Source organism: Streptomyces sp. NPDC056527 (assembly GCF_042794475.1).
In the GTDB taxonomy this organism is placed as follows: domain Bacteria; phylum Actinomycetota; class Actinomycetes; order Streptomycetales; family Streptomycetaceae; genus Streptomyces.
This window is the reverse complement of record NZ_JBHTTQ010000021.1, coordinates 1-86526: the sequence shown is the minus strand read 5'-3', so window position 1 is coordinate 86526 and position 86526 is coordinate 1. Positions and strand designations below refer to the sequence as shown.

Genomic DNA, 86526 nt, shown 5'->3' with positions numbered 1-86526 from the left:
GGGGCGACGGCTCGTACGGTCGGTAGGTCGACCCGGTCAGGCGGAGAGGCCCAACTCCCTTGCGATCAGCATCCGCTGGACCTCGCTGGTGCCCTCGCCGATCTCCAGGATCTTGGAGTCGCGCCACATCCGCGCCACCGGGTACTCGTTCATGAAGCCGTAGCCTCCGTGGATCTGCGTCGCCTCGCGGGCGTTGTCCACGGCCACCGTGGAGGAGTACAGCTTCGCCAGCGCCGCCTCCTTCTTGAAGGACTCGCCGAGCACCAGCCGCGACGCCGCGTCCCGCCATCCGATCCGGGCCATGTGCGCCCGCATCTCCATGTCCGCGATCTTGAACTGGATGGCCTGGTTGTCGCCGATCGGGCGGCCGAAGGCGTGCCGCTCCTTGGCGTACTTCACCGACTCGTCGACACAGCCCTGCGCGAGTCCGGTCGCCAGCGCCGAGATCGCGATCCGGCCCTCGTCCAGGATCCGCAGGAACTGCGCATAGCCTCGGCCCTCTTCGCCGAGCAGGTTCTCGGCGGGCACACGGACGTCGTCGAAGGACAGCTCGCGGGTGTCCGAGGCGTTCCAGCCGACCTTGGAGTACGGGGCGGCGACGGTGAAACCGGGGGTGCCGGACGGGACGATGATCGAGGAGATCAGCGGCCGGCCGTCGGGCTTGCGGCCGGTGACGGCGGTGACCGTGACCAGACCGGTGATGTCCGTACCGGAGTTGGTGATGAAGCACTTCGAGCCGTTGATGACCCAGTCGTCACCGTCGCGGACGGCGGTGGTGCGGGTGCCGCCGGCGTCGCTGCCCGCGCCCGGCTCGGTCAGACCGAAGGCGCCCAGGATCTCGCCGCTGCACATCCGGGGCAGCCACTCCTGCTTCTGCTCCTCGGTGCCGAAGCGGTAGACGGGCATCGCGCCGAGCGAGACACCCGCCTCCAGGGTGATGGCGACGGAGGAGTCGACGCGGGCGAGCTCCTCCAGCGCGATGCCGAGGGCGAGGTAGTCGCCGCCCATCCCGCCGTACTCCTCCGGGAAGGGAAGACCGAACAGGCCCATGCGGCCCATCTCGCGGACGATCTCGTAAGGGAACTCATGGCGCTCGTAGTAGTCGCCGATCTTCGGGGCGACGACGTCGTGGGCGAACTCCTCCACGGTGCGGCGGAGTTCCTCGTGCTCTTCGGAGAGCCGGTGGTCGAGGGACATGGCTAGGACTCCTTGTGGGAGAGCGCGCGAACGGTACGGGAAGGGCTCGGTCGGCCCAGTTGGTCGGCCATCCACAAGCTGGTGGCGGTGAGGGCGGCCAGGTCGACCCCGGTCTCGATGCCGAGGCCGTCGAGCATCCACACGAGGTCCTCGGTGGCGAGGTTGCCCGTGGCGCTCTTCGCGTACGGGCAGCCACCGAGGCCGCCGGCGGAGGCGTCGACGGTCGTCACACCGTGCCGGAGCGCGGCGAGGGTGTTGGAGAGCGCCTGCCCGTAGGTGTCGTGGAAGTGCACGGCGATACGGGAGGTGGGCACGCCGGCCTCGTTGAGTCCCTGGAGCAGGGCCTCCACATGGCCGGGGGTGGCGACGCCGATGGTGTCGCCGAGGCTCAGCTCGTCGCACCCCATCTCGGCGAGGGCCTTGGTGACGCGGACGACCTGTTCGACGGGGACGGCACCCTCCCAGGGGTCGCCGAAGCACATCGAGAGATAGCCGCGGATACGGAGTCCCTGCTCTATGGCGCGGGTGACGACGGGCTCGAACATGGCGAGGGCCTCGTCGACCGTGCGGTTGAGGTTGGCCTTCGCGAAGGACTCCGTGGCGGAGGCGAAGACGGCGATCTCGCGGGCGCCGAGTGCCATGGCGCGGTCGAGCCCGCGCTCGTTGGGAACGAGGACCGGGAGCCGGGCCGGAACGCCCTTGAGGAGCGGGAACAACTCCTCGGCGTCCGCCAGCTGGGGCACCCACTTGGGGTGGACGAAGCTGGTCGCCTCGACGGTGGAGAGCCCGGCGGCGGCGAGGCGCCGGACGAACTCGGCCTTCGTTCCCGTCGGGACGACGGTCTTCTCGTTCTGGAGCCCGTCGCGCGGACCGACCTCGTGGATCCGCACCCGGGCGGGGAGCCCGTGGGTGGGCACGGTCATGGGCAGGCCCGTGGTCATGATTCCTCCCTGGGGGTCACCACGGCGAGGATCTGGTCCATGGCGACGGTGGAGCCGGGGGTGACGTCCAGCTCGGTGACGGTGCCGGCGTGCGGGGCGGAGATGACGTGCTCCATCTTCATCGCCTCGACGACGAGCAGACTCTGGCCGGCCTCGACCTCGTCCCCGACCCCGACCTTCACGACGGTGACGGTCCCGGGCATGGGCGCGGCGAGCGTGTCGGCGCCGCCGTGGCGGGCGCCGGTGAGCGCGGCGGCGACGGGGTCGTGATCCAGGACGTGCCAGGAATCCCCGTCACGGCCGAGCCAGACGCCCTCGGGGGAGCGGGCGACGCGGAAGCGGTGGGTGACCCCGTCGAGAGACAGGGTGAGCTCCCGATCCCCGGTGGCCGGCGGACCGCCGACGATCGCGGCGGTGACCGCGCCGGCCGCCTCCGGGTCGCCGAGCAGCAGTTCGGCGCCGGACGCCGCGCCGCGCACCCGGACGGTCACCGGGTCGTGGCCCGGGACGCGGAACTGCGGCACGGTCCACGCGGGCGTGCCGCCGAGGCGCCAGCCGCTGCGGACGTCGAAGGGGTCGACCCAGCCGGCGCCCGCCGGGGCGGCCGAGGCCTCGCCCGGGGAACCGGCGGGGCGGGCGCCCCACGCGGTCAGCAGGGCCGCCGCCGCGTACACCTCGTCCGGGACACCCGTCGGGACCAGGCTGTCCGCGTCGCGTTCCACCAGGCCCGTGTCGAGGTCGCCGCTCACCACCGACTCGTGGGCCAGCAGGCGGCGGAGGAAGCCCGCGTTCGTCGGGACGCCCAGGGTCGTCGTGGCCGCCAGCGCCGCCCGGAGGCGACGGAGCGCGGTGGGGCGGTCCGGCGCGTGGACGATGACCTTAGACAGCATCGGGTCGTACAGGCTGCCGACCTCGGTGCCCTCGCTCAGGCCCGAGTCCGTGCGGACACTGTCGCCCTGCGGCTCGTGGAGCGCGAGGACCGTGCCGCCCGAGGGGAGGAAGCCGCGCGCGGGGTCCTCCGCGCAGACGCGGGCCTCGATCGCCCAGCCGTCCAGGCGGATGTCGGACTGCGAGAAGCCCAGCTTCTCGCCCGCCGCCACCCGCAGCTGCCACTCCACCAGGTCGATCCCGGTGATCAGCTCCGTCACCGGGTGCTCCACCTGGAGCCGGGTGTTCATCTCCATGAAGTAGTACGAGGACGGGTCCACGCCCGGCACGATGAACTCGACCGTGCCCGCGCCGACATACCCGCAGGACCGCGCCGCCTCCACCGCCGCCGCGCCCATCTGCTCGCGGATCTCCGGCGTCAGCAGGACGCTCGGCGCCTCCTCGATGATCTTCTGGTGGCGCCGCTGCAGCGAGCACTCGCGCTCACCGAGGTGCACGACGTTGCCGTGCCCGTCCGCGAGGACCTGGATCTCGATGTGCCGCGGCCGGTCGATCCACCGCTCCACGAGCAGCGTGTCGTCGCCGAACGACGACCGCGCCTCGCGCCGCGCCGCCGCGATCTCGTCGGTCAGCGTCGACAGGTCGCGTACGAGCCGCATTCCCTTGCCGCCGCCGCCCGCCGAGGGCTTCAGCAGGACGGGGGCGCCCAACTCGCGGGCCGCCGCCTCCAGTTCCGGATCGGCCGCGCCGGGGACGACCGGCACGCCCGCCGTCTTCACCGTCTCCTTCGCCCGGATCTTGTCGCCCATCAGGGAGATCGCGGAGGCCGGCGGGCCGATGAAGACCAGGCCCGCCTCCGCGCACGCCTGCGCGAACCCGGCGTTCTCCGCCAGGAAGCCGTAGCCGGGGTGGACCGCCTGCGCGCCCGTCCGCCGGGCGGCGTCGAGGAGCGCCTCGACCGAGAGGTACGACTCGGAGGCAGGCGGCGGACCGATCCGAACCGCCGTGTCCGCCTCCCGTACATGACGGGCCTCGGCGTCCGCGTCGCTGTACACCGCCACCGAGCGGACGCCGAGCGTCCGCAGGGTGCGGATGACCCGGACCGCGATCTCGCCCCGGTTGGCCACAAGGACTGTGTCGAACATCTTCTGAGGTCCCCTCACATCCGGAAGACGCCGAACTGGGGGTCACCCAGGGGCGCGTTGGCGCAGGCCGTGAGGGCGAGGCCCACCACCTGTCGGGTCTCCATCGGGTCGATGACCCCGTCGTCCCAGAGCCGTGCCGTCGCGTAGTAGGCGCTGCCCTGGGTCTCGTACTGCTCGCGGATCGGGGCCTTGAAGGCGTCCTCCTCCTCCGCGCTCCACTCGTCGCCGAGCTGGTCCCGCTTGACCGTCGCGAGGACGGACGCGGCCTGCTCGCCGCCCATGACCGAGATCTTGGCGTTGGGCCACATCCACAGGAAGCGCGGCGAGTACGCCCGGCCGCACATCGAGTAGTTGCCCGCGCCGTACGAGCCGCCGACGACCACGGTCAGCTTCGGGACCCGGGTGGTGGCCACGGCCGTCACCATCTTGGCGCCGTGCTTGGCGATGCCGCCGTGCTCGTACGCCTTGCCGACCATGAAGCCGGTGATGTTCTGCAGGAAGAGCAGCGGGATGCCGCGCTGGTCGCACAGCTCGATGAAGTGCGCGCCCTTCTGGGCCGACTCGGCGAACAGGATGCCGTTGTTGGCGACGATGCCGACCGGGTGCCCGTGGATCCGGGCGAAGCCGGTGACCAGCGTCTGCCCGTACTCGGACTTGAACTCCTGGAAACGGGAGGCGTCCACGATCCGCGCGATGACCTCGCGGACGTCGTACGGGGTACGGGAGTCCACCGGCACCGCGCCGTACAGCCCGGCCGGGTCCACCTTCGGTTCCTCGACCGGCTCGACCGACCAGGGCAGCGGGCCCCGCTCGGGGAGCGTAGCGACGATGTTCCGCACGATCCGCAGCGCGTGGGCGTCGTCCTCGGCGAGGTGGTCGGTGACGCCGGAGATCCGCGAGTGGACCTCGCCGCCGCCCAGCTCCTCCGCCGTGACGACCTCGCCGGTCGCGGCCTTCACCAGCGGCGGACCGCCGAGGAAGATCGTGCCCTGGTTCCGTACGATCACGGCCTCGTCGCTCATCGCCGGGACGTACGCGCCACCGGCCGTGCAGGAGCCGAGGACCGCCGCGATCTGCGGGATGCCGGCGCCGGACATCCGGGCCTGGTTGTAGAAGATCCGGCCGAAGTGCTCGCGGTCCGGGAAGACCTCGTCCTGCATCGGCAGGAACGCGCCGCCGGAGTCCACGAGGTAGAGGCAGGGGAGACGATTCTCCAGCGCCACCTCCTGGGCGCGCAGGTGCTTCTTCACCGTCATCGGGTAGTACGTGCCGCCCTTGACGGTCGCGTCGTTGGCGACGATCACGCACTCGCGGCCCGAGACCCGGCCGATGCCGGCGATGACTCCGGCGGCCGGTGCCTGGTCGCCGTACATGCCGTTCGCGGCGAGCGGAGCCAGCTCCAGGAAGGGCGACCCCGGGTCCAGGACGGTGTCCACGCGGTCCCGCGGCAGCAGTTTGCCGCGCGCGGTGTGCCGGGCGCGGGCCTTCTCGCCGCCGCCGAGCGCGGCCGCGGCGAGTTTGGCGCGCAGCGCGGCGGCCAGCTCGTGGTGGGCCGCCTCGTTGGCCTGCCAGGCCGGCGACGCGGGGTCCGCCGCGCTCGTCAGCACAGGTGCCTGCTGCATCGACTGAGCTCCCTTGCTCGGTTAATGAGCGTTAACGTATGGCTTTCAGGTTAACGACCGCTAACCCCATTGTCTAGAATCGATTCCATGACCACCACCGCCAGGACCGACGCCCCCACGCGCCGCGAGCAGATCCTCAAGGAGGCCGCTCGCCTCTTCGCCGAGCGTGGGTTCCACGGCGTCGGCGTCGACGAGATAGGAGCCGCCGTCGGCATCAGCGGCCCCGGGCTCTACCGGCACTTCGCGGGCAAGGACGCGATGCTGGCCGAGCTGCTCGTCGGGATCAGCGAGCGGCTCCTGGACGGCGGGCGGCTGCGCGTGGGCGAGGGGGAGAGCGACCCGCGGGCGCTGCTCGGCTCGCTCATCGACAGCCACATCGACTTCGCGCTCGACGACCGGCCGCTGATCACCCTCCACGACCGGGAGCTGGACCGGCTGAAGGACGAGGACCGCAAGCGGGTGCGACAGCTCCAGCGGCAGTACGTGGAACTGTGGGTGGCGGTCGTACGGGAGCTGTACCCGACGTCTTCCGAGAGCGAGGCGCGGGCGGCGGTGCACGCGGTGTTCGGGCTGCTGAACTCCACTCCGCACCTCGCGGCGCTCGGGCGTTCGGCCATGGAGGAGCTGCTGCGGCGCCTCGCCCATGGGGCGTTCGGGGCCCTGGGGACTTCGTAGGCGCCCGCCCCGGCGTCGTGTCCACCCTCCCCCCGGCGGCTTCGCCCGGGGGCACCGGCATTCCGCTCCGGCTCGCCCTTCGGAACGATTGCCCACAATCGGTGAGGGTCCTTCAGAATGAGCACCATGCCGATACTCAGTCGCCCCGCCCTCGTCGAGCACCTTGTACGGACCCGGATCGCAGGTGATGTCGCCACCCCGCGCGACAACAACCTCTCCCACTACCGCAAGCTCGCCAACGGCGACCGGCACTACTGGCTCGGCCTCGAGCTCGGCGACCGGTGGACCGACGAGCAGGACGTGCTCGCCGTCATGGCCGAGCGCTGCGGGGTCAACGACGACCCCGCCCACCGCACCGGGCAGGACACCATCGACCCCGAGCTGACCGTCGACGCCCTCGACCGGGCGGCCGCCCGTCTGCGCAAGGCCGCGGCGGGCAAGGAGCGGGTGCTGTTCGCGACCGGTCACCCCGGCGCGCTGATCGACGCCCACAGTCGGGTCGCCGCCGCCCTGCGGGCCAAGGGCTGCGACATCGTGCGGATCCCGGGCGGGCTCATCGCGGACGAGGGGTACGTCGTGCAGTTCGCCGACGTCGCGGTCTTCGAGCGCGGCGCCACCCTCTGGCACACCCATTCGCCGGAACCCATGAACGCGATCCTGGACGCCCTCGGCGAGGACGGCCGGCCGGACCTCGTCGTCGCCGACCACGGCTGGGCCGGGCGCGCGGGCCAGTGGGGCGTCGACTCCGTCGGCTACGCCGACTGCAACGACCCCGCCCTCTTCATCGGCGAGGCCGAGGGCACCATGCAGGTCACGATCCCCCTGGACGACCACGTCCTGGACCCCCGCTACTACGAGCCGCTCACCGACTACCTGCTCGACGCGTCCGGCCTGCTCTGACCCGGGGACACCCCCGGTGTCGGGTCCAGATAGACCCGGCGGACGGCGGGGAAGCGCTCCCGCAGCTGCTCCTCCGCCTCCTCGCAGGCCCACTCGACCTGCTCGGCCGAGGACACGTCACGGAAGTCGACCTTCGCGGCGATCATGACCTCGTCCGGGCCCTGGATCAGCGTCGTCAGCTCCAGCACGTCGATGATGTGCGGCACCGACAGCAGCTCCTCGCGGACCTCCTCCCGCATCGGCCGCGGCAGCGGGCGGCCGATCAGCAGCTCCGCGTTGGAGCGGCCCAGCACCCAGGCCACGTACACCAGCAGTGCGCCGATGAGGATCGAGGCGACGCCGTCCCACACGGCCGAGCCGCTGATCTCGGCGCCGAGCAGGCCGCCCGCCGCGAGGAGCAGTCCTGCCAAGGCGGCCGAGTCCTCCATCACCACGGCCTTGACGGTGGTGTCGGGGGTGAACCGCAGATAGCGGCCGAAGGGCGCCTTCATCCGTTCCGCCTCGCCCCTGACCTGGCGGACGGCGGTCCGCAGGGAGAAGCCCTCCAGCACGAAGGCGACGCCGAGCACGATGTACGAGACCAGCGGGTCGCCCAGCTCCTCGCCGTGGACGAGCGTGTGGATGCCGTCGTAGACCGAGAAGACCGCGCCGCCGACGAAGGTGGCGACGGCGGCGAGCAGCGCCCAGACGTAGCGCTCGCCGGCGTACCCGAGCGGATGGTCCTCGTCCGCCGGCTTCTCGCTCCGCTTGAGCGCGGTGAGCAGCATGACCTCGGTGACCGTGTCGGCGACCGAATGGGCCGCCTCGGAGAGCATCGCGCTCGACCCGCTGATCAGACCCGCCACCGCCTTGGCGGCGGCGATCCCGAGGTTCGCCACCGCCGCCACGATCACCGTGAACACGCTCTCGCCCTGTTCCGCCATGGATCGGACGGTATGTCCGGCCAGGGGTGCGGAAGGCGAACGACACCACCCCTCCCGAACGACGGTGCTAGAAATGAGTCATGGCTGGTTTCATCAGCCACATGCGCTCGATGCTGAGCGCACGCACCGTCGCCCGTCAGGTCTTCTTCCTCCAGGTGGCGATCGTGGTGCTCCTGGTCGTCGCGGCCATGGTGGCGCTCGTCCTGCAGTCCCGTACCGACAGCGAGCGGGAGGCCCGCACCCGGTCCCTCGCGGTGGCGAAGACCTTCGCCAGTGCGCCCGGCCTCGAAGAGGCACTCGCCGGCCCCGACCCCTCGGCGGTCCTGCAGCCCAGGGCCGAGCTGGCACGAGTCGGGTCCGACGTGGCGTTCATCGTGGTGATGACACCCGAAGGAGTGCGCTACACCCACCCCGACCCCGCCCAGATCGGCCGGAAGTACATCGGCACGATCGCCCCCGCCGCGGCGGGCGGAATCGTCAGGGAGACCGTCACCGGAACCCTCGGCCCCTCCATCCGCGCCGTCGTGCCCGTCGTCGGACAGAACGGCGAGGTGATCGCCCTGGTGGCCGCCGGAGTCACCAGCGACCAGGTGAGCGGGATCGTCGAGGCGCAGCTGCCGCTGCTCTTCGGCACCGCGGCGGCCGCCCTCGCCCTCACCACCGGCGGAACAGCGCTGGTCAGCAGGCGGCTGATGCGCCAGACCCACGGTCTGGGGCCCGCCGAGATGACGCGGATGTACGACCATCACGACGCGGTGCTGCACTCCGTACGCGAGGGCGTGCTCATCCTCGACGGCGACCGCCGACTGGTCCTGGCCAACGACGAGGCGCGCCGGCTCCTCGATCTCGCCCCCGATGCCCCCGGGAGCCCGGCGCTGGACCTCGGGATCGACCCGGACATGGCCCGGCTGCTGGACTCGGGCCGTCCGGCCGCCGACGAGGTGCATGTGGCCGGGGACCGCCTGCTGGCGGTCAACCAGCGGCCCACCGACCGTGACGGCGGTCCGCCCGGCGCCGTCGTCACCCTGCGGGACACCACCGAACTGCGGGCGCTCACCGGAAGGGCCGACATCGCGCGGGAGCGGCTGCGGCTGCTGTACGACGCCGGGATATGCATCGGGACCACGCTCGACGTCGTGCGGACCGCTCAGGAACTGGCGGACTTCGCCGTCCCCCGGTTCGCCGACTTCGTCACCGTCGACCTCGCCGACCCGGTCGTCCTGGGCGAGAAGCCGGCGGGGCGGGGCGCGGACGTGCGCCGCGTGGCGTTCCGGGGCATCCGGGACGACAGTCCGCTCTACCCGACCGGCAGCCTGATCAGCTTCGTGCCGTCCACTCCCCAGGCGGCCGGCTTCGGGACGGGGAAGGTGGTCATGGAGGCGGACATGGCCGCGCTCTCCGGATGGCAGGAGCAGGATCCGGCGAACGCCCGCAGGCTTCTCGCGTACGGGATCCACTCGATGATCGCGGCCCCGCTGCGGGCCAGGGGCGTCGTCCTGGGCGTGGCCACGTTCTGGCGCGCCGAGAAGCCCGAGCCCTTCGAGGAGGACGACCAGTCGCTCGCCGAGGAACTTGTCGCCCGCGCCGCGGTGAGCGTGGACAACGCCCGCCGCTACACGCGCGAGCACACCATGGCGGTGACCCTGCAGCGCAGCCTGCTGCCCCGGGCCCTTCCCCAGCAGACCGCCGTGGACGTCGCCCACCGCTATCTGCCGGCGCAGGCCGGGGCCGGCGGGGTGGGCGGTGTCGGCGGGGACTGGTTCGACGTCATCCCCCTCCCGGGCGCCCGGATCGCGCTCGTCGTGGGCGATGTCGTCGGGCACGGCCTGCACGCCGCCGCCACCATGGGACGGCTGCGCACCGCCGTCCACAACTTCGCGAACCTGGATCTGCCCCCGGACGAGCTGTTGTGGCACTTGGACGAGCTGGTCGCCCGGATCGACGAGGACGAGGGTGAGCACGGGAACGAGGACGTGGACGAGGACGAGAACGGCTACGGCGGCGATGGCGGTGCGGTCGCGCAGGTCACCGGCGCCACCTGTCTCTACGCGATCTACGACCCGGGCTCACGGCTCTGCACCCTCGCCCGCGCCGGGCATCTCGGCCCCGTCCTCGTGCGGCCCGACGGAAGCTCCGAGTTCGTCCAGATCCCCGGTGGTCCGCCACTGGGTCTCGGCGGTCTCCCCTTCGAGACGGTCGAGCTGGAACTCCCCGAGGGCAGCACCCTCGTGCTCTACACCGACGGTCTCGTCGAGGACCGCGGCCGCGACATCGACGAGGGGCTCGAGCTGCTGCGCCGCGCGGTCGCCCACCCCGGCCGCTCCCCGGAGGAGACCTGCCGCGCCGCCCTGGAGTGCCTGCTGCCCGGTCGCCCGCGCGACGACGTCGCCGTGCTCGTCGCCAGGACCCGCGTCCTGGACGCCGACCGCACCGCCGCATGGGAGGTGCGCTCCGACCCCTCCGCCGTGGCCCCCGTGCGCGCCGAGGCCACCCGGACGCTGGAGAGCTGGGGTCTGCACGAGGAGGCGTTCGTCACCGAGCTGATCCTCAGCGAGCTGGTCACCAACGCCATCCGCTACGGCACCGGCCCCATCCGGGTACGGCTGATCCGCGACCGGGTCCTGATCTGCGAGGTCTCCGACGGCAGCAGCACCGCCCCGCACCTGCGCCGGGCGGCGGAGTCGGACGAGGGAGGCCGCGGTCTGTTCCTGGTGGCCCAGTTCGCGGAGCGCTGGGGAACCCGGTACACCGCCGAGGGCAAGGTCATCTGGACGGAACAGATCATCCCCGGCCGGATGCCCGGCCGGGGATGATTCCGCGATGTCGAACGCCTCAGCGCGGGACGCGGACGACGCCCTCCTGGATGACGGAGATCGCCAGCTTGCCGTCCTGTGTGTAGATCCGCGCCTGGCCGAGCCCCCGCCCGCCCGAGGCGGACGGCGACTCCTGGTCGTACAGCAGCCACTCGTCGGCCCGGAACGGCCGGTGGAACCACATGGCGTGGTCCAGCGACGCCCCGACGACGTCGCCGACCGCCCAGCCGCCGCGCCCGTGGGCGAGGAGGATCGAGTCGAGCAGCGTCATGTCGGAGACGTAGGTGGCCAGTACGACGTGCAGGAGCGGGTCGTCGGCCAGCTTGCCGTTGGTGCGGAACCAGACCTGGGAGCGCGGCTCGCGGGGCTGTCCGACGGATCCCCACGGCGGCACCTCGGCGTAGCGCAGGTCCACCGCGGCCCGGGCCTCGATCAGCCGGTCCGCGACCTCGCGGGGGAGGTGGCGGGGCAGCATCTCGGCCGGGGTCGGCAGCGACTCCGGGTCCGGTGCGGCCGGCATGTCGTACTGGTGGTCCAGGCCCTCCTCGTACGTCTGGAAGGACGCCGAGAGGTGGAAGATCGGCTGGCCGTGCTGGACCGCCACCACACGACGGGTGGTGAAGGAACGGCCGTCGCGGATGCGGTCGACGTTGTAGACGATCGGCGCGCCCGGGTCGCCGGCGCGCAGGAAGTACGCGTGCAGCGAGTGGGCGAGACGGTCCTGGGGGACGGTCCGGCCTGCCGCCACCAGCGCCTGGGCGGCCACCTGGCCGCCGAAGACGCGGGGGACGATCGACGGGCGGGACTGTCCCCGGAAGATGTCCTGCTCGATCCGCTCCAGATCGAGCAGATCGAGCAGGTCATCCAGTGCAGCGTGGTGCGCTTCGGGCACTTACAGACCCATCGACTTGGCGATGATCGACTTCATGATCTCGCTGGTGCCGCCGTAGATGCGGTTGACGCGGTTGTCGGCGTACAGGCGCGCGATCGGGTACTCGTTCATGTAGCCGTAGCCGCCGTGCAGCTGGAGGCAGCGGTCGATCACGCGGTGCGCGACCTCGGTGCAGAAGAGCTTCGCGCTCGCGGCCTCGGCCGGGGTCAGCTCGCCCGCGTCCAGGGCCTCCAGGGCGCGGTCGGCGACGGCCTCGGCGGCGTCCACCTCGGCCTGGCAGGCGGCCAGCTCGAACTTGGTGTTCTGGAAGTGCGCGACCGGCTTGCCGAAGACGGTGCGCTCCTGCACGTACTGCTGGGCGAACCGGACGGCGGCCTTGGCCTGCGCGTAGGCGCCGAAGGCGATGCCCCAGCGCTCGGAGGCCAGGTTGTGGCCGAGGTAGTAGAAGCCCTTGTTCTCCTCGCCGAGCAGGTCCTCGACCGGCACCTTCACGTCGACGAACGCCAGCTCGGCGGTGTCGGAGGTGCGCAGGCCGAGCTTGTCCAGCTTGCGGCCGATGGAGTAACCCTCGGACTTGGTGTCCACGGCGAAGAGGGAGATGCCGTGGCGGCGGTCCTCGGCCGTCGGGGCGGACGTACGGGCACAGACGATCACGCGGTCGGCGTGGACGCCACCGGTGATGAAGGTCTTGGCGCCGTTGAGGACGTAGTGCGTGCCGTCCTCGGAGAGCTTGGCGGTGGTCTTCATGCCCGCGACGTCGGAGCCGGTGCCCGGCTCGGTCATCGCCAGCGCCCACATCTCGTCGCCCGAGACGAAGTTCGGGAGGTAACGCTTCTTCTGCTCGTCGGTGGCGAGCATCTTGATGTACGGGAGGGCGAGCAGCACGTGCACGCCGGAGCCGCCGAACTGGACGCCCGCGCGCGAGGTCTCCTCGTAGAGGACGGCCTCGAACTTGTGGGTGTCCAGGCCCGCGCCGCCGAACTCCTCGGGGACGTTGATGCCGAAGATGCCCAGCTCACCGAGCTTGCCGTAGAACTCGCGCGGCGCCTGGCCCGCGGCGAACCACTCGTCGTAGACGGGGACGACCTCGGCCTCGATGAAGGCCCGGATGGTCTCCCGGAACGCCTCGTGGTCCTCGTTGAATACCGTACGGCGCACGAGCCGCCTCCTTCGGAGTCCTGGGTACCTGACGCACTATGCCTAAGCGCTTGCTCAGTCAAGTTACCCATCGGTTCGCGCCGCTGTCCAGATCTCCGCGCCCAAGGTTGTCCATGTCACGTCTGGTCAGGAGCCGGAGGCCTCTTCGCGGATCCAGCGACGGTTCACGTCGTCGTACGCGAACGAAGGCATGTCGGCGACGGGGGCGGTGCGGAACGGCTGCCCGTCGTCGGTGATCCGGACCGTCCCCGAACGGCCCTCGCTGCTCCACACCAGCTCCAGGTACCAGCGGCAGTCGCAGCCCGCCGTCCGGGCGGTGACGAGCAGCTCCTCCGGGTCCGACGAGGTCACCGCGTACGGGAAGGAGATCGCCGGGAGCGTCCGGCCCTCCTCCCCGGAGGCGTCGTACCCGTCGAGTGCCCGAGCCACCGGCCGCGGCCGGTCCAGATCCACCTCGAAACGGCGCGGCGTCACCGCCCCGCCGCACCCGTCGCCCATCCGGTACGCCGCCCACGGCAGCGGCGCGCCCCGCTCCACCACCCGCACGTGCAGCGCCTGGAGCACCACCGCCGCCGCGCCCTTCCCCTGCACCGACACCCGCACCAGCGTCTCCCCGCCGTCCACGGCCTCCTGCGCCGCCGCCCAGCCCCGCGCGTCGGCCGCCTCCGGCGGGGGAGGGGGCGTCCGCTCCATGAGGTAGGTGTACGCGCACCCGTCCTTCCAGATGTCCGAGGCGACCGTCCACGTCAGCGGCGCCGGTGGTTCGGCGGCCCGCTCCCGGGTCTTCCCGGGCAGGAGTACGGCTCCGAGCGTCACCGTCCCCACGACCGCCAGCGCCCCGCAGACCACGCCCACCCATCCCCACCGGCGCCTCCGCCGCTCGGACGGGAGGCCCGGCACGCGCGCGTGCACGGGTTCCGGCTCGGGCGCGGGTCCCGCCTCCGGGGCCGGCGCGGGCTCCGGAGTCGGCTTCGGCTCCGGAGCGGGCTCAGGTGTCGCCTCCGGGCCGGGTTCGGGCGCCGGCTCCGCGCCGGGTTCCGGTGCCGGAGGGCGGCGGGCGCCGTCCGCGCGGGTCCAGGCCACCTCCAGGGCGCGCCGTTCCTCCTCGTCCGCCCCGCACAGCAGGGCGAGACGGTCGACCACGGCGAACTCCTCCGGGACGGTCGCGCCGGAGCAGTAGCGGTGGAGGGTGGACGCGCTGACGCTCAGGCGCCGGCCCAGCGCCTCGTAACTTCTCCCGTCCCGCGCCTTCAGCGCGCGCACGAGCCGCGCGAACTCCTCGACGGCGGCGTCCTTCGGCATTCCATCCCCCTCGACCCTGCGTCCCACCCTTCACGTCCTTGCACGTCAGCAGGGGTGGAATGGTTCCGGGACGGAGGGTGGGCGCGTCACCGTTGCAGGCGGCGGGCGCCGGCCCGACGCTGGTGGAGCACTGACCGAACGACCCGACGGGGGATCCACCAGCATGAACAAGCTCCGTACCGCACTCGCCACCGCCGCCGCTGCCGCCCTGGGCCTCGCGGCCCTCGCCACGGCCCCGGCGCAGGCCGCCGCCCAGCCCGCCTTCCTCGCCGCCTCCCAGATGCCGCCGTCGTCGACGCCGTGGACCGCCACCCAGGTCTTCGCCGGCATCCCGGAGAACGGCGGCGCCCTCTGCGCCCCGTACAAGATCCCGGCGCAGAACACCCGTTACCGCGAGTTCAGCACCGAGCTCGACACCAACGGTGTCCAGATCACCACCGTCGCCCGCACCGAGGCCGACGCCGTGAAGCTGGTCGACACCCTCCGCAAGGCGCTCGCCGGCTGCGGCCCCCTGCTGGAGCGGCAGAACCCGGGCCTGCACGCCGTCAGCGCCTCCCACGGCAAGCTCGCCGTCGAGGAGGGCGCCTGGGTCTACAGCCTGGACACCGCCGACCCGCAGATCGGCAGCACCGACATCCACCTCTTCTCCGTCGGCCGCGACGGCCGCACCGTCACCCTCGTCCGCTGGGGCCAGATGGGCGATCTGAAGGACGCCCCGCTGACCGCCTTCCGCACCACGACGAAGACCGCCGTCAACAAGCTCTGGCCCTGATCCGAGCCCGGAGCGCCTGATCCGAGCCCGGGGCGCCTGATCCGGATCCGGAGCGCCGCGGTCACCCGGGGGGAGTGGCCGCGGCGCCGGGGGGCCGCGACACCCGGCCGAGGGCGAACCACAGCTCCATCCGTACGTCCGCGTCGTCCAGGTCCATGCCCAGGAGCGTGGAGCAGCGCGCGATGCGCTGGCGGACGGTGTTGCGGTGGATGTCCAGGGCGACGGCCGTGCGGTCCCAACTGCCGTGGAGCGAGAGCCAGGCGCGCAGCGTCTCGGTGAGCGGCTCGCCGATCGGCGCGAGCACGCTCCGGGCGTACGCGGCCGCCTCCTCCGGATCCATCAGCCCGCCGAACCCGGCGGGCCGATGGCATGCGAGCGCCGCGCGGGTCGCCTCCGCCCGCCGCAGCGCCCGCGCGGCCTGCGCGTCGCCGACGGCGAGATCGCGTGCCTCGACGGGGGAGCTGACCCCGAGGGTCCACCCGGGCTGCGCGGTCGCGGGGGACGAGGCGGGCAGCAGGAGCCGGACGGTGCTGTCGTCCGGGGCGCCCGTGTCCAGCAGCGAGGTGCCCAGGGCGGACGCCAGGTTCGACGCGGCGAACGGCGTGCCGTCGCCGCCGTGGGCGTGGACCACCGTCCAGGGCCCGGGGCCCAGGGTGGCCGCCGCCTCGGCCGGGGGTGTGCCGAGCAGCAGGCGGACCAGGGCCGCGTCCCGGGCCGAGACGTCCGCGCCGCGGTGCGGGGCGGTCAGCAGGGAGAGCAGGACGACCGCGACCCCGGCGATCGTGTGGTCCGCGGCCTCCCGCCGCTCGGCCGCCACACCCAGCGCCAGCCCGTCGCCGCCGCCCAGCGCGTAGGCCGCGAGCACCATCCCGCCGCCGTCCCCGCTCGCCGATGCCGGTCCGCCGGGGCGCGGGCCCACCACCTGCGCCAGATGCCGCAGCGCTTCCTCCGCCTCCGTCCCGATCGCCCGCCCCGCCGTCGCGTACGCCGTGCCGCCCGCCGCGTACAGCACCGCACGCCCGCCGAGCCGGGACGCCAGGGCGCCGAGGACCGCCGGGACCGGCGCCGGCCGGGCGGCCGCCGTGGCCAGCGACTGCTGCGCCTCGGTCACCCGGCGCAGCTCGCGGAGGCGGGCCTCCGCCATCAGCCGCCAGACCGCCCGGGCCACTGCCGTGAACGGCGTCTGCGGGGGTACTTCGAGCAGCGGCAGCCCATGCTGCTCGCAGGCCGCGACGAGCTCCGCAGGAACGGTGTCGTGCACCGGCGCGACCCCGAAGCCGAGCGCCGCGGCCCCCGCCTCCACCACCCGCTCGACGTACTGCGCCGGGTCGGTGAGCTGGACGCCCGCAGTCATCAGCAGCTCGCCGCCGAGCAGATACGGATACGGGTCGGCCATCTCGGAGGTGTGCACCCAGTGGACGGACGCGTCCTCGGGCCCGGCCAGCAGCCGCAAGCCGAGGTCCTGCCGGCCGAGCAGCGCGGCCAGCGAGACCGGCGGGGCGGGCGGGGCCGGGGGCGTGGGCTCCTGTGCGGACATGGGTGTGGACCCTTCGTACATCCCCTTTGCGAACAGTGGATGAAACGTACACTTCATCGTCGCTTTCCGGCCACCTACTGTCGTCCCATCCAGCGGCCGCGGGTACGGGCGGATGTCCCCGCGATCGGTCACTGGAGTCACTCCACCCGCACGACACGCCACCGAAGTGAACGAGGGAGGGCCCCATGGCCGTCGACTACACAGTGATCGTCCTGTACTTGGCCGGGATGCTCGCGATGGGCTGGTGGGGTATGCGCCGCGCCAAGTCCAAGAGCGAGTTCCTGGTCGCGGGCCGTCGCCTCGGGCCCTGGATGTACTCCGGGACCATGGCCGCCATCGTCCTCGGCGGCGCCTCCACCATCGGCGGCGTGGGGCTCGGCTACAAGTACGGCCTCTCCGGCGCCTGGATGGTCTTCACCATCGGCCTCGGTCTGCTGGCCCTCTCGGTCTTCTTCTCCGCGCGCATCGCCCGGCTGAAGGTCTACACGGTCTCCGACATGCTCGACCTGCGCTACGGCGGCAAGGCCGGCGTCATCTCGGGCGTGGTCATGTGGGCGTACACGCTGATGCTCGCGGTCACCTCGACCATCGCGTACGCCACCATCTTCGACGTCCTCTTCGACCTGCCCCGCACGGTCGCGATCGTCCTCGGCGGCGCCATCGTCGTGGCCTACTCGACGCTCGGCGGCATGTGGTCCATCACCCTCACCGACATGGTGCAGTTCGTGGTGAAGACCATCGGCGTGCTGATCCTGCTTCTGCCCATCGCCGTGATCAAGGCCGGCGGTTTCGCCGAGATGAAGGCCCAGCTGCCCACCGAGTACTTCGCGCCGCTCGGCATCGGCGGCGAGACGATCTTCACGTACGTGCTGATCTACACCTTCGGCATGCTCATCGGCCAGGACATCTGGCAGCGGGTCTTCACCGCCCGGACCGACAAGGTCGCCAAGTGGGGCGGCACCGTCGCCGGTACGTACTGCCTCGTCTACGCCCTCGCCGGCGCCGTCATCGGCACCGCGGCCAAGGTGCTCTACCCGAACCTGCCCAGCGCCGACGACGCCTTCGCGACCATCGTCAAGGACGAGCTGCCCATGGGTGTCCGGGGCCTGGTCCTCGCCGCCGCGCTCGCCGCCGTCATGTCGACCTCCTCCGGCGCGCTGATCGCCTGCGCCACCGTCGCCAACAACGACATCTGGTCCAAGTTGCGCGGGCTGACCACCGGAGGCGGCGGCGAGGACCACGACGAGGTGAAGGGCAACCGCCTCTTCATCCTCCTCATGGGCATCGCCACCATCTGCATCGCCATCGCCCTGAACGACGTCGTGCAGGCCCTGACGGTCGCCTACAACCTGCTGTCGGCGGGCTGCTCGTGCCGATCCTCGGCGGCCTGCTGTGGCGCCGCGGCACCGTGCAGGGAGCCCTGGCCGCGGTCACCGTCGGCGGCCTGTCCGTGATTGGCCTGATGTGGGCTTACGGAATCTTGGCTAATGAGCCTGTTTACTATGGTTTGTTGGCCTCGCTCGCCGCATATGTGATCGTTTCCCTGGCCACCCGCCCGACGGACGCCGCCGTGCTCGCGAACTGGCGAGCCCGGCTGGCGGGCCAGGACGCGGCCGACGCCGACGCGACGCCGGAGACCGTGCCGGCCGCGACCGGCTGACCGCACCGCAGACACCCGGTCGGGGGCCCCGAGACCCGAGGCCCCCGACCGGACCCCCACCGATACACCCCAGGAGGACCCGACCATGAGCAGCGACCAGAACGCCTTCCGCGGCCCGACCGACTCGTCCCGCATCCCGCGGTACGCCGGTCCCGCGACGTTCGCCCGGCTGCCGCGACTCGACGAGGTCGGCACCACCGACATCGCCGTGGTCGGCGTCCCCTTCGACAGCGGCGTCTCCTACCGCCCCGGCGCCCGCTTCGGCGGCAACGCGATCCGCGAGGCCTCCCGCCTCCTGCGTCCGTACAACCCGGCGCAGGACGCCTCGCCCTTCGCGCTGGCCCAGGTCGCCGACGCCGGTGACATCGCCGCCAACCCCTTCAACATCAACGAGGCCGTCGAGACGATCGAGGCCGCGGCCGACGATCTGCTCGGCACCGGCGCCCGGATGATGACCCTCGGCGGCGACCACACCATCGCCCTGCCGCTGCTGCGCTCCGTCGCCAAGAAGCACGGCCCGGTCGCCCTGCTCCACTTCGACGCGCACCTCGACACCTGGGACACCTACTTCGGCGCCGAGTACACCCACGGCACCCCGTTCCGCCGTGCCGTCGAGGAAGGCATCCTCGACACCGAGGCGCTCTCCCACGTCGGCACGCGCGGCCCGCTGTACGGCAAGCAGGACCTCACCGACGACGAGAAGATGGGCTTCGGCATCGTCACCTCGGCGGACATCTACCGCCGCGGCGCCGACGAGGTCGCCGACCAGCTGCGCCAGCGCATCGGCAACCGCCCGCTGTACATCTCCATCGACATCGACTGCCTCGACCCGGCCCACGCGCCCGGCACCGGCACCCCGGAGGCGGGCGGCATGACCTCCCGCGAGCTCCTGGAGATCCTGCGCGGCCTGTCCTCCTGCAACCTGGTCTCCGCCGACGTCGTCGAGGTCGCCCCGGCCTACGACCACGCCGAGATCACCGCGGTCGCCGCCTCGCACACGGCGTACGAACTGACGACGATCATGTCCCGCCAGATCGCGGAGAGCCGCGCGGCGAAGTAATGGGGACCCAGTCGGGTTGTGGGCAGTCGTTCCGCAGGGCGGAACGGGTGGGCACAACCCGACCACCGGGCCGCACACGACCAACCACGCACTCTGGGGACCGTCCATGACCCACGACCACGACCTCGTCCTGCGGCCCACCGCCGCGCAGACCGAGGCCGCGCTCGCCCCGCCCGCCGGGCGGAACGGCGGAGACCTCGTCGTCGAGACCCTCAGCGGTCTCGGCGCCACCACCGTCTTCGGCCTGCCCGGCCAGCACGCCCTCGGCATGTTCGACGCGCTGCGCCGCTCCTCCCTCACGTACGTCGGACTTCGCGTCGAGAACAACGCGGGCTTCGCCGCCGACGCGTACGGCCGGATGACCGGCGAGGCGGCCCCGCTGCTGCTCTCCACCGGCCCCGGCGCGCTGATGTCGCTCGCCGCGCTCCAGGAGGCGGCGGCCGCCTCCGCGCCCGTCCTCGCGATCGGCAGCCAGATCCCGGTGGCCGGACTCGGTGGCGGCCGGCACGGATACCTCCACGAGCTGCGTGACCAGCAGGCGTCCTTCCGGGACATCGTGAAGTCGGTGCACACCGTCCGTACGCAGTCCCAGATCCCGTCCGCGATCGCGGCGGCCTGGGAGTCGGCGCTGACCGCGCCGCACGGGCCGGTCTGGGTCGAGATCCCGCAGGACGTCCTCCTCGCGGAGACCACCCTGCCGGTCGTGACGGCGATGGACGCGACGCCCGAGGAGGTCGTCCCGCGCCCCGAGCTGACGGCGGTGGCGGCCCATCTGCTCGCGAACGCCGAGCGGCCCGCGATCATCGCCGGCGGCGGAGTCGTCCGCTCCGACGCGTCCGGCAAGCTGCGCGCGCTCGCCGAGCGGATCGACGCGCCCGTGGTCACCACCTTCGGCGGCAAGGGCGCCTTCCCCTGGGAGCACCCGCTCTCGCTGCAGTCCTGGCTGGAGGACCGGCACACCACCGACTTCCTGGAGGACGCGGACGTCCTGCTGGTCGTCGGATCCGGCCTCGGCGAGCTGTCCTCGAACTACCACACCTTCGCCCCGCGCGGCCGGGTGATCCAGATCGAGGCGGACGCGGGCAAGCTGGAGTCGAACCACCCGGCGCTCGGCATCCACGCGGACGCCCGCCTGGCGCTCTCCGCGCTCCTGGAGACGGTGGAGGTACGTCAGGACGCCGGCGCGCCGGAGCGCGTCAAGGCGGTCCTCACCAAGGTCCGGGACCGGATCGCGGCCCAGGACCTCGGCCTGGAGCAGCGGATCGTGGCCTCGGTCCGCGAAGCGCTGCCGGACGACGCGCCGAGCTTCTGGGACATGACGATCCTCGCCTACTGGGCCTGGTCGGCCTTCGACGCCCGCCACCCCAACACGATGCACTCCGCCCAGGGCGCCGGCGGCCTCGGCTACGGCTTCCCCGCCGCCCTCGGCGCCGCGGCGGCCGACCCGACCAGGCCCGTCCTCGCGGTCTCGGGCGACGGCGGAGCGATGTACTCGATCGCGGAGCTGGCGACGGCGAAGCAGTACGGCTTCGACGTCACCTGGCTGATCGTCGACGACGGCGGTTACGGGATCCTGCGCGAGTACATGACGGACGCCTTCGGCGAGGCCACGGGCACGGAGCTGGCCCGTCCGGACTTCGTCGCCCTCGCGGAATCCTTCGGCGTCCCGGCGGCCCGCACGACCCCCGAAACCCTGACGGCCGACCTCGCGAAGGCCCTGGCCACCCCTGGTCCGTCGGTTGTGGTCCTCCCGGCACTACTGCGGATGTTCGAGCCTACACACCTGTGAGTGAACGGCGTTTGTCGCGTCGATCAGCCGAGGCATATCCTCCTTGTGTCGTCAGCATAGGGAGGATTTGTCATGTCGAACCTGTACGTGGAAGTCGACGATCTGGCTCTTGCCGAGGCGGCGGAGATACTGGGCACGAAGACGAAGAAGGACACGGTCAACGCCGCCCTCCTGGAAGTCGCCCGGCGACACAAGCGTCTGCAGGCCCTGGACGCGCTGGTGGCCATGGGCGAACGCGGTGACTTCGAGATCCTCCGAGACAAGAGGAATTACCGTCGATGAGCCCGCTGACCTATCTCATCGACACCTCCGCCGTCTTCCGGATCATCGAGCACAAGACTGTGCGCGAGAAATGGGTGAAGCACATGGCTGAGGGGGTCATCGGCCTGTGTGACGTCAGTGAGCTGGAGATCCTCTACTCCGCCCAGTCCGCGAACGACCGCCTGGCCAAGGAAGACAGCCTCGCCCAACTCTTCAACTGGGTCGCCGTTCCTGAAGGGGTCTACCAGCGAGCCCGCCGTGTCCAGCAGATGCTCACCAACCGCGGCGAGCACCGCAGCGCAGGTCCCGTGGACCTGCTCGTCGCGGCCACCGCCGAGCTCTCCGGTCTCACCCTCATCCATTACGACAAGGACTTCGAGACCGTCGCCCGTGTGACAGGCCAGCCCACCCAGTGGATCGCCCCGCCCGGGACAGCCGACTGACCCGGTCCTAGGACCACGGACCGGTCTTTCCCCGCACATTGTTGCGGCGGGATGAAATCCCACCCCACCCGTGTTGGTGCCTTCCGGTAGAGCAGGACGAAAGGGAGGCGACCACGTGGCCGCGGCGGGGCAGGAACAGGCGGATCGGCAGGCGCCGAAGGCGCAGGGCTGGGCGCGCAGGCTGGCCGGGTACGCGTGGCGGTACAAGGCCAACGTGGTGCTCGCGCTCGGGTCCTCCCTGGCCGGCATGGCCGTCCTCGCCCTCGTACCGCTCATCACCAAGGTCATCATCGACGACGTCATCGGGGCGAAGACGAAGTCCCTCGCCGTCTGGACCGGTCTCCTCCTCGCCTCCGCCGTCGTCGTCTACGTCCTCACGTACGTCCGCCGCTTCTACGGCGGCCGACTCGCCCTCGACGTCCAGCACGACCTCCGTACCGAGATGTACGGCACCATCACCCGGCTCGACGGCCGACGGCAGGACGAGCTGTCCACCGGGCAGGTCGTCGGACGGGCCACGAGCGACCTCCAGCTCATCCAGGGCCTGCTCTTCATGCTCCCGATGACGATCGGGAACATCCTGCTCTTCGGGATCTCCCTCGGAGTGATGGCCGCCCTCTCCCTCCCGCTCACCCTCGTCGCCCTCGCCGTGGCCCCCGCGCTCTGGTTCATCGCCAAACGCAGCCGCACCCGTCTCCACCCCGCCACCTGGTACGCCCAGGCGCAGGCCGCCGCCGTCGCCGGGGTCGTCGACGGGTCCGTGACCGGGGTCCGGGTCGTCAAGGGCTTCGGTCAGGAGGACCAGGAGACCGGCAAGATCCGCGACGCCAGCCGCAAGCTCTTCGCGGGGCGGCTGCGCACGATCCGGCTCAACTCGAGGTACACCCCCGCCCTCCAGGCCGTCCCCGCCCTCGGTCAGGTCGCCGTCCTCGCGCTCGGCGGCTGGCTCGCCACCCGCGGCCAGATCACGCTCGGCACCTTCGTCGCGTTCTCCGCCTACCTCGCCTCGCTCGTCGGCCCGGTCCGGATGCTCGCCATGGTCCTCACCGTCGGCCAGCAGGCCCGCGCGGGCGTCGACCGGGTCCTGGAGCTCATCGACACCGAGCCGGTCATCGAGGACGGCACGAAGGAGCTGCCGGCGGACGCCGAGGCCACGGTCGAGTTCGACGACGTGGGCTTCGCCTACGAGGACGGCCGCCCCGTCCTGGACGGCTTCTCCCTGGAGATCCGCGCGGGCGAGACCGTCGCCGTCGTCGGCGCCTCCGGCTCCGGCAAGTCCACCGTCTCGCTCCTGCTGCCCCGCTTCTACGACGTCACCCACGGCGCCGTCCTCGTCGGCGGCAACGACGTCCGCGAGCTCACGCTCGACTCGCTGCGCGCCGCCATCGGACTCGTCCCCGAGGACAGCTTCCTGTTCTCCGACACCGTCCGCGCCAACATCGCGTACGGGCACCCGGACGCCACCCAGGAGCAGATCGAGACCGCCGCCCGCGCCGCGCAGGCGGACCGGTTCATCGCCGAGCTGCCCGCCGGCTACGACACCAAGGTCGGCGAGCACGGCCTCACCCTCTCCGGCGGCCAGCGCCAGCGCATCGCGCTCGCCCGCGCCATCCTCACCGACCCCCGGCTCCTCCTCCTCGACGACGCCACCTCCGCCGTCGACGCGCGCGTGGAGCACGAGATCCACGAGGCCCTCGCCTCCGTGATGGCCGGCCGCACCACGCTCCTCATCGCCCACCGCCGCTCCACCCTCGGCCTCGCCGACCGGATCGCCGTCCTCGACGACGGCCGGCTCTCCGACATCGGCACCCACGAGGAGCTGGAGGAGCGCTCCGCGCTCTACCGGCGGCTCCTCACCGACCCCGACGAGCTCGGCGGCGTCTCGCCCGGCCACACCGTGCCGGTCGAGGTGCCCGAGGACCGGAGCCTGCGCGCCGAACTGGACGCCGAGTTCGACGCCGAACGCGGCATCACCCCCACCCTCTGGGTACGGGAGGAGACCGCCGCCGAGGAGTCGGCGGCCCCCGGAGCCACCCCCGAACTGCTCGCGGCCGTCGAGGCGCTGCCGCCCGCCACCGACACCCCCGACGTCGACGAGGCGCGGGCCGTCACCGCCGAGGACTCCTACGGACTGCGCCGCCTGCTGCGCGGCTTCGGCATCCCGCTCCTCATCAGCCTCGGCCTCGTCGCCGTCGACGCCGGCATGGGCCTGCTGCTGCCCGTACTGATCCGGCACGGCATCGACGAGGGCGTCAACCAGCTCGCCGTCGGCGCCGTCTGGGCCGCCTCCGCGCTCGCCCTCGGCACCGTCCTCGTGCAGTGGGTCGCCCAGACCGCCGAGACCCGGATGACCGGCCGCACCGGCGAGCGGGTGCTCTACGCCCTCCGGCTGAAGATCTTCGCCCAGCTCCAGCGGCTCGGCCTCGACTACTACGAGCGCGAGCTCACCGGCCGGATCATGACCCGGATGACGACGGACGTGGACGCGCTGTCCACGTTCCTCCAGACGGGGCTCGTCACCGCGTTCGTCTCCGTCACGACCTTCTTCGGGATCATGGGCGCGCTGCTCGTGCTCGACCTCCAGCTCGCCCTGGTCGTCTTCGCGACGCTCCCGGTCCTCGCCGTCGCCACGTACTTCTTCCGCCGCTCCAGCGTGAAGGCGTACGAGCTGGCGAGGGAGCGCATCAGCGTCGTCAACGCCGACCTCCAGGAGTCGGTCTCCGGCCTCCGGATCGTGCAGGCCTTCCGCCGCGAGCAGTCCGGAGCCGCCCGGTTCGCCGCCCGCAGCGACGAGTACCGCGAGGCCCGCGTCCGCGGACAGTGGCTCATCTCGATCTACTTCCCCTTCGTCACGCTGCTGTCGTCCGTGGCCGCCGCGGCCGTGATGATCGTCGGCGCGAACCGCATCGAGGCGGGGTCGCTGACCACCGGCGCGCTCGTCGCCTACCTCCTCTACATCGACCTCTTCTTCGCGCCCGTGCAGCAGCTCTCCCAGGTCTTCGACGGCTACCAGCAGGCCGCCGTCTCCCTGAAGCGGATGCAGGAGCTGCTCCAGGAGCCGACGTCGACGGCCGCGGCCGACGAGCCCCTGGACGTGCTGTCGCTGCGCGGCGAGATCGCCTTCGAGGACGTGTCGTTCGCGTACGGCGAGGAGGAGGAAGCGCTCACCGGCATCGACCTGCGGATCCCCGCCGGGCAGACCGTGGCCTTCGTCGGCGAGACCGGCGCCGGGAAGTCCACGCTGGTCAAGCTGGTCGCGCGGTTCTACGACCCGACCGCGGGCCGGGTCACCGCCGACGGCGCCGACCTCAGGGACCTGGACCTCACCGCGTACCGTCACCGGCTCGGCGTCGTCCCGCAGGAGGCGTACCTCTTCGCCGGGACGATCCGCGACGCGATCGCGTACGGCCGCCCCGACGCGACCGACGCCGAGGTCGAGGCGGCGGCCCGCGCGGTCGGCGCCCACGACATGATCGCGACCCTGGACGGCGGCTACCTCCACGAGGTCGCCGAGCGCGGCCGCAACCTCTCCGCCGGCCAGCGCCAGCTGATCGCCCTGGCCCGCGCCGAGCTCGTCGACCCGGACGTCCTGCTCCTCGACGAGGCCACGGCCGCCCTCGACCTGGCCACCGAGGCCCAGGTCAACCAGGCCACCGACCGCCTGGCCGGCCGCCGTACGACGCTGGTCGTCGCCCACCGCCTCACCACCGCGGCCCGCGCGGACCGCGTGATCCTCATGGCCCACGGCCGCGTCGCGGAGGACGGCACCCACGACGAGCTGCTCGCACGGGACGGCAGCTACGCGGAGCTGTGGCGCACATTCATCGGCGAGGCGGAACCTGCCGAGGCGAAGGCCGTCTGAGTACGAGCGCGGATTCCGCCGCCCGCCCGGGCCGGGATTGAATCGGGGCCATGAGCAACGAGCACCCCGTCCGCGCCCGGGCCGAGTCAGGCCCCGGCGGCTCCGACCGCCCGGACCCGGCGGCCTACCGGCTGCGCACCCGCGCCCTGTGGTGCGGACTGGCCCTGGCGCCCGCGACCGTCCTGGTCGTGTTCCTGGCCCTGACCACGCCCGAGGGCTCCGGCTGCGTCATGAAGGGTGACTGCGGCACCACCCCCGGCTGGTTGTACCTCGCCACCCTCGCCGTCGCGGCCGGGTCCTGGATCCACGCGCTCTGCACCCCGGACGGCCCCGCCCCCGCGTCCTCCCGCAAGGCCGCGTTCTGGACGATGATCGGCGCCGAGTGCGTGTTCCTGCTGCTCGTCCTCACCTACTTCGTGTAGAGGCAACCGCTCAGGGCTCCCGTGCGTCGTACGCATGTACGGCAGAGAGCGGGGAGGGGATCCAGTGTTCGGTGAGACCAGCGGGACGGCGCGCGGCACACGACTGCTCGGACATCTGTTGGCGGTGCTCCTCGCCGTCGGCGCCCTCACCCTCGCCGGGCCGGGTACCGCCTCCGCCAGCGCGGGATCGCTGTGCAGCGGCCGGCCCACCAAGACCGTCGGCTTCGCCACCGGGGAGCTGCGGCTCTACCGCAGCCGGCAGTACGTCTGCGCCCTCGCCGTCGCCAAGGCCCCCGGTCCGCGACGCGCGATGTCCGTCTCCCTCCAGCCCCGCGGCGGGCGGCCCGCCGTCGACAGCGGGCAGTTCACCCGGCAGGCCGGTCCCGTCACCGTGCACGCCCTCAACCGCTGCGTCCGGGCCACCGGCACCATCGCCGGCCGGAGCGGTTCGACCGGATGGGTCCTCTGCTGAAACCCCATCCGTCACACAGGTAAGGGCCAACCAGGTCTGGCGGCACCCACGTTGACCCCGCTAGGTTCGCGACACCGTTGTGAATCAAGGGGAGGGTGAATGCGCAAGTCGCTGATCTGGCTGACATCGCTCACGGTGCTCATAGGCACCGTCGGGGCGAGTGGTGCGGCTACCGCCGCCGAGTCGGCCACCGGCAACCCGACCGTCGCCGAGAGCGCCGTCGGCACGGACATCAAGGACCGCATCCTGGCGATCCCCGGGATGAGCCTCATCGAGGAGAAGCCGTACGCCGGCTACCGCTACTTCGTCCTGGAGTACACCCAGCCGATCGACCACCACCGGCCGTGGAAGGGCACGTTCAAGCAGCGGCTGTCCCTCCTCCACAAGGACACCGACCGCCCGACCGTCTTCCACACCAGCGGCTACGGGCTGAGCACCACCCCCAGCCGCCGCGAGCCCACCCGGATCATCGACGGCAACCAGGTCTCCATGGAGTACCGGTTCTTCACTCCGTCCCGGCCGCAGCCCGCCGACTGGTCCAAGCTGGACATCTGGCAGGCCGCGAGCGACCAGCACCGCATCTTCACCGCCCTGAAGAAGATCTACGGGCAGAAGTGGCTCTCCACCGGCGCGTCCAAGGGCGGAATGACGGCCACGTACTACGAGCGCTTCTACCCGCGTGACATGGACGGCGTCGTCGCCTACGTGGCGCCGAACGACGTCAACAACAAGGAGGACTCGGCCTACGACCGGTTCTTCGAGACCGTCGGGACCAAGGAGTGCCGCGACCGTCTCAACGCGCTGCAGCGCGAGGCGCTGATCCGCCGCGAGCCGCTCCAGAAGAAGTACAAGGAGTGGGCCGCGACCGAAGGCGCCACCTTCAACACCGTCGGCTCCCTCGACAAGGCGTACGAGGCCGTCGTCCTCGACTTCGTCTGGGGCTTCTGGCAGTACTACGGCGAGGACGTCTGCGGTTCGATCCCGGACGCCAAGGCCGCGAGCGACGACGAGGTCTACGAGACCATCGACGCCTACTCCGGCTGGTCCTTCTACACCGACCAGGGCCTCGACCCGTACACGCCGTACTACTACCAGGCCGCGACCGAGCTCGGCTCGCCCGGCATCAAGCTGCCGCACCTGACAGGCCTGACCCGCTACGGCTACCAGCCGGCGCGGAACTTCGTGCCGCGCGAGATCCCGACGAAGTTCAAGCCGTCGGCCATGCGCGACGTGGACGACTGGGTCCGCAAGAACGCGAACCAGATGCTGTTCGTCTACGGCGGCAACGACCCGTGGGGAGCCGAGCCGTTCCGCCTCGGCAAGGGCGCGCGCGACAGCTACGTCTACACCGCCCCCGGCGCCAACCACGGTGCCCAGGTCGCGGGGCTCGTCGAGGCCGAGCGCACCAAGGCCACGGCCCGCATCCTCGCCTGGGCCGGTGTCGACGCCCCGGCGGCCGCCGCCGCGCAGCCGCTGGCGCGCTTCGACGCCCGCCTGGACAAGCCGGCGGAGGAAGAGCTGAGCCGGGAGCACGGCGTACGTCCGTGAGCCGTGCGGAGGGCCGTGAGCCGACGGCTCGCGTCGCTCCGCACGAGCCTCCGGCTCTCCGTCGCGAGCCCCGCGCTCGCGGTGTGAGCCTCACCTGAGTGTGGGCTGCGCCCGGTGGTGTCACAGCCGCCGGGCGCAGCCCACCGGTCTCTCCCCGCCCAGCGACACGAACAGCGCCGTCGACGACGGGCAGCGGTCGCGGCTCGTGACCGCCGAGGCGACCCGGTAGACCGGCGGCCGTTCGCCGGAGCCGTCGCAGGCCGTCTCCTTCACCTGGCCCTCGCGGGAGGCGGAGAGACAGTCCCCGACGATCGTGCGCGGACCGCCGCCCCGGCCCGGGTCGCCCGGATGCGGTGGCTCCAGATTGCGCATGCAGGCGTACCCCTGCGGCACCGCGCCGTCGCCGTCCTCGTCCGCCGCCGATCGGTTCTCCGAGACGTGCAGGACGAAGTCCGTGGTGGCCGGGCACATCGCGCCTGCGGACGTCCCCGGAGCCTGACCCTCGTACCGGGTCGTCACCCGCGCCGCCGCCTTCTCGCTCGTGCACGGCACCTCGCGGTAGACCGAGCCACGGGTGGAACAGTCCCCGGGCCCCAGGAACACCGCCCCGTGGTCGGCGGGAGAGGTCGTGTACGTGACGGGGCCCGGCAGCCCGGAGTCCGGCGTCCGCTGACAGCCGGCCACCGCGAACAGCAGCACCCCGAGCGACACCCCTACCAGCACCCCGAGCGACAGCCCCCCGAACAGCCCCCACCCGCTCCTGAGAGCGCGCATGAAAAGACCCCCCGATCTCCGCGTCCAGCGTGGCGCGCCGGAGCGGGCGCACGCCAGGAAGAACGGGGGGTCTGCGTCCTCAGTTACGTTTCGCGTAGGACAGGCCGTGGCCGACCGGGTACAGCACCTTCGACGGATCGTCCGCCCGCTGGACGGGAACGGGCAGACGCCCCTTCGGCCGGGCGTGGCCCGCGATCACCCGGACCGCGGCCCGCAGTTCGACATCCGTCCAGGAGTACGCGGCGACGGTCGCCCGCTGCCCGGTGAGCCCGGCGATGTCGTACGGGTTGCGGATCGCGACCGTCACGACCGGTACACCGGTGGCGACGAGCCGGGAGACCAGGGTGCGCTGCGGACTGGTCGCCGAGACGTTGTACGTCCCCACGACCACGACGTCCTTGCCGGCCGCCGCGGCCACCGCCTCGTCGATCTTCGCCGCCGTCGGGGTGATCCCGGTCGACAACGCCGTGGCGGAGAAGCCGAGTTCGATGAAGGCGGTGGCGAGGGTCGTGGTCGGCGGGCCCGTGCTGCCGGACGGCGAGGCCGGATCGGCGCCGACGACCAGCACGTTGCCGTGGCTGCGCCGGCTGATCGGCAGGAAGCCGCCCTCGTTGAGGAGCAGGGTCGTGGTCTCCTCCGCGATCCGGTCGGCCTGGGCCAGGTGGGCGGGGGTGCCGACCGTACGGTCCACTCCGGCGGCGGTGACGAACGGCTTGCGGAACAGCCCCAGTTTCGCCTTGAGGCGCAGAATCCGCAGGATCGATTCGTCGAGCCGGGCCTCGGTCAGCTCGCCGTTCTTGACGGCCTGGAGGACCGCGTTCCAGGCGATGTCCAGCTTCGGCGGGTTCAGGAGCTGGTCGACACCGGCCTTGAGGGCGAGCACCGGCACGCGATCGTCGCCGTACTTCGTCCGCACGCCCTCCATGCCGAGGGAGTCCGTCACCACCACGCCGTCGTAACCGAGCTGCTCGCGCAGGATGCCGGTCAGGATCGGGCGGGAGAGGGTCGCCGGGTCCTCGTTCGGGTCGAGCGCGGGCACGACGATGTGCGCCGTCATGATCGAGTCGATCCCGGCGGAGATCGCGGACCGGAACGGCGGGGCGTCGAGCTCGGTCCACTGCTCCCGGGTGTGCGTGATGGTCGGCAGCCCGTAGTGGCTGTCGGTGGCCGTGTCGCCGTGGCCGGGGAAGTGCTTGGAGGTCGCCGCGATCCCGGCCCGCTGGTAGCCCTTCACCTGGGCGGCGACGAGATCGGCGACGGCCTGCGGGTCGGAGCCGAAGGAGCGGACTCCGATGACGGGGTTGGCGGGGTTGACGTTGACGTCCGCGACCGGCGCGTAGTTCTGCCGGATGCCGACGGCGGCCAGCTCGGCGCCCGCGATCTGCGCGGCCTTGCGGGCGTCGGAGTGCGAGCCCCCGGCACCGAGCGCCATGGCGCCGGGCATCAGGGTGGCCGGCTTCCCGACCCGGCAGACGATGCCGTGCTCCTGGTCGGTGGAGATCAGCAGGGGGAGGGGCGTGGGCTGGGCGAGGCCCGCGCGCTGGATGCCGTTGGAGAGCTCGGCGATCTGGTGCGGGTCGCGGGTGTTGTGCGCCCAGGCGAAGTAGATGACGCCGCCGACGTGGTACTTCTCGACGAGCTCGGCGGCGGTGCGGACGCCGATCTCGGTCAGGTTGGCGTCGATGTCGGCCTGGTCGGGGGCGGTGGCGGAGTGGCCGTACACCCGCATGACGAAGACCTGGCCGACCTTCTCTTCCAGCGACATACGGGAGATGAGCCGCCTCAGGTTCCGGTCGTCGGACGCGAGGTCGGCCGAGCCGGCATGTGCGGAGTCGGCTGAGTCGGCGAGGGCGGTCGGGGTGGTCACGCCGGTGACGGCGGCGGCCGCCGCGGCGGCGGTGACGGTGAGGAGGGTGCGTCTGGAGGTGGCGCGGTGGTGCACTGATGCTCCTTCCGGCCGTGCAAGGTTGAAGGAAACTTCCAGGAGTCACGGATAGCCCGAAAGTAACTGCCAGGTCAAGGACCTGAGCAGGAATCAGTGGCGCGGGTCGGTGAGCGGACCGATGGGATCGGTGGGGCGGGCGGGACTCCCGTGCCGGTCGGTCACGCCGTCGACGACGCGACTCGGGGCCACGGCTCCTGGAGCGTGTGGACCGTCTCCCTGATCGCGGGACGGCGAGCGGCGCCCGTGCGCCACGGGGCGTGCGGTCGGTGCCTCGGTATCGGGTCCAGCCGGACCGGGGTCACCCTGCAGGGTGGATCGGTGAAGCGTTGCTTCATCCAACCATGAAGGAGAATTCGCTGGTGCTACACGTTCGGCGGAGGCGATGCTCGACGACATGCGTCCCGCCCACATCGCCCTGGCCGCGCTCGTCGCCGCTGTCTGGGGAGTCAACTTCGTCGTCATCGAGATCGGTCTCGACCACTTCCCACCGCTGCTCTTCTCCGCCCTGCGCTTCCTCGCCGCCGCCCTGCCGGCCGTCTTCCTCGTCGGCCGCCCCAAGGTCGCCTGGAAGTGGATCGTGGGTGTCGGACTCGTCCTGGGCGTGGTCAAGTTCGGCCTGCTCTTCACCGGGATGGACCTGGGCGCCCCGGCCGGACTCGCCTCCCTGATCCTCCAGGTCCAGGCCGTCTTCACGGCCCTGTTCGCCTTCGTCGCGCTCGGCGAACGGCCCGGGACGCTGAAGATCGCGGGCATGGCGGTCGCGCTCGCCGGCATCGGCGTCGCCGCCGTCGACGAGGGTGCCTCCGGCCCGCTCGTCGGCTTCGCGCTCTGCATCGCGGCGGCGGCCTGCTGGGGCGTCTCCAACGTCCTGACCCGCAAGGCATCCCCGCCCGACGCCCTCAACTTCATGGTCTGGGTCAGCACCGTCCCCATCCTGCCGCTGCTCGCCCTCTCCCTCGTCCTGGAGGGACCGGAGCGCGACCTCGAAGCGCTGCGCGGACTCGACTGGACCGGCGTCGGCGCCATCGTCTACGTCGCCTGGGTCACCACCGTCTTCGGCTTCGGCGCCTGGGGCTGGCTCCTGCGCCGCTACCCGGCCTCGTCGGTGGCCCCGTTCTCCCTCCTGGTCCCGGTCTTCGGGATGTCCTCGGCCGCCCTCTTCCTCGGCGAGGGGATCAGCGGCCTGCGCTGGTGCGCGGCGGCCCTGCTGGTCGGGGGCGTCGCGCTGACGTCCTTCGCGCCGGGGCGGGCGGTGCCGTCGGCGCCGTCGCCGGAGACGGGTCCGGAGCCCGTCGAAGCGAGCGGACGTACCGTGTCGTCGCCGTGAGCCTGCTCGTGGGGCCGCTCGTGAGGCCGCTCGTGGGGGGCGCGAAGGGGCGGGGTTCCGGGCGGGCTAGGGTCCGATGCCATGGACCTGGTACCCATCGACCGTGAACCCGCCCCTGGAACGCTGCTGTTGAGCGGCATCCCGGGCAGTGGCAAGTCCACCGTGGCGGCCGCCCTCGCCGCCCGGTTCGCGCGGGCCGCGCACATCGAGGTCGACGAGCTCCAGGAGCTCATCGTCAGCGGGGGGCAGTGGCCGACGATGGACCACGACCCGGAGGCCGACCGTCAGATCTTCCTGCGCGCCCGCAACGCCTGCCTGCTGGCGGACAGCTTCACGGCGGCCGGCTTCCTGCCGGTCGTCGACGACGTGGTCGTCCGCCGCAGCCACCTCGACTTCTACCGCGCCTCGGTGCGGACGGGTCCGCTCCACGTCGTGTTCCTCGCCCCGGGCCCGGAGACCGCCTGGGAGCGCAACAACGCCCGCGACAAGCGCCTCACGACGAACTGGGCCCCACTGGACGCGGCGATGCGCGAGGAACTGCCGGACGCCGGCATCTGGCTCGACAACGCGTCCTTGACGGTCCGGGAGACGGTGGACGCGATCCTGAAGGCGACGGGGCTGGACGCGCACGCGAGCGCGGCGTAGGGCCCTGGACGCGGTGGGCCGCTGAGCCCGGGCGGAGCTTTGGGCGAGGCCCACCCGAGCGGGGAGGGCGCCGGCCAGAGGCCCGGCCCCGTCACCCCCGAGGAGGTGGCGTCGGCCCGAGGCCTCGCGCCCGTCACCCCCGAGGTGGCGTCGTCGAGTCGCGTACCAGGAGCTCCGCGGGGATCGTCGCCAGGCCGCCCGGTGGGGCCTCCTCCGTGCCCATCGCGAGTCGGCCCGCCCGCGCGCCCGCCTCCTGGAGGGGCAGCCGTACGGTCGTCAGCGCGGGGGCCGCGTCGGCCGAGAACGGGAGGTCGTCGAAGCCCGCCACCGAGACGTCCTCGGGGATGCGCAGCCCCCGGTCCCGCAGCGCCGCGCACGCGCCCAGCGCGACCGTGTCGTTCGCGGCCACGACCGCCGTCAACGACGGCTCCCGGCGCAGGAGTTCGAGCGTCGCGTCATAGCCGGAGCCCCGGTCGTACGACCCGTGGACGACGGGCCCTTCCGGCAGCCCCGCCCCGGCCAGCGCCTCGCGGTGTCCCTCCAGCCGGTGCCGCGTCGTCGTCCGGTCCGCCGGCCCCGCCACGTAACCGATCCGCCGGTGCCCGAGCGTCAGCAGATGCTCGGTGAGCCGCCGGGCGCCCGCCCGGTTGTCGAAGGCCAGCGCCGCCACGCTCGTGTCGCCCGCCACCGGCGGCCGTCCGCACAGCACGATCCGCGTCCCCGCGTCCGTCAGCCGCGACAGCTTCGCCGCCACCGCCGCCATGTGCTCCGGGTCCTCCAGGGACCCGCCGGTGAGGATCACGGCAGCCGCGCGCTGGCGCTGGAGCAGGGTGAGGTAGGTGAGCTCGCGCTCGGGCGAGCCGCCCGTGTTGCAGACGACGGCCAGCTTCTCGCCGCCCGCCCGCCCCGACGCGCCTTCCCCGATGGCGCTCTGCGCCGCGCCGGCCATGATCCCGAAGAAGGGGTCGGCGATGTCGTTGACGAGGATGCCGACCAGGTCGGACGTGGCGGCGGCGAGCGAGCTCGCGGGCCCGTTCAGCACGTAGTCCAGCTCGTCCACGGCCCGCAGCACCCGCTCCCTGGTCGAGGCGGCGACGGGGTAGTTGCCGTTCAGGACGCGGGAGACGGTGGCGGGGGAGACCCGGGCACGCGCGGCCACATCCGCCAGCGTGACGGTCATCGCGTACCTCCGAGGAGAGTCGGGAGAGTCGTCCGGACCCCTTGTCCGGCGTGTTGTCGGCAGGCTAGCGTCTCCCGTCGTAGAAAGCGCTTTCTTCCTTGAGTGTGGAGGGACCTTCGTGACACGCAGGACAGTTCGTATCGCCATGAACGGCGTCACCGGACGCATGGGCCACCGCCAGCACCTCGTCCGCTCGATCCTCGCCCTGCGCGAGCAGGGCGGCCTCGACCTGGGCAACGGCGAGACCCTCTGGCCCGAGCCCGTCCTCGTCGGCCGCCGCGAGCACGCCCTGCGCGCGCTCGCCGAGCAGCACGGCCTCACCGAGTGGTCCACCGACCTCGACGCCGTACTCGCCGACGAGTCGGTGGAGATCTACTTCGACGCCCAGGTCACGTCCGCCCGCGTCGAGGCCATCCGCAAGGCCGTCGCCGCCGGCAAGCACATCTACACCGAGAAGCCGACGGCGGGAGACCTGGCCGGCGCCCTGGAGCTCGCCAGGCTCGCCTCCGAGAAGGGCGTCAAGCACGGCGTCGTCCAGGACAAGATCTTCCTGCCGGGCCTGCTCAAGCTGAAGCGCCTCATCGACGGCGGCTTCTTCGGCGAGATCCTGTCCGTACGAGGAGAGTTCGGCTACTGGGTCTTCGAGGGCGACTGGCAGGACGCCCAGCGCCCCAGCTGGAACTACCGCGCCGAGGACGGCGGCGGCATCGTCGTCGACATGTTCCCGCACTGGGAGTACGTGCTCCACGAGCTCTTCGGCCGGGTCACCAGCGTCTCCGCGCACGTCGCCACGCACATCCCGCAGCGCTGGGACGAGCAGGGCAAGCCGTACGCCGCCACCGCCGACGACGCCGCCTACGGCATATTCCAGCTGGAGGGCGGGACGATCGCCCAGATCAACTCCTCCTGGGCGGTCCGGGTCAACCGCGACGAACTCGTCGAGTTCCAGGTCGACGGCACCCACGGCTCCGCCGTCGCGGGGCTGCGGAACTGCCGCGTCCAGCACCGCTCGGCCACCCCCAAGCCGGTCTGGAACCCGGACATCCCGGCGACCGAGGCCTTCCGCGACCAGTGGCAGGAGGTCCCGGACAACGCCGGCTTCGACAACGGCTTCAAGGCCCAGTGGGAGCTCTTCCTGAAGCACGTGGTCCTCGACGAGCCCTACCAGTGGGACCTGCTGGCGGGCGCGCGCGGCGTACAGCTCGCCGAGCTGGGCCTGAGGTCGGCGGCCGAGGGCCGTCGCCTGGAGGTCCCGGAGGTCTCGCTGTGATCCGCCTTCCCCACGGCGCGGGCGGGGTGCGGGAGTACAGCCCTCGCCCGGCACGGCCCACGGCCCCCGTGGGCCGTGCCCTGACCTCCCGTACCGTCTTCTCCGCCGCCCATGTCGTCGCCGACCCGTACGCCGACACCACCCCCGACTCGCCGGCCGCCGTCGACTGGGACGCCACCCTCGCCTTCCGCCGCCACCTGTGGGCACAGGGACTCGGCGTCGCGGAGGCGATGGACACCGCGCAGCGGGGAATGGGCCTGGACTGGGCCGGCGCGGCGGAGCTGATCCGCCGCTCGGCGGCCGAGGCGAAGGCGGTGGGCGGCCGCATCGCCTGCGGAGTCGGAACGGACCAACTGGCCGGACCCGCCGACCTCATGACGGTACGCAAGGCGTACGAGGAGCAGCTGGCGCTCGTGGAGGAGACCGGCTCCCAGGCCATCCTCATGGCTTCGCGCGCCCTCGCCGGGGCCGCCGGGGGCGCGGACGACTACCTCGACATGTACGGCCACCTCCTCAGGCAGGCGAGCGAGCCGGTGGTCCTGCACTGGCTGGGGCCGATGTTCGACCCGGCGCTCGACGGCTACTGGGGCTCCGCCGACCTCGACACCGCGACCGACACCTTCCTGGAGGTCATCGCGGCGCACCCCGACAAGGTCGACGGCATCAAGGTCTCCCTCCTCGACGCGCAGCGCGAGATCGACCTGCGCCGCCGCCTGCCGGAGGGGGTGCGCTGCTACACGGGCGACGACTTCCACTACCCCGAGCTGATCGCCGGCGACGAGCACGGCTTCAGTCACGCCCTGCTCGGCATCTTCGATCCGCTGGGCCCGCTGGCGGCGGAGGCGGTACGGATCCTGGACACCGGCGACGTCGCGGGGTTCCGCGCCGTGCTGGACCCGACCGTGGAGCTGTCGCGCCACCTCTTCCAGGCTCCGACGCGGTTCTACAAGACGGGCGTCGTGTTCCTGGCCTGGCTGGCCGGCCACCAGGACCACTTCGCCATGGTCGGCGGTCTGCAGTCCGCACGCTCGCTGCCGCACCTGGCGCGGGCGTACGAACTGGCGGACGGGCTCGGCCTGTTCCCCGATCCGGAGCTGGCGGAGTCCCGGATGAAGTCCCTGCTGACGGTGTACGGAGTGAGCCAGTGACCGCATCGGGCCCCGAATCGCTCGCGCGCTTCAGCATCAACCAGATGACGGTGAAGCAGCTGTCGCTGCCGGAGCTGGTGGAGCAGTGTCTACGGCTCTCCGTCCCGGGGGTGGGCCTCTGGCGGGAGCCCGTCACGGAGTACGGGCTCGAAGCGACGGCCAAGCTGGTACGCGACGCCGGCCTGACGGTCACGTCGCTGTGCCGGGGCGGCTTCTTCACGACGGCGGAGTCCCTGGACGACAACCGCGCGGCGATCGACGAGGCGGCGGCACTCGGCACCGACACCCTGGTCCTCGTCTCCGGCGGCCTCGCCCCGGGCAGCCGCGACCTGACGGCGGCCCGCGCCCGGATCACGGACGCGATCGCCGAACTCGCCCCGTACGCGGGGGAGCGGGGCGTACGCCTGGCGATCGAACCCCTCCACCCGATGTACGCGTCGGACCGCTGTGCGGTCTCGACCCTGGACCAGGCCCTGGAGATCGCGGAGCGCTTCCCGTCCTCGCAGGTGGGCGTGGTCGTGGACACGTACCACATCTGGTGGGACGACCGGGCGCCGGCGGCGGTGGCGAGGGCGGGCGCCTCGGACCGCATCCACGCCTTCCAACTGGCCGACTGGACGACCCCCCTCCCGGCGGGAGTCCTCAACGGCCGGGGTCAACTGGGCGACGGCGCGATCGACCTGCGGGCGTGGTGCGACCTCGTGGAGGAGACGGGATACGACGGCCCGATCGAGGTCGAGCTCTTCAACGACGAGCTGTGGACACGGGACGGGGTGGAGGTCCTGGAGGAGACGGTGGGAAGGTTCGTGGGGGTGGTGGGGTAGGGGGCGGTGGACCCGCTCCGGCGCGACCCCGGTGCGAACCCTCGGCCGACACGACCCGCCCGAACACTGAGCCCACCCGTCCCGCCCAGCGGGACGACTGCCCACACGGGGGTGTCCCCACCCCCCACCCAACTGTCCGACCCCTTCGCTACCTTCGGGGCATGTCCAACCAGGGTCAGGGCCAGGGGCACGGTCCCGCGCAGCCTCAGGCGCCGCGCCAGGCTGTCGTCGAAGGGGTGCTCGAGCGGATCACGTATGCGAATGAGGAGAGTGGCTACACCGTCGCCCGCGTCGACACCGGGCGCGGCGGTGGCGATCTCCTCACCGTCGTCGGGGCGTTGCTCGGGGCGCAGCCGGGGGAGTCGCTGCGGATGGAGGGGCGTTGGGGGTCCCATCCGCAGTACGGCAAGCAGTTCACGGTCGAGAACTACACGACCGTGCTGCCCGCCACCATCCAGGGCATACGCCGCTACCTCGGCTCCGGGCTCGTCAAGGGCATCGGCCCCGTCTTCGCCGACCGCATCACCCAGCACTTCGGCGTGGACACCCTCGACATCCTGGAGGCGACCCCGGCGCGCCTGATCGAGGTGCCGGGCCTGGGACCCAAGCGCACGAAGAACATCACCGCCGCGTGGGAGGAGCAGAAGGCGATCAAGGAGGTGATGGTCTTCCTCCAGGGCGTCGGTGTCTCCACCTCCATCGCCGTGCGGATCTACAAGAAGTACGGGGACGCCTCCATCTCCGTCGTCCGGAACCAGCCCTACCGGCTGGCCGCCGACGTCTGGGGCATCGGCTTCCTCACCGCCGACAAGATCGCCCAGTCCGTCGGCATTCCGCACGACAGTCCCGACCGGGTCAAGGCGGGGCTGCAGTACGCCCTGTCGCAGTCCACCGACCAGGGGCACTGCTTCCTGCCGGAGGAGCAGCTGATCCGCGAGGCCGTGAAGCTCCTCCAGGTCGACACCGGGCTCGTCATCGAGTGCCTCGCCGAGCTGGCGGAGGATCCGGAAGGGGTCGTACGGGAGACCGTTCCGGGGCCCGAGGGGCTGCCCGTCACGGCCGTGTACCTCATTCCGTTCCACCGCGCCGAGCTGTCCCTCGCCGGCCAGACGAAGCGGCTGCTGCACGCCGCCGAGGACCGGCTGCCGGGCTTCCAGGACGTCGCCTGGGACAAGGCCCTGGCCTGGCTCGCCGACCGGACCGGGGCCTCCCTCGCACCCGAGCAGGAGGAGGCCGTGCGGCTCGCTCTGACCCGTAAGGTCGCCGTGCTCACCGGCGGCCCGGGGTGCGGGAAGTCGTTCACGGTCCGCTCCATCGTGGAGCTGGCCCGGGCCAAGCGCGCCAAGGTCGTCCTGGCGGCCCCGACCGGCCGCGCGGCCAAGCGGCTCGCCGAGCTGACCGGCGCCGAGGCGTCGACGGTGCACCGGCTCCTGGAGCTCAAGCCGGGCGGCGACGCGGCCTACGACCGGGACCGCCCGCTCGACGCCGATCTGGTCGTCGTGGACGAGGCGTCCATGCTCGATCTGCTGCTCGCCAACAAGCTCGTGAAGGCGGTGGCACCCGGTGCCCACCTCCTTCTCGTCGGGGACGTGGACCAGCTGCCCTCCGTCGGCGCGGGCGAGGTGCTCGGCGACCTGCTGGCCCCCGGCAGCCCGGTTCCGGCCGTCCGGTTGACGCGCATCTTCCGGCAGGCGCAGCAGTCGGGGGTGGTCACCAACGCCCACCGCATCAACCAGGGGATCCCGCCCGTCACCACTGGTCTGCCGGACTTCTTCCTGTTCGCGGAGGAGGAGACGGAGGACGCCGCCCGGGTCGCGGTCGAGGTCGCGGCACGGCGGATTCCCGCCAAGTTCGGGCTCGATCCCCGTCGGGACATCCAGGTCCTCGCCCCCATGCACCGCGGGCCGGCCGGGGCCGGCGTGCTCAACGGGCTGCTCCAGCAGGCCGTCACACCGGCCCGCCCCGACCTTCCCGAGAAGCGGTTCGGAGGCCGGGTCTTCCGGGTCGGCGACAAGGTCACCCAGATCCGCAACAACTACGAGAAGGGCGCCAACGGCGTCTTCAACGGCACGGTCGGCGTCGTGACCCAGCTCGACACCGTCGAACAGCGGCTGACCGTACGGACCGACGAGGACGAGGAGGTGCCGTACGACTTCGACGAACTGGACGAACTGGCCCATGCGTACGCCGTCACCATCCACCGCTCGCAGGGCAGCGAGTATCCGGCGGTCGTGATCCCGGTCACCACCAGCGCCTGGATGATGCTCCAGCGGAACCTGCTCTACACGGCGGTCACCCGGGCGAAGAAGCTCGTCGTCCTGGTGGGTTCGCGCAAGGCGATCGGGCAGGCCGTCCGCACGGTTTCCGCAGGCAGACGCTTCACCGCACTGGCCCACCGGCTCTCGGCAGTCGTGTGAAACAGGACCCCGGACTTCCGGAAGCGGGGCGAAGGGGGCAAGATGAGCAGGTTGGCGGCACTGAGTGCCGCCAAATGGCCCAATGGTCGACCCCGAGTGCACTCTCCTGAGCCAAATGGGGGATGGTAGAGACAGTCAGGGCACCTCGAAGAAGAGGCACTACGTCGGTGAGGGATGACGTGAGCGACAACTCTGTAGTACTGCGGTACGCGGACGGTGAATACACCTACCCGGTGGTCGACAGCACCGTCGGTGACAAGGGCTTCGACATCGGGAAGCTCCGAGCCCAGACCGGTCTGGTCACCCTGGACAGCGGATACGGCAACACAGCCGCCTATAAATCCGCCATCACCTACCTCGACGGCGAGCAGGGCATTCTGCGGTACCGCGGCTACCCCATCGAGCAGCTGGCGGAGCGATCCACCTTCCTCGAGGTTGCGTACCTGCTGATCAACGGTGAGCTCCCCAAGGTCGACGAGCTGGCGACCTTCAAGAACGAGATCACCCAGCACACGCTGCTGCACGAGGACGTCAAGCGCTTCTTCGACGGCTTCCCGCGGGACGCCCACCCGATGGCGATGCTCTCCTCGGTGGTCTCCGCGCTGTCCACCTTCTACCAGGACAGCCACAACCCGTTCGACGAGAAGCAGCGTCACCTTTCGACGATCCGGCTGCTCGCCAAGCTGCCGACGATCGCGGCGTACGCGTACAAGAAGTCGATCGGTCACCCCTTCGTCTACCCGCGCAACGACCTCGGGTACGTCGAGAACTTCCTGCGCATGACCTTCTCGGTCCCGGCCCAGGAGTACGAGCTCGACCCGGTCGTGGTCTCGGCGCTCGACAAGCTGCTGATCCTGCACGCGGACCACGAGCAGAACTGTTCGACGTCGACCGTGCGTCTGGTCGGTTCGAGCCAGGCGAACATGTTCGCGTCGATCTCCGCCGGCATCTCGGCCCTGTGGGGTCCGCTGCACGGTGGCGCCAACCAGTCCGTCCTGGAGATGCTCGAAGGCATCCAGGCCAACGGTGGCGATGTCGACTCCTTCATCAACAAGGTGAAGAACAAGGAGGACGGCGTCCGCCTGATGGGCTTCGGCCACCGGGTGTACAAGTCCTTCGACCCGCGCGCCAAGATCATCAAGGCCGCGGCGCACGATGTGCTCTCCGCCCTCGGCAAGTCCGACGAGCTGCTGGACATCGCGCTGAAGCTGGAGGAGCACGCGCTCTCCGACGACTACTTCGTCTCGCGCAACCTCTACCCGAACGTGGACTTCTACACGGGCCTCATCTACCGCGCGATGGGCTTCCCGACCGAGATGTTCACCGTGCTCTTCGCGCTCGGCCGGCTGCCCGGCTGGATCGCCCAGTGGCACGAGATGATCAAGGAGCCGGGTTCCCGCATCGGTCGCCCGCGCCAGATCTACACCGGTGAGGTCCTGCGCGACTTCGTCCCGGTCGAGGGCCGCTGACACACTTCCTCGTCGCGAGGCGCCCGACGGGGCGCCGCGCGAGGCGCTGAACGAAAAGCGCCCCGCTGCCGATCCCCCCACGGGTCGGCGAGCGGGGCGCTTTCCATATCCCCGGTGCGGATTCCCCCCACGGGATCCGGGCCGGGCGTCTGCCGGGTTCAGCAGAAGCTAGGCGGGTCTACGCGGTCTGCCGGGGTACGTACGGGAGGGCCGCTCAAAGCTCCCCGGTGCACGTGCCCCGGCCAACGCTTGCCTGAGACGTCCCCCAAGACATCCCATGAACGTCCCCCAAGACGTTCTTGGCATCGCCCACTTAGACTCGCGAACGGCCCGAATGGTTACCCCTAAATATCTGTGATCTAGGTCTCTTTGTGAAGGTCCTGTGCGTCACGTGTAGGTGAATTCACGTGAACCTCCGAAGTCGCAGGCTGTTTGTCACGACAAATACGGACGAAAAGGCCATGGCCAAACCGGCGATCATGGGGTTGAGGAGTCCGAGCGCCGCGAGCGGCAGAGCGGCGCAGTTGTAACCGAAGGCCCAACCCAGGTTCCCCTTGATCGTCGCCAGGGTCCGGCGGGACAGCCGGATGGCGTCCGCCGCCACGCGCAGGTCGCCGCGGACCAGCGTCAGGTCGCTCGCCTCGATGGCCGCGTCCGTGCCGGTGCCCATCGCCAGGCCCAGATCGGCGGTGGCGAGCGCGGCGGCGTCGTTCACGCCGTCGCCGACCATCGCGACCGTCCGGCCCTCGGCCTGGAGGCGCCGGATCGCGTCGACCTTCTCCTGGGGCAGGACCTCGGCGAAGACCTGGTCCGCGTCGATGCCCACCTCGGCCGCGACCGTCTCCGCGACGCCCCGCCCGTCGCCGGTCAGCAGGACCGGTGTCAGGCCGAGGGCGCGCAGCCGGGCCACGGCCTCCGCGCTGGTCTCCTTGACCGCGTCGGCGACCGTGACGGCCCCACGGGCCCGGCCGTCCCAGGCGACCTGGACGGCGCCGGGCTCCGGAACGCCGGGGACGTCGATGCCCTCGGCCTCGAGGAGGGCCGCGCGGCCGACCAGGACCCGGTGGCCGTCGACCGTGCCGCGCACGCCGAGGCCGGGCTCGTTCTCGAAGGCCGTCGGTACGGGGAGTGCGGCCACGGGGCGCCCGAGCCTCTCCGCGGCGCCGGCAGCGATCGCCTGGGCGACCGGGTGCTCGGAGGCGTGCTCCAGGGCGCCCGCGAGGCGCAGCAGCTCGGCCTCGTCCTCTCCCTCGTACGCATGCACCTTCTGGAGCCGCATCCGGCCGGTGGTGACGGTGCCGGTCTTGTCCAGGACGACGGTGTCGACGCGACGGGTGGACTCCAGGACCTCGGGGCCCTTGATGAGGATGCCGAGCTGGGCGCCGCGGCCGGTGCCGACCATGAGCGCGGTCGGGGTGGCGAGGCCCAGGGCGCAGGGGCAGGCGATGATCAGTACGGCGACGGCGGCGGTGAAGGCCGCCGTGGTGTCCTGGAGCACGAACAGCCAGGTCAGCAGGGTACCGAGGGCGATGAAGAGGACGATCGGCACGAAGACCGCGGAGACCTTGTCGGCGAGGCGCTGGACCTCCGCCTTGCCGTTCTGCGCGTCCTCGACCAGCTTCGCCATGCGGGCGAGCTGGGTGTCCGCGCCGACCCGGGTCGCCTCGACGACGAGCCGGCCGGAGGTGTTCACGAACCCACCGCTCACCGGGTCGCCGGCTTCGACGTCGACCGGGACGGACTCGCCGGTGAGCATGGAGGCGTCGACGGCGGAGGCGCCCTCGGTCACGGTGCCGTCGGTGGCGATCTTCTCCCCGGGTCGTACGACGAACAGCTCCCCGACCCTGAGGGCGGCCACCGGAATCCGTACCTCCATGCCTCCCCGCAGCACCGCCACGTCCTTGGCGCCCAGCTCCATCAGGGCGTGGAGAGCGGCGCCGGCCTTCCGCTTGGCCCGGGCCTCCAGATAGCGGCCGAGCAGGATGAAGGTGATGACGCCGGCCGCGACCTCCAGATAGATGCTGGAGGCGGCGTCGGCGCGGTCGACGGTCAGGTCGAAGCCGTGGCGCATCCCGGTCATGCCGGCGTCGCCGAGGAACAGGGCCCACAGCGACCAGCCGAAGGCGGCCAGGGTGCCGACCGAGACGAGCGTGTCCATGGTCGCGGCGCCGTGGCGAAGGTTCGTCCAGGCGGCGCGGTGGAAGGGCAGCCCGCCCCAGACGACGACCGGCGCGGCGAGGGTCAGGGACAGCCACTGCCAGTTGTCGAACTGGAGGGACGGGACCATGGCGAGCAGGACGACGGGCGCGGAGAGGAGGGCGGAGACGGTCAGCCGCCGGCGGAGCGAGGCGAGCTCCGGGTCCTCGTCCCGCACGCTCTCCGGCTTCGTGTCCGTGTCCGTTCCCGGCGTCGGCTCGGGCGCCGGTGGCGGCGGTTCCTCGGCGGTGTACCCCGTCTTGACGACCGTGGCGATCAGGTCGGCGACCTCGACCTCCGGCGGGTGCTCGATCCGCGCCTTCTCCGTCGCGTAGTTGACGGTCGCGGTGACGCCGTCCATGCGGTTGAGCTTCTTCTCGACACGAGCCGCGCAGGAGGCGCAGGTCATCCCGCCGATGGTCAGCTCGGTGGTGAAGGGGGAGGCGGGACTGGAGGTCATGTGCCGTTCCAAAGGGGAGCAGGGCCGTACCGTCGTAACGGTACGGCCCTGCCGGGTTATGCCGTGGGGTGGTGCGGATGCCGAGGTCTGCGCCCCGGCCTTCGGGCCTCAGGCCTGGTCGACGAGCTCGTAGCCGGCCTCGTCGACGGCGGCGCGTACGGCGGCCTCGTCGAGCGGGGCCTCGGAGACCACGGTGACCTGGCCGGTCGAGGCCACGGCCTTGACGGAGGAGACGCCGGCGATCTCGGAGATCTCACTGGAGACCGCGCCCTCACAGTGCCCGCAGGTCATTCCCTTGACCTGGTAGACGGTGGTGAGTTCGGTCTTCGTCTCGGCGGTCATGACGGTCTCCTCTTCGAGGGCGGTACTGGTTCAGGCTGGTACTGAAGCACAGGTTATACCCCTAGGGGGTATGAAATCCACTCCCGCCCCGCCCGAGCCGCCCGAGCGATCACGGCCGGGCGGGCCCGGCATGGTAGATACCCGACATGTCGCAATCCGGGACCACGCTGATCCTGATCATGGCGATCGCCGTTCTGGCGCCGCTGCTGGCCTACGGAGTGGGGCGCCGCCTGCCCGTGCCGCTCGTCATCTTCGAGATCGTGCTCGGCATCCTCATCGGTCCCGACGTGCTCGGCTGGGCCCACACGGACGCCCTGATCGACGGCCTCTCGGAGCTCGGCCTCGCGATGCTGATCTTCCTCGCGGGGTACGAGATCGAGTTCGGCAAGGTCCGTGGCGACACCCTCAAGCGCTCGGTGTGGGCCTGGGTGATCGCTCTGGCGCTCGGGCTCGGTGCCGGGGTGCTGCTGGCCGACGGATTCCACGAGGGCGTCTTCATCGGCGTCGCGCTGACCAGCACCGCGCTCGGCACGGTCCTGCCGGTGCTGCGGGACGCGGGCGAACTGCACGGCCGGTTCGGCTCGGTGGTGATGGCCTTCGGCGCGGTGGGGGAGTTCGGGCCGATCATCGCGATGGCGCTGCTCCTGAGCGGCCGCAGCCCGGGACAGTCGACGGCGCTGCTCGCGGTCTTCGCGGCGCTCACGGCGGCGGCGGTGTTCTGGGCGCTGCGGCCCAGGCCGCCGTGGTTCTCCCGGGTCATCGCCAAGACGCTGCACACCAGTGGCCAGTTCGCGGTGCGCTTCGTCTTCCTGCTGCTCGCCCTGATGCTGGGGGCCTCGCAGGCCCTCGGTCTCGACGTGCTCCTCGGCGCCTTCGCCGCCGGTCTGATCACCCGGCTCGTCCTGACCGGCGCCGCCCCGGAGTCGGGACCGGCCGTCCTGGAGAAGGTCGAGGCCGTCGGCTTCGGCTTCCTGGTGCCGGTCTTCTTCGTCGTCACCGGTATCGAGTTCGACCTGGACTCGCTGCTCGACGGCGGGCGGACGCTGGTGCTCCTGCCGGTCTTCCTGCTGCTCTTCCTGGTGGTGCGCGGCGGGCCGGTCCTGCTCCTCGCGCCGCGTGACCTCGGCCGCACCGACCGAGGCGCGCTGGTGCTCTACAGCTCGACGGCCCTGCCGCTCGTCGTCGCGATCACGACCATCGGCGTCGACGACAAGGCGATGACGGCCGGCGAGGCGGCGGCGCTCGTGGGCGCCGGGATGGTGTCCGTCCTCGCCTTCCCCCTCCTTGCGCTGAGGCTCAGGGCGGGCGCGGGGCGGAAGGTGCCGCCGAGGGAGTCGATCACGGAGTCGGAGTCGTGGTGACCGGGCTCGGGCCGGTGAGGTTCGCGTCTCCGATGACCGGGTCGAGGTAGCGGTAGAGGGCCGTCTTCAGCTCGGCGATCGTGGCGTTCCGTTCCGGGCCCTCGGGGGCGGCGAGGACCAGGGCGAGGCCGCCCTTGAAGACCGCGAAGGTCATGTCGGAGATCCGCGCGCGATCGGCGGCCGGCAGGTCGGGGAGGTAGTGGCCGAGCAGGTCGCCGACGCGGGCGAGCAGCGAGGCATGCAGTTCGTCGTGCTCCTCCGCGATCCTGCCGGGAACCTCGGAGCCGTGCATCAGGGCGAGGAAGACCGGGTTCTGGCAGTTGAACTCGATCATCGGGTCGAGGACCGCGTCGAGCAGTTCGGGCAGCGGCAGTTCGAAGTTCTCCGGGGTGAAGGCCTGGCCGTGGGCCTCGCGCATCTGGTGCAGCAGGCGGTCGCCGAGCTCGACGGCGATCGCCTCCTTGTTGGGGAAGTACTGGTAGAGCGTGCCGGGGGAGACGCTGGCCTCCCGGGCGATCGCATTGGTGCTGGTCGCCGTGTACCCGTTCGCGCAGAAGACGTTCGCGGCGGCCTGGAGCAGCTGCGCGATGCGGCGCTCGCCGCGGGCCTGGCGGCGGCGCGGCTTCGGTTCTTCGGACATGGCTGTCCCCAGCTTCCTCAACACGTTTGACAAACGCGAGTGGTCGCTCGCATTCTTGGGAAACGCGAGTGATCGCTCGTGTTTGCCAGTCTATGGCAATGGTCGACCCATGCGGCCTACCGGGAAGTGAGCGCTGGGTCACGGTGAAGGGGACACCGCGTCATGGCCGAAGTCAAGAATTCAGGGCCCGCCCGGGGCGGGGGGTGGACCCGGTTCGTGACGGCCAGGCCACGCCTGTCGCTGCTGGTCGCGCTCGTGATCACCGCACTCGCCGTCCTCGCCGGTGGCGGGGTCGCGGACCGGATGGGCAGCGGCGGCTGGGAAGACCCCGACGCCGAATCCACCTATGCGACACAGGTCCTGGAGCGGGAGTTCCCCGCCTCCCAGCCGAATCTGCTCCTCCTGCTCGACGCCGGCACGGCCGGGGTCGACGACGCCGCAGTCGCCGCCGAAGCCCGGAGGCTGGCGGAGCGGCTCGACGCCGAGCCGGGGGTGAGCGGCGTCGGTTCGTACTGGGGGACCAAGTCCCCCGCCCTGCGCTCCGAGGACGGCCGACAGGCCGTGATAGCCGCCCGCATCGAGGGCGAGGAGAAGGCGGCGGGCGAGATCCTCCGGCAGATCGCCCCCGAGTACCGGGGCACGCACGGGCCGGTCGAGGTGTCCGTCGGCGGACCGCTGGCCGTGCGGCACGAGATGCAGACGGTCATCCAGGAGGACCTGCTGCGCGCCGAGCTGATCGCCCTGCCCGTGACGCTCGTCCTGCTCGTCATGGTCTTCGGCAGCGCGGTCGCCGCGCTCCTGCCGCTGGGGATCGGCATCGTGGCCATCCTCGGGACGAACGCGGTGCTGCGCGGCATCACGGAGTTCACCGACGTCTCGGTCTTCGCCCAGAACCTCACCACCGCACTCGGGCTCGGACTCGCCATCGACTACGCCCTGTTCGTGGTCCGCAGATTCCGCGAGGAGCTGGCCGCCGGCGCCGATCCGCAGACCGCCATCGGCACCACTCTGCGCACGGCCGGGCGGACCGTGCTCTTCTCCGCCCTGACCGTGGCCGTCTCACTGGCCGCGATGCTCGTCTTCCCGCAGTACTTCCTGCGCTCCTTCGCCTACGCGGGCATCGCGGTGGTGCTGCTCGCCGCGGCGGCCGCCCTGATCCTGCTGCCCGCCGCGCTCCTGCTGCTCGGCGAGCGGGTCAACGCGCTCGACCTGCGGCGGCTGTTCCGGCGGGGGCGGAAGCCCGCGACCGAAGGGGCCGGTGCCGAGGGGGCCGGGGCCGGCTGGGCGCGGACGGCCGCGCTGGTGATGCGCCGTGCCCCGGTCTTCGTCGTGGCCACCACGGCGGGGCTGGTCCTCCTCGGACTGCCCTTCCTGGACGTGAAGTTCGGCACCGCCGACGACCGGCAGCTGCCGGCCACGGCCGAGTCCCGAGTGGTCCAGGACGAGCTGCGGGAAGGCTTCCCCGGCAGCCCGGGCAGCGGACTCACCGTGCTCGCCGAAGGCCGGGCCACGCCCGAGCAGTACGCCGAGTACCGCGAGCGGATCGAGGTCCTCGACGGTATCGACCGGGTCGACGGGCCGGTCACCTCCGGCGCCGGGGCGCAGACCCACGCGTACTTCACGGTCGTGCCCGAGGGCGAAGCCGTAGGGTCCACCGCCCAGAGCGTCGTCGGCGAACTGCGCGCGCAGGAAGCGCCGTTCGACACCTCGGTGACCGGAGCGGCCGCCGTTCTCGTCGACTCCAAGGACGCCATAGCCGACCGGCTGCCCTGGGCGGCGGCGATCATCGTCGTCGTCACCCTGCTCCTTGTCTTCCTGCTCACCGGCAGTGTGCTGATCCCCCTCCAGGCAGTCGTCCTCAACGCACTCAGCCTCACCGCGATGTTCGGCGCGGTCGTCTGGGTCTTCCAGGACGGCCATCTGTCCGGGCTGCTCGGCTTCACGCCGACCGGTGACATCGAGACGACCCTTCCGGTGCTGATGTTCTGCGTCGCCTTCGGACTCTCCATGGACTACGGCGTGTTCCTGCTCTCCCGGATCAAGGAGGAGTACGACGCCACCGGCGACCACGAGCATGCCGTGCGGTTCGGACTGCGCCGCACCGGCGGGCTGATCACCGCCGCCGCCGTGATCCTCGCCGTCGTGATGGTGGCCATCGGCACCTCCCGGGTCACCAACACCAAGATGCTGGGTCTGGGCGTCGCGCTCGCCGTGCTGATGGACGCGATGGTGGTGCGCAGCCTGCTCGTCCCCTCCGTGATGAAGCTGACCGGGCGGTTGACCTGGTGGGCCCCAGGCCCGCTGCGCCGCTTCCACGACAGGTTCGGCATCAGCGAGGGCGGCGCGGAGCCGGCACCGGTCGAGGCGCCGGGGCAGGCGCGGCTGCCGGATGGGGCGGCGGCGGAGAGCGCGGAGGCGTCGGAAGGCGTCGCCGAGGACGCCAGGGACAAGGAGTCGGTCGGCGGCTAGGTTGGAAGGCCGGATTCCGGTGCGGCGGCGAAGGGCGGGCCCATGAAGGCAGTGGTGTTCGAGCGGTACGGGCAGGAGGCGGAGGTCCGGGACGTGCCGGACCCCACCCCCGCCGCCCACGGTGTGGTCGTCCGGGTCGAGGCGACCGGGCTGTGCCGCAGCGACTGGCACGGCTGGATGGGTCACGACTCCGACATCGTCCTGCCGCACGTGCCGGGGCACGAACTCGCCGGTGTGGTGGAGGCGGTGGGGGCGGACGTCGCCGGCTGGAAGCCCGGCGACCGGGTCACCGTGCCCTTCGTCTGTGCCTGTGGGAGCTGCCCGTCCTGCGCGGCAGGGGACCAGCAGGTCTGCGAGCGCCAGACCCAGCCCGGCTTCACCCACTGGGGCTCCTTCGCCGAGTACGTCGCGCTCGACCACGCGGACGTGAACCTGGTGACCGTGCCCGAGGAGCTGTCGTTCGAGACGGCGGCCGGGCTCGGGTGCCGGTTCGCGACCGCGTTCCGGGCGGTGGTCGCCCAGGGGCGGGTCGCGGCGGGCGAGTTCGTGGCCGTGCACGGGTGCGGTGGCGTCGGGCTCTCGGCCGTGATGATCGCGGCGGCCTCCGGGGCCCGGGTGGTCGCCGTCGACGTGTCGCCGAAGGCCCTTGAGCTGGCGCGGGCGTTCGGGGCGGCGGAGTGCGTCGACGCCTCGGCCCTCGCGTCGACGCCCGGTGGGACGGCCGCGGCGGTGCGGGCGCTGACCGGCGGGGGCACCCATCTCTCGCTCGACGCGCTCGGCTCCCCGGTCACCTGCGCCGCCTCTGTGGAGAGCCTGCGCCGCAGGGGCCGGCACGTCCAGGTCGGACTGCTTCCCCCGGCGGCCGGGGATCCGGTCGTCCCCATGGCCCGGGTGATCGGTCTCGAGCTGGAGATCCTGGGCAGTCACGGCATGGCCGCCCATGCCTACGGCCCGATGATGGAGATGGTCCGCACGGGCGGCCTGCGCCCCGACCGGCTCGTCACCTCCACCGTGCCGCTGGCGGCCGCCCCGGCCGCGCTGGCGGCGATGGGGTCGGCGCCGGGGTCTGGGGTGACGGTCATCCGGCCCTGGCTCTGAGCGCCCGACCGCGTCCGTGCCCGGACGGGTCCCCGACCGCATCCGGGACGCGCCGCCGGGGCTTGGCCCTCCCGGCCGTCCCCTGAACCGCGACCGTCCCCCCGACGGGCGGCAGTCTCCACGAACCCCGGCCGTCCCCCGACGGGCGGCAGTCCCCCCGGACCCCGGCCGTCCCCCGAACTCCGACCGTCCCCCGGACCGCGTCCGTGCCCCCGACCGCGTCCGTGCCCGGACGGGGCGAGGGCCCCGCACCGGTGTCGGGTGCGGGGCCCTCTGCGGCCCTCGGGGCCGGGGCCCTCGAGCTGCGGCTCCGGGGCCGGAAGCTCGTGTCACGAGATGTGTAACGAGCTCGTACCGTCCGCGAGCTCAGTCGCGGCGGCTCCGGTTGCCCGGGCGGTTGGCGACCCAGGCGCGGATCGTGTCCGCGTACCAGTACGGCTTCCCCGACTCGACGTGATCCGGCGGCGGCAGGAGGCCGTGCTTCCGGTAGGAGCGCACGGTGTCCGGCTGCACCTTGATGTGCGCGGCAATGTCCTTGTATGACCAGAGCCGTCGTTCCGTCATGCGGGCACCTCCCTGCGCGCCTCGCAGCGGCGGCGGGGGTGCCGTTCGGGGGAGCTGCCGAGGCAAGCGCTGGCGATCACTGAGCCTGTGCCCGTTGAACGACACCAGGTGACGGGAGGAGAGCGGCTGTCGTACGGCTGTGACGGAAAGCCCGCGTAATGGAGATATGTGTGACGACAGCGGGACGGATGTGACGTAAGTGACGCACAATCAAATGTCCGCGGATCGGCGCGCCTTGCCGTCCGCGGGGCGCTCCACCGCCTAGGCCCCGCAGGAGCGCAGAAAGCGGCGGGTGCGGACCGCGATCGGATAGGGCTTGTCGGGGTCGCACGGATACATGTCCTGCTCGACGATGGCGAACAGCTCCACGTCCAGGGCCTGGGCCGCGGCCAGGACCGGCTCCAGGGCGGGTACACCGGAGGGCGGCTCGCACATCACTCCCCGGGCCACGGCCGGACCGAAGGGCACCTCGTCCGCGACGACACCGGCCAGGATCTCCGGATCGACCTGCTTGAGATGGAGATAGCCGATCCGCTCTCCGTAGGTCTCGATCAGCTTGACGCTGTCGCCGCCGCAGTACGCGTAGTGCCCGGTGTCCAGGCAGAGCGCGACCAGGCCGGGATCGGTGGCGTCCAGGAAGCGGGCCACGTTCTCCTCGCTGTCGACATGGGTGTCCGCATGCGGATGGACGACGACGCGCAGTCCGTAGCGCTCACGGACCTCGTGGCCCAGGCGCTCGGTCAGACCGGTCAGATTCCGCCACTGTTCGGCGGTGAGTCTGCGGTCCTCGAGTACCTCGCCCGTCTTGTCGTCGCGCCAGAAGGAGGGGATGACGACGAGGTGCTCCGCTCCCATCGCCTGGGCCAGGGCCGCGTTCTCGGCGACATGGGCCCAGGTCCTGTCCCAGACGGCGGGGCCGTGGTGCAGCCCGGTGAAGACCGTCCCGGCCGAGACGCGCAGGCCCCGGCGGCCGGTCTCCTCGGCCAGGACCGCGGGGTCGGTGGGCAGGTAGCCGTACGGGCCGAGTTCGATCCACTCGTAACCGGCGCCGGCGACCTCGTCGAGGAAGCGCTGCCAGGGGACCTGCCGGGGATCATCGGCGAACCACACGCCCCAGGAGTCGGGGGCGGAGCCGATACGGATACGGGACAGAGGCGACGGCTTCGTCATGAGAGCCACCTTGGCCGCGCCCGGAACGACGCGTCAAGACGGTCGTCCGAATGTAAGGACATAGCGTTGACAGGGTTCGGGGCGGACGGCTAGACCTGGGTGCGGGGCCGAGGCGAGAGGTGGCGCGCGTGGATGCGGAGCCGTACGAGCTGATCACGATGGGGCGACTCGGCGTGGACCTCTACCCGCTCCGGATCGGGGTTCCGCTCGCCCGGGTGGAGACCTTCGGGAGGTTCCTGGGCGGCTCCCCCGCGAACGTGGCGGTGGCGGCGGCCCGGCTCGGCCGGCGGACGGCGCTCGTGAGCCGGACCGGGGCGGACCCCTTCGGCGCCTATCTGCACGAGGAGCTCCGCGGGTTCGGTGTCGACGACCGGTGGGTGACGGCCGTCGAGGAGTACCCGACGCCGGTCACCTTCTGCGAGATCTTTCCCCCCGACGACTTCCCGATCCACTTCTACCGCCGGCCCCGGGCGCCCGATCTGGAGATCCATCCGCATGAGCTGGACCTCGCGGCGATCCGTTCGGCGCGGGCGTTCTGGGTGACGGGGACCGGGCTGAGCGTCGAGCCCAGCCGGGCGGCGACGCTGGGGGCGCTGCGGGAGCGGGGAGGTACGGATCCGACCGTTCTCGACCTGGACTGGCGTCCGGCGCTCTGGCCGGATCCGGCCGAGGCGGGACCGCTCTACCGGGAGGCCCTGAGCGCGGCCACGGTCGCCGTCGGCAACCTCGACGAGTGCGAGGTCGCGACCGGGGAGCGCGAGCCCTACGCCGCCGCCCGCGCGCTGCTCGCCGCCGGGGTGCGGCTCGCGGTCGTCAAGCAGGGGCCCAAGGGCGTGCTCGCGATGACCGCCGACGGCGAGAGCGCGGAGGCGCCGCCGCTGCCGGTCGAGGTGGTCAACGGGCTCGGTGCGGGCGACGCGTTCGGCGGGGCGCTGTGCCACGGGCTGCTCGCCGGCTGGGACCTCGACCGTACGATCCGCTGGGCCAACGCGGCGGGTGCCATCGTCGCCGGCCGTCTCGCCTGCTCGCCCGCGATGCCGTACACGGACGAGATCGAGCAGGCCCTCGCGACCGGCACGGGCTCGATCCCGGAGCGCACCCCATGACCGGCCGCCCCGGCGACACCTGGCGCACCCGCGCGGCCCACCGCCGAGCGGGCGGCCCAAGACCGGACACCACACCCCGCCCCACAGACCCGACAACGGAGCCCGACGCTTCCGGGGCTCCCGCCGACCGGTGGCCCGGCACCGCGGCAGGGCGGTCGCCGGGGCGCGCCGTGCCGCCCACGTCGCCGGACGCGGAGCCCGACGCTTCCGGGGCTCCCGCCGACCGGTGGCCAGGCGTCGCGGCAGGGCGGTCGCCGGGGCGCGCCGCGCCGTCCCCGTCGACGGGCGCGGAGCCCGGTGCCTCCTCCGCCTCCGCCGAGCGAGAGCCCCGTGTCTCGGCCCCGGCCCCGGCGCAAGCGCAGGCCCCCGCCCCGCCGCCCCCTGCGCCAGCCCCGGCCCCAGCCCCTGCGCCCGGGGGTGCCGTTCCGTATCGGGCGCCGCGGGCCGACGACGCGGACGCCTCCGCCCCGACCGAGGCCCTTCGTCGTGCCGCGCACCCCGCGCCGCCTCGGCGGCTCGCGCGGAGTGGGGCCGGTGTTCCCGGCGTGGGGCTGGAGGCCGTCGACGTCGAGCGGATCGTCGCCTTGCGGGCGCACCATCCCGAGGCCGTTGCCGAGGCGGCCGCGAAGCGGCGGACGCGGGGGTTGTTCCAGGGGAGCGATCGGCTGCTGATCGTCGCCGCCGACCATCCCGCCCGCGGGGCGCTGGCCGTCGGGGGCCGGCCGTACGCCATGGCCGACCGGGCCGATCTGCTCGCCCGGCTCCGCCTCGCGCTCTCCCGCCCCGGGGTCGACGGTGTCCTCGCCTCCGCCGACATCCTCGACGACCTGCTCCTCCTCGGCGCCCTGGACGGCCGCCTCGCCGTCGGCTCCATGAACAGGGGCGGTCTCGCCGGGGCCGCGTTCGAGCTCGACGACCGCTTCACCGGTCACCGCCCCCAGGACCTCGCCCGGCTCGGCTTCGACGCCGGAAAGCTCCTCCTGCGGATCGACCCCGAGGACCCCGGCTCGCTCTCCACCCTCCACTCCGCCGCCCGCGCCGTCGACGAGATGGCCGGCCTGCGGCTGCCCGTCTTCGTCGAACCCTTCCTCTGCCGCCGCGACCGCGAAGGCCACCTCCACACCGACCTCTCCGCCGAGGCCGTCATCACCTCCCTCGCCATCGCCTCCGGCCTCGGCGGCACCTCCGCCTACACCTGGCTCAAGGTCCCGGTCACCGAGCACCCCGACGACATGGCCCGCGTCATGGAGACCACCACCCTGCCCGCCGTCCTCCTCGGCGGAGACCCCGGGCCCGGCCCGGACGCGCAGGAACTCGCTTACGAGAAATGGCGCGGCGCGCTCCGCCTGCCCACCGTCCGGGGGCTCGTCGTCGGTCGTTCGCTGCTCTATCCCCCGGACGGAGATGTGGCCGGAGCCGTCGATACCGCTGCGAGCCTGCTGCACGACGCGGTAGGAAGGGGTACGCACCACCCATGACCTCTCTCCATCTGCCCGCCGGGACCGCCTCCCACGGGCCGTACGCCCTCCATATCGACCCCGACCGGGCCGGGTGGGGATACTCCGCACTGCGCGTCCTCGAACTGGGCCCGGGAGACACCCACCTCCTGGACACCGGGGACAGCGAGTGGATCGTGCTTCCGCTGACCGGCGGCTGTACGGTGCACGTCGACGGCCGGGAGCTTCAACTCCTGGGCCGCGAGAGCGTGTTCGGCGGAGTGTCCGACTTCGCGTACGTGCCCCGCGACGCCCGGGTCCAGATCGCCTCCGGCGCAGGAGGCCGCTTCGCTTTGGCAGGAGCGAAGTGCGAGCGACGACTCCCCGCTCGCTACGGCCCCGCGCCGGAGGTACCCGTCGAGGCACGCGGCAGCGGCAACCAGGCCCGCGAGGTACGGAACTTCGCCGCGGCGGACGTCTTCGACGCCGACCGGCTCATCGCCGTCGAGGTGATCACCCCCGGCGGTAACTGGTCCTCCTACCCGCCCCACAAGCACGACCGCCACCGCCCCGGCTCCGAGTCCGAGCTGGAGGAGATCTACTACTACGAGATCGCCGGCGGCGGCCTCGGCTATCAGCGGATCTCCCCCTCCCGGCCCGGTGGCGCCGACCTCCTCGCCGAGGTCCGCAGTGGTGACGCCGTCCTCGTGCCCGACGGCTGGCACGGCCCGTCGATCGCCCAGCCGTCCCACGCCATGTACTACCTGAACGTGATGGCGGGACCAGGACCGGAGAGGGAGTGGAAGATCCGCTTCCACCCCGACCACTCGGAGGGGTACAAGTGAGCACGCTGACCGTCGCGCAGGCCCTGGTGCGGTTCCTCGCCGCGCAGTACACCGAACGCGACGGCGAACGGCATCGGTTGATCGCCGCGACCTGGGGTATCTTCGGCCACGGGAACGTCGCCGGGATCGGCCAGGCTCTCGTCGAGTACAGCGAGGAGATGCCGTACCACCAGGGGCGCAGCGAACAGGCCATGGTGCACGCGGCCGTCGGATACGCGCGCCAGTCGAACCGGCTCTCCACGCACGCCGTGACCACCTCGATCGGTCCCGGTGCCACCAACCTCGTCACCGGCGCCGCGCTCGCCACGATCAACCGGCTGCCCGTCCTGCTCCTGCCCGGCGACGGTTTCGCCACCCGCCCCGCCGACCCCGTCCTCCAGCAGCTCGAAGTCCCGTACGCGGGCGAGGTGTCGGTCAACGACTGCCTGCGGCCGGTGTCGAAGTACTTCGACCGGATCACCCGCCCCGAGGCGCTGATCCCGGCCGCGCTCGCCGCCGTTCGGGTCCTCACCGACCCCGTCGAGACCGGCGCGGTCACGCTCGCGCTGCCGCAGGACGTCCAGGCGGAGGCGTACGACTGGCCCGAGGGCTTCTTCGCCGAGCGGGTCTGGCGCGTGCGCCGGCCGGTGCCGGACGACGCCGAGCTGGAGGCGGCGGTCGCGGCGATCGGCCGGGCGGCCCGTCCGCTGATCGTCGTGGGCGGTGGGGTCAAGTACAGCGGCGCCGAGGAGGCGCTCGGCACCTTCGCCTCCCTGACCGGCATCCCGGTCGCCTCCACCCAGGCCGGCAAGGGCGCTCTGCGCCACGACCACCCGCAGGACGTCGGCGCCGTCGGCCACACCGGAACCGCCGTCGCCGACCACCTGGCACGCACGGCCGACGTGGTGATCGGGGTCGGCACCCGCTGGACCGACTTCACCACCGCCTCCGGCACCTTGTTCAGCCACCCGGACGTGCGCTTCGTCAACCTCAACATCGCGGCCTTCGACTCGCACAAGATGGCCGCGCTGCCGCTGGTCGCGGACGCCCGCGAGGGACTGGAGGGCCTCCACGCCCTGCTCGATCCGCACCATGTCACCCAGCACTACGTGCACGAGTACGCGGAGGAGAAGCTCCGCTGGGAGGCCCGCGTCACCGGCGCCTACGCCGTTCCGGACGAGGATGCCCGGCCGACCCAGCCGCAGGTCCTCGGCGTCCTCGACACTCTGGTCACCGAGGACGACATCCTGATCAACGCGGCCGGCTCGCTCCCCGGCGATCTCCACAAGCTCTGGCGGGCCCGGTCGACCGACCAGTACCACGTCGAGTACGGGTACTCGTGCATGGGCTACGAGATCCCGGCGGCGATCGGGGTCACGCTCGCCGCGCCCGGGCGGCCGGTCTGGGCGCTCGTCGGAGACGGTACGTATCTGATGAATCCAACCGAAATCGTCACCGCCGTGCAGCAGGGACTCCCCATCAAGGTGGTCATCCTGCAGAACCACGGGTACGCCTCCATCGGCGGGCTCTCCGAGTCCGTCGGCGGCGAGCGGTACGGCACCGCGTACCGCTTCCGGGACCAGGACGGGCGGTTCACCGGCGCGCCGCTCCCCGTCGACCTGGCCGCCAACGCGGCCTCCCTCGGGATGCGGGTGCTGACCGCCCGCACCGTACGTGACCTGCGGGAAGCCCTCGCCGACGCGCGGACGTCGACCGTTCCCACATGTGTCTATGTGGAGACCGAAACGGCAGACACAGTGTCGGGCGCGCCCCCCGCCCAGGCATGGTGGGATGTGCCCGTGGCCGAGACCTCGACCCGCCCGTCGGCGGTCAAGGCCCGGGAGGAGTACGACCGGCACGTCACCGCCCGACGCCGCCATCTCTGAAGGAGTAGTTCGTCATGACGAAGACCGTCAACCACTGGATCGGTGGCAAGACCGTCGAGGGCACGTCGGGCAACTGGGGCCCGGTCACCGACCCGGCCACCGGTGCCGTGACCACGAAGGTGGCCCTGGCCTCGGTCGACGAGGTCGACGCGGCCGTCGCCGCCGCGAAGGCCGCGTTCGAGACCTGGGGCACGGCGTCGCTGGCGCAGCGCACCACGATCCTGTTCAAGTTCCGCGCGCTGCTCGACGCCAACCGGGACGCGATCGCCGAGCTGATCACCGCCGAGCACGGCAAGGTCCACTCGGACGCGCTGGGCGAGGTCGCCCGCGGTCTGGAGATCGTCGACCTGGCCTGCGGCATCACGACCCAGCTCAAGGGCGAGCTGTCCACCCAGGTGTCGAACCGGGTGGACGTGGCCTCGATCCGCCAGCCGGTCGGAGTGGTGGCCGGCATCACGCCGTTCAACTTCCCGGCCATGGTGCCGATGTGGATGTTCCCGATCGCCATCGCGTGCGGCAACACCTTCATCCTCAAGCCGAGCGAGAAGGACCCGTCGCCCTCGCTGAAGATCGCGGAGCTGCTCGCCGAGGCGGGCCTGCCGGACGGTGTCTTCAACGTCGTGCACGGTGACAAGGTGGCCGTGGACCGGCTCCTGGAGCACCCGGACGTCACGGCGGTCTCCTTCGTCGGCTCCACGCCCATCGCCCGCTACATCCACACCACCGCCTCCGCCAAGGGCAAGCGCGTCCAGGCGCTCGGCGGCGCGAAGAACCACATGCTGGTGCTGCCGGACGCCGACCTGGACGCGGCCGCGGATGCGGCGGTCTCGGCGGCGTACGGCTCGGCCGGCGAGCGCTGCATGGCGATCTCGGCGGTCGTCGCGGTCGGCGCCATCGGCGACGAGCTGGTGCAGAAGATCCGTGAGCGCGCCGAGAAGATCAAGATCGGCCCCGGCAACGACCCGACCTCCGAGATGGGCCCGCTCATCACGGCCGTCCACCGCGACAAGGTCGCCTCGTACGTGAAGGGCGCCGCCGACGAGGGCTGCGAGGTCGTGCTCGACGGCACCGGCTACACGGTGGACGGGTTCGAGGACGGCCACTGGATCGGGCTGTCGCTCCTGGACCACGTGCCGACGACCGCGAAGGCGTACCAGGACGAGATCTTCGGCCCGGTGCTGTGCGTGCTGCGCACCGAGACGTACGAGGAGGGCGTCGCCCTCATCAACGCCTCGCCGTTCGGCAACGGCACCGCGATCTTCACCCGGGACGGCGGCGCCGCCCGCCGCTTCCAGCTGGAGATCCAGGCGGGCATGGTCGGCGTGAACGTGCCGATCCCGGTGCCGGTGGGCTACCACTCCTTCGGTGGCTGGAAGGACTCGCTCTTCGGCGACCACCACATCTACGGCAACGACGGCGTCCACTTCTACACCCGCGGCAAGGTCGTCACCACCCGCTGGCCGGACCCCTCCGAGGCCCCCGTCGGCGTGGACCTGGGCTTCCCGCGCAACCACTGACCGACCCGTAAAACGACTGGCCCCCGGGGCGTGCGACGACGCACCCTGGGGGCCATGTCCGTTGATCCACCGAAGTACCAGATCCGCGCCCTGCACACCGAGTCGACCGTGACGGTCTACCAGGCGTACGACCCGGCCATCGGCCTCCCGACGGCCCGCGAGGGCCGGTTCCCACCCGCCTGGAAGCGGGACCGGATGACGTGGATCAAGCCCTCGTTCCTGTGGATGATGTACCGCTGCGGCTGGGGCCTGAAGGAGGGCCAGCAGACGGTCCTCGCGGTCGAGATCACCCGCGAGGGCTTCGAGTGGGCGCTGCGCAACGCATGCCTGTCGCACTACGACCGCGACGTCCACCCCGACCCGGCCGCATGGAAACGCGAACTGCGCCGTTCCCCGGCCCGCGTGCAGTGGGACCCCGAGCGGGACCCGCACCTCGCCGCCCTTCCGTACCGCTCCCTTCAGCTCGGGCTGGCGGGCGAGGCGTCCCGCCGCTACGCGGACGAATGGACCGTCTCCGTACGGGACGTCACACCGCTGGCGCACGAGATCCACGCGCTGGTGCGGGAGGGGTGGCTGGAGGAGGCGCGCACGCGGATGCCCGAGGAGCGGCCGTACCCGGTGGGTGACGGGCTCCTCGGGCATCTGGTGGGATAGCGCCGCGCCTAGAAGATCGAGTGCAGCAGCTTGTTCGGGGAGCCCGACAGGGGGTTCTGGACCTTGCCGTCGGTCGCGTTGTTCACCAGCGCGGTGCTCACCTGGGCCGGGGTGGCCGTCGGGTGGGTCGCGAGGTAGAGGGCGGCCACGCCCGCGGTGTGCGGGGTCGCCATCGACGTGCCCGAGATGGTGTTCGTCGCCGTGTCGTTGTCCTTCCACGCCGACGTGATGGACACGCCCGGGGCGAACAGGTCCACGCACGTGCCGTAGTTGGAGAAGGACGCCCGCTTGTCGGCGGAGTCCGTCGCGCCGACCGTGATCGCCTCGGGGACGCGAGCCGGGGAGTAGTTGCAGGCCCGGGCCGGCAGGCCGAGGATGTTGCCGTTGCCCGCGGCGACCGCGTACGTGACGCCCGAGGCGATCGAGCGCTTCACCGCGTCGTCCAGCGAGGCGTTCACCCCGCCGCCCAGGCTCATGTTGGCGACGGCCGGCTTGACCGCGTTGGCGGTGACCCAGTCGACGCCGGCGATCACCCCGGCCGTGGAGCCGGAGCCGTTGCAGTCCAGGACGCGTACCGCCACCAGCTTCGCGCCCTTGGCGACGCCGTACTTCGCGCCGCCGACCGTACCGGCGACGTGCGTGCCGTGGCCCTGGCAGTCCTGGCCGTTCTGACCGCCGCCGACGGTGTCCGTGCCCACCCTCGCCCGGCCGCCGAACTCGCTGTGCGAGGTGCGGATTCCGGTGTCGATGATGTACGCGGTGACGTTCGACGCCGTCGTGTTGTACGTGTACGTCGACGACAGCGGCAGGTTCCGCTGGTCGATCCGGTCCAGACCCCAGGTCGCGCCGGTCTGTGTCTCGGCGACCCGTACGGTCGCGTTCTGCTCGACGTACGCCACCCGGGGGTCGGCGGCCAGGGCCTTGGCCCTGGACTGGGACATCGAGGTCGAGAAGCCCTTGAGGACGGTGGTGTACTCGTGCTTCGGCTTCACGCCCAGATCTGCGGCGCGCGTCGAGCCGTCCTTGAGGACGACGATCCAGCTGTTCTCGATCGCGAGGGAGGCCGGGGCGAGGCGGAGGTCCCCGACGGGGGCGCCCTGTGCGGTGGGGGAGACGGCCAACTGCAGGCCGGCGGCGAGCGCGAGGACGGGGACGATCGCCATGGCGCGGCGAGGTATTCGGGTCATGTGGTGGGGCACCTGAACCTTTCGTGGGCCGGGTTACCGGCAGGTACGGGCGGTTGGTGCGCCACAGAGTCTCGTGTCGGCATGTGCCGTACAAGGGGTCGTCCGGTCCCCTCACCGGTCCTTCACGCCGAAACCCCACGTCAGCATCGTGAACTCACCGTCGTCCCCCGCCCCCGTCGACCGATATGTCGCGAGCGCCGGCTCGTTGTCCGTGTCCACGCCGACCCACGCGTCGTAGCAGCCGCGCTCCCGCGCCTCGGTCAACAGCGCCCGTGTCAGCGCCCGACCGATGCCCCGGCGCCGGTACGTCTCGTCCACCGACAGCTCGTACAGACACATCTCCACCCCCTTGTCCGGGTGGAGCATCTCGATCCCGGAGACCAGACCGGCCGGGAACCCGTCCTCCGCGTACGCGATCAGCATCAGATGCCCGGGCGCGGCCAGGAACCGCTCCGCCCACGCCTCGCGCGGCGGATCGTCGTAGAGGTGCGTCGCGGCCATCAGCTCGGCCACCGTCGTCGCCCGTCGGATCTCCATCCCCAGCCCCTCTCTTCGACCGCACGGCTCGCCTCCGGCCGCCGTCGGCGCCCCTCGGACCACTCGCCTCGGTCGCGCCGCGCATACCGCGCCTGGTGTACGCGACCGTAGTCCGGTACGACTCCAGGAGGCCCGCGATTTCCGCCCCGGGGCAGCCGTGTCCCACAGGCTGTCCGCCTACGCTCGGGGACATGCAGCTCCGACTTCCCCGGTGGGCCGCGGTCACCGCCGCCCTCGCCGTGCTCACGGGCGCCGGCACCTGGACCGCCGTCGCCACGGACGAACCGCCACCCGTGGACCGCGCGGACCAGGTGCTCGACATGCCCGGGGCGCGGATCGACACCTCCTACTACACCGCCGGCGGTGCCGAGAAGCGGCCCGCCGTCCTCCTCGGGCACGGCTTCGGCGGCTCCAAGGACGACGTCCGCGCGCAGGCCGAGAAGCTCGCCCGCGACGGATACGCCGTCCTGACCTGGTCGGCGCGCGGATTCGGCGCCTCCACCGGGCAGATCGGACTCAACGACCCCGACCACGAGGTCAAGGACGTCCAGCGCCTCGTCGACTGGCTCGCCCGGCGGCCCGAGGTCCTGCTCGACAAGGACGGCGACCCGCGCGTAGGAGTCACCGGCGCCTCCTACGGCGGCGCGGCCTCGCTGCTCGCCGCCGGGTACGACACCCGCGTCGACGCGATCGCGCCCCAGATCACGTACTGGAACCTCGCCGACGCCCTCTTCCCGAACGGCGTCTTCAAGAAGCTCTGGGCGGGCATCTTCTTCTCCGCCGGCAACCAGCCGGGCGGCGGAGGCCGACAGCCCGCAGGCGACCAGCCCGGCGCGAGCGGTCCCTGTGGACGCTTCACGCCCGAACTCTGCTCCCTCTACCAGCGCGTCGCCGTCTCCGGACGGCCCGACGCCGCCGCCCGCACGCTCCTGGAGGCCCGCAGCCCCTCGGCCGTCGGCGGCAGGATCAAGGTCCCCGCCCTGATCGTCCAGGGCCAGACCGACTCCCTCTTCCCACTCGGCCACGCCGACGCCATGGCGAAGGCGATCAGCGCCAACGGCGCGCCCGTGGCCGTCGACTGGATCGCGGGCGGCCACGACGGCGGCAACCGCGAGACCGAACGCGTCGAGGCCCGGATCAGCGGCTGGTTCGACCGCCACCTCAAGCAGGACAAGGGCGCCGACACCGGCCCCGCGTTCCGCGTCAGCCGCGCCGGGGGAGTCGACTCCACCGACGGGCAGGCGCAGCTGCGCGGCGCGAGCTCCGACCGCTACTCCGGGCTCTCCGGTGACGCGGGCGACGCGCTGTCCCTGCCGCTGGAGGGCGGCCGTCCGCAGTCCTTCGCCAACCCGGCCGGCGCGGGCCCGCCCGCCATCTCCGCGGTCCCCGGCGTCGGTGGCGGGCTCTCCCAGCTCTCCTCCCTCGGCCTCGGACTCTCCCTGGACTTCCCCGGCCAGCACGCCCGGTTCGAGGCGGAGCCGCTGGCCGAGCCGGTACGGATCACGGGCTCTCCGACCGTCCGCGTCAAGGTCACCTCGGACAGCGCGGACGGTTCCGCCGTACTGTTCGCCAAGGTCTACGACGTCGGCCCGGACGGACGACAGCAGGTGCTGCCCGCCCAACTGGTCACTCCCGTCCGCGTCGAGGACGCCGGGAAGGGCCGGAGCGTCGAGCTGACGCTGCCCGCGATCGACCACGAGGTCGAGGCCGGCCACCGGCTGGCGCTGGTGCTCTCCGCCACCGACCTCGGCTACGCCTCCCCGGCCGCGCCGGCCGGCTACACCGTCGCCGCGGAGAGCCCGCTGACGGTCCCCACCGCGCCGGCCGTGGACACCCAGGCGGCCGCGATGCCCTGGTGGGTGTGGGGCCTGCCGCTCGCCGGGGCGCTGATCGCCGGCGCACTGCTCCTCACCGCGCGGCGCCGGACCGCGGCCCCCGTCCCGGACCCCGCGCTCGCCGCCGTACCGCTGCAGATCACCGGGCTGACGAAGAAGTACGCCAAGTCCTCCGACCGGTACGCGGTACGGGATCTGTCCTTCCGGGTCGAACAGGGACAGGTCCTCGGTCTGCTCGGGCCCAACGGCGCGGGCAAGACCACCACCCTGCGGATGCTCATGGGTCTGATCGGCCCCGACGACGGGGAGATCCGGGTCTTCGGCCAGGCCATCCGTCCCGGCGCCCCGGTGCTCTCCCGGGTCGGCGCCTTCGTCGAGGGTGCGGGCTTCCTGCCGCATCTGTCCGGGCGGGACAACCTGGAGCTGTACTGGAAGGCCACCGGCCGCCCCGCAGAGGACGCGCACATCGAGGAGGCCCTGGAGATCGCCGGCCTCGGCGACGCGCTCGCCCGCGCCGTACGGACGTACTCGCAGGGCATGAGGCAGCGGCTCGCCATCGCGCAGGCCATGCTCGGCCTGCCGGATCTGCTGATCCTCGACGAACCGACCAACGGACTCGACCCGCCACAGATCCGCGAGATGCGGGACGTGATGATCCGGTACGCCGCCGAGGGCCGGACCGTCATCGTCTCCAGCCACCTCCTCTCGGAGGTCGAGCAGTCCTGCACCCATCTCGTGGTGATGGACCGCGGCCGGCTCGTGCAGGCCGGCCCCGTCGGCGAGATCACCGGCGCGGGGGACACCCTGCTCGTGACGCTCGGGGACACCGTCCCGGACCCGCTCGTGGAGAAGATCGACGCGCTGCCCGGGATCGGCTCGGCCGCACGGACAGAAGGCGGGCTGCTCGTCCGTCTCGACGGGGCCGACGCGACCGCGCTGATCGGCGAACTCGTCCGCCTGGACGTGCCGGTGACCGGTGTGGGTCCGCACCGGCGCCTCGAGGACGCGTTCCTGACCCTGATCGGAGGAGGATCCGCATGAGCACGACCGCGGAACTGGTGGAGACCGCACCCGGCTACCGGGCGCGGCACACCCTGCCACTGCGCGTCGAGGCCGTACGGCAGCTCAAGCGGCGCCGCACCCTGGTCATGGGAGCGGTGCTCGCCGCCCTGCCGTTCGTCCTGATCATCGCCTTCGCGATCGGTGGGGGCCCGGACGGCAACGGGAACGGCCGGATCACGCTGATGGACACGGCGACGGCGTCGGCGGCGAACTTCGCCGCGACCTGTCTCTTCGTCTCCGCCGGCTTCCTGCTCGTGGTCCCGGTCGCCCTGTTCTGCGGGGACACCGTGGCCTCGGAGGCGAGCTGGTCGTCGCTGCGCTACCTGCTGGCCGCGCCCGTCCCCCGGGCCCGGCTGCTCTGGTCCAAGCTGGCCGTGGCGCTCGGCTTCAGCGCGGCCGCGATGGTGCTGCTGCCACTGGTCGCGCTCGCCGCGGGCACGGTCGCCTACGGTTGGGGGCCCCTGCGGCTTCCCACCGGCGGCGCCCTTCCGGCGGCCGAGACCCTGCCCCGGCTGGCTCTGGCCGTCGCGTTCATCTTCGTCTCCCAACTGGTCACGGCCGGGCTCGCGTTCTGGCTCTCCACCCGGACCGACGCCCCCCTGGGCGCCGTCGGTGGAGCGGTCGGACTGACGATCATCGGCAACGTCCTGGACGCCGTCACGGCGCTCGGCTCCTGGCGCGACTTCCTGCCCGCGCACTGGCAGTTCGCCTGGGCGGACGCGCTCCAACCGCAGTTGGAGTGGGGCGGGATGGCCAAGGGCGCGGCGATCTCGGTGACGTACGCGCTGATCCTCTTCGCGCTGGCCTTCCGGGGCTTCGCGCGCAAGGACATCGTGTCCTGACCGCCGGCAGGGCCACCCCCGGCGCCACCATTCCCGTCACAACCACCCCCTTCGAGCCGCTTCCGCACCCGCGCGGAAGCGGCTCGTCGTGCCGAGGGCATGCAGCAGCTCGCCGACCCGGCGGCTGTAGGTCCGGCCGGACATGCCGAGGCGGGCGGCGGCCGTCTCGTCCGTGAGGCCGGCGAGGAGCGCTTCGAGGACCGGGCGGAGCTGGGGAGGGAGCTCGCGCGGCGGGGCGGTGGCGCCGGCCAGGTCCTCGCCGGCGTCCCAACTGAGGTGATGGGCGCGGACCAGGGCCTGGACGACGACCGGGTCGCGGATCAGCAGCAGCCCGTTGTACAGCAGCTCCAGATCGAGCGGGACCGCCGCCACCGTGCGGTCGACGACGATCATCTTGAACGGGATCGAGTCCGTGAGGCGCGCCCGCCCCGGACCCCCGACCGCGCCCGCCACATGGGGCAGGGCGTGCCGCGGCACGATCCGTCTGACCTCCGGCGCCCGCTCCGCCGCGGCCCGCATGCACGCTCCTGCCAGCTCCAGGAACGGCTCGGGGATCGCACGGCCCGCGGAGGCGGCCGGGTCGTCGAAGGTCAGCAGCTCGTGCCGCGTCGAGGCGGCGAGCCCGGCCAGCGCGGCGCTGATCCGCCGCATGCCGCGGACGGGGCGCCCCGGAGGCCGCTGCGCCTCGGGCACGGCCCTGTTCATCGCCGATCGCGCGAGCATCACGGAGCCCGCAGTCTCTGCCACCGCTGACCACCCCCGCCCGATCGGTGTGCCACTCCATGTACGCATGTGACTGCACACGGTGACAACCCCTGTTGAGAAGGATGGCGAGTCCATGCCACGGGAGGCCGCCCCGGCCGCCGTTGCCGCATTGAGATCCATCCGCAACTCCTTCGTCTGCTCCTTTCGGCCTCCTCGGACGTCACATTCACAAGTGCTCCAACTTGAGGGGGAGATGACGTGAAGCGACGCCACACGGCGCGGCTGGCCGCCGGAATCCTGGCCGCCGGGCTGATCCTGACCGGGTGCGCGGCCGGTGAGAACGGCACGCGCAGCTCGGACCGGAGCGAGGGAGGCTACCGCGCCCCGGACGCCCGACAGGACGCCGGCCCCGACGCACGCAAGGACGACGCCCCCGAGGGCGAGCAGCGCACCCGGCCGCCCGCCGACTGGCTCTCCACCTTCGCCCTGGACGTGGACACCGCGTCGTACGGCTACGCCCGCCGCACCCTCTCCGAGGGCCGGCTGCCCGACCCGACGTCCGTACGGCCCGAGGAGTTCGTCAACAGCTTCCGGCCGGACTACCCACGCCCCGAGCGCGACGGCTTCAGCGTGACGATCGACGGGGCGAGGACCGGGGACGAGGGCTGGTCGCTCGTCCGGGTCGGGCTCGCCACCGCCGCCGCGGACCGCAAGGGCGAACGCCCGCCCGCCGCCCTGACCTTCGTCGTCGACATCTCCGGCTCGATGGCCGAGACCGGCCGGCTCGACCTGGTCAAGAAGTCGCTCGGCATCCTCACCGACGAGCTCCGCGACGACGACTCGGTCGCGCTCGTCACCTTCAGCGACGAGGCCGAGACCCGGCTCCCCATGACGAAGGTCAAGGGGCAGCGGGAGCGGATCCACGGCATCGTCGACGAGTTGCGCACCACCTCGTCGACCAACGTGGAGGCGGGGGTGCGCACCGGCTACGACGTCGCCGTCGAGGGGCATCGCGAGGGCGCCACCAACCGGGTCGTGCTGCTCTCCGACGCGCTCGCCAACACCGGCGACACCGACGCGCGGTCGATCCTCGACCGGATCGACAAGGAGCGCAGGGAGTACGGGATCACCCTCTTCGGCGTCGGCGTCGGAAGCGACTACGGCGACGCGTTCATGGAGCAGCTGGCCGACAAGGGCGACGGGCACACCACGTACGTCTCCACCGTCGAGCAGGCACGCAAGGTCTTCGTGGACCAGCTGCCCACGAACATCGAACTGCGCGCCCGCGACGCCAAGGCGCAGGTCGCCTTCGACCCGAAGACCGTCGAGCGGTTCCGGCTGATCGGCTACGAGAACCGGGAGGTCGCCGACGAGGACTTCCGCAACGACAAGGTCGACGGCGGCGAGGTGGGGGCGGGGCACACCGTCACGGCGCTGTACGCGGTGAAGACCCGGCCCGGCCGCAGCGGTCCGCTGGCCACGGCGACGGTCCGCTGGCTCGACCCGAAGAACCGTGCCGCGCACGAGAACACCGGGAGCGTCGGGACGAGCGCGCTCACCTCCTCGCTCTGGGCCGCCGGTCACGACAGCCTCCAGCTGACCGCCGTCAGCGCCTACTTCGCCGACCGGCTTCGGGGCGGCGATCTGCCGGGAGCACCGAGGCTCGCCGAGCTGGCGGAGCGCTCGGGGGCGATCGCGGACCGGTCCGGTTCGAAGGTGGTACGGGAGCTGACCGAGGCGATCCGGCAGGCGGACAGGCTGCTGGCGCGGCGCGGCGAAACGGAATCGGGTGATCCGTACATGGGCTGATCCACAACTGCTGCGCGGTGCCCGTGGATCCCGTCATGATGGGGCCATGGCCACCCTGCTGCTCGCCCTCGCCGTCGGTTCCACCGGCCTCTACGCCGGGTTCATGCTGATCTTCATGACCGGGATCATGCCCGCCCTCGCCCGGCTCGGGGACGCGGAGTTCGTCGACGCGATGCGACGGATCAACGAGTACGTTCCCAAGCCGGTGTTCCTGATCGTGTTCCTGGGAGTCGTGGCCTTCCCGGTCGCCGCGTTCTTCGTGCCGGTCGACGGGCGCTCCGACACCCAGAAGTGGCTGGTCCTGGCCGGTCTCGTGTGCGCCGTGGTCAACCATCTGATCACGATGGGCGGCAACGTTCCGCTGAACAACGCGCTGGCCGTCTCGGAGCGGACGGGGGTGGATCCGTCCGCGGTCCGGGCGGCCTTCGAGAAGCGCTGGAACGCGTTCCACGCGGTCCGTACGGTGCTGATCACCGCCGCGTTCGGGCTGCTGATCGCCGCGTCCTTCAACTGAGCCGGTCAGGAGGGCAGTTCGGCGACCGTGGTGATGGCGGTGAAGAGGATCTCGTCGTCCTGTCGGCCGGTCACCCGGATTAGTCGTTCCGGGCTGCCGGGGTAGTCCACGGCCGGCTCGGTCTCTATCCAGCAGGGGCTGCCGAACTCGGCGTACCGGTGGAAGGTGGAGTCCATCGCCACCGGCAGCACCGGTCGGCCGACGGGCGTCAGCGACTGCACGGCCTGGCGGGCCGCCTCCAGCAGGACCATGCCCGGGATGTGGTCGCCGGGGTGGTCGAAGAGGACGGGGTGGCGGGTGTCGACCCGCAGCTGCCAGCGGTCGGGGCGTTCGGTCGGGGTGAGCACGACGTCGAACTCGTCGAGCCGGCCGACGGACCGCGGTTCCACGGGCGCGGTGGGCGGCTCCTGGGCGGTCGCGGGCTCGGTGAGGCGGTCGGCGCGCAGCCGGCGGTAGACCTCGGGGCTGGTGCAGGTGTATCGGGCGTTGCCGGTGGCGAGCGTCCGGCCCTGCTCGCCGATCACGACCTCGTAGCTCAGCCCGGCCAGCCGGCCGGCGCGGCGGCGGATGTCGGTGCAGGTGACGTCGAGGCGCAGATCGGCGGGGGCCCCGCCGACGGGCAGTAGCGCGGGCATCACGCGGTAGTTGAGCTCCCACATCAGGAACTGGTGGCCCAGCGGCACGTCGAAGCCGGCGTGGGCGAGCAGCGCACCCACCTGACGGATCGTTTCGGCGGCCAACATCGGGTCGTAGTGCGTGCCACCGACCGGACCGAAGAAGGAGTGCCCGCGCGGCCACTGGGCGCCGAGGGCGAAGTGCGCCTCGTCCGTACGGGACCAGTCGGCGGTGAGGAAGACCTCGGCGAGCGCGGCCCGGTGAACGTACTCACGGGGAGCCGTCGTGGTGAGCCCCCGGAAGGCTTCCGTGTCCACGATGTCGGTCGGGGCGGGCGTCTGCAGCATGAGATCCCTCTACTAGGGGCCTACTAAGGAGATTCGGGCAACCAGCACCGGGGAAGTTACGAACTCTCCGGTACGTTTCGCAAGGGTGAGGGTACGGTTCTGTCAGGTCGATGCGGGGAAAGGGGGAAGGGCCTTCGAGCCTGCTCGCATTCAACGACGCCTGTCAGAACGGCAGATGTCCGACTCATGAGACCCGAGGGTTCACGAGTGAGGTGGCTTCGGGTATCTTCCAGCTGCCGGAAATCTGTACCACCAGGTTTGTTTCTCGGACATCCGAGACGCCGGTTCGGGTGATCGCGTCACGATTCGCGCGATTCGTTCCGATGTGCCCGGCCCGCCGATCGGCTGTCCCTTGGAGACTCCGTGGAACACCTGCGCCAGATAACCGTCGCCGCCGTCAACATCGACGGTGTCCTGCTGAACGACACCTTCAGCCCGGTCATCCACCGGTTCGTCACCAGTCGCGGCGGCCACTACGACGCCGAGGTGGAGCGGGAGATCTTCTCCCAGACGCAGCTCACCGCAGCCAAGGCCCTCGGGGCCGCGGCCGGAGTCTCCTGGAGCCCCGAGGACGTGCTCGCGGCCTACTTCGAGGAGCGCGCCTCCTATCTGGCCGAGCATCCGCTGCGCCTGCTCGACGGCGCCACCGAGCTGCTGGTGCGGCTGCGGGCGCTGGGGCTGCGGACGGTCTGCTACGGCGGGCTCGACGCGTCCCACTTCGACCTGCACCTGCGGGAGCAGGCGCATCTCTTCGACGCCCCCGGCTATGTGTGCACCAACGACTTCCGGCCCGGGGTCCGCGAGTTGACGCGTGACGTCGGAGTCCGCTTCGACCAGATCCTCTTCATCGACGACGTCGCCCGCGTCGCGGAGGCCGCCAAGGAGCTCGGCGTGCCCTTCGTCGGCCACCCGAGCGACTTCGCGCACGGGTTCCAGGGCGAGCTGATGCGCCGGGCGGGCGTCCGGCACGTGGTGCGCGCGCTCGACGAGATCGACGAGTCCCTGCTGCGGACCCTCGACGCCGAGGCCGCCGCCGGTACGGTCTGGAACCGCTGAGATCCACGTGGCGTATCCACCCGAAGCCGCCGCCCGCGCGGCCGGACCTGTGATTCCGTCGAGCCCGTCGACGACGACGCGCCCGGCTCCGCACAGCCAGGTGTCACACATCCAACTGCCGAGGGAGACGAACGTCCCATGACTGCCGACCACCGCCTGCTGCCCGAGAAGGTCGCCCTGATCACCGGAGCGAGCAGCGGAATCGGAGCGGCCGCCGCCCGGGTCTTCGCCCGTGAGGGCGCCCGTGTGGTCCTCGCCGCCCGCCGCGAGGACAGACTCAAGGCTCTGGTCACCGAGTTGCGCGAGCAGGGTGCGCAGGCCGAGTACGTGGTGGCGGACATGACCCGCCGCGAGGACACCCGAGCCGCCGTGGCCTGCGCGGTGGACACGTACGGAAGGCTCGACGTGGCGTTCAACAACGCCGGGTGGGGCGCCGGCCGCGAGCCGCTGCACGAGATGGACGACGAGCTCTACGACCGGATCCTGGACGTCAACCTGCGCGGGGTCTGGAACTGCCTGCGGGACGAGATCGCGGCCATGCTGACCACCGGCGGCGGCGCGATCGTGAACACCAGCAGTGTCGGCGGACTGCTCGCGACCCCGGTCGCCGCGCCCTATGTGGCCGCCAAGCATGCCGTGGTCGGACTGACCAAGGCCGCGGCCGCCGAGTACGCGGCCCAGGGGATCCGGATCAACTCCGTGGCGCCCGGTACGACCCGTACCGAAGTGGTCACCGAGTGGTTCGCCGCGGTGCCCGGGATCGAGGAGGCGCTGCACGCCGCCACCCCGCAGCCGCGGACCGCCGAGCCGGCGGAGATCGCCGAGGCGGCGGCCTGGCTCTGCAGCGACCGATCGTCGTTCGTCACCGGTGCGATCATGCCGGTGGACGGCGGCTTCACGATGGTGTGAGCCGGATGCCGCCCGGCCGAACGGCCTGCGTGCGATGCCTTGTGTCCTCTGCACGTATCCGTCCATACTTGCTGTTTTCGACCGTGAAGTGCGAGCAGGCACGGAGCGAGCGCGAGTGTCCTGTGGGGCATCGGGCTATGAGAGGGACGTGACCCCCAATGGCGAAGCAGGATCGCGCGATTCGGACGCGCCAGGCGATCTTGGAAGCGGCCGCCACCGTCTTCGACGAGCGTGGTTACGAGGCCGCGAAACTCACCGACATCCTCCAGCTCGCCCAGGTCACCAAGGGTGCGCTCTACTTCCACTTCGACTCCAAGGAAGACCTCGCGCACGCGGTGATCGACGCCCAGGTCTCGACCGCGCCCACGCCGATGCCGCAGGTCTCCAAGATGCAGGAGTTCGTCGACATCGGCATGGTGTTCGCGCACCGGCTGACCCATGACGGGCTGCTGCGGGGCAGTGTCCGGCTCACTCTCGACCAGGGCGGTCACGAGCTCAACCGCAGCGGCCCCTACCGGGAGTGGACGGACCTCAATCTGCGGGTGCTCGAAGAGGCCAAGGCGCGCGGTGAACTGCTGCCGCACGCCGACCCGGAGGAGGTGGCGCCGCTCGTGGTGGGCGCCTATGCCGGCCTGAACCTGATGACCCAGGCGCTGGGCAGCAACCGGGCGGACATGGACCGCTGGGCCTCGGCGCTCTACCGCCATGTGCTGCCCAGCATCGCCGTGCCCGCCGTGCTCGCGATGCTCGACATGGAGCCCGGCCGGGGCGCGCGCGCCCTGAGCGCGGCGGAGGCGGCGGCGGGCTAGTCCGGCTGCCCGTCGCCCGAGCGGGACATTGTGGTGGGTAAAACCATACCCGTCTGCCGGTTTTTTGAGGAAGACACGAAGCTGACATCTTCCCGTCGTCTGAAATAGGCGTCGGAAAGCGTACCCGTGAGTCCAGATCTTGGACCCGCGGGTACGCTTCGTTGCGCCCTTTACGGATTCCTGATGTCGACAAACCAGAGTGAACCCGGACATTCGTCCGCGTTTTCAGGTCCCGAGATTCCATACCCGGCGGTTTCTTATTGACATGCCTCCGGGTCTCTTTTCTAATCGTCCAGGGCCAAGCCGTTCACCGACACTGAGGGGGCAAAGTGGACGTCCGGATCCTGGGGGGACTGTCGCTACGCGAGAACGGGGTGTCGATCACTCCGACCGCCGCCGCGCCGCGGCAGTTGCTGGCGCTGCTCGCGGCCAACGCGGACCAGGTCGTGCCCGTGACCGTACTCATGGAGGAGCTGTGGCCGTCCGGGCCGCCGCGTGGCGCCCGCGTCGAACTGCAGTCCCACATCGTCGATCTGCGGGCGCTGATCACCACGGCCCTGCGCGGGGCCGGGGCACCGGCGGAGGGATCCGACTGGCTGGAGCGCCACACCGCCGAGGCCGTGCTCGTCTCGCTGCCCGGCGGCTACCGGCTCGACACCGGCGGCGGCTCCAACGACGCCTGGCAGTTCGAGCGGGCCGCGGGCGCCGGCTACCGGGCCATGGAGGCGGGCGACCTCCAGCGCGCGGTGCGCCGCCTCTCCGACGCCCTGGCCCTGTGGCGCGGTGAACCGTACGCCGGCGTCGCCGCCGGTCCCCATCTGCGCACGGAGATCGAGCGCCTGGAGACCTCCCGGCTGAGCGTCCTCGACCAGTGGGTCGAGGCCCAACTGCGGCTCGGCCGACACTTCGAGATGATCTCCGACCTCTCCGAACTCGTCGCCCGGTACCGCACCAACGAGCCGCTGCACGGCCAGTTCATGGTCGCCCTGCTGCGCTGCGGACGGCAGGACGAGGCCCTGGAGGTCTACCAGCGGCTGCGCAACGGCCTGAAGAAGGAGACGGGCATGGAGCCCTCCGCGCGGCTGCGCCGGCTCCAGCGATCGATCCTGACCGTACGGGACGTGGCCCGGCCGGCGTTCGGCCGTCAGACGTCCACGCTGCCCCGCCTCGTGCCCGCCGGATCGCTCGGTTGAGGGGCCGCACCGGGGTGCGTGCCGGAACACGACGAGAGGAGGGGCGGGACGCCTGAAGCGTCCCGCCCCTCCTCTCGTGTGTCCCCCCGGACAGCCCGACCCGGCCCGGTCCCCGGGCCGGCCGTCAGACGGCGGCGAAGCCCTTCTTCAGCGCCGTGGCGATCTCGACGGCGCGGCGGGTCTGGAACTCGACGGCGGCGAGGTTCTCGCCGGCCACGTTGCTCGCCTCGTTCGCCGAGACGCTGCTGGCGCCGTACGGGTTGCCGTTGGCCGGGGCGAACTGGACCGGGTCCGCGTAGCCGGGCGCCACGATGATGGCACCCCAGTGGTAGAAGGTGTTGTTCAGGGCGAGCAGCGTCGACTCCTGGCCACCGTGCGAGGTCGAGGTCGACGTGAACGACGCGGCGACCTTGTTGACCAGCTTGCCCTGCGCCCACAGGCCACCGGTCGTGTCGATGAACTGCTTGATCTGCGCGGCCGGCAGACCGAAGCGGGTCGGCGTGCCGATCAGCACGACGTCGGCCCACTCCAGGTCGTCGAGCGAGGCGACCTCCACGTCACGGGTGGCCTGGACGTGCTCGGCCCACTCCGCCTTCGTGTCGATCACCGACTGCGGGGCCAGCTCCGCCACCTTCCGCAGCCGCACCTCCGCACCGGCCTTCTCCGCGGCCTGCGCGGCGGCGTTCGCCAGCGTGTGCACATTGCCGGTCGACGAGTAGTAGATGACTGCGACGTTGGTCATGTCGGACCTGCTCCTTGGTGTGGACTGGGGGGCCTGCTACGGAACGGAAGGGCCCTTTCGCGACCTTCTCCGAACGGGACGGCGGCCTTCCACGCAGACGGTGAAAGTCCGTCAAGTTCCGCACCCGGATGTCACTTCGCGGCGAAGAACCGCAGCAGAGCCCGCTCGTCGTCGTCGTTCAGCTCGATCGAGAACAGCTCTCCGAGCGCGCACACCGTATCGGCGGCGCTCAGCTCGCGCCGCTCGACGCGCCCGTCCGCGTACCGGATCTCCAACGACTTGTCCCGCAGCAGCCGGCGCTCCTTCTCCGTCTCCTTCTGGGCGACCAGCTGTCCGACGAACGGGGAGCCGGGCCGGGTCGAGGAGAGATAGTGCGCCGCCTCGAAGTCGATCCGGAACTGCGGCTCCTGACGGAAGGAGTACATGTCGAACCAGCCGTCGTGTGCCCCCTCCTCGGGGATCCGCACCACCCAGTCGGGCCCGTCGGCCGCCAGCCGCCAGGTCCAGTCCGCGACCGAGGAGACCGCCCCGTCCCGCAGCGGCAGCGCCTCCATCAGGCCGCTGTAGCCGTAGCCGGCGTCCGCCAGCCAGTCCTGGTCGTCCGCACGGACCAGGAGGACCGTGTGCGTACGGAAGCGACGCCTGGTCTCTCCCTGCCGGATGCGGGCGAGGAGACGGGTCACGGGGAAGCCGAGCCGGTCCAGGGCGGCGGCGAGCAGCAGGTTGTTCTCGTAGCAGTAGCCGCCGCGCCCCGCCCGTACGAGCTTGTCCTGGATCCGGTCCAGGTCGAGCGAGACCGGGCGGCCCAGCGCGATGTCGATGTTCTCGAACGCGATCGCGTCCATGTGGCCGCGCAGGACCCCGTGCAGGGTGTCCGCGGTGGGGGTGCGGGGCCCGGTGAAGCCGATCCGGGCGAGATACGCGTCGAGGTCGAGGAGCTCGCTCTGCCACTCCGGATCGGTCTCGACGGCGACGGGCAGTCCGTAGGTTCCCAACATGGCTGTCTCCTGGATCAGGTGTTCAGATGCTCAGATGCGGTACGGGTCGTCGTGCGCGGGGCGCTCCCGAAAGAGCTCGGGCGGGATGGTGTCGGGGCATACGGCCGCCTCGACGACCGGGTGGACCATGTCCTCGACGGGGCCGAGGGTGTGCTCGCCGCGGCCGCCCGCCGCGGGCGGTTCCACCGGCGGCCTGAGCGCCGCGGCGAGGCCGGCCGCCAGCGCCGCGCCCAGGACGGGGCCGATGAGATACGCGGTGAGGAAGCCGAAGTTCCCGGCCCAGAGCGCGGGTCCGAACTGACGCGCCGGATTGACCGAGCCGCCCGAGAGCGGCCCCAGGATCATGATGAAGCCGGTGATGCAGAGCCCGACGACCCCGGGTATCAGCCACTCCCAGCGCGGCCGGATCAGCAGCGCCGCCACCAGCGTCATGCAGATCAGCTGACCGACCGTCTCCGCCGTCAGCACCCCCCAGAAGCCCCAGCCGGGCTGCGGCGCCACCGCCGCCCAGCCGACCTGGGGCAGCCCCACGTGCCCGCCCCACACCAGCCGTGCCAGCCCCACGCCGGCCACGGCCCCGGTCATCTGGGCCACGCAGAACGGCAGGACGTCCCGGCCGGGGAAGACCCGCAGCAGCCACAGCCCGATGCTCACCGAGGGGTTCATGTGCCCGGCGGTCTTCCGGGACATCGAGTAATGGATGATCGCCGTGTTGACGACGCCGAAGAAGATCCCCAGCGCGACGAACGCCGCCCGCCCCTTCAGCACGGAGCCGAGGGGCGCGTCCGGAGCGAAGATCCAGCGTGACGTGGTCACGATGAGGAAGAGGATCCCCGCCGTGATCAGGAACTCCAGGACGACGGTGCGGGCGCGCGGGGAGAGCAGCTCCCTGCGGGGAGCCCGGTGACGACTGCTGTGGGTCATGGTGACCAACTCCCAGCTGTGATGCGGTCGGTACAGGCGGCGCGGGTGGGGCGTGGCGTACACATGCGTCCGCGGCGCCGCGCACGGCCCGAAGGCCGCGCACGACGCCGCAGTGGGGCGAACGTGCAGGTCAGAGCTCGATACGGACCTTGTAGTCGAGCGCCCAGGCGTTGAACTCGACCAGCCGCTCCATCACCGCCCGGGTGCCCCAGAGCCCGCCGAGCGCCGAGTACTCCGCCAGCGGCCTGTCGAGCAGCCGCCGGATGCCCTCGCGCGACACGAGCCGCAGCACCGGGGAGTCGTCGGCGAGCAGCGCCTCGACCTTGGCGCGCAGCGCGGTGACGTACTCGATGTCCTGGGTGGAGGGGTACGGGCTCTTCTTCCGCTCCAGGACCGACTGGGGCAGCACGTGCGCGGACGCCGCGCGCAGCAGGCTCTTCTCCCGGCCGTCGAAGTTCTTCATCTCCCAGGGCACGTTGTAGACGTACTCGACGAGCCGGTGGTCGGTGAACGGGACCCGGACCTCAAGGCTGGTGGACATCGAGATCCGGTCCTTGCGGTCGAGCAGGAACTTCTCCCAGTGCTGGATGTTGAGCCAGGTCAGCTCCTTCATCCGCTCCTCGTGCCGGGAGTCGCCGGCGAGCCGCGGGACCGACTCCAGGGACTCGGCGTACCGGCGCTTGACGTACTCCTCCATGCCGAGCCGTTCCCAGAGCCCGATGTCCTTGATCGTGTCCAGGCCGCCGAGGCGACGCCAGGCGTCGTACCAGGGGAAGGTGTCCCCGTTGACGGCCTCCTCGTCGAAGAACCAGTTGTAGCCGCCGAAGATCTCGTCGGCCGCCTCGCCCGACAGCGCCACCGTGACGCGCTCCTTGAGCGCCTTGCACAGGTGGTACAGGGAGTGCTCCATGTCGCCGGTCGAGACCGGCAGGTCCTGGGCGCGGAGCACCGCCGCGCGGACGTCCTCGTCGAGGATGTCGTGGTTCTCCAGCTCCACGACGACGTGCTCGGCGCCGGAGTGCGCGGCGACGTCGACGGCGTACGGGGTGTCCGGGTCCATCCAGATGCCGTTGTCGCGGAAGGTCTCGCCGTGGTCCTTGAAGTCGACCGAGAAGGCGGTGATCCGCTCGTCCGAGCCCTGGTCGCGCAGCACCTTCGCGGCGAGCGCGGTCACGGCGCTGGAGTCCAGACCGCCGGAGAGCAGGGTGCCGACCTTCACATCGGCGATCAGCTGCCGCTCGATGATGTCCTCGAGCAGCCCGCGGACCGTGGCGATGGTGGTGTCGAGGTCGTCCGTGTGCGGGCGCGCCCGGAGCGTCCAGTACGTACGGGTGGTGGAGCCCGCCCTGGTGAAGCGGACGGACGTGCCGGGGACGACCTCGCGCATCCCCTTGAAGACCGCGTGGCCGGGGGTGTTGATGATGGCGAAGATCTCGGCGAGGCCCTCGGCGTCGACCACGGCCTCGACCTCGGGGTGGGCGAGGATCGACTTGGGCTCGGAGCCGAAGAGGACGCCGTCGGCGGTGGGGTAGTAGTAGAGCGGCTTGACGCCCATCCGGTCGCGGACCAGGAGGAGTTCCTCGCTGCGCGGGTCCCAGATCGCCAGCGCGTACATGCCGTTGAGGCGCTCGGCGAACTCCTCGCCCCACTCCAGGTAGGCGTGCAGCACGACCTCGGTGTCGGAGGCGGTGCGGAACTCGTGCCCGAGGACGACGAGTTCCTCCTTCAGCTCACGGAAGTTGTAGACCTCGCCGGTGTAGACGAGGACGGGCTGCCCGTCGTCGCCGGGGACGGCGTGCATGGGCTGACGGCCGTTCTCCAGGTCGATGATGGAGAGACGGCGGTGGCCGAGGGCGGCGTGCCGGGTGAGCCAGATGCCGCCGTCGTCCGGGCCCCGGCACTCCAGGGTCCGGGTCATGGCCTCGGCGGTGTCGCCGCCGAGCGTCAGGTCGTGGTCGTAGGCGACCCAGCCGGTGAGTCCGCACATGGCGCCTCAGGTCCTTTCTCGAATGATCAGCGGGGTGTACGGAGTCAGGAGCGGGGGGCGGTCGTCGAGGCGGGCCTCGGGACCGGGACCCAGCCGGCGGTGTCCCAGTGGGCGAGTTGGCGCAGCGCGGAGCGCTCGCCGATCTCGGCGACCCGCTCGCCGCCGAGGATCAGCGTGGACGGCCGCTCCGGCGAGAACACCGGTACCGCAGGCGCGTTAGGGCTGCTCGGGGTCCGGCCGTGGGCGAAGGAGGACACCAGGTCGATGAAGGTGTCCGAGACGAGGCGCTCCAGCGGGCCGTCGCCGTAGTGCGGGGCGTTGACCTCGGAGCCGTAGGTGCCGAAGAGGAACTTGGACGTGGCCTCGTGCGGGGTGCCGGTCAGCGGCGGGGCGACCGGGTGCGCGAACTCCACCAGATAGCTGGGCACGTCGGGCCGCTCCGTGGCCTGCCGTTCGGCGAGCCGGGTGATCTGGTAGCGGAAGAGGCTGTCGCCCCAGATCGCGCCCCAGACGGACACCGGGCCCTGTGGGAGCCCGTCGATCGCCGCGGCCCTGCGGTACGCGGAGATCGTGGCGTCCACCTCGGTGTCGGCCACATGGGCCGCCCCCTTGTGCAGCACGGCGCGGATCGCGGTGCGCAGACTCTCGTCGTCGGTGGGGTGGGGGCCGGGGAAGGGGTAGCCGGGCCCGGTGGTGAAGAAGGTGCCCTCGGTCCGGCCGTAGATCGACAGGGTGGGCAGCTCGGGGGTGGGCAGCTCGAAGTCGTGGCCGAGCATCCAGCGGCCGTCGACGACCGGCCCCTGGTACTCGCGCCAGGTGGATATCTCGCGGTCGACGGGGCTGCCGGAGAAGATCTTCTCCCAGGTGTCCTTGAGCCGGGCGGCCGGCACGGAGCGCAGGCCCCGCACGGTGGTGCCGAGCTTGCGTGCGACCAGCTCGAAGACCCGGTGGGAGTCTTCCCGGCTCATCGAACTCGCGGGTTCCCAGACGTGCTTGACGCTGATCGGGACGATCCGGCGCACCGTGCCGCGCAGTTCGGGGAGGAGCCCGAGCTGCCACGTCGAGGAGCCGCCGGCGGAGGTGCCGGCCAGGGTGATGTTGTCGGGGTCGCCGCCGAAGGCGGCCGCGTTGCGGCGCACCCAGTGCAGCAGCGCCACCTGGTCCTGCAGGCCCCAGTTGGAGCAGCCGCCGGTGCGGTCGTCGAGCAGGTCCTCGTGAAGTCCCCAACCGAGGGCGCCCAGGCGGTAGTTGAAGGTGACCACGACCATGTCGCCGTGGGCGGCGGGCCGGGCGCCGTCGAAGTCCGGCTCGCTGCCGGCGCCGAGGAACCAGCCCCCGCCGTGGATGTAGACCACGACGGGCCGGGCGCCGCCGGTGTCCGGGGTCCAGACGTTCGCGTAGAGGCTGTCCTCGCTGGAGCCCGGCAGGTACGACTGGTACGAGACGGGCGCGAACGTGGTCGCGTCCCGGACCCCGCGCCAGGGGGCGACCGGGCGCGGCGAGCGGTAGCGCAGCTCACCGACCGGGGGAGCGGCGTACGGCACCCCCCGGAAGACGGACAGGCCGCCGGACCGTTCGCCCCTGATCAGACCGCCGCCGACACGGGTGACGACACTCGTGGTCTCCGCGGCGCCACCGGTCCGCACGCCGCCGTCCCTCTCCGCGGCCGAGGCCACGCCGCCCGGTACGGTCACCGCCGTCGCCACCGCTGCGGCGGCCGCGACGACCGTACGTCTCCGTGGCATGGGTGGCGGCTCATGTCCAACTCCCGACCGGTCCATAAACAAAACTCCCCGGGTATGCGAATGCCAAAAGACTTGGCGCGTCGAAGAGTGACGACGATGCGAGGGTGCCGTACGTCCTGGCCTCGGCCAATGCGGTTCGGCGTACTCAGTCAGGTCAGTCGGAGCGGCATCCGAAGTGGTGTCACGGTGACCTGACGGATTCACGCCCGAACCTTTGAGCACATCCGTGGGGATCGGCAGGATCCAGGCATGACAACGTCGATTCTGGACTCCCGCCCCCTTTTCGAGCTGGGTGCCGAGATTCATATCGCGGCCTCCGCGGACAAGATCTACTCGATCGTCAGCGACATGCAGCGGCATTCCGAGTGGAGCTCGGAACTCCAGGGCGGCCGGTGGCTGTCCGGAGAGCCCGGGAAGGTCGGTTCGATCTTCGAGGGAGAGAACTTCCGCAGCGACGACATCGTGTCCTGGGCGCCGCTCATCCGCGGAATCTGGCACACGAAGTCGGAGGTCGCGGAGACCACCCCCGGCCGTGTGTTCCGCTGGAAGATCCACTCCAAGACCGGTGAGCCGCAGGAGCTCACCTGGTCCTTCCTCATCGAGCCCACGGAGAACGGCGCCACGCTGTCCCAGACGTTCCGCATGGGATACGCGTCGCCCGGAATCCACGAGATCACCAAGGACATGAACGAGGCCGACAAGCAGAAGTTCATCTCCGACTGGATGGCCAAGATGACCCGGGACGTCACCGAGACCCTGGGCAGGATCAAGGTCGTCGTCGAGAAGGACTGACGCCCACCGCCACCAGGAACGACGTATCGACGGGCCGGCCCCTCAAGGGCCGGCCCGACGCACGCCCGGCCGGCCCGGGCCCCATCCCGTACCGGGAAACCGCCCCCGCGCGTCCGCCCCGCCCCGGGCCGTGAGCCCGCACCGGGAACCCGCCCGCGCCCCGCGACGCGCCACGTCCGTACCGGGATCCCGCCCCGGGCCGTGAGCCCACACCGGGAACCCGCCCCGGCCCGCAGCGCGCGGGCCCCAAGCCCGCACCGGGAACCGCCCGCCCCGCGACGCGCCGGCAGCCTCAAGCCCATACCGGGAACCGCCCCGCCACGCCGCGCGCGGGCCTCAAGCCCCCGCGCGACCCCCGCCCGCGGGCCTCACGTCCGCACCGGAACACACACCGCCCGCGCCCGTCGCGCGCCGGAGTGTGTTCCGTACCGGGAACCGCCCCGCGTACAGGTCCGCGCCCCCGCCCGCGACCGCGCCGGGCCCCCACGAGCCGCCCCCGCGCCCGTCGCGCGCCGGGGCCGTCAGACCCCCACACCCCCACAGCCCCCCACGTCCCCCCACAGAGCACGGAGATACGGGTGCGCACAGGGCGCGCCCATGACGAGGGGAATCCCCATGCTTTCCAGACGACGGTTCATCGGTGCCGCCCTGGCGACAGGCGGCACGATGGCCACCGGCGCAGCCCTGACCCCGCTGCTCGGCGCGGCATCGGCCACCGCGGCCGACGCGACCGCCGTCGCGTTCTTCACCCGGCCGATGCCTCTGCCGCAGGTCATCGCGCCCAGCTCGACCCCCAACGGCGTCGACACCTACAACATCTCGATCAAGCGGACCACCAAGGAGATCCTGCCCGGACAACTCACCGAGGTCTTCACCTTCAACGGCGGCTTCCCCGGGCTCATCCGGGCCACCTCCGGCCGTCCGGTCGTCATCAACCAGTACAACAAGCTGGACATGCCGGCCTCGATCCATCTGCACGGCGGGCACGTCGCCCCCGAGCACGACGGGGACCCGATGGCCACCATCGCCCCCGGCGGCGTGCGCACGTACCACTACCCGAACCAGCAGGGCCACGCCCCGCTGTGGCTCCACGACCACGCCCACCACATGGAATCCGAGCACGTCTACCGCGGCCTCTCCGCGTTCTACCTGCTCACCGACGCCGAGGAGAAGGCGCTCCCGCTGCCCTCCGGCGTGTACGACGTGCCGATCATGCTGCGCGAGGGGCACTTCGACACCGCCGGGCAACTCGTCTACACCATGGACGACTTCCGCAGCCGGTCGACCATCATGGCCAACGGCAGGGCCTGGCCGTACTTCCAGGTCGCGGCCCGCAAGTACCGTTTCCGGCTGCTCAACTCCACCAATCTGAGGTTCTTCACCCTGCGGCTCGCGGACGGCTCGCCGTTCATCCAGATCGGCTCCGACGGCGGCCTTCTGGAGCGCCCCTTCTCCACCGACACCGTCGCGCTGTCGCCGGGCGAACGCGCGGAGGTCGTCATCGACTTCTCCCGCTATCCCGTCGGCACCCAGCTCGTCCTGGAGAACACCGAGGGCCCGGGGCCGGCCGAACTGACCGGCAAGGTGCTGCGCTTCGACGTGGTGAAGACCGCGTCCGACCCCAGCGCCGTACCCGCCACGCTGCGCACCCTGCCCCCGCTGCCGGCCGTCACCGGCAGGCGGACCGTCGTCATGAGCATGGACGAGGACGGCCGTCCCGCCCCGCAGGGCTACATGGACGGAAAGGTCTACGACCACCACCGAATCGACAACACCGTCCCCTGGGGCGGCTCGGAAATCTGGACGGTGACCAACAGCAATCAAGCCATCCCGCACAATTTCCATATTCACCTGGTGCAGTTCCGTGTACTGGAACGCAACGGAAATCCGCCCGGTCCTGCCGAGGCGGGACTCAAGGACACGATCCGCGTCATGCCCGGCGAGACGGTGAAGTTCCAGGCAACATTCGACAGCCATCGCGGAAAGTACCTGTACCACTGCCACATGCTCGACCATGCGGCCATGGGAATGATGGCCCAGATGGAAGTCGTGTGAACAGCGGACCAACCGACCTGATGGATTCTCCGGCCACTTGACGGAGTGCGGCCGACACCATTGGCCGCGAGCCAGTCAACGACGGATGATTCGAGGGAATTACGGGCCGGCCGGCCCAGTCGCGGCACACCCATTTGCAGGACACCGGTTCGTCGGACCGGTTCGGTGACCGCCCGGCCGGCCCTTTTCGGATCTCCGCCTCGATGAATCCCACCCGCACCCGTCGTCCTGTCGTCTTAGGAGAGACTCCCTGTGGACAACACTCTGCTCGACATCCGGCGAAGGCCGGCTCTGCAACAGCCCGTGTGGGACGACGCCTCGCAGGTGGAGCGCGTACGGGAGGAGTTGAGCGTCCGCCCCGCCCTGGTCAGCCCCCAGGACGTGCACACCCTGCGCACCCTGCTCGCCAGGGTCGCCGCGGGCGAGGCCGTGATCGTCCAGTCCGGCGACTGCTCCGAGGACCCCGACGAGTCCACCGCCCAGCACGTCGCCCGCAAGGCCGCCGTCCTCGACCTGCTCGCCGGCGCCATGAAGATGATCACGCACAAGCCGGTGATCCGCGTGGGCCGTATGGCCGGCCAGTTCGCCAAGCCGCGCTCCAACGACACCGAGAAGGTCGGCGAGCTCGAACTCCCCGTCTACCGCGGCCACATGGTCAACGGACCCGAACCCGACGCGGAGTCCCGCCGCCCCGACCCGCTGCGCCTGCTCACCGGCTACATGGCCGCCAACGACATCATGGGCCACCTCGGCTGGCGCAAGCCCGTCGGCCGCCCGGTCATCGACCCACCGGTCTGGACGAGCCACGAGGCCCTGCTCCTCGACTACGAGGTGCCGATGCTCCGCCGTGACGACGAGGGCCGGCTGCTGCTCGCCTCCACCCACTTCCCGTGGATCGGCGAACGCACCCGCCAGACCGACGGCGCCCATGTCGCCCTGCTCGCCGAGGTCGTCAACCCGGTCGCCTGCAAGGTCGGACCCGGCATGACCCCCGACGAACTGCTCACCCTCTGCGAGATCCTCGACCCGGCCCGCGAGCCCGGCCGGCTCACCCTCATCGCCCGCATGGGCGCCGAGAAGGTCGCCCAGAAGCTGCCGCCGCTCGTCGAGGCGGTCCGCGCCGCCGGCCACCCGGTGATCTGGCTGACCGACCCCATGCACGGCAACACCGTCACCGCCCCCGGCGGACTCAAGACCCGCTACACCACCACCGTCGAGCGGGAGATCTCCGAGTTCCAGCTCGCGGTGCGCTCCTCCGGCGGCATCGCCGGCGGCGTGCACCTGGAGACCACCCCCGACGACGTCACCGAGTGCGTCCTCGGCGAGCAGTGGGTCGGCCGCTGCGGCGAGTACTACACCAGCTTCTGCGACCCGCGGCTCAACCCCGGACAGGCCGTCACCGCCATCTCGGCCTGGCGCGCCTGAATCCCGGCCGCCCCTTATCCCGTACCGGAACCACGGAGGTAGTGAGATGCAGGACAAGATCGCCCTCGTCACCGGCGCCGCGGGCGGCATCGGCGCCGCGGTGGTCCGCGCGCTCGCCGAGCGCGGTGTGACCGTCGCCGCCGTCGACCGGGACGAGTCCACGCTCAAGCAGCGCGTCGCGGCCTTCGTCGTGGAGGGTCTGCCCGTCGAGGCGTTCCCCGCCGACGTCACCGACAGCGCCCAGGTCACCGCCCTGGTCGACGAGGCCGAGCGGCGCCTCGGCCCGCTCGACTACCTCGTCAACGCGGCCGGCGTCCTGCGCCTCGGCCCCGTCCGCACCTTCTCCGACGAGGACTGGGCGGCCACCTTCGCCGTCAACGCCACCGGCGTCTTCCAGGTCTCCCGCGCCGTCGTCGACCGGATGATCCCGCGCGGCTCCGGCGCCCTCGTCACCGTCGCCTCCAACGCGGCCAACACCCCGCGCACCGAGATGGCCGCGTACGCCGCCTCCAAGGCCGCCGCCTCCCTCTTCACCAAGTCACTGGGCCTGGAGGTCGCGCCCTACGGCATCCGCTGCAACCTGGTCGCGCCCGGCTCCACGGACACCCCGATGCTCTCCTCGATGTGGCACGACGAGACCGGGCCCCAGGGCACGATCGAGGGCCGCCCCGAGGCGTTCCGCGTCGGGATCCCGCTGAAGAAGCTGGCGCTGCCGACCGACATCGCCGAGGCCGTCGTCTTCCTCCTGTCGGACCAGGCGTCCCACATCACGCTGCACGACCTCACCGTCGACGGCGGCGCGTCCCTCGGCGTCTGAGCAGCTCCTCACCCGCGTACACCGCACACACGTCACGAGAGGACGGTCATGGCCGGGATACCCCCCATCGAGGCCTATCCGTTGCCGACGGCCGGCGCCCTGCCGCCGGTCACCCCGCACTGGACCGTGGACCCGGCCCGCGCCGTGCTGCTCGTCCACGACATGCAGCGCTACTTCCTGGCGCCGTTCCCCTCGCCGCTGCGCGAGGAGATCATCGCCAACGCGGCCCTGCTCCGCGACCGCTGCGCGGCCCACGGCATCCCCGTCGCGTACACCGCGCAGCCCGGCGGCATGACCCCCGAACAGCGGGGTCTGCTCGCCGACTTCTGGGGCCCCGGGATGCGCCTCGACCCCGCCGACCGCGAGATCGTCGAGCCGCTCGCGCCCGCCTCGGGCGACTGGCTGCTCACCAAGTGGCGCTACAGCGCCTTCTTCAGGACGGACCTCCTGGAGCGGATGCGGTTCCACGGCCGCGACCAGCTGATCATCTGCGGGGTCTACGCCCACATCGGCGTGCTCGCCAGCGCCGTCGAGTCGTTCACCCACGACATCGAGACCTTCCTGGTCGCCGACGCCGTGGGCGACTTCACCGAGGCCGAGCACCAGTCGGCCGTCGCGTACGCGGCCAAACGCTGCGCCGTCGTCACCACCGCCAAGGAGGTGCTGGGGTGAACACACCGGCCCCCGCCGACCTGCTGAGCCGGATCCTCGGCCCGAACCCGCCCGCCTTCGCCGTGCTGCACCGGCCCGAGACCACCGGACCCGGCGCACTCGACCTGCTCACCGGCGAGATCTCGCTGCCCGAGACCCTCGCCGACCTCCCGCTGCGCGAGGACGGCCCCGGCACCGCGCGCCACGAGGTCCTCGCCGTCGTCCCGTACCGCCAGATCGGCGAACGCGGCTACGACCGGACCGACGACGGCGCCCCGCTCATCGCGATGAGCGTCACCGAGCAGACCACCGTCCCGCTGGACACCGTCCTCGCCGCGATCCCCGACGTCCCGATCACCCTCGCCGACGGCGGCTTCGACGTCGACGACGACGCGTACGCCGAGATCGTGCGCCGGGTGATCGCCGACGAGATCGGCACCGGCGAAGGCGCCAACTTCGTCATCCGCCGCTCCTTCACCGTCGAGATCACCGACTACGGCCCCGGCAGCGCGCTGACCTTCTTCCGCCGGCTCCTGGAACGCGAGTCGGGCGCCTACTGGACCTTCCTCATCCACACCGGCGAGCGCACCTTCGTCGGAGCCTCCCCCGAGCGGCACGTCAGCCTCGCCGACGGCACCGCCGTCATGAACCCCATCAGCGGCACGTACCGCTACCCGGCCTCCGGCCCCACGCTCCCCGGCGTCCTCGACTTCCTCGCCGACCGCAAGGAGGCCGACGAGCTGTACATGGTCGTCGACGAGGAACTGAAGATGATGGCCCGGATCTGCGAGGGCGGCGGCCGGGTCGTCGGCCCGTACCTCAAGGAGATGGCCCGCCTCGCGCACACCGAGTACTTCATCGAGGGCCAGACCGACCGCGACCCGCGTGAGATCCTGCGCGAGACGCTGTTCGCCCCGACGGTGACGGGCTCACCGCTGGAGAGCGCCTGCAAGGTGATCTCCAAGTACGAGCCCCGGGGCCGGGGCTACTACAGCGGGATCGCCGCCCTCATCGGCCGCGACGCGCTCGGCGGCCGGGCCATGGACTCCGCCATCCTCATCCGTACCGCCGACATCGACGCGGGCGGCCGGCTCTCCATCGGCGTCGGCGCGACCCTGGTGCGCCACTCCGACCCGGTGTCGGAGGTCGCCGAGACCCGTGCCAAGGCCGCCGGGCTGCTCTCCGCGCTCCAGGACGACGGCGGCTCCCGCTTCCGCGCCCACCCGCGCGTACGGGAGGCGCTGGAGCGGCGCAACGCCACCATCGCCGGCTTCTGGCTGGCGGAGGAGTCGGGCCGCGGCCGGCCCGATCCCGCCCTCGCCGGACAGCGCGTCCTGATCGTCGACGCCGAGGACACGTTCACCTCCATGATCGGACAGCAGGTCCGAGCACTGGGCCCGGAGGTGACGGTCCGACGCTTCGACGAGGAGTACGGGTTCGACGGCTACGACCTCGTCATCATGGGCCCCGGCCCCGGCGATCCGCGAGAGGCCGGACACCCCAAGATCACGCATCTGCGGTCGGCCGTCGCCGGCCTGCTGAGCGAGCGCCGGCCGTTCCTCGCGGTCTGCCTCAGCCACCAGGTCCTCAGCCTGCGCCTCGGTCTCGACCTCGCCCGCCGGGACGTGCCCAACCAGGGCGTCCAGAAGGAGATCGACCTCTTCGGCGCGCGCGAACGGGTCGGCTTCTACAACACCTTCGCCGCGCGCTGCGCCGAGGACTCCTTCCTGCACCCGGAGTTCGGCCCGGTCGAGGTCAGCCGGGACCCGGAGACCGGCGAGGTGCACGCGCTGCGCGGCGCGGGTTTCGCGTCGATGCAGTTCCACGCCGAGTCCGTGCTCACCCAGAGCGGTCCGCGGATCGTCGCGTCGATGCTGGGCGGGCTCGTGAAGAGCGGCGCGGTGCCGGCGGCGCGGTAGCGGAGCGACAGGGGCACACACGACGCGGCGCCGCCGGAGATCCCGGC

The 86526-nt window shown here is 71.7% G+C and carries 68 protein-coding genes and 1 pseudogene; 43 read left to right on the top strand and 26 right to left on the bottom strand.

Annotation, left to right across the window (positions count from 1 at the left end; translation table 11 throughout):
- Positions 1-36 precede the first annotated feature (36 nt).
- The 4 genes from ACFQ7Q_RS14100 to ACFQ7Q_RS14085 are packed head-to-tail and all read right to left on the bottom strand — an operon-like array spanning position 37 to position 5793.
- Positions 37-1197 carry an acyl-CoA dehydrogenase family protein gene (locus ACFQ7Q_RS14100; protein WP_362357566.1) on the bottom strand — a complete coding sequence of 387 codons (1161 nt, stop codon included), beginning with the start codon at positions 1195-1197 and terminating at the stop codon, positions 37-39.
- Between the two features lie 2 nt (positions 1198-1199).
- Entirely contained in the window at positions 1200-2138 is a 939-nt protein-coding gene (locus ACFQ7Q_RS14095) for a hydroxymethylglutaryl-CoA lyase (protein ID WP_383553934.1), read from the bottom strand.
- Positions 2135-4171, bottom strand: coding sequence for a biotin carboxylase N-terminal domain-containing protein (locus ACFQ7Q_RS14090; RefSeq protein WP_383553931.1), 2037 nt, complete (start codon positions 4169-4171; stop codon positions 2135-2137). The genes ACFQ7Q_RS14095 and ACFQ7Q_RS14090 overlap by 4 nt, the downstream gene beginning before the upstream one ends.
- Before the next feature lie 14 nt (positions 4172-4185).
- Positions 4186-5793 carry a carboxyl transferase domain-containing protein gene (locus tag ACFQ7Q_RS14085; protein ID WP_383553928.1) on the bottom strand — a complete coding sequence of 536 codons (1608 nt, stop codon included), beginning with the start codon at positions 5791-5793 and terminating at the stop codon, positions 4186-4188.
- 87 nt (positions 5794-5880) lie between these two features.
- Between ACFQ7Q_RS14085 and ACFQ7Q_RS14080 the strand changes: the two genes are divergently transcribed.
- Both ACFQ7Q_RS14080 and ACFQ7Q_RS14075 read left to right on the top strand, forming a co-directional pair.
- Positions 5881-6468 carry a TetR/AcrR family transcriptional regulator gene (locus ACFQ7Q_RS14080; RefSeq protein WP_383553925.1) on the top strand — a complete coding sequence of 196 codons (588 nt, stop codon included), beginning with the start codon at positions 5881-5883 and terminating at the stop codon, positions 6466-6468.
- A 126-nt stretch (positions 6469-6594) separates the two neighbouring features.
- Positions 6595-7368 (top strand): phosphatase, encoded by a 774-nt coding sequence (locus ACFQ7Q_RS14075; protein ID WP_383553922.1) that lies wholly within the window; start codon positions 6595-6597, stop codon positions 7366-7368.
- On the opposite strand, the gene ACFQ7Q_RS14070 is transcribed toward ACFQ7Q_RS14075, so the two are convergent.
- On the bottom strand, positions 7338-8291 hold the full coding sequence (locus ACFQ7Q_RS14070) for a cation diffusion facilitator family transporter (protein WP_383553918.1): 954 nt from the start codon (positions 8289-8291) through the stop codon (positions 7338-7340). The genes ACFQ7Q_RS14075 and ACFQ7Q_RS14070 overlap by 31 nt on opposite strands.
- Positions 8292-8371: 80 nt before the next feature.
- Here ACFQ7Q_RS14070 and ACFQ7Q_RS14065 point away from each other — a divergent pair, with 80 nt between their 5' ends.
- Positions 8372-11104 carry a SpoIIE family protein phosphatase gene (locus tag ACFQ7Q_RS14065; protein ID WP_383553916.1) on the top strand — a complete coding sequence of 911 codons (2733 nt, stop codon included), beginning with the start codon at positions 8372-8374 and terminating at the stop codon, positions 11102-11104.
- Between the two features lie 19 nt (positions 11105-11123).
- Here the strand turns inward: ACFQ7Q_RS14065 and ACFQ7Q_RS14060 are convergent, their stop codons facing one another.
- From ACFQ7Q_RS14060 to ACFQ7Q_RS14050, 3 genes are all read right to left on the bottom strand, one after another.
- On the bottom strand, positions 11124-11996 hold the full coding sequence (locus tag ACFQ7Q_RS14060) for an acyl-CoA thioesterase (protein WP_383553914.1): 873 nt from the start codon (positions 11994-11996) through the stop codon (positions 11124-11126).
- On the bottom strand, positions 11997-13154 hold the full coding sequence (locus ACFQ7Q_RS14055; RefSeq protein ID WP_329120307.1) for an acyl-CoA dehydrogenase family protein: 1158 nt from the start codon (positions 13152-13154) through the stop codon (positions 11997-11999).
- Positions 13155-13280: 126 nt separating this feature from the next.
- Positions 13281-14456 (bottom strand): helix-turn-helix domain-containing protein, encoded by a 1176-nt coding sequence (locus tag ACFQ7Q_RS14050; RefSeq protein ID WP_383553911.1) that lies wholly within the window; start codon positions 14454-14456, stop codon positions 13281-13283.
- Positions 14457-14619: 163 nt separating this feature from the next.
- Between ACFQ7Q_RS14050 and ACFQ7Q_RS14045 the strand changes: the two genes are divergently transcribed.
- Positions 14620-15228, top strand: a complete 609-nt coding sequence (locus tag ACFQ7Q_RS14045; protein WP_383553908.1) for a hypothetical protein — start codon at positions 14620-14622, stop codon at positions 15226-15228.
- A gap of 61 nt (positions 15229-15289) precedes the next feature.
- Here ACFQ7Q_RS14045 and ACFQ7Q_RS14040 read toward each other — a convergent pair whose 3' ends face one another.
- Complete coding sequence (locus ACFQ7Q_RS14040; RefSeq protein WP_383553905.1) at positions 15290-16765, bottom strand: PucR family transcriptional regulator; 1476 nt, start codon at positions 16763-16765, stop codon at positions 15290-15292.
- 185 nt (positions 16766-16950) lie between these two features.
- On the opposite strand from ACFQ7Q_RS14040, the pseudogene ACFQ7Q_RS14035 reads away from it, so the two are divergent.
- From ACFQ7Q_RS14035 to ACFQ7Q_RS13995, 9 genes and pseudogenes are all read left to right on the top strand, one after another.
- Positions 16951-18425 (top strand): annotated as a pseudogene (locus tag ACFQ7Q_RS14035) (sodium:solute symporter).
- Between the two features lie 85 nt (positions 18426-18510).
- Positions 18511-19485 (top strand): agmatinase, encoded by a 975-nt coding sequence (gene speB, locus ACFQ7Q_RS14030; RefSeq protein ID WP_383553902.1) that lies wholly within the window; start codon positions 18511-18513, stop codon positions 19483-19485.
- 106 nt (positions 19486-19591) lie between these two features.
- Positions 19592-21274, top strand: a complete 1683-nt coding sequence (locus ACFQ7Q_RS14025; protein ID WP_383553900.1) for a thiamine pyrophosphate-binding protein — start codon at positions 19592-19594, stop codon at positions 21272-21274.
- 72 nt (positions 21275-21346) lie between these two features.
- Complete coding sequence (locus tag ACFQ7Q_RS14020; RefSeq protein WP_383553898.1) at positions 21347-21556, top strand: type II toxin-antitoxin system VapB family antitoxin; 210 nt, start codon at positions 21347-21349, stop codon at positions 21554-21556.
- The gene (locus ACFQ7Q_RS14015) at positions 21553-21978 is read left to right on the top strand and encodes a PIN domain nuclease (protein ID WP_383553895.1); all 426 of its coding nucleotides are present in this window, start codon (positions 21553-21555) and stop codon (positions 21976-21978) included. Before ACFQ7Q_RS14020 ends, ACFQ7Q_RS14015 begins: the two co-directional genes overlap by 4 nt.
- 115 nt (positions 21979-22093) lie before the next feature.
- A complete protein-coding gene (locus ACFQ7Q_RS14010; protein ID WP_383553892.1) occupies positions 22094-25840 on the top strand; it encodes an ABC transporter ATP-binding protein in 3747 nt (1248 codons plus the stop codon).
- A gap of 50 nt (positions 25841-25890) precedes the next feature.
- Entirely contained in the window at positions 25891-26262 is a 372-nt protein-coding gene (locus ACFQ7Q_RS14005) for a hypothetical protein (protein ID WP_383553890.1), read from the top strand.
- 64 nt (positions 26263-26326) lie between these two features.
- Positions 26327-26734, top strand: coding sequence for a hypothetical protein (locus tag ACFQ7Q_RS14000; protein WP_383553888.1), 408 nt, complete (start codon positions 26327-26329; stop codon positions 26732-26734).
- Positions 26735-26833: 99 nt separating this feature from the next.
- Positions 26834-28282, top strand: a complete 1449-nt coding sequence (locus tag ACFQ7Q_RS13995; RefSeq protein ID WP_383553885.1) for an aminopeptidase — start codon at positions 26834-26836, stop codon at positions 28280-28282.
- Positions 28283-28402: 120 nt separating this feature from the next.
- Here ACFQ7Q_RS13995 and ACFQ7Q_RS13990 read toward each other — a convergent pair whose 3' ends face one another.
- Together ACFQ7Q_RS13990 and ACFQ7Q_RS13985 are read right to left on the bottom strand one after the other, a co-directional pair.
- Positions 28403-29056: a hypothetical protein gene (locus ACFQ7Q_RS13990; RefSeq protein ID WP_383553882.1), complete on the bottom strand. Its 654-nt coding sequence runs from the start codon at positions 29054-29056 to the stop codon at positions 28403-28405.
- Positions 29057-29135: 79 nt separating this feature from the next.
- Positions 29136-30998 carry a glycoside hydrolase family 3 protein gene (locus tag ACFQ7Q_RS13985; RefSeq protein ID WP_383553880.1) on the bottom strand — a complete coding sequence of 621 codons (1863 nt, stop codon included), beginning with the start codon at positions 30996-30998 and terminating at the stop codon, positions 29136-29138.
- 397 nt (positions 30999-31395) lie between these two features.
- On the opposite strand from ACFQ7Q_RS13985, the gene ACFQ7Q_RS13980 reads away from it, so the two are divergent.
- Complete coding sequence (locus ACFQ7Q_RS13980; protein WP_383553878.1) at positions 31396-32328, top strand: EamA family transporter; 933 nt, start codon at positions 31396-31398, stop codon at positions 32326-32328.
- Between the two features lie 81 nt (positions 32329-32409).
- Complete coding sequence (locus tag ACFQ7Q_RS13975) at positions 32410-32973, top strand: AAA family ATPase (RefSeq protein ID WP_383553875.1); 564 nt, start codon at positions 32410-32412, stop codon at positions 32971-32973.
- A 133-nt stretch (positions 32974-33106) separates the two neighbouring features.
- Here the strand turns inward: ACFQ7Q_RS13975 and ACFQ7Q_RS13970 are convergent, their stop codons facing one another.
- Positions 33107-34153: a LacI family DNA-binding transcriptional regulator gene (locus ACFQ7Q_RS13970; protein ID WP_383553872.1), complete on the bottom strand. Its 1047-nt coding sequence runs from the start codon at positions 34151-34153 to the stop codon at positions 33107-33109.
- Positions 34154-34271: 118 nt separating this feature from the next.
- Between ACFQ7Q_RS13970 and ACFQ7Q_RS13965 the strand changes: the two genes are divergently transcribed.
- The 5 genes from ACFQ7Q_RS13965 to ACFQ7Q_RS13945 all read left to right on the top strand — a co-directional run bounded on the left by ACFQ7Q_RS13965 (position 34272) and on the right by ACFQ7Q_RS13945 (position 41281).
- Positions 34272-35423 (top strand): Gfo/Idh/MocA family protein, encoded by a 1152-nt coding sequence (locus ACFQ7Q_RS13965; RefSeq protein ID WP_383553869.1) that lies wholly within the window; start codon positions 34272-34274, stop codon positions 35421-35423.
- Positions 35420-36571 carry a dihydrodipicolinate synthase family protein gene (locus ACFQ7Q_RS13960; protein WP_383553866.1) on the top strand — a complete coding sequence of 384 codons (1152 nt, stop codon included), beginning with the start codon at positions 35420-35422 and terminating at the stop codon, positions 36569-36571. The genes ACFQ7Q_RS13965 and ACFQ7Q_RS13960 overlap by 4 nt, the downstream gene beginning before the upstream one ends.
- A 44-nt stretch (positions 36572-36615) precedes the next feature.
- Complete coding sequence (locus tag ACFQ7Q_RS13955) at positions 36616-37395, top strand: sugar phosphate isomerase/epimerase family protein (RefSeq protein WP_383553941.1); 780 nt, start codon at positions 36616-36618, stop codon at positions 37393-37395.
- Positions 37396-37556: 161 nt separating this feature from the next.
- Complete coding sequence (locus ACFQ7Q_RS13950) at positions 37557-39812, top strand: ATP-dependent RecD-like DNA helicase (protein WP_383553863.1); 2256 nt, start codon at positions 37557-37559, stop codon at positions 39810-39812.
- 179 nt (positions 39813-39991) lie between these two features.
- A complete protein-coding gene (locus ACFQ7Q_RS13945) occupies positions 39992-41281 on the top strand; it encodes a citrate synthase (RefSeq protein ID WP_383553860.1) in 1290 nt (429 codons plus the stop codon).
- A 403-nt stretch (positions 41282-41684) separates the two neighbouring features.
- Here the strand turns inward: ACFQ7Q_RS13945 and ACFQ7Q_RS13940 are convergent, their stop codons facing one another.
- Both ACFQ7Q_RS13940 and ACFQ7Q_RS13935 read right to left on the bottom strand, forming a co-directional pair.
- Positions 41685-43937, bottom strand: coding sequence for a heavy metal translocating P-type ATPase (locus tag ACFQ7Q_RS13940; protein ID WP_383553857.1), 2253 nt, complete (start codon positions 43935-43937; stop codon positions 41685-41687).
- Between the two features lie 108 nt (positions 43938-44045).
- Complete coding sequence (locus tag ACFQ7Q_RS13935; protein WP_383553853.1) at positions 44046-44279, bottom strand: heavy-metal-associated domain-containing protein; 234 nt, start codon at positions 44277-44279, stop codon at positions 44046-44048.
- A 146-nt stretch (positions 44280-44425) separates the two neighbouring features.
- On the opposite strand from ACFQ7Q_RS13935, the gene ACFQ7Q_RS13930 reads away from it, so the two are divergent.
- Positions 44426-45640, top strand: coding sequence for a cation:proton antiporter (locus tag ACFQ7Q_RS13930; protein WP_383553851.1), 1215 nt, complete (start codon positions 44426-44428; stop codon positions 45638-45640).
- On the opposite strand, the gene ACFQ7Q_RS13925 is transcribed toward ACFQ7Q_RS13930, so the two are convergent.
- A complete protein-coding gene (locus ACFQ7Q_RS13925; protein WP_383553848.1) occupies positions 45618-46280 on the bottom strand; it encodes a TetR/AcrR family transcriptional regulator in 663 nt (220 codons plus the stop codon). The genes ACFQ7Q_RS13930 and ACFQ7Q_RS13925 overlap by 23 nt on opposite strands.
- A 162-nt stretch (positions 46281-46442) precedes the next feature.
- Here ACFQ7Q_RS13925 and ACFQ7Q_RS13920 point away from each other — a divergent pair, with 162 nt between their 5' ends.
- Positions 46443-48749: an MMPL family transporter gene (locus ACFQ7Q_RS13920; RefSeq protein ID WP_383553845.1), complete on the top strand. Its 2307-nt coding sequence runs from the start codon at positions 46443-46445 to the stop codon at positions 48747-48749.
- Between the two features lie 42 nt (positions 48750-48791).
- The gene (locus tag ACFQ7Q_RS13915; RefSeq protein WP_383553842.1) at positions 48792-49847 is read left to right on the top strand and encodes a zinc-dependent alcohol dehydrogenase family protein; all 1056 of its coding nucleotides are present in this window, start codon (positions 48792-48794) and stop codon (positions 49845-49847) included.
- A 366-nt stretch (positions 49848-50213) separates the two neighbouring features.
- Here ACFQ7Q_RS13915 and ACFQ7Q_RS13910 read toward each other — a convergent pair whose 3' ends face one another.
- Together ACFQ7Q_RS13910 and ACFQ7Q_RS13905 are read right to left on the bottom strand one after the other, a co-directional pair.
- Entirely contained in the window at positions 50214-50411 is a 198-nt protein-coding gene (locus tag ACFQ7Q_RS13910; protein WP_383553839.1) for a helix-turn-helix transcriptional regulator, read from the bottom strand.
- Positions 50412-50672: 261 nt separating this feature from the next.
- Complete coding sequence (locus tag ACFQ7Q_RS13905; RefSeq protein WP_383553837.1) at positions 50673-51581, bottom strand: sugar phosphate isomerase/epimerase family protein; 909 nt, start codon at positions 51579-51581, stop codon at positions 50673-50675.
- Positions 51582-51739: 158 nt separating this feature from the next.
- Here ACFQ7Q_RS13905 and iolC point away from each other — a divergent pair, with 158 nt between their 5' ends.
- The 6 genes from iolC (at position 51740) to ACFQ7Q_RS13875 (ending at position 59004) form a co-directional block, all read left to right on the top strand.
- Complete coding sequence (iolC, locus tag ACFQ7Q_RS13900; protein WP_383553938.1) at positions 51740-52687, top strand: 5-dehydro-2-deoxygluconokinase; 948 nt, start codon at positions 51740-51742, stop codon at positions 52685-52687.
- A 545-nt stretch (positions 52688-53232) separates the two neighbouring features.
- Positions 53233-54165 (top strand): deoxyribose-phosphate aldolase, encoded by a 933-nt coding sequence (locus ACFQ7Q_RS13895; protein ID WP_383553835.1) that lies wholly within the window; start codon positions 53233-53235, stop codon positions 54163-54165.
- Complete coding sequence (iolB, locus tag ACFQ7Q_RS13890) at positions 54162-54968, top strand: 5-deoxy-glucuronate isomerase (RefSeq protein ID WP_383553833.1); 807 nt, start codon at positions 54162-54164, stop codon at positions 54966-54968. The genes ACFQ7Q_RS13895 and iolB overlap by 4 nt, the downstream gene beginning before the upstream one ends.
- Positions 54965-56833, top strand: a complete 1869-nt coding sequence (gene iolD, locus ACFQ7Q_RS13885) for a 3D-(3,5/4)-trihydroxycyclohexane-1,2-dione acylhydrolase (decyclizing) (RefSeq protein ID WP_383553831.1) — start codon at positions 54965-54967, stop codon at positions 56831-56833. Before iolB ends, iolD begins: the two co-directional genes overlap by 4 nt.
- 14 nt (positions 56834-56847) lie before the next feature.
- The gene (gene mmsA, locus ACFQ7Q_RS13880; protein WP_383553827.1) at positions 56848-58350 is read left to right on the top strand and encodes a CoA-acylating methylmalonate-semialdehyde dehydrogenase; all 1503 of its coding nucleotides are present in this window, start codon (positions 56848-56850) and stop codon (positions 58348-58350) included.
- 54 nt (positions 58351-58404) lie between these two features.
- A complete protein-coding gene (locus tag ACFQ7Q_RS13875; RefSeq protein WP_383553824.1) occupies positions 58405-59004 on the top strand; it encodes a DUF4291 domain-containing protein in 600 nt (199 codons plus the stop codon).
- An 8-nt stretch (positions 59005-59012) separates the two neighbouring features.
- Here the strand turns inward: ACFQ7Q_RS13875 and ACFQ7Q_RS13870 are convergent, their stop codons facing one another.
- On the bottom strand, positions 59013-60191 hold the full coding sequence (locus tag ACFQ7Q_RS13870; protein WP_383553822.1) for a S8 family peptidase: 1179 nt from the start codon (positions 60189-60191) through the stop codon (positions 59013-59015).
- 111 nt (positions 60192-60302) lie between these two features.
- Positions 60303-60728: a GNAT family N-acetyltransferase gene (locus ACFQ7Q_RS13865; protein ID WP_383553819.1), complete on the bottom strand. Its 426-nt coding sequence runs from the start codon at positions 60726-60728 to the stop codon at positions 60303-60305.
- 191 nt (positions 60729-60919) lie between these two features.
- Between ACFQ7Q_RS13865 and ACFQ7Q_RS13860 the strand changes: the two genes are divergently transcribed.
- Together ACFQ7Q_RS13860 and ACFQ7Q_RS13855 are read left to right on the top strand one after the other, a co-directional pair.
- The gene (locus ACFQ7Q_RS13860; protein WP_383553816.1) at positions 60920-63604 is read left to right on the top strand and encodes an alpha/beta fold hydrolase; all 2685 of its coding nucleotides are present in this window, start codon (positions 60920-60922) and stop codon (positions 63602-63604) included.
- Entirely contained in the window at positions 63601-64467 is an 867-nt protein-coding gene (locus ACFQ7Q_RS13855) for an ABC transporter permease (protein WP_383553813.1), read from the top strand. The genes ACFQ7Q_RS13860 and ACFQ7Q_RS13855 overlap by 4 nt, the downstream gene beginning before the upstream one ends.
- A gap of 36 nt (positions 64468-64503) precedes the next feature.
- Here the strand turns inward: ACFQ7Q_RS13855 and ACFQ7Q_RS13850 are convergent, their stop codons facing one another.
- Positions 64504-65214 carry a DNA-binding response regulator gene (locus ACFQ7Q_RS13850; RefSeq protein ID WP_383553811.1) on the bottom strand — a complete coding sequence of 237 codons (711 nt, stop codon included), beginning with the start codon at positions 65212-65214 and terminating at the stop codon, positions 64504-64506.
- Between the two features lie 216 nt (positions 65215-65430).
- Here ACFQ7Q_RS13850 and ACFQ7Q_RS13845 point away from each other — a divergent pair, with 216 nt between their 5' ends.
- Together ACFQ7Q_RS13845 and ACFQ7Q_RS13840 are read left to right on the top strand one after the other, a co-directional pair.
- On the top strand, positions 65431-66981 hold the full coding sequence (locus tag ACFQ7Q_RS13845; RefSeq protein WP_383553809.1) for a von Willebrand factor type A domain-containing protein: 1551 nt from the start codon (positions 65431-65433) through the stop codon (positions 66979-66981).
- A 46-nt stretch (positions 66982-67027) separates the two neighbouring features.
- Positions 67028-67495: a DUF1772 domain-containing protein gene (locus ACFQ7Q_RS13840; RefSeq protein ID WP_383553806.1), complete on the top strand. Its 468-nt coding sequence runs from the start codon at positions 67028-67030 to the stop codon at positions 67493-67495.
- A 5-nt stretch (positions 67496-67500) separates the two neighbouring features.
- Here the strand turns inward: ACFQ7Q_RS13840 and ACFQ7Q_RS13835 are convergent, their stop codons facing one another.
- Positions 67501-68457: a ScbA/BarX family gamma-butyrolactone biosynthesis protein gene (locus tag ACFQ7Q_RS13835; protein WP_383553802.1), complete on the bottom strand. Its 957-nt coding sequence runs from the start codon at positions 68455-68457 to the stop codon at positions 67501-67503.
- A gap of 363 nt (positions 68458-68820) precedes the next feature.
- Between ACFQ7Q_RS13835 and ACFQ7Q_RS13830 the strand changes: the two genes are divergently transcribed.
- From ACFQ7Q_RS13830 to ACFQ7Q_RS13815, 4 genes are all read left to right on the top strand, one after another.
- Positions 68821-69513 carry an HAD family hydrolase gene (locus ACFQ7Q_RS13830; protein ID WP_383553799.1) on the top strand — a complete coding sequence of 231 codons (693 nt, stop codon included), beginning with the start codon at positions 68821-68823 and terminating at the stop codon, positions 69511-69513.
- 138 nt (positions 69514-69651) lie between these two features.
- Positions 69652-70422: a glucose 1-dehydrogenase gene (locus tag ACFQ7Q_RS13825; RefSeq protein ID WP_383553796.1), complete on the top strand. Its 771-nt coding sequence runs from the start codon at positions 69652-69654 to the stop codon at positions 70420-70422.
- 158 nt (positions 70423-70580) lie between these two features.
- Positions 70581-71231, top strand: coding sequence for a ScbR family autoregulator-binding transcription factor (locus tag ACFQ7Q_RS13820; RefSeq protein ID WP_383553793.1), 651 nt, complete (start codon positions 70581-70583; stop codon positions 71229-71231).
- A gap of 329 nt (positions 71232-71560) precedes the next feature.
- The gene (locus ACFQ7Q_RS13815; protein WP_383553789.1) at positions 71561-72424 is read left to right on the top strand and encodes a BTAD domain-containing putative transcriptional regulator; all 864 of its coding nucleotides are present in this window, start codon (positions 71561-71563) and stop codon (positions 72422-72424) included.
- Between the two features lie 124 nt (positions 72425-72548).
- Here ACFQ7Q_RS13815 and wrbA read toward each other — a convergent pair whose 3' ends face one another.
- From wrbA to ACFQ7Q_RS13790, 5 genes are all read right to left on the bottom strand, one after another.
- Positions 72549-73166, bottom strand: a complete 618-nt coding sequence (gene wrbA / locus ACFQ7Q_RS13810; protein WP_362372138.1) for an NAD(P)H:quinone oxidoreductase — start codon at positions 73164-73166, stop codon at positions 72549-72551.
- 131 nt (positions 73167-73297) lie between these two features.
- Positions 73298-74164, bottom strand: coding sequence for an arylamine N-acetyltransferase (locus tag ACFQ7Q_RS13805; protein ID WP_383553786.1), 867 nt, complete (start codon positions 74162-74164; stop codon positions 73298-73300).
- A 30-nt stretch (positions 74165-74194) separates the two neighbouring features.
- The gene (locus tag ACFQ7Q_RS13800) at positions 74195-75088 is read right to left on the bottom strand and encodes an MIP/aquaporin family protein (protein WP_383553784.1); all 894 of its coding nucleotides are present in this window, start codon (positions 75086-75088) and stop codon (positions 74195-74197) included.
- 130 nt (positions 75089-75218) lie between these two features.
- A complete protein-coding gene (gene asnB / locus ACFQ7Q_RS13795; RefSeq protein WP_383553781.1) occupies positions 75219-77075 on the bottom strand; it encodes an asparagine synthase (glutamine-hydrolyzing) in 1857 nt (618 codons plus the stop codon).
- 44 nt (positions 77076-77119) lie between these two features.
- On the bottom strand, positions 77120-78820 hold the full coding sequence (locus tag ACFQ7Q_RS13790; RefSeq protein WP_383553779.1) for a carboxylesterase family protein: 1701 nt from the start codon (positions 78818-78820) through the stop codon (positions 77120-77122).
- 249 nt (positions 78821-79069) lie between these two features.
- On the opposite strand from ACFQ7Q_RS13790, the gene ACFQ7Q_RS13785 reads away from it, so the two are divergent.
- The 6 genes from ACFQ7Q_RS13785 to ACFQ7Q_RS13760 all read left to right on the top strand — a co-directional run bounded on the left by ACFQ7Q_RS13785 (position 79070) and on the right by ACFQ7Q_RS13760 (position 86479).
- Positions 79070-79612: an SRPBCC family protein gene (locus tag ACFQ7Q_RS13785; RefSeq protein WP_383553777.1), complete on the top strand. Its 543-nt coding sequence runs from the start codon at positions 79070-79072 to the stop codon at positions 79610-79612.
- A gap of 615 nt (positions 79613-80227) precedes the next feature.
- Complete coding sequence (locus tag ACFQ7Q_RS13780) at positions 80228-81667, top strand: multicopper oxidase family protein (protein WP_383553774.1); 1440 nt, start codon at positions 80228-80230, stop codon at positions 81665-81667.
- A 252-nt stretch (positions 81668-81919) separates the two neighbouring features.
- Positions 81920-83092: a 3-deoxy-7-phosphoheptulonate synthase gene (locus tag ACFQ7Q_RS13775; protein ID WP_383553771.1), complete on the top strand. Its 1173-nt coding sequence runs from the start codon at positions 81920-81922 to the stop codon at positions 83090-83092.
- A 46-nt stretch (positions 83093-83138) separates the two neighbouring features.
- Positions 83139-83909, top strand: coding sequence for a 2,3-dihydro-2,3-dihydroxybenzoate dehydrogenase (locus ACFQ7Q_RS13770; protein ID WP_383553768.1), 771 nt, complete (start codon positions 83139-83141; stop codon positions 83907-83909).
- Between the two features lie 48 nt (positions 83910-83957).
- Complete coding sequence (locus ACFQ7Q_RS13765) at positions 83958-84581, top strand: isochorismatase family protein (protein ID WP_383553765.1); 624 nt, start codon at positions 83958-83960, stop codon at positions 84579-84581.
- A complete protein-coding gene (locus ACFQ7Q_RS13760) occupies positions 84578-86479 on the top strand; it encodes an anthranilate synthase family protein (RefSeq protein WP_383553763.1) in 1902 nt (633 codons plus the stop codon). The genes ACFQ7Q_RS13765 and ACFQ7Q_RS13760 overlap by 4 nt, the downstream gene beginning before the upstream one ends.
- The last annotated feature ends 47 nt before the right edge of the window (positions 86480-86526 follow it).

Bases quoted from the DNA above. Each gene is read 5' to 3' on its own strand.
- ACFQ7Q_RS13790 (WP_383553779.1), bottom strand. From the start codon at position 78,820: ATGCCACGGAGACGTACGGTCGTCGCGGCCGCCGCAGCGGTGGCGACG.
- ACFQ7Q_RS14020 (WP_383553898.1), top strand. From the start codon at position 21,347: ATGTCGAACCTGTACGTGGAAGTCGACGATCTGGCTCTTGCCGAGGCG.
- ACFQ7Q_RS13920 (WP_383553845.1), top strand. From the start codon at position 46,443: ATGGCCGAAGTCAAGAATTCAGGGCCCGCCCGGGGCGGGGGGTGGACC.
- ACFQ7Q_RS14085 (WP_383553928.1), bottom strand. From the start codon at position 5,793: ATGCAGCAGGCACCTGTGCTGACGAGCGCGGCGGACCCCGCGTCGCCG.
- ACFQ7Q_RS14015 (WP_383553895.1), top strand. From the start codon at position 21,553: ATGAGCCCGCTGACCTATCTCATCGACACCTCCGCCGTCTTCCGGATC.
- ACFQ7Q_RS13855 (WP_383553813.1), top strand. From the start codon at position 63,601: ATGAGCACGACCGCGGAACTGGTGGAGACCGCACCCGGCTACCGGGCG.
- ACFQ7Q_RS14090 (WP_383553931.1), bottom strand. From the start codon at position 4,171: ATGTTCGACACAGTCCTTGTGGCCAACCGGGGCGAGATCGCGGTCCGG.
- ACFQ7Q_RS13835 (WP_383553802.1), bottom strand. From the start codon at position 68,457: ATGCTGCAGACGCCCGCCCCGACCGACATCGTGGACACGGAAGCCTTC.
- iolC (WP_383553938.1), top strand. From the start codon at position 51,740: ATGGGGCGACTCGGCGTGGACCTCTACCCGCTCCGGATCGGGGTTCCG.
- ACFQ7Q_RS13780 (WP_383553774.1), top strand. From the start codon at position 80,228: ATGCTTTCCAGACGACGGTTCATCGGTGCCGCCCTGGCGACAGGCGGC.
- ACFQ7Q_RS14070 (WP_383553918.1), bottom strand. From the start codon at position 8,291: ATGGCGGAACAGGGCGAGAGCGTGTTCACGGTGATCGTGGCGGCGGTG.
- ACFQ7Q_RS14080 (WP_383553925.1), top strand. From the start codon at position 5,881: ATGACCACCACCGCCAGGACCGACGCCCCCACGCGCCGCGAGCAGATC.
- ACFQ7Q_RS13955 (WP_383553941.1), top strand. From the start codon at position 36,616: ATGACGGTGAAGCAGCTGTCGCTGCCGGAGCTGGTGGAGCAGTGTCTA.
- ACFQ7Q_RS13950 (WP_383553863.1), top strand. From the start codon at position 37,557: ATGTCCAACCAGGGTCAGGGCCAGGGGCACGGTCCCGCGCAGCCTCAG.
- ACFQ7Q_RS13820 (WP_383553793.1), top strand. From the start codon at position 70,581: ATGGCGAAGCAGGATCGCGCGATTCGGACGCGCCAGGCGATCTTGGAA.
- ACFQ7Q_RS14045 (WP_383553908.1), top strand. From the start codon at position 14,620: ATGAACAAGCTCCGTACCGCACTCGCCACCGCCGCCGCTGCCGCCCTG.
- ACFQ7Q_RS13870 (WP_383553822.1), bottom strand. From the start codon at position 60,191: ATGACCCGAATACCTCGCCGCGCCATGGCGATCGTCCCCGTCCTCGCG.
- ACFQ7Q_RS13935 (WP_383553853.1), bottom strand. From the start codon at position 44,279: ATGACCGCCGAGACGAAGACCGAACTCACCACCGTCTACCAGGTCAAG.
- ACFQ7Q_RS13975 (WP_383553875.1), top strand. From the start codon at position 32,410: ATGGACCTGGTACCCATCGACCGTGAACCCGCCCCTGGAACGCTGCTG.
- ACFQ7Q_RS14095 (WP_383553934.1), bottom strand. From the start codon at position 2,138: ATGACCACGGGCCTGCCCATGACCGTGCCCACCCACGGGCTCCCCGCC.
- ACFQ7Q_RS13970 (WP_383553872.1), bottom strand. From the start codon at position 34,153: ATGACCGTCACGCTGGCGGATGTGGCCGCGCGTGCCCGGGTCTCCCCC.
- speB (WP_383553902.1), top strand. From the start codon at position 18,511: ATGAGCAGCGACCAGAACGCCTTCCGCGGCCCGACCGACTCGTCCCGC.
- ACFQ7Q_RS13930 (WP_383553851.1), top strand. From the start codon at position 44,426: ATGTCGCAATCCGGGACCACGCTGATCCTGATCATGGCGATCGCCGTT.
- ACFQ7Q_RS14100 (WP_362357566.1), bottom strand. From the start codon at position 1,197: ATGTCCCTCGACCACCGGCTCTCCGAAGAGCACGAGGAACTCCGCCGC.
- ACFQ7Q_RS13860 (WP_383553816.1), top strand. From the start codon at position 60,920: ATGCAGCTCCGACTTCCCCGGTGGGCCGCGGTCACCGCCGCCCTCGCC.
- ACFQ7Q_RS13990 (WP_383553882.1), bottom strand. From the start codon at position 29,056: ATGCGCGCTCTCAGGAGCGGGTGGGGGCTGTTCGGGGGGCTGTCGCTC.
- ACFQ7Q_RS13865 (WP_383553819.1), bottom strand. From the start codon at position 60,728: ATGGAGATCCGACGGGCGACGACGGTGGCCGAGCTGATGGCCGCGACG.
- ACFQ7Q_RS13925 (WP_383553848.1), bottom strand. From the start codon at position 46,280: ATGTCCGAAGAACCGAAGCCGCGCCGCCGCCAGGCCCGCGGCGAGCGC.
- ACFQ7Q_RS14040 (WP_383553905.1), bottom strand. From the start codon at position 16,765: ATGTCCGCACAGGAGCCCACGCCCCCGGCCCCGCCCGCCCCGCCGGTC.
- ACFQ7Q_RS14050 (WP_383553911.1), bottom strand. From the start codon at position 14,456: ATGCCGAAGGACGCCGCCGTCGAGGAGTTCGCGCGGCTCGTGCGCGCG.
- ACFQ7Q_RS13765 (WP_383553765.1), top strand. From the start codon at position 83,958: ATGGCCGGGATACCCCCCATCGAGGCCTATCCGTTGCCGACGGCCGGC.
- ACFQ7Q_RS13875 (WP_383553824.1), top strand. From the start codon at position 58,405: ATGTCCGTTGATCCACCGAAGTACCAGATCCGCGCCCTGCACACCGAG.
- ACFQ7Q_RS13940 (WP_383553857.1), bottom strand. From the start codon at position 43,937: ATGACCTCCAGTCCCGCCTCCCCCTTCACCACCGAGCTGACCATCGGC.
- ACFQ7Q_RS13910 (WP_383553839.1), bottom strand. From the start codon at position 50,411: ATGACGGAACGACGGCTCTGGTCATACAAGGACATTGCCGCGCACATC.
- iolB (WP_383553833.1), top strand. From the start codon at position 54,162: ATGACCTCTCTCCATCTGCCCGCCGGGACCGCCTCCCACGGGCCGTAC.
- ACFQ7Q_RS13800 (WP_383553784.1), bottom strand. From the start codon at position 75,088: ATGACCCACAGCAGTCGTCACCGGGCTCCCCGCAGGGAGCTGCTCTCC.
- mmsA (WP_383553827.1), top strand. From the start codon at position 56,848: ATGACGAAGACCGTCAACCACTGGATCGGTGGCAAGACCGTCGAGGGC.
- ACFQ7Q_RS13980 (WP_383553878.1), top strand. From the start codon at position 31,396: ATGCGTCCCGCCCACATCGCCCTGGCCGCGCTCGTCGCCGCTGTCTGG.
- ACFQ7Q_RS13785 (WP_383553777.1), top strand. From the start codon at position 79,070: ATGACAACGTCGATTCTGGACTCCCGCCCCCTTTTCGAGCTGGGTGCC.
- ACFQ7Q_RS14075 (WP_383553922.1), top strand. From the start codon at position 6,595: ATGCCGATACTCAGTCGCCCCGCCCTCGTCGAGCACCTTGTACGGACC.
- ACFQ7Q_RS13905 (WP_383553837.1), bottom strand. From the start codon at position 51,581: ATGACGAAGCCGTCGCCTCTGTCCCGTATCCGTATCGGCTCCGCCCCC.
- asnB (WP_383553781.1), bottom strand. From the start codon at position 77,075: ATGTGCGGACTCACCGGCTGGGTCGCCTACGACCACGACCTGACGCTC.
- ACFQ7Q_RS14005 (WP_383553890.1), top strand. From the start codon at position 25,891: ATGAGCAACGAGCACCCCGTCCGCGCCCGGGCCGAGTCAGGCCCCGGC.
- wrbA (WP_362372138.1), bottom strand. From the start codon at position 73,166: ATGACCAACGTCGCAGTCATCTACTACTCGTCGACCGGCAATGTGCAC.
- ACFQ7Q_RS14025 (WP_383553900.1), top strand. From the start codon at position 19,592: ATGACCCACGACCACGACCTCGTCCTGCGGCCCACCGCCGCGCAGACC.
- ACFQ7Q_RS13995 (WP_383553885.1), top strand. From the start codon at position 26,834: ATGCGCAAGTCGCTGATCTGGCTGACATCGCTCACGGTGCTCATAGGC.
- ACFQ7Q_RS14065 (WP_383553916.1), top strand. From the start codon at position 8,372: ATGGCTGGTTTCATCAGCCACATGCGCTCGATGCTGAGCGCACGCACC.
- ACFQ7Q_RS13805 (WP_383553786.1), bottom strand. From the start codon at position 74,164: ATGTTGGGAACCTACGGACTGCCCGTCGCCGTCGAGACCGATCCGGAG.
- ACFQ7Q_RS13825 (WP_383553796.1), top strand. From the start codon at position 69,652: ATGACTGCCGACCACCGCCTGCTGCCCGAGAAGGTCGCCCTGATCACC.
- ACFQ7Q_RS13840 (WP_383553806.1), top strand. From the start codon at position 67,028: ATGGCCACCCTGCTGCTCGCCCTCGCCGTCGGTTCCACCGGCCTCTAC.
- ACFQ7Q_RS13770 (WP_383553768.1), top strand. From the start codon at position 83,139: ATGCAGGACAAGATCGCCCTCGTCACCGGCGCCGCGGGCGGCATCGGC.
- ACFQ7Q_RS13915 (WP_383553842.1), top strand. From the start codon at position 48,792: ATGAAGGCAGTGGTGTTCGAGCGGTACGGGCAGGAGGCGGAGGTCCGG.